A 115,343-nucleotide genomic window follows, 5' to 3' on the forward strand; every position below is an offset into this window, starting at 1 on the left:
AACCCAGTACTCCCCTAACACCCCTCCCCCCCCCCCCCCTCTCCGTTGGGGGGGGGGGCCCCCCCGGGGGGGCCCCCCCCCCCCCACGTCGGTGAGTGCGGGCCGGGACACCGTGGCGCCCGTGTGGGGGCCGCGGCCCGCACGTCGGTGAGTGCGGGCCGGGACGCCGTGGCGCCCGTGTGGGGGCTTGGTCCGTTCGCCGTTAGGTGCGGGCGCGGGTGGCGTTCAGGCGATGCGGCGGTTCTCCCGGACCAGGCCGCCCTCGCACCAGTCCCGGTAGACGAAGAGTTCCGGGCGGGCCAGCAGCGCCCGGCTGTTGTACGCCCAGCTGAGCATGAGGTCGTCGCCGTTGCGTTCGGCCTGCTCGACCAGCTTCCGGAAGCGCCGCCTCGGGTGGGCGCGGAAGTTCGTCCGGATGCCGTCGGCGGCGTAGATGTAGAGGCAGTGCAGCGCGAACCGGCGCGCCGGGCAGGCCGGGTCCATCGCCAGTTCGAAGAGCACCGCCACCAGCCGGTCGCCGGAGACCAACAGGTCCCAGTCCGGCGGCATCGAGGTCAGCGGTACGGAATCGGGCTGGTAGGCCCACGCCCGCAACTCGGCGGGGGTCGGGTCGACGGGGTTGGCGAAGCCGTGGAACGTCGACTCCTGCACGCTCACCGGCCAACCTTCCCTCTCGCCCGCGGTGGCGTCGGCCACCCACCGGCTCTGGCTGCTGGGGCGAAACGGTAACCCGGAGCGCTGATCGGCGGTAGGCCCGCTCGGAGCGATTCGGCATCCAACGGCCGAGGGCCGGGCCGACCGTACGGTCGATCCGGCCCTCGGAGAGGCGACGTCGGGTCAGTCCGGTACGGGGGCCGGCTGGGCCCGCTGGGCCGCGCCGCGCTTGCGCAGCCAGTGCTTGAACCACGCGAAGTCGGGCAGCCGGGCGAGCATCGGCCCGGTCACCACGGTGATCAGCACGTACGCCGTGGCGAGCGCCGCCAGTTCCGGCTCGACGCTGCCGGCTGCCACCGCGAGCCCGGCGATGACGATGGAGAACTCGCCTCGGGGCACGAGGGTCAGGCCGGCCCGCCATCGACCGGGCTCGGCGATGCCGACCCGACGGGCCGCCAGGTAGCCGGTGAGCGTCTTCGTTCCCATGGTGATGATGGCCAGCGCGAGCGCGGGCAGCAGCACCGGCGGGATGTCCCGGGGGTCGGTGACCAGGCCGAAGAAGACGAAGAAGACCGCCGCGAAGAGGTCCCGCAGTGGCGTGAGCAGCTCCGTGGCGTGGTGCGCCACCGGCCCGGAGAGCGCGATGCCGACCAGGAACGCGCCGACCGCCGCCGACACCTGGAGCTTCGCCGCGATACCGGCCACCAGCAGGGTCATCCCGAGTACGCCCAGCAGCAACGCCTCCGGGTCCTTCGCCGACATGGCCGTGGAGATCAGGTTGCCGTACCGGATGGCGACGACCAGCACCAGAACGACGGTGCCGACCGCGACGCCGAGCGCGATCCCGCCGCCGAGCAGGCCGGTGCCGGCGAGCACCGCCGTCACCAGCGGCAGGTAGAACGCCATGGCCAGGTCCTCGATCACCAGGACCGACAGGACCACCGGCGTCTCCCGGTTACCGAGACGACCGAGGTCGGCGAGCACCTTGGCGATCACGCCCGAGGAGGAGACCCAGGTGATGCCGGCCAGCACCAGGGCGGCGATCCAGTCCCAGCCGAGCAGCAGCGCGAACGCCGCCCCCGGCAGCGCGTTGAGCACCCCGTCGATCAGCCCGGCGGGGGCGGCGGCGCGCAGGTTTCCGACGAGCTCGTTGGCCGAGTACTCCAGGCCGAGCATCACCAGTAGCAGGATCACGCCGATCTCGGCGCCGATCCCGAAGAACTCCTCGCTGGCGGCGAGGGGGAGCAGGCCGCCGTGGCCGAAGGCGAGCCCGGCCAGCAGGTAGAGGGGGATGGGTGAGAGACCGATCCGGCGGCTCAGCCGGCCGAGGAGGCCGAGCAGGAACAGCAGCGCGCCGACTTCTATGAGCAGAGTTGTCGTCTCGTGCATCCGCGCCTCAGCCGTCCGGGTCGCTGTCGGCGAGGATGGCTGTCACTCCGTCGAGGCCCTTGCGGGTCCCGACGACGACCACCACGTCACCGGCGGCGAAGCGGAAGGAAGGGTCCGGCGAGGCGATCACCTCGCTGTGGCGCAGCACCGCGACGATCGACGCGCTCGTACGGGAACGTGCCTGCGTGTCGCCGAGCTTCCGGTTGACGTACTTCGACCCGGCCGGAATGGCGATCTGCTCGGTGAGCAGCCCGGCGGCCTGTTCGCGCAGCCCGGACAGCTGGCCGAGCATCAGGGACGCGCCCAGGATGTCGGCGAGCGCTTCCGCCTCGTCGTCGGTCAGCGGTATGTCGTGCTGACATGAGTCGGGATCGTCCGGGTCGTACAGGACGAGATCACGGCGGCCATTGCGGTGGGAGACGACGCCGAGGCGGCGGCCGGATTCCGTCAACAGATCGTGACGGATCCCGATGCCGGGCAGGGCGGTCTGTTCGACACGTACGCGCACGGCGGTCAGGCTACTCCCCGCAGGCACGCATGGAACCGGGCCAGGAGGGCGCTGTCCATCACGACCTGCCGGTGCTGCCCCACGCGAACACGCATCGTGCCCGGCCACTGTCTGGCCCGACCGGTCACGAGGATGCCGCCGGTGCCACGAAGGGGCACTGAAGATCGGTTGACGCTTCACCGGGCGCAGGGCTCCGCCCCGCCCGGGTCAACAACAACCGATCATTGGTACGCCGCACGCGGGCGACCGCGTCCGAATCGCGCGCCTGGGTGGGGCGGGTGGTGTGATCCGTCTCACGCCGTCAGGGTTGAGCGGAATAGGCTCAACTCTGGTTGTGTCCTTTCCAGTGGACACGCCGATCCCGGGGGAGCCCATGAACACGGAACGTCTCACCACCAAGAGCCGCGAGGCCATCACCGGTGCCGTCGCGCTGGCGAACCAGCGTGGACACGCCACCGTGGAGCCCTGGCACCTGCTGCTGTCACTGCTGGACACCGACGGCTCGACCGCCGCCGGCCTGCTCCGCGCCGTCGGGGCCGACCCCGCCGAGCTGCGCCGGGCCGCCCAGCGCTCGGTCGACGCCCTGCCCGCCGCGCGGGGTTCCAGCATCGCCGAGCCGACCCTGGCCCGGGAGTTCGTCAACGCCATCGGGGCTGCCGAGCAGATCGCCCGGCCGCTCGGCGACGAGTACACCTCCACCGAGCACCTGCTCACCGGCCTGGCCCGGGTGGGCGGCGCGGTGGCGAACGCGCTGAAGTCGGCCGGGGCCACCGAGGAGACACTCGTCGCCGCGTTCCCGTCGGTGCGTGGCGGCGACCGGCGGGTCACCAGCGCCGACCCCGAGCAGACCTACCAGGCCCTGGCCAAGTACGGCGTGGACCTGACCGCCAGCGCCCGGGACGGCAAGATCGATCCGGTGATCGGCCGGGACTCCGAGATCCGCCGGGTGATCCAGGTGCTCTCCCGACGCACCAAGAACAACCCGGTGCTCATCGGCGAGCCGGGCGTCGGCAAGACCGCCATCGTGGAGGGCCTGGCCCAGCGGATCGTCGCCGGCGACGTGCCCGAGTCGCTGCGGAACAAGAAGCTCGTCTCGCTCGACCTCGGCGCGATGGTCGCCGGAGCGTCGTACCGGGGCCAGTTCGAGGAGCGGCTGAAGTCGGTCCTGGAGGAGATCAAGAACTCCGACGGCCAGGTCATCACCTTCCTGGACGAGCTGCACACCGTCGTCGGCGCCGGCAAGGGTGAGGGCTCGATGGACGCCGGCAACATGCTCAAGCCGATGCTGGCCCGCGGTGAGCTGCGGATGGTCGGCGCGACCACGCTCGACGAGTACCGTGAACACATCGAGAAGGACCCCGCCCTGGAGCGTCGCTTCCAGCCGGTGCTGGTCGGCGAGCCGACCATCGAGGACACCATCGGCATCCTGCGCGGCCTCAAGGAGCGTTACGAGGTGCACCACGGCGTACGGATCACCGATGCCGCCCTGGTCGCCGCCGCGTCGCTGTCGGACCGCTACATCACCGACCGGTTCCTGCCGGACAAGGCGATCGACCTGGTCGACGAGTCCGCGTCCCGGCTCCGGATGGAGATCGACTCCCGGCCGGTGGAGGTGGACGAGATCGAGCGGGCGGTGCGCCGGCTGGAGATCGAGGAGATGGCGCTGGACAAGGAGCCGGACGCCGCCTCCGCCGAGCGGCTGGAGCGGCTGCGCAAGGAGTTGGCCGACAAGCGCGAGCAGCTCACCGTCCTGTCGGAGCGCTGGCAGCTGGAGAAGAGCCACATCACCAAGCTCTCCACCGCCAAGGAGGAGCTGGAGCGGCTGGGCGGCGAGGCCGAGCGGGCGGAGCGCGACGGCGAGCTGGAACGGGCCGCCGAGCTGCGTTACGGCCGGATCCCGGCCCTCAAGGCCGAGCTGACGCAGGCCGAGGAGGAGTTGGCCCGGCTACAGGCCGAGGGCGCGATGCTCAAGGAGGAGGTCGGCGCGGACGACATCGCCGCCGTGGTCGCCTCCTGGACCGGCATCCCCGCCGGCCGGCTGCTGGAGGGCGAGACCGCCAAGCTGCTGCGGATGGAGGATTCGCTCGGCGCCCGCGTGGTCGGTCAGGCCGAGGCGGTCGGCTCCGTCTCCGACGCGGTGCGCCGCGCCCGGGCCGGCATCGCCGACCCCGACCGCCCGACCGGCAGCTTCCTCTTCCTCGGTCCGACCGGTGTCGGCAAGACCGAGCTGGCCAAGGCGCTCGCCGAGTTCCTCTTCGACGACGAGCGGGCCATGGTCCGCATCGACATGAGCGAGTACGGCGAGAAGCACTCCGTCGCCCGCCTGGTCGGCGCCCCGCCCGGCTACGTCGGCTACGAGGAGGGCGGGCAGCTCACCGAGGCGGTGCGCCGCCGGCCGTACTCGGTGATCCTGCTGGACGAGGTCGAGAAGGCCCACCCGGACGTCTTCGACATCCTGCTCCAGGTGCTCGACGACGGCCGGCTCACCGACGGGCAGGGCCGTACGGTGGACTTCCGCAACGCCATCCTGATCCTCACCTCCAACCTCGGGTCGTCGGTGATCGGCGACCTGACGCTGGCCGAGGAGCAGCGCCGGGAGGGCGTCCTCGCGGTGGTCCGGTCGCACTTCAAGCCGGAGTTCCTCAACCGGCTCGACGACATCGTGGTCTTCGCCGCGCTGCGCGGTGACGACCTGCGCTCCATCGTCGACATCCAGCTCGACCGGCTGCGCCGTCGTCTCGCCGACCGCCGCCTGGCACTGGAGATCACCGACCCGGCCCGCACCTGGCTGGCCGAGCACGGCTACGACCCCATCTACGGCGCCCGCCCGCTACGCCGCCTCGTCCAGACAGCCATCGGCGACCAACTGGCGAAGGCCCTCCTCTCGGGCGAGATCCGGGACGGCGACACGGTCAAGGTCACCCTGGCGGACACAAAGGAAACCCTGTCGGTCACCACGGCCTGACCCCGCCTGACCCCGCCCGCCCCCCGCCCGCGTCGATCAAGAGGTTTGCGCTCCGACAGGACCATCCTGAGGACGCAAACCTCTTGATCGACAGGGCGGGCGGCGGGTTGCCGTTCGGGGCGTGGGCCGGCACGTGGCGTAACTGGTCTCTCACTCCCGGGCCGTGCAGTTTCCCCAGGTGCGCGGGGTTGTTACCGTCTCCGCCGACGTACCTGGGGAGGTGGTCGGCGTGAACGGATCCGTGGCGTACCTGCTGGCGGCGGTGGGCTGTCTCGTCGGGGTGGCCGGGGTGGTGGTCGCCGTGGTGGCCCTGCGCCGGGCGCAGTCCCGCCCGCAGCAACGGGCCAAGGGGCCGGGCGATCCGCTGCGGGACCGGGACGCGGACGCGCTGCGCGGTGACCCGCGCCGCCTGAAGCCCGGTGACATCGTCGAGATCCGGGGCGTGTCGTACGCGGTGCGCGGCTCGATCCGCCTGGTCGAGGGCGGCTGGAGCTGGGCCGAGCACCTGCTCGACGATTCCGCCGGTGTGCGCCGCTGGCTCTCCGTCGAGGAGGACCCGGAGCTGGAACTGGTGCTCTGGGGGGCCGAGCAGGGAGCCACCGTCACCCCCGGCGCCCCGACCATCGACTTCGCCGGCCGCCGCTACAACTGGAACGAGACCGGCCAGGCGCGCTACACCGCCGTCGGCAACACCGGCCTCGACCCGACCGGCACCATGCGGTACCACGACTACCGGGCGTCCGGCGGGGCCAAGCTCTCCTTCGAGGCGTACGGCGACGCGGGCTGGGAGGTCGCGCTCGGTGAGCTGCTGCACCGCGGCGAAGTGATGATCTACCCGCAGTCCGAGGTGGGCTGATGCTCGTCACCCTCGACGCCCCGTACGTCGACACCAGCGCCGCCGACCTCAGCCTGGCGCTCGACGACGTCGAACGACCCGCGCTGCACGTGCTCGACCTCGACCTGCCGGGCGGCGTCCGGCTGCGGCTGCGGCTGCTCGGCGCCTCGCACCAGGTGGTCGTGCGCGCGCCCGGCGTCGCGTTGACCGAGACGGTCGCCTGCCTGCCCGGCCGGCCGCCCGAGCTGCCCGGGACCGTGCTGGACGAGGCGAGCGGCTACCGCTTCACCGCGACCGTGCTGCGGCCCGCCGGCGCCGGGCTCAGCGAACAGGTCGCCGCCCTCCGCGCCGACCTGGCCGACGACCCGTACGCGCTGGTGGGCGTGTTCCCCGGCGACGCCGACGCGGTGACCGCGCTGGCGGTCCGCCCCGACCCGCCGGCCGGCGCCCTCGCCTGGCGTACCTGGCACGCGTATCCCCAGACCAACGAGCTGGTCCTGACCGAGACGGTGGTGGCACTGCGATGACGTACCGACGCTGGTTCGTGGTGGGGGCGGCGTTCGCCGTCATCGGCGCGCTGGTCGCCGCCTTCGCCGTCTTCTACGGCAACTTCTCCCCGCGCGGCTACGTGGAGGACAAGTACACCCGGGCGGCGAGTCGGGACATCGGCGGAGCCGCGGTCGCCTACACCTCGACCCGCCCACCGAGCCAGGTCGCCAAGGAGGTCACCGACGCGTGGCAGCCGGCCGACCAGTACGTCGACGGCAGCGGCGTCTACCTGCGCTACGACGACGACTCGGTGGTGATCCTGCCGATCGCCGCCGGCTCGGTGATCCTGCTGGAGCGGATGAGCTCCGCCTACCCCCGATACCACTCCACGGTCGGCTCCCACTGGGGCTGGGGCCGTGGCAGCACCGTCCGGGGCGGCGGCCCCGGTAGCGGCAAGTGACGTACCGATCCCCCTCACCCTGGAGCCTCCTGTGCAGACCCTCGTCACCGATCTGCTGGTCACCCTCGCCTACGGGGTGGTCGGCGTCCTGCTGATGGGCATCGGCTACGTCCTCGTGGACCTCGCCACCCCCGGCCGGCTCAACCAGCTGATCTGGACCGAGCGTAACCGCAACGCGGCGCTGCTGCTCGCGTCCAACCTGGCCGGCGTCGGCATCATCGTGGTCGCCGCGATCGCCGCCAGCGAGGACGACTTCGTGCTCGGCATCGTCGGCGCGTCCGCGTACGGGATCCTCGGCCTGGTGATCATGGCGGCGGCGTTCGTGCTGCTCGACGTGGCCACCCCGGGGAAGCTCGGTGAGCTCCTGGTCGACCCGGAGCCGCACCCGGCGGTGTGGGTCTCCGCGATCGTGCACCTCGCCACCGGTGCGATCATCGCCGCCGCCATCAGCTGATGACCACGGGGAAGAAGCCCGACGCCCCGGGGAAGCCCGGCGCGGCCGACCAGCGGAAGAGCATGGTGATCGTCGCCGTCGTCACGGTGGTGGTCGTCGCGTGCTGCGTCGGGGGCGCGCTGATCCGCGACGACGACGGCAGCACCACCGTGCCTCCGCCCACCAGCACCGAGCGGGCCGACACCGTGGCGATCCTCGCCCGGGCGGCCGAGAGCCAGGGCATCTGTTACGGCTGGCAGTTGGAGGACCGGTACGCCAAGGTCGTCAATGTCGGCTCCAACCTCGGCGACGGCGTTTCCGTCGAGGACAACCCGGCGTGCCCCCGCTGGGTGCGGGTCACCGGGGACGTCTACTACACCCCGCAGAGCAGCGAGTCCAACGACTCCGCCTACGTCAGCGTCGGCGGCTCGGACGACTTCACGCGGTCTGACCTGCGCGCCGTCGAGCGGGGCCTGGAGCGGTTCGGCCTGACCGAAGAGGTGTACCTCGACGATCCGGGCTGGGCGGTGACCCGGTCGGCCGTCAGCCTGCCGCTACTCGTCGCCGAGCGGGGTCTCGCCGAACCGGCGCCGGTGGCGACCGCCGCCCCGGCGGCCACGCCGGCCGCGCTGCCCGACGCCGGCAACGACCTTTGGCGGGACCGCTGGGGCTACCTCCTCGCCGTGGCCGGACTGCTGCTGGTCACCGGGCTGCTGGTCGCCGTCGGCATGTGGCAGCGTCGCCGTCAGCTCCGCCAGGAGGCCGAGCAGGAGGCGCAGGCTGCGGCCCGCCGCGGTCAGCACATCGCTCCCGGGCAGCGCACGCGGGAGTCCAGGCGTACACCGGAGAGACGGTGAGCGTCGACGCGCCGGCGCCCGCGCGGTGGCGGCTGTCCCGCGCGGCGGTGCTCGTCGCGGTCTTCGTCTGTGCCGCCTGCGGCCTGGTCTACGAGCTGGCCCTGGTCGCCCTCGGCAGCTACCTGATCGGGGACACGGTCGGGCAGACGTCGATCGTGCTCGGCGTGATGGTGTTCGCGATGGGCGTCGGCGCGCTCGCCGCCAAGCCGTTGCAGTCCCGGGCCGCCGCCGCCTTCGCCGCGATCGAGCTGGCCCTGGCCCTGCTCGGCGGCCTTTCCGTGCTCGGCCTCTACGCGGCCTTCGCATGGCTGGACCTGTACGGCCCGGCGCTGGTCGGCACCGCGTTCGTGCTGGGCCTGCTGATCGGCGCGGAGATTCCGCTGCTGATGGTGATGCTGCAACGCATCCGGGAGCAGGCCGCCGGCAGCGCGGTGGCGGACCTGTTCGCCGCCGACTACGTCGGTGCGCTGCTCGGCGGGCTGGCCTTCCCGTTCCTGCTGCTGCCGGTCTTCGGCCTGATGGAGGGGGCACTTGTGGTCGGGGCGGTGAACGCCGTCGCCGGGCTCGCGCTGGTCTGCACGGTCTTCCGGCGGGAGCTGAGCCGCCGGACGCGCGTCGCGCTCGGCGCCGGCACCGTCGTGGTCTTCCTCAGCCTCGGGTACGCGTGGGTGACCGCGCACGACTTCGAGCTGACCGCCCGCCAACAGCTCTACCGGGACCCGGTGGTGCACGCCGAGCGCAGCCGCTACCAGGAGATCGTGCTCACCCGCTCGGTGGCGGAGACCGGGCGTGCCGGCACCGACCTGCGGCTCTTCCTCAACGGCGACCTCCAGTTCAGTTCGGTCGACGAGTATCGCTACCACGAGGCGCTGGTGCACCCGGTGCTGAACGGCCCGCGCGGCGAGGTGCTGGTGCTCGGCGCCGGGGACGGCCTGGCCGTACGCGAGTTGCTGCGCTACCCGGACGTCCGGCGGATCACTGTGGTGGACCTGGACCCGGCGGTGGTGGCGCTGGCCCGCAGCGAGCCGCAGCTGCGCCGGCTCAACGGCGGCGCGCTCGACGATCCCCGGGTCCGGGTGGTGCACGCCGACGCGTTCTCCTGGCTGCGTACCGCCGCCGACCGGTTCGACGCGGTGGTGGCCGACCTGCCCGACCCGGACGAGACGGCCACCGCCAAGCTCTACACCGTCGAGTTCTACGCGCTGGTACGGGCGGTGCTCGCCGAGGGCGGCCGGCTGGTCGTGCAGTCGGGTTCGCCGTACTTCGCGCCCCGGTCGTACTGGTCGATCGACGCGTCGTTGCGGGAGGCGGGCTTCGCCACCACGCCGTACCACGTGGACGTGCCGTCCTTCGGTGACTGGGGCTTCCTGTTGGCGGCCCCCGGCCCGACCGCGCCCGCCCTGAACCTGCCGCCGGACGCGCCCGCGCTGCGCTTCCTCGACGCGGCGACACTCTCCGCCGCCGGGGCCTTCCCCGCCGACCGCCGCCGGGTGGACGTGCCGGCCTCCACTCTGCTGCAACCCCGGGTGCTGGAGTACGCGCGGGCGGAGTGGCGCGGCTACTGACCGCTCCGCCGTTCGGCGGCGGGTGGTGCCCGCCGGTCCCACGCGCACCCGGATGCTTACTTTCTGTGTCGTTCATGTCCTGATCTTGGGGTGTTTCAAGGTCATCTCTACACTGCTGGTGGTGCTCGGTCATCCAGACTGAGCTGCTGGAAGGGAGAACGATGAGGAACATCCTGCGCCGTCCGCGCGTTCGCAGCCTGATCACCGTCGGTGGGGTTGCCAGTGCCCTCGTGTTCGGCATGGCTGCGCCCGCCCAGGCGGACTACAGCAGCCCGCTCTACTCGACGCTGAAGAAGTGCAACGCGGCCCGCCCGTCGTACGTCTCGTCCTGGACGTCCCCGGGCCCGTGCTACCCGATGTACAACTGGGACGGCTCGAAGCGGATCGGCTACTCGTTCCTGGTGAAGACCCGGTACTGAGCTGTCGCCCGGCCTTCGGTGATCAGGACGCTGTGGACCCTTCCCGGCAGCTTTCAGGTCCATGGCGTCCTGATCACGCCCGTGCGGGGCGTGACGCTGGCGTACCGCTGTGGTCATGCCTGGCCAGCGCATCCGGTGTGATGGTGGTCGACGAGGACCATCGTCACACCGGCGTTGGCACCGGCGCCGGCGTTGACCCGGCAGGGCCTGGGCGGACCGGCTTCCGTCGGCGACCGGCCCCGCTCCCGCGCCGTCCCGGCGGGTCGGTGGCTGTCTGACGTGCCCGACTGGCCTGACCTGGTTACGGTGTGACCGCGATCTAGGGAAGGAGAATCATGGTCGATTCCCACAACACGCCGGCCCGCACCCGGCCGGGTGTGGTGACCATTTCCACGTATCTGCTGTGGCTGTTCGCGCTCACCCAGCTGATCGGCCTCATCATCACGCTCTCCACCGTCGGCACCATCTCGGAGGCGCTCGACGAGGCGTACCGGGGCACCGACGCCAACGGCGCGCAGAACCTCGCGGACATCACCACGATGATCACCATCGGTGGTGCAGTCTTCGTGTTCCTGCTCGCGGTCGTGCTGGCCGTTCTCGGGGTGTTCAACAACCGGGGCAGCAACGGGTCGCGGATCACCACCTGGGTGCTCGGCGGCATCATGGTCTGCTGCACGGGCGGCGGCCTGGCCAGCGGTCTCGGTGGCGGCATGGGCACCGGTCAGACGACGGGCGACGGACCGAGCCCGGAGGAGATCCAGCGCCGCCTCGACGAGGCGCTGCCCGGCTGGTTCAACGCGGTCACCACGCTGCTCGCCGTGATCGGCCTGCTCGCGCTGCTCGCCGCGCTGATCCTGCTGGCGCTGCCGAAGGCCAACGAGTTCTTCCGCAAGCCGAAGCAGGCGTGGGAGCCGCCGGTCCCGGGGGCGGCCTACCCGGGTCATCCGCAGGCGGCCGGCCAGCCCGGCTACCCGCCCACCCCCGGCTACCCGCCGACGCCGGGCTACCCGCAGGCGCCGGACCAGCCACAGGCGTCGGGTTACCCGCAGACCCCGGGTTACCCGCCGGCCCCCGGCCAGCCGCAGGCGCCGGGCCAGCCAGACCAGCCGGCACCGGGCGGCCAGCCGCCGTCCCCGCCGTACGGTGGGGAGCAGGGGCAGCCGGGATCGACTCCGGGTGGCGAGCAGCCCGGGTCGGACCGCCCCGGCCCGACCCCGCCGCCGGTGAGTTGACCGGTCGATAGCAGCGACGCCGACGGTCCCTCCGAGTAGGTTGCAACCCGACGCCTACCGGAGGGACTCGTCGTGTCGTACCCCGATCGGGCACCGGCCCGCCGCCCGGCCGTGGTCACGGCGGCAGTCGCGGTGCTGGCGCTGATGGCGGTCGCCGCCCTCGCGTACGCCCTCGCCGGTGCGGTGACGCGCGGCGGCACCGTGGACCGGTTCCGCGCCGCCTCGGCGGACACCTCGGCGCTCCCGGACCAGATCGACACGGTGGTCACCCTGCTGGGCGTGTCCACCGTGCTGACCACGGTGGTGAGCCTGCTCGCGGGCCTGCTCCTCGCCACCCTGGCCCTCGGCCTGCGGGCCGGCCGGGACGGCGCCCGCACCGCGACCTGGATCATCTCGGGGCTGGGGCTGATCGCCGGCTGCTGCGGGCTGACGCTGCTGGTCGGCCAGCGCACCCTCCCGCTGGGACCGGACGAGAACGACCGGGCGACGGCGGAACTCTTCAACCTCCTCGCCGACGCCTACCCCTCCTGGTGGATCCCGCTGGGCGTGGGGCTTTCCGTCGGGCAGGTGCTCGGTTACCTTGTGGTAGCCGTGCTGCTGGCCCTGCCGGCGGCGAGCGCCTGGTTCCGTCGGCGGCCCGTGTCGTCACCCGGCCAGCCCCCGCACCAGCCGCCCGCGCCCCCGTATCCGACGAGGTGAGGACCGCCCGTGACGCTCGACAGGCCGGACAGCGAGCGGCGGGCCCTGATCACCGGAGCGACCGCCGGCATCGGTGCGGCCTTCGCCCGTCGGCTGGCCGCCGACGGCTGGCACCTGGTGCTGGTGGCCCGGGACGCGACCCGCCTGACCGCAACGGCTGCCGAACTGACCGGGCAGCACGGGCGGGAGGTCGAGACGATCCCGGCCGACCTGTCCACCGACGACGGTTGCGCGACGGTGGAGCGCCGGCTGGCCGAGGGGCCGCCGATCGAGCTGTTGGTCAACAACGCCGGGATCAGCCTGAACACCCCGTTCCTGCGGTCGTCCGCAGAGGACGAGGCGCGGCTGCTGCGGCTCAACGTGCACGCCGTGATGCGGCTGACCCTCGCGGCCCTACGGCCGATGACCGAGCGACGCCATGGGGCAGTGATAAATGTCTCTTCGGTGGCGGGGTTCGGCGTGGTCATGCCGGGTTCGACCTACTCCGCCAGCAAGGCGTGGGTGACCAACTTCAGCGAGTCCGTCGGCCAGTCCGCCCGGCCCCTCGGCGTACGCGTGATGGCTCTCTGCCCTGGTTACACGCGTACGGAGTTCCACGACCGCGCCGGCATCAACATGTCCAAGACGCCGGAGTGGATGTGGCTGCGGGCCGACGACGTGGTCGCCGAAGCCCTGCGTGACCTGCGGAAAGGCAAGCTGGTCAGCGTTCCCGCGTGGAAGTACAAGCTCGCCGTCGCCGGCCTTCGGCACGCGCCCCGGCGGCTGCTGGAAGTGGTGTCCCGGGACACCCGGGGCCGCATCGGCCGCGACGACGGCTGACTGTCCGATCAGCGCGCCACTGCCCGTCGATCGCCCGTCCGGCCGCCTGAACGGTCGCTCAGCGTAGCCGGAAATCGCCAGTCGTCGGTCGTCCCCAGGGCTGATCAGGGTGGACCCGACACACGACTCCCAGACTTGCGCAGTACCCTCTATCGCCATGGGGGACCACGACGACCTGCGTAAATTCATCACTGACCTGGCGGTGGTCCACGGCCGGGTGGTGCTCTCCTCGGGCCGCGAGGCCGACTGGTACGTCGATCTACGTCGCGTCACGCTCCATCACCAGGCCGCTCCATTGGTGGGGCGGGTGATGCGTGACCTGACGGCGGACTGGGACTACGACGCGGTGGGCGGGCTGACCCTTGGCGCCGATCCGGTGGCGCTGTCGATGTTGCACGCCGCGTCCGGGGCCGGTCACCCGTTGGACGCGTTCGTGGTCCGTAAGGCGGGTAAGACGCACGGGCTCCAGCGTCGGATCGAAGGGCCGGACGTGGCCGGCCGGCGGGTCCTGGCGGTGGAGGACACCTCCACCACCGGGGGAAGTGTGTTGACGGCGGTCGAGGCCCTTCGCGAGGTGGGGGCCGAGATCGTAGGTGTGGCGGTTATTGTTGATCGAGGCGCCGGCGACGCGGTGCGAGCCGCCGGATTGCCGTATCGGGCGGCCTATACGTTGGCTGACCTCGGCCTTGTGGCGTAAAAGTCTGCCGATTCGGATCCGCCGATATGCAGGCGGATCGATGCTGCTGGTGGAAGGATGGAATACGTGGGAACTGCGTTGGCTGAAATGACTATGCCTCAGATCTCGCCGCTTGCCGGCGAGCCGATCGAACGTGCCGATGCCGAGCGTCTCGCGGGGGTCCTCAAGGCCCTCGCCGACCCCGCTCGACTGCGGCTGCTCAGCCTGATCCAGTCGGCGCCCGAGGGCGAGGCGTGCGTGTGCGACCTGACCGCGCCTCTCGGCCTCTCGCAGCCGACGGTCAGTCACCACCTGCGTATCCTCACCGAGGCCGGCTTGCTGGAGCGGGAGAAGCGCGGTGTCTGGGCCTACTACCGGCTGGTGCCGTCCGCGATCGCCACGATCGCCGATCTGCTGACCCCGCCGCGCAAGCGCGCCACCAAGAAGGCACGCTGACCTGTACCGATCGTCCGGTGCCATCCCCGACCAGGGACGGCGCCGGACGCCCGGTCGGTCAGTGCTTGCCGTAGTGCTCGCGGGTCTCCCGGATCGCCTCCTCGGCGGCGGCCCGCTCCTGCGGGGTGGTGCCCCGCCTGGCGGCCAGCCACGCCCGCAGCAACTCGACGGCGATCGGGATGACCGAGATCCCCACGATGGCGATCAGGATCATCTCGATGTTCGCCTTGACGAACGGGATCTGGCCGAGGAAGTAGCCGAGCACGGTCACGCCCGTGCCCCAGAGGATGCCGCCGATCACGTTGTAGATCACGAACGTGCGGTAGTTCATCCGGCTGACCCCGGCCACGATCGGCGTGAACGTCCGCACGATCGGCACGAAGCGCGCCAGCACGATCGAGCGCGCGCCGTACTTCTCGAAGAAGTCGTGCGCCTTGAGCACGTTCTCCTGCTTGAACAGCCTCGAGTTCGGCCGGCGGAACAGCGCCGGGCCGACCTTGCGGCCGAACGCGTACCCCACCTGGTCGCCGGCGATCGCCGCGATGGTGATGAGCAGGCAGACGAGCCACAGCGGGTAGGTGATGTACTTCCCGTCCGCGGTGAGCAGCCCCGCCGTGAACAGCAGCGAGTCGCCGGGCAGGAAGAACCCGATCAGCAGGCCGGACTCGGCGAAGACGATGACCAGGATGCCGATCAGCCCGAACGTCGAGATCAACACCTCTGGATCGAGCCAACTCGGCCCCAGGGCCAGGGTGGCGGTGGGCGTCGGCACGAGGCGACCTCCGATGTATGCCGGTCGGTGATGGAACGTCCGTAGTCTAGGTCGCTACCCGCCGTTGCGGTGCTCGACGTCACAGCGCGCGGAATCCCCGCCCCGCCGGGACGCGCCCGCCCTGCCGCGTGCCGCGATGCCGCTCCCGCGCGGAATGCGACTGCCCTCAGCGCGGCGCGACGACGAGTGTCTGCACCGCGCCGCCCACTGTGCCCTCGGCGTCGGCCAGCCGGCTCGTCGCGACGCCCGAACCGTGCGGCCCGATCGTGGTGGCCGAGTCGAGCAGGAGCCACTCGCCGCGCGGCGGCCGGTGCAGGGTGACCGACAGATCGACGTTCACGAACAGCCAACGGGACAGATCCAGCCGGGCGCTCACGCCGCTGCCCGAATCCGCCACGAGCAACGCCCGTTCCGCCGGGCGGACGGGCTCGCCGGGCAGTAGTGGGATCCGGGGCCGTACCCACACCCGGGCCGGACCCGGCTCGGCGAAGGCGCCGGAGACGAAACGCCACTGCATGGCTGCCAGGTAGCCGGCGGAGTGCGCGGCGGTCCAGTGCTCCGGTTCGGTGCCCGCGTCCGGCTCCGGGACCGCCGGCCCGTCGTCGGGCGTCGCGGGCGTCGGCTCGCCCGGAGCGAGGATGCGCCAGCCCCGGGCGTGCAGCACCTCCTGCCCGCCGGCCTCCCCGACCCCCTCCACCAGCGTGATCCGCCGACCGGCCCGGATCGTCCGCACCCGCACCGTCAGCTCCGCCACCGGCACCGGGCGCAGGATGTCCACCGACACGCGGGTGAGGAGCTGACCGTCGACGGGGTCGTGCCCGGCGAGCGCACGGGCGAGCAGAGCCGACGGCGGGCCGGCATGCTGGGCGGCCGGATCCCACGGGCCGGCGGTCGCCGGCGTGGCCACGAACCGGCCGTCGCCGGCCGACTCGTAGAACGCCTCGTACGTCATGGTCGGCGACCCTACCCGCGCCGCCCCCGATCGGCCGGGCCGCCGCTACAGCCGGGGGTCGACCGGCTCCGACTCGCAGGCCAGGATCGCGAAGACCAACTCGTGCCGGCGCCACAACGGAGCACCGGCGACCAGCGCGTCCAGCGCCGCCAGACCCAGCCCGTGCTCGCGCAGCGCCAGCCCCCGCTTGCGCCCCAGCGACCGGCGGCGCAGCGCGGCGAGCTGCTCCGGCTCGTCGTACCCAGGACCGTAGATGATCCGCAGGTACTCCCGGCCCCGGCACTTGATGCCCGGCTGGAGCAGCGAACCCCGCTCGCTGCGGGCCGCCGGCCCGGCGTACGGCTTCACCACCATGCCCTCGCCGCCGGCCGCTGTCAGCGCCAGCCACCAGTCCGTGGCCGCCGCCTCGGCGGCCCGGTCGGCCAGGTCGACGACCTGGCGACGGGTCGGCGTGAAGAACTCCGGATCGGCGGCGCAGAGCCGGTCGGTCAGCCCGAGATGCCAGCCGTGGTCCCGGTCGGCGTAGCTGGCCTTCGCGCCGGCCAGCACCGCGAACGGGGCCAGGGTCACCCCGCGCAGCCCGTCGGTCGGGCCCACGTACGCCCGGTAGGCCTCCGAGTAGGCCAGGATCTCGTCGCGGCGGCGGGCCATCCGGTCGCGCAGCCCGTCCACGGGCAGGCCCCGGCCGGCCGCAGCCTCCAGTGCGTCCAGCGCCGCAGGGAGGGCGGCCCGACCGGCTGCGCCGACCCCCGCGTACTGCTCGCGGATCAGGCCACCGGCTTTCGCCGACCAGGGCAGCAGCTCGCAGTCGAGCAGCAGCCAGTCGGTCCCCAGCTCGTCCCAGAGCCCCGCCCCGCCGACTGCCGCACGCACCCGGTCGAGCAGTTCCGTGTCGAGCGGCTCACCGAAGAACGGCCGGCCGGTGCGGGTGTGCACCACGCCCCCGCCCGGGCCGAAGGGCCCGCCGTCCGGCTCCCGGCAGACCAGCACCACCGCCCGCGAGCCCATGTGCTTCTCCTCGCAGACCACCCGGTCCACGCCCGCCGCGCGGTAGTCGGCGAAGGCCTGCGCCGGGTGCTCCAGGAAGTCACCGACGGTCGCCGTCGAGCAGGGCGCCATCGTCGGCGGGAGCCAGGCCAGCCAGCGCGGATCCACCGCGAACCGACTCGTCACCTCCAGCGCGGCGGCGGCGTTCTCCGCCGGCACGGTCAGCGACCCGTACGCGTGCTCGATGTGCCGCCGGCCGACCACGTCGGTCAGCTCCAGCACCTGGTCCGGGCGGGCCGGCGCGGCGGTCAGCGGGCGGGTCGGTGCGTACCACTCCCGCTCCGCCGGCACCGAGACCAGTTCCTTCTCCGGGTACCGCAGCGCGGTGAGCCGGCCACCGAAGACGCAACCGGTGTCGATGCAGATGGTGTGGTTCACCCACTCCGGTGTCGGGGTGGGCGTGTGCCCGTAGACCACCATCGCCGAGCCCCGGTATTCCCGCGCCCACGGGTAGCGAACCGGCATCCCGTACTCGTCGATCTCGCCGGTGGTCTCGCCGTACAACGCGAAGGCGCGCACCCGGCCCGACGTGCGGCCCTGGTATTCCTCCTTCAGCCCGGCGTGCGCGACCACCAGCCGGCCGCCGTCCAGGACGAAGTGGCTGACCAGGCCGTCGACGAAGGTCGCCACCTCGGCCACGAAGCTGTCCGGTTCCGCCGCCAGCTGCTCCATCGTCTCGGCCAGCCCGTAGGTGAGGCGCACGTTCTGGCCCCGCAGCCGGCGTAGCATCTTCTGCTCGTGGTTGCCGGGGACACAGATCGCGTGCCCGGCGGCGACCATGCCCATCACCAGGCGGAGCACGCCGGGGGAGTCCGGGCCGCGGTCCACCAGGTCACCGACGAAGACGGCGGTACGCCCCGACGGGTGCGTGGCGTCCACCGGCCGGCCCCGCTCGTCGCGGTACAGCTCCCAGCCGAGCCGGCTGAGCAGCGTCTCCAACTCGGCGCGGCAGCCGTGCACGTCGCCGACGATGTCGAACGGCCCGGTCAGCTCCCGCCGGTCGTTGAACAGCTTCTCGTAGCGGATCTCGGCGGCGTCGATCTCCTCGACGCCACGCAGCACGTGCACCTTCCGGAAGCCCTCCCGGGCCAGCTGCTTGTACGACCGACGCAGGTCACGCTGCATCCGGGCGAGCACCTGCCGGCCGAAGGTGCGGTCGGCGCGGCCCTCGGTGCGTTCCCAGGCCAGCGCCTCGGGCACGTCCAGCACGACGGCCACCGGCAGCACGTCGTGCTGGCGGGCCACCCGCACCAGGGCGGCGCGGGCGTGCGGCTGGAGGTTGGTCGCGTCGACCACCGTGAGCCGGCCCCGGCGCAGCCGCGTGGCGGCGACGTGGTGCAGCGACTCGAAGGCGTCGGCGGACGCGGACTGGTCGTTCTCGTCGTCGGCGACCATCGCCCGGAACACGTCCGAGGAGAGCACCTGGCTGGGCGCGAAGTGCCGGCGGGCGAAGGTGGACTTGCCGGAGCCGGAGACACCGACGAGTGCGACCAGGGCCAGCTCGGGGATGTCGAGGGTGGTCACGCGTTCTCCTTCCGGGTCAGTACGACGAGCTGGGTGGGGGTGCCGACCTCGGGATCGTCGTCGCCGACCCCGCTGGTTGCGGCGGTGTAGCCGTACGTGGCGGACACCCGGTCGACCCAGGCGGCGAACTCCGCGCGGGTCCACTCGAAGCGGTGGTCGGCGTGCCGGAACCGCCCGGCGGGCAGTCCCTCGTAGCGGACGTTGTACTCGACGTTCGGCGTGGTCACCACGACGGTGGCCGGCCGGGCGTGACCGAGCACGGCGTCCTCCAGCGCCGGCAGCCGGGGCGGGTCGACATGCTCGATCACCTCCATCAACACCGCCGCGTCGTATCCGCGCAGCCGGTCGTCCCGGTAGGTCAGTGCGGACTGCCAGAGGCGGATCCGGCCCCGCTGCCGCTCGGGCAGCCGGTCCAGCCGCAGCCGCCGGGCGGCCAGGTTCAGCGCGTGCGCGGAGACGTCGGTGCCGACGATCTCGGTGAACCGGCGGTCCCCGACCAGCGCGGCGAGCAGGGCGCCGCCGCCGCAGCCGAGATCCAGCACCCGGCCCGCGCCCGCTTCGGCGAGCGCGCCGAGTACCGCCTCGCGCCGCCGCGCGGCCAGCGACGCCCGGCGGGCCGCGACCTGCCCGCCGCCGACGCTCGCCTCGTCCCCGGTCGCCTCGTCCACCGCCGGCTCGTCGGTCGGCTGCCGCTCGGTGAGGCGGGCCAGGGCCAGCCCGGCCAGCGCCCGTCGGTGCGCCAGGTAGCGACGGGTGATCAGGTCGCGCTCCGGGTGGTCGGCCAGCCAGCCCTCGCCGGCCCGGAGCAGCTTGTCGACCTCGTCCGGGGCGACCCAGTAGTGCTTGGCGTCGTCCAGCACCGGCAGCAGGACGTAGAGGTGGTTGAGCGCGTCGGAGACCCGCAGCGTGCCGGTCAGCGTCAGGTCGACGTACCGGCTGTCGCCCCACTCCGGGTGCCGCTCGTCGAGCGGGATCGGGGTGGCGGTCACCGCCCAGCCGAGCGGGCCGAACAACCGGACCGCCACGTCCGCGCCGCCCCGGCAGCGCAGCACCGGCACCCGCACCTGAAGCGGGATCGGCGTACGGGCCAGCTTGGGACGCTCGCGGGACTCGCCGCGCAGGGCCGAGCGGTACACCCTGGACAGCGCCGAGGAGAGCAGGCTGGATGCCGCGTAGGGCCGGTCGTTGACGTACCGCCCGAGGGTGAAGCTGTCGGGGGTCGGGGCCTGCTGCCGGCCGCGTCCCCCGCCCCGCGCGCCGGCCAGCCGCAGCGGGTCGACGTCGAGCAGCAGGGCGGCGGTGCAGCGCTCCTCGCCGGCCTCGGGGTAGAACACGTGCGCGGTGCCGACCGGCACGTCGAAGGAGTGCGCGCGGTCGGGGTGCTTGACCAGCAGGTGCCCGAGGTCGGTCGCCGGCCGGTACGTGGTGGTCAGGGTGAGCAGCACGCGCCCATGGTTCCAGGGCGCTGGATCTTGCGTCGTCCCGTTTTCGTCGTGCTGGCGGTGGGCGTGTGCCGTCGGGTGCGTGCCCGGGTCACGCCGTCAGCGGTAGTCGTCCTCGTTGGGGGCGACCACCCGGGCCTGCTCCATCGCGTCCCAGTCGCCGACCTCCAGGCCACGGTGCGGCTCGGTGTCGGCCTCGCCGGGGTCGACCACGGCGGCCTGCTCGACCGCGTCGGCCGGCTCCGCCTCCATGTCGCGCTCCTCGGGGGCGAGGTGGTCGCTCGGAGCGAAGTCCTCTTCGGGCTGACCCATACCAGTCCCTCCCGGGATCTCGGCGGACAGTTCCCCACACACCGTACGGGGTGCGCCCGCCCGCCGCTCGGAACCGAGTCGACCGAATCGCCCCACCGGCCGCCACCCCCGGTGCCAGGATGGGGCAGTGGGCTTCCTGATCCGGTTGGCGATCACCGCCGTCGCGCTGTGGATCACCACGCTGATCGTGCCCGGGGTGGAGGTGAGCGGTCGGTCCGGCACCGACACCGCCCTCACACTCGTCGTCGTGGCGTTGATCTTCGGCGTGGTGAACGCGGTGCTCAAGCCGCTCATCAAGGTGTTCGGCTGCGTCTTCTACCTGCTCACCCTCGGCCTGTTCGCGCTGGTCGTCAACGCCCTGCTGTTCCTGCTGACCGACCGGATCGCCCGGGCGCTGGACCTGCCGTTCCACGTGGACGGCTTCTGGGCGGCGTTCTGGGGTGCCATCGTGATGGCCGTGGTCACCTGGCTGATCAGCGTCGTCGTGCCCGACAGGCGGGAGGGGCGGTGACCCGGTGGCCAGGGACCGGGCGCATACCGGGTCGGTTGTGCCGGCCTCGGTCTTCTACGGGATACTGCCGACGGTGGACAGCGCGGTCCGGCGCACCCAGGGACAACAGCGGCCGGTGACGGCCGACAGCGGTAAGTAAGGAGCGTTCGACATGCCCATCGCTTCCCCCGAGACCTACGCGGAGATGCTGGACCGTGCCAAGGCCGGTCAGTACGCGTACCCCGCCATCAACGTGACGTCCTCGCAGACCCTGAACGCGGCGCTGAAGGGCTTCGCCGACGCGGAGAGCGACGGCATCATCCAGGTCTCGACCGGTGGCGCGGAATACCTCTCCGGCCCCTCCGTGAAGGACATGGTCACCGGCGCGGTGGCGTTCGCCGCGTACGCCCACGAGGTGGCCAAGAAGTACCCGGTCAACATCGCCCTGCACACCGACCACTGCCCGCAGGAGAAGCTGGACAAGTTCGTCCGGCCCCTCATGCAGATCTCCAAGGAGCGGGTGGCCGCCGGCCAGGAGCCGCTGTTCCAGTCGCACATGTGGGACGGCTCGGCCGTGCCGGTGGCGGAGAACCTGGAGATCGCGGCCGAGCTGCTCGACCGGGCCGCCGAGGCCAAGATCGTCCTTGAGATCGAGGTCGGCGTGGTCGGCGGCGAGGAGGACGGCGTCGAGAACGCCATCAACGACAAGCTCTACACCACCGTCGAGGACGGCCTGGCCATGGTCGAGGCGCTCGGCCTGGGCGAGAAGGGCCGCTACATGGCGGCGCTGACCTTCGGCAACGTGCACGGCGTCTACAAGCCGGGCAACGTCAAGCTCCGCCCGGAGATCCTGAACCAGATCCAGGAGGCGGTCGGCGCCAAGTACGGCAAGGAGAAGCCGCTCAGCCTGGTCTTCCACGGCGGCTCCGGCTCGCTGCTGTCCGAGATCCGCGAGGCGCTCGACTACGGCGTGGTGAAGATGAACATCGACACCGACACCCAGTACACCTTCACCCGGCCGGTCGCGGACCACATGTTCCGCAACTACGACGGCGTGCTCAAGGTCGACGGCGAGGTCGGCAACAAGAAGCTGTACGACCCGCGGGTCTGGGGCAAGGCCGCCGAGGCCAGCATGGCCGTCCGCGTCGCCGAGGCCTGCGAGCACCTGCGCTCGACCGGCACCACGCTGGCGAAGTGACACGCTGACGCGTACCGCCGACGGCCGGCTCCCCACCCGGGGCCGGCCGTCGGCGTCTCCCGGTCAGGGCGTCGCGGTGAGCACCCGGACGGCCTCGTGGACGTCGTCGGTGAGGTGCACGGTGCCGGACAGGTCGCCGAACGGCGAAGCCCTCAGCAGCGGTCGCAGCAGCGACTCCACCGGCAGCTCCTCGGTCCAGTACGCGCGGTCCAGGAAGACGTACGCGCCGCTGGCGCCGTCGGTGCCGTAGTAGGTCTTGGTGGCGGCCTGGAACACCTCCTGCACCGTGCCCGCCCGGCCGGGGGCGAAGACGATCCCGCCCCGCGCCAGCCGCAGGATGGTGTCCTCGCGGATGGCGTTGGAGAAGTACTTGGCGATCCGGCCGGCGAACAGGTTCGCCGGCTCGTGCCCGTACAGCCAGGTCGGAATGGCCAGCCCGCCGGCGCGCGCCCAGTCCACGTCGCCGCCCGCCAGCGCCACCGAGTCGGCGCGGGACACGCTGCCGGGGTCGGTGGCCCGGGGCCGGGGCAACGCCATCGGCCGGCCGTAGAGCTCCCGGACCCGTAGCGCCGCCGCCGTGTAGCGGTCGTGGTCGGTGAAGTCCGGTGCCGCGGCGAGCAGGTCGATTGCGGCGTCCAGGTCCTCGGCCGGCCGCAACGCGAGGTGGGCACCGAGGTTGGCGGCCTCCATCACCCCCGGGCCGCCGCCCGTCACCACCAGCCGGTCGGCGCGGGCCAGCTCCCAGCCCAGCACCGCCGCCGTCCGGTACGGCGCGCTGCCGCGCGGCACCGCGTGCCCACCCATGATGCCGACCACCGACTGCGGCCCGTGGGCGGCCAGCCAGGCGCGGGTGGCGTCCGCCAGCGCGTTGTCCACGCCGTGGTCGTGCAGCCGTTGGCCGAGTGCCTCCCGGACGTCCGGCAGCGCACCGCCGTGCGCCCGGAAGTGCTCGTAGACCCGGGTGTCGTACATCCCGGCGAACCCGCCCTCGGCGAAGCCGGCGGCCAACTCCTCCGGGGTGTAGAGGTGCGACGGCTGGGTCGGGTAGGGCAGCCCGGAGAACGGCGGCACCACGTTGGCGCCGCGCCGGACCAGGTCGGCGCCGACGTCGCGGGAGGCGAAGCGACACCCCACGAAGAGGGTGCCGGTCACCTCGACGGCGGTGAGGTCGGGGACGGGGTCGAGGTCGAGCCGCAGCCCCTGCACGGTCAGCCCGACCAGGCTGCCGTTGCTCAGCCGCCGGTCGAACTCGGCGCGGGTCTCGATCTCGTCGGTGCAGGTGTGCGGCTCGATGACGTCCGCGGGAGGTGGGGTCGGCACCCTGGCCATCCTGCCCCGCCGGGTCAACCGGCCAAACCCGCCTGAACCGACAGGAGCCCGGCGGTCGTGGCCACCGGGCTCCTGCGATACCGGGTCCTGGGGAGGCTCCGGACCAATAGTTGTAGTCGAAAGTATCGGCCGGGGGCATGGGCCGCAGGCGTGACCAACTCCTCAGCCGTTCAGCCAGTCAGCTCGCCCAACCCCCTCGCGCCCGCTGGTGCGAAGCGGGTTGAATGGGGCGATGCAGAACCTGTTGCCGGAACCACCGGCCACCCTTCTCCCCGCGCACGACGAGGCCGACACCGCCCGGGCCGCCGCCGAGCGGGCCGGCAGCGACGAGGCGTACGCCGAGGTGGCGGCACGCTTCCCGACCTACAGTGCCGGCTGGGGCGCACTGGCCGCGCGGGCGCTCGCCGCAGGCCAGGTCATTCCTGCGTACGCCTACGCGCGCACCGGCTACCACCGGGGCCTGGACCAGTTGCGCCGCAGCGGCTGGAAGGGGTTCGGTCCGGTGCCGTGGTCGCACGAGCCGAACCAGGGCTTCCTGCGCTGCCTCTACGTGCTGTCCCGGGCCGCCGACGAGATCGGCGAGGCGGACGAGGCGGCCCGCTGCGCCCAGTTCCTCCGCGACTGCGACCCGGCCGCAGCCGACGCGCTGGCGAGTAACTGACGTCCGAGCCGACGGCCTGCCCGGCACAGTCCCGGCCGGCCGTCGGCTCGTTCTGGCCCTCGTGGGGCGCCGACGCCCTACAACCCCTCCGCGACGGCGGCAGCGATCTTCAGCCAGGCGTCCCGGGTGGCCGCGGAGAGCGCCCCGTACCGGATCGGCTCCCCGGTGTCGATGAGGCGCTCGTACGGCGCGAGCAGCACCGCCCGGGTGCGGGCCGCGAAGTGCTCCTGGATCGCCGGCAGGTCGATCTCCTTGCGCGACGGAGGCATGGAGACCACGGTCACCGCCTGTCGGACCAACCGTTGCCGGCCGCTCTGCTCCAGGTGGTCCAGCATCCGGGCGGCCGTCTCCGCCGAGTCGTTCCGGGCCGACATGGTGACCAGCAGCTGGTCCGTGGCGTCCATCGCGGCCTGCCAGTTCTGGGCCCGGACGTTGTTGCCCGTGTCCACGAAGATCAGCTTGTAGAACCGGCTGACCACCTCGCGGATCTCGGCGAACGCGGCGGCGGTGAGCATCTCGCCGCCGGTGGCCGACTCGTCCGAGGCGAGGACGTCGAACATCCCCTCGCCCTGCGAGCGGACGTACTGCGACAGGTCGCCCACCCGCCCGTGCGCGCCCTGGAACTGGCCCAGGTCACGCAGCATGTCCCGCACCGTACGGGAGTGGAAGTCCTGCTGGGCGCGCATCCCGAGGGTGCCCTGGGTCTCGTTGTTGTCCCAGGCCAGCACGTAGCCGCCGCGCTTCTGGCCGAACGTCATCGCCAGCAGCAGGATGGCCACCGTCTTGCCGGCGCCCCCCTTCGGGTTCACCACGGTCACCTGGCGCAGCCCGCCGAAGTTGCGGCGCACCGTGTCGATGTCCCGCCGCAACTCCTGCTCGTGCCGCCCCGGCGGCAGCCGCAGCCCGATCCGGTTGGCCACCGCCCGTACGCCCATCGCCGCCACCGGGTCCGCGGGACGGACCTGCCGGCGGCGGGCGAAGTCCTCGGCCGTCGGCGGGGCGGTCGGCTCCGGGCGCCAGTTCGCGTCGGGCTGCGCCGGGGGCACCGCGGTGACCCCCTCCGCCGGCTGGTACGCCTGCTGCGGAGCCGGGGCGGGGGCTCCCGGGGCGGCCTGCTGCCAGGGCGGCGGATACCAGCCGGGCGGGTACGGGCCGGGCGGAGCACCCTGCTGCGGCGGATACGGGCCGGCCTGCCGTGGCGGGTAGGGCCCGGGCGGAGCGCCCTGCTGCGGTGGATATGGCCCGGCCTGCTGCTGTGGTGGGTAGGGGCCCGTCGGGTCGGCCTGCTGTGGTGCCGTCGGGTCGGCCCCGGGACTGTGCTGCGGTGCCGCAGGGTCGGCTCCTAGGCCGTGCTGTGGCGCCGCAGGGCCGGCTCCGAGGTCCGTGGCGGGCCCGACCGGTGCGTCGTGTCCGGTTGGGTCATGCGGGAACGGGCCTGGAGACGCACTCTGCGGCGGAGCCTGCTGGGCCGGGTCCTGCTGGGGCGGGCTCTGCTCTGCCGGGTCACGCTGGGGCGGGATCTGGTGGGCCGGGTCCCGTTGAACGGGGTGCTGGAGGGACTGTCGGGGTGCGGTGCCCTGGGGCGTCGACGCCGGACCAGCGCCGGCCCTCGGTCCCGGCCCGGGCTCGACGGCCGCCGTGGCTGGTCGCTGCGGCGGCTGCGCCCACGGCGACTCCGCCGGCACCCGCCCCCCGCTGCCCGTCCCGGTCGTGCCCGTCGTCGGCCCGTTGGTCGCGTTCCCACCCGCCGTCGACCCGCCGGCTTCGTTCCCGCCCGTCGTCGACACGGTCCCGCCCGCCGCAGGGCCGCTGGCCTCGAGACCGCCCGCCACCGGGCCGGCGGTCTCGCTATCGCCCGTCGTCAGGTCGGCGTTCTCGTTCCTGCCCGTCGTCGGGCCGCTGGTCTCGTTCCTGACCGTCGTCGGGTCGGCGTTCGCGGTCCCGCCTGTTGTCGGGCTGTCGGCCGTCGGGACTTCGGCGGTCGGGTGGGTGCTGCCGGTCCCGGTTGACTCAGCGGGGGCGGACGTGGTGTCAGGGAGCGACGGTCGGCCACCAGGGACGGCACCGGCCACGGCGGCCGGCGGGGGACCGTCCTGCCGCCCGGCGAACCCCCTGTCCGGCTGGCCCGGCCCCTCGGCGGCCCGGACAGGGATCGGGGAGTGCGGAGACACGATCGGGACGGGGGCTGCCGGATGGTCGAGGCTGAACGGCATGTCGAGGTCGACCCGGGCGGGGCCGGTCTGCGGAGACCGGAAGGCGGGTACGCCTCCTCCGGCGGACTCCGGCGGACTTCCGTCCATCCCGGCCGTGGCGCAGTCGCCGGCCGGCCCGGGTGCGGCGGGGCCTGCCCCAGAGCCCGGCGGTGCGGTCGATGCGGCCTGGGCGGCGGTTGCCGGCGGTGCCCAGGCCGAGGCGTCCGGCCCCCATCCGGAGGTTGCTGCCGGCGGTGGCGACCAGTCGGCACCCGTGCCCTGCGACGCGGTCGTTCCCGCACCAGGGACCCCGGCGACCGGGACCACGCCGGGAATCGAGACCACGCCGGGAGCCTCGCCGGTAGCCGGGGCCTCCCCGGCAGTCGGGGCCTCCCCGGCAGTGGGGACCCTGTCAGGAGTCGGGGCCTCGCCGGGGGCCGGTATCCCATCGGTCAGGGAGGGATGATCGGCCGGCGAGGGTGGGCGACCCGGCCGGCTCTGGGGCGGGACGGGGGACGAGGGCGAGGCGGCCGACGCCCAGGGCGACGCGTGGGCGCTGTCGATCTGCTCCGGCGGCCAGAGTGGTTCGATGTCCCGCTCCGGCATCGGCTGCTGACCAGGCACGTGGACCCGGTCGACATTCTCGTCCACCACGGTTCCTCCCCATTCCTCCTGCCGAGGATAGGCCCAGTGGCCCCGCCCGGCCGGCCGTCGCGGGCCGGCCGCGTCGGTCGCGACGGGAACGCCGAGGTCAGCTCGCCCAGACCGCCCAGGCACCCGGTTCGGTCCACCAGGACCGCTTCCGGCCCAGTTCGCCCTCGGCTCCGTCGTCGAGGAACGGGATCTTCCCCTCCCGGGGCAGGACGGACACGGCCCGCCCGCGGGCGCGTCGTACCTCCAGCCGTACCCGCTTCCTGCCCAACGCCGAGCGGGTCACCACGGGAACGGCCACCGCCACCTCGACCAGGCCGTCCGTCGGGTCGGGGCCGCCGAGCAGGGCCACGTCGTCGAGCCGGGCGTACCCACCGGCGTTGCCGATCGCGCAGGCCATCAGCGGGTCGTCGCCGTTCGAGAGCACGGCGTCGTCCACCTCCACCCGGCCACGCCAGTGCAGCGGCCGGCCGCTGTCGTCGGCGGCACCGACGAGCACGCCGTCCAGGGTCACCGAGCCGCCGTCGTTGCGCAGCAGGTCGAACCGGCGGGGCGTGCCGTCCAGCACCGCCGTGGCCACCGCCGCCGGGTCGCGGGGCAGTCCGAGCTGCGCCACCAGGTCACGATGCGTCGTGCTCCGCGCCGGATCGAGCGGGAGTACGCCGATCGGCGGCAGGTCCGGCACCGTCCGGTTGCCGGGCAGGTCGTCGGGGCGGCGGCTGGGCGGTGGGGCGTACCGCCGGACGAGCCGGCGCACGACGGCGCGCAACTGGGCGTCACTGGCCGAGGCGACCACGAGTCGGACCTTGGAGTCCGGGTCGGGCCAGGTGAGGCCGTCCGGGCGGGCCGGGCCGTCGAACCGGGCCAGCACCTCGTCGATCTCGGCGTCCGAGCGGGCGGTGACCGTCTCCACCCGGGCCCCCCGGGCGGTGAGCGCGTCCGCGCAGGCCAGCACCGGCACCCTCGGGGTGTCGCAGCGCTCCCCGGCCTTCCCGCCGTCCCGGTCGCCGGCCGCGCAGGCATCGGCCGCGTCGCCCGCCATCGCCCCGGCGTCGTTCCCGTGCGGCGTCGCGCTTGCGTCGCCCGCCGTCGCGCCGGTGTCGTTCCCGTGCGGCGTCGCGCTTGCGGTGTTCCCGTGCGCGGTCGCGGCGTCGTCATCCCCGTTCGGCGTCGCCCCGCCGCAGCAGGCGCCGCCGCTGCCGCAGGCCCCGCCGGGAGCGTCGCGTTCCGAGCCGAGGGTGAGCAGCACCACGTCGTACACGGAAAGGGCCTCCTGCCTCCCGACGCGACCCCTGCCGGCCGCGCCGCCACTACTTGTTAGCCTGACACCCCGGGCTCGCTGACCGGTCGCCACCTGGCACCCGAGCCTTCTGGAGGCGAGAAGATGCCAGCGATCGTGCTCCTCGGCGCCCAATGGGGCGACGAGGGCAAGGGCAAGGTTACCGACCTGCTGGGTGAGCGGGTCGACTACGTCGTGCGCTACTCGGGCGGCAACAACGCCGGCCACACGGTGATCACGCCGGACGGCCAGAAGTACGCGCTGCACCTGATGCCGTCGGGTGCGCTCTCACCGAGCGCGATGATCGTCATCGGCAACGGTGTGGTGGTCGACCCGAAGGTGCTGCTGGCCGAGATCGACGGGCTGGCCGAGCGGGGGGTCGACGTCAGCCGGCTGCGGATCTCCGGCGACGCGCACCTGATCATGCCGCACCACCGGGCCCTGGACCTGGTCGTCGAGCGGTACCTCGGCAGCTCCCGGATCGGCACCACCGGCCGGGGCATCGGCCCGGCGTACGGCGACAAGGTCGCCCGGATGGGCATCCGGTTGCAGGACCTGCTCGACCCGGGCATCCTGCGCAAGAAGCTGGAACTGGCGCTGCGCGAGAAGAACCAGCTCCTGTTCAAGGTCTACAACCGCAAGGCGATCGACGTCGACGCGACGATCGAGGAATACCTCGCCTATGCGGAGCGGCTCAAGCCGTACATCGCCGAGACCCGGGTGATGCTCTGGGACGCGCTGGACCGCGGCGAGACGGTCCTGCTGGAGGGCGCCCAGGCCACCATGCTCGACATGGACCACGGCACGTACCCCTTCGTGACCTCGTCGAACCCGACGGCCGGCGGGGCCTGCGTGGGCGCCGGCATCCCGCCGACGGCGATCAACAAGGTGATCGCGGTCAGCAAGGCGTACACGACGCGGGTCGGCTCCGGGCCGTTCCCGACGGAGCTCTTCGACGACAACGGGCAGCACCTGCGCAAGATCGGCCACGAGTACGGCACCACCACCGGCCGGGAGCGCCGCTGCGGCTGGTTCGACGCCGTCGTCGCCCGGTACGCCTGCCGCCTCAACGGGGTCACGGACCTGGTGGTCACCAAGCTGGACGTGCTCACCGGCCTGGCGAAGGTGCCGATCTGCGTCGGGTACGAGATCAACGGCGAGCGCTTCGACGACATGCCGATGACCCAGACCGACTTCCACCATGCGACTCCGATCTACGAGGAGCTCGACGGCTGGTGGGAGGACATCACCAAGGCGCGCACCGAGGACGATCTCCCGGAGAACGCGAGACGCTACATCGCCCGCATCGAGGAACTCTGCGGCACCCGGGTCAGCGTCGTAGGCGTGGGCCCGGGCCGCGAGGAAAACGTGGTCCGCCACCCCCTCCTCCCATAACCCCCACCCCGCTCCCACCCCACCCCCTCCGGGGACCTGCGCGTTGATCATGAGGTTGGCGGCGAAGTCGATCGCTGTCCGTGCCGCTAGCCTCATGATCGACTCGGTTTGGACAGCCGGTTGGGGAAGGCGGGTGGAGGTTTTCCACAGGGCAGGGATGGTTTTCCACAGGGGGAGCCGGGGGTGGGTGGACTGGGCCATGGTGGTCAGCCATGGATCGGGCGAGGGAGTTGCGGCGGATTGCCGGCGGGCAGGACGGGTTGGTCACCCGGGCCCAGGCCGTGGGTGTCGGGTTCGGTCGACACGAGATCGACAACCTAGTTGCATTCGGCCGTTGGCGCCGCGCCGCACGGGCCGTCTATCTCGTGGACGGCGAAGCGACCGAGGGGCCATCCCGGCGGCATCTGATACGCGCGGCCCTGCTGTCGCTGGGACCCCGGGCGCACGCGGTGCACGCAACGGCTGCCGAGCTTCACGGCATCGCCGGTCTCCCGCCCAGCGACGAGATTCACGTGGCGCTGCCCGGCACCTCCGCGAGGCTGGCGCGGGTTCGGGAACCCGGTCTCGTGGTCCATCAGATCGAGCACCCGGCGGCTTCGGTCGTCCACGTCGGCGGTATGGCCGTCACGAGCCCGCTCTGCACCGTGAGTGAGGTGATCCGTCGCGTCGGCCGGTACCCGGCGGTCTCGGTGCTGGACTCGGCGCTGAACCGTCGCCTGATTGCCGAGGCTGACCTGCTCTCCATTCCGCGACTGGTCAGAGGTCGGCGGGGAGCCGTGGCCGCGCGCGGTCACCTGGCAGAGGCGGACGGCCGGGCGCAGTCGCCGCTGGAGACCCGCACCCGGCTCCGTTGCGTCGACGGGAAGGTGCCGCCGGACGTCCTCCAGATCGCGGTGCGGGACGACGATGGCCATCTGCTCGGCATTGGTGATCTCGGTTGGCGAGGCCCGAAGGTGATCGCCGAGGCTGACGGCCGAGGACCCCACGACACCCCCATGGCCGCCTTCGCCGACCGACGCAGACAGAACCGCCTGGTCAACGCGGGCTGGACCGTCCTCCGCTTCACCTGGGCCGACACCCTCCATCCCGACTACATCCCCTGGACCGTCCGCGAAGCCCTCGCCGCAGCCCGACGCCGTCGATCATGAGGTTGCCGGCGAAGTTGATCGCTGCCGGTGCCGCCAACCTCATGATCAACGGGGTGGAGAGTGGGGGTCAGTAGGATGCGGGGGTGCGGGTTCTTCTTCTTGGTGGTGGGGGGCGGGAGCATGCGCTCGCGCTGGGCCTCGCCGGTGATCCGTCCGTCGAGCAGCTGATTGCGGCGCCGGGGAATCCCGGCATCGCTTCGCTTGCCTCGGTGCGGGGGGTGGATCCTTGCGATCCGGCGGCCGTCGCCGCGTTGGCGGTGGAGACCGGGGTCGACCTGGTGGTGATCGGGCCGGAGGCGCCGCTGGTGGCCGGGGTCGCCGACGCCGTACGCGCCAAGGGCATCCCCGTCTTCGGGCCGTCCGGGGAGGCGGCCCGGCTGGAGGGCTCGAAGGCGTTCGCCAAGGACGTGATGACCGCCGCCGGCGTGCCGACCGCCCGCGCGCACACCTGCACGGACGCGGAGAGCACGGCGCGGGCGCTGGACGAGTTCGGCGCGCCGTACGTGGTGAAGAACGACGGGCTCGCCGCAGGCAAGGGTGTCGTGGTGACCGACGACCGCGCCGCCGCGCTCCGGCATGCCGAGGAGTGCGGTCGGGTAGTGGTCGAGGAGTACCTCGCCGGCCCGGAGGTCTCCCTCTTCGTGGTCACCGACGGCGAGGCGGCGGTGCCGCTGCTGCCGGCGCAGGACTTCAAGCGGGTCGGCGACGGCGACACCGGCCCGAACACCGGCGGCATGGGGGCGTACGCGCCGCTGCCGTGGGCGCCGGCCGGCCTGGTCGACGAGGTGATGCGCGACGTCGTCCACCCGACCCTGGCGGAGATGGCCCGGCGGGGCACCCCGTTCGCGGGCCTGCTCTACGTCGGGCTGGCGATCACCGCCGACGGCCCCCGGGTGATCGAGTTCAACGCCCGCTTCGGTGACCCGGAGACGCAGGTGGTGCTCGCGTTGCTGGAGACCCCGCTCGCCGGGCTGCTGCACGCCGCCGCGACCGGCACGCTGGCCGGGCACCCGCCGCTGCGCTGGCGCGAGGGCGCCGCCGTCACGGTCGTGGTCGCCTCCGAGGGTTACCCGGCCGCCCCGCGCACCGGCGACGTGATCGTCGGGGCGGAGGGGCCGGGGATCATCCACTCCGGCACCCGCCGGGACGCCGACGGGGCGCTGCTCTCCGCCGGTGGCCGGGTGCTCTGCGCCACCGCCACCGGTGCTGACCTGCCCGCCGCCCGCGACGCCGCGTACGCGCTGGTGGCCGGCGTGGAGCTGGCCGGCTCGCAGCACCGCACCGACATCGCCTCCGCCGCCGTCGAGGGTCGGATCAGCATTCCGGGCTGACCGGGCAACCTCCCCCCGCCCCGCCTCCGTTTGAGCGGTGAGGCGAGGAGGTGGCGGGATTGCCTGCCGACATCGAGGGCTACCGCGAGTACGTCGGGGCACGGCTGGAGCCGCTGCGCCGCACGGCGTACCTGCTCTGCGGTGACTGGCACACGGCCGACGACCTGGTGTCGACGGCGCTGGTCAAGCTGCTGCGGCACTGGCGACGGGTGTCCAGGATGGACAGCCCCGACGCGTACGTCCGGCGTACCCTGCTGCGGGTCTGGCTGGACGAGCGGCGCCGGCCGTGGCGGCGCGAGGCCTCCTGGGCGGAGGTCCCCGATGCCGCCGTCCGATCCGCCAGCGACGGTGCCGCGGACCGGCTGACTCTTCTCGCCCTGCTCGCCGAGCTGCCGCCGCGCCGCCGCGCGGTCCTGGTGCTGCGCTACTTCTGCGACCTGTCCGTGCAGGAGACCGCCCGGGAACTCGGCTGCACCACCGGCACTGTCAAGAATCGTTAGAAGCTAGGGTCGATGTTGCCGACATGGACGTCGATCTAGGGGGACGGTTCTGATGGTACGGCGGAAGGCCCGGTCGGGGAATCGGGGCCGGTTCGACAGCAAGGACGCGTTGTTGGCCGGTGGCGTAGAGGTGCGGGCGTTGCGGTATCAGCGCGCGAGTCAGGACAAGAAGGAGCAGGGCAAGAGTGTCCACGACCAGGGCGTACTCAACCTGGCGGAGATCACGAAGCGGTCCTGGACGGACGCGGGGTCGTTCACGGACAACCATCGCTCGGCCAGTCGCCGCGCCACGAAGGAGCGCGAGCAGTTCGAGTTGCTGATCGAGCAGATCCGCGCGGGCAAGGGCGACGTGCTGGTGGTCTGGGAGATCTCCCGCAAGGAACGTGACCTTGCGGTGTTCGTGAAGATCCGGGACATGTGCCACGAGGTCGGTCTGTACTTCTGGCTGGTCGGCGGAGTGCTGTATGACCTGCGGGACAAGAACGACCGGATGATGCTCGGTTTCCAGGCGGTGCAGGCCGAGTGGATGGCCGACTCGATCCGCGACAACGTGCTGCGCGGCATCGTCGGCGCTGCCGAAGCGGGCCGCCCGCACGGAAAGGTCACCTACGGGTACCGGCGGATCTACGACCAGCGGACCCGTGCCCTGCTCCGTCAGGAGCCGGACACCGAAATCCGCACGGCCGTGGCGGCCGACGGATCGGTGACGCAGTACTCGCGGGCGCAGCTGGTGCGGGACAACTTCCGCAAGATCTCCGAAGGCACGCCGCTAACCGCTATCGAGGCCGAACTTAACCGGCTCGGCATCCCCGCCTCCGAGGGCGGACTCTGGCGGCGCGGCATCCTGCGCAAGCAGGTCATGAACCCGGCCTACATCGGCAAGCGGGTGCTCCGAGGCGAGATTGTCGGCGACGGCATCTGGCCCGCCCTCGTCGACGAGGAGACGTACTGGTCGGTGGTACGGATGCTGGGCGACCCGTCGCGCACGACGACCCGGCCCGCCCGTGCGGTGCATCTGCTGTCGTACCTGGTGCGCTGCGGCGTGTGTGACGGGCCGTTGTCATCGCAGAAGGTGAACCGGCACGGCTGGACGGGGCAGGTGTATTCCTGCCTGCACAAGCGGTGCGCCGCGGTAAAGGCCGAGTTCCTCGACGAGTACGTGCAGCGCACGGTGGTGGCGTGGCTGTCTCGCCCCGACGTGTACGACATCCTCACCGCCGCCAGCGCCAGCGACGAGGAGGTCGCGCACGCCCGCGCAGAGGCGCAACGACTGCGGGGCGAGTTGGAGGACTGGCGCAAGCTCGGCGAGGAGGGCGAGGTCACCGCGATCGCTTACGCCCGCGCCGAGAGGGGGCTTCTCGCGCAGATCGCCGAGCACGAGCAACGCGCCGCCGACGCCGGGATCCCCGCCGTACTCCGCGGGCGCATCGGGGACCAGGCCGTGGCGGCGTGGCAGGACCTCGGCGACGACATCCCGGTCAAGCGAGAGATCATCCGCCTCGTCGCGGACATCAAGCTCCTGCGGGCCGGGTTCAAGGGCGAACGGCGGTCGTTCGGCCGCCACCGCCTCGACTGGAGGTGGAAGTTCGGCCCACAAGACCAGCAGGCAGCCTGCGCCCGCTAACGGCAGCCGAGGCACAGCCCCGAAACGACTTGACCTTCACCCAGAGGTGAGCGTCGATCGTGTCCGCCGCCCCGCCCACCACTGCGCGGGGCGGCGTGACCCGTCGACGGAAGGTGTCTCGCCGTGCCCCGCGAACGACTCGCCGCCCCGCCCGAGGACGTGAGGGACCCACTGCTGTGGCGGCTCGCCCTTGGCGTCGTCGCCTCGCATCAGCCTGACGAGGGTGGCAACTGCCGTAACCTACAGTGCGCTGGCCAGCGGGGCATCTGCTCCGCCGCTCGCACCGCCCGCCTCGCCATGGGCGTCGCCCGCACCCGTCGATCGCCCGCCGTCACGCATGAGCCGGAACGAGCCCACGGGCTGCGTCGTCGCCCGGGTGCCGTTTCACGGCTGGTTCGCTACCTCGCCTGTCCAGCGCGTGGCTGCTCCGAGGTCGAGTCCACCCTTTAGCCGAGTTCTCGCCCCGCCAGCTGCCTGAGCCCTCTGCGAGACCGTCGAGCTCCGCTCCGTGCATGACCGGGCGTTGTGCGCCGTAGCGACCCGACCTGTCGGCGTACGCGCCAACGTCCACAGCCGGGTACGGCCGCCGAAGCCACCCGGGTGGCTGAACGCCTGCAGGTTCCCTTTTGGGTGATCATCATGCCCGACCCACTACACCTTATGCCCGTTTACGCAGAGATTGCATTGGTTTATGGTCGCGGTCTCGACTCCTGTCCCAAAAGTTGTCGCACCCAGCAACTACGCTCAATCGCGCTAACGAGAGAGCGTCGGCGATGGACTGGCTGGACCTCAACGGAGGACGGGGCGTTCCACAGGTGGCGTCATTATTCAGATGCGCGGAGATGTAGATGATAGATAGCTCCACCCGTTCGAAAGACCCGTCAGCAATCCAGCCGTCGGCGCCTTGTGCCGCGTTGCCCGGGTGCTTCGGTGACTCCTGCCCATTTACAACCTGGAGGTTCCCGATCACGTCGAGCGTGTCCACGCCCCAGTTCTCAGCCTGGGCTACCGCCTAATTCACCCGGAGTAGATTTTGAGACACACGGACTACTTCAAAAACTTTCTTGACAAAACCGTCAACCTGTCCAAGTTCAAGCTTGAGTTGCTGACCGAGCGGGTAGACAGCATCTACGGCGTCCTAAAGGACGACGAGGATCTCGGTCCGCTGCTCAAGAAGAAGATCCCGCAGGGCTCTTGGCCTCAGAGGACCATCATTAACCCGCAGAACGGCAAGCCGTTCGACGCTGACTTTATGGTGCAGATGGTCGAGGACCCCGACTGGGCCGACGACCTGAAGAAGTACGGCGATGCGATCTACAAGGTGATTCACAACATGTCGCCCTACAAGGACATGCCGCATGGCCGGAAGTGCCGGTGCGTCTACGTCACGTACGCGAACAACGCGATGCACGTCGACATCGTTCCGTTCGTGGTCCGCGCTGACGGGACTCAGTGGATCATTAACCGAGACGCCAACATGTGGGAGCGCACCGATACCGACGGTTTCACTAGCTGGATGAAGGAGAAGGACGCGATCGCGGGAAGCCATCTTCGTGAGGTCATCCGCATCATGAAGTTTTTGCGCGATCATAAGAACTCGTTCACTGGAACAAAGTCGATCCTGCTCACGACAGTGCTGGGTATGCAGGTCGAAGCCTGGCGCAAAGTCCTGGAACCCGGGTATTACGCGGACCTACCGACCGCGCTGCTGCACATCGTCTCCGACCTCGACAAGTGGCTTCAGGCTAACCCGACCAAGACAGTGATCATGGACCCGTCCGGTTCGGGCACCTCGTTCGACCACCGGTGGTCGCAGGAGACCTACGCGTATTTCCGGGACCGCATCCACACTCACGCCGCCGAGATCAAGGCCGCCTACGATGAGACCGACTTCGACGAGAGCGTGAAGAAGTGGCAGAGCTTGTTCGGTGACGGCTTCACGGCCCCGAGTTCCTCTACGTCGAGCGGGAAGTACAGCACCGTAGGAACGGGTGCTGGCACGGCCGGCGCCGCAACCGTCAACCTCTCCGGAAGAGCGGGGTGAGTAAGCGGAGCCTCAGCGACTGGCAACGCCAGGTACTGGCCGAGCTAGATGCCATCGCGGAAGCGTTCCCGGGAGAAGTCGAAGTGATGGGACGCCATCGCATCGACCAATCCGGGGCGATACGGTTACGCCTGCGGCTTCGGACCGCCGACCCTCCTCGCGTTGCTCGCGGCATGCCGTTGGGCGAGCATGAGGAGTTCATCGTCACCGTCGGCGCCTCCAGTCTGACACCGCCACGTGTAGAGGTCGATCACCTTCGGTTTCTTCATCATGCGCACGTACTCCAGGGACATCGCCTGTGCCTCTACCTCGACCCGTCGAGGGAGTGGGACCCGATCAACGGCTTTGGCGGTTTCCTCGACCGCCTTGTTGACTGGCTCGCCGACGCGGCGGGCGATCGTTTCGACGCCCAAACCGCGCTGTACCACGCCGTCGGCGGCGTGCTTCACGCCGCCGACGGCGCTCCCACCGTCGTCGTACGAGACACGATTCCAACCGGCAAGCGCGCGCACCACGCATGGCTGGTGGCTCGGGCGCCACACCGATTCGACCTGCACCTCAACCGTCCCGCAGAGCCCGACCAAGGCGACCACATCCCCGTAGTCATACTCGACGCCGATCTTCCCTTCGGCGCAGGAATTGATCTCGGCGCGCTTCTGCAGACGGTCGACGACCCCTACCATGGCCGTCCTGCCCCCGACGAGGCGTTCCTGAAGCCGCGCAGCACCTCCCGCACTTCAGCGACGATGTTGACCGTGCTCGGGGCAAGCGCCATCCGAAAGGCCACCGGCACACCGCAACGAATACTCATCGCTGTCCCTCACCCGACTGGTGGCCCTCCGCACCTGCTCGCCGCAAGCATCCCGGGCATCGGAGCCGATCACATCCGAACACTCGTCAAGGCGGGCAGGAAGAAGAGTTCCATGATCGACATCGATCCGGCGAAGATTTATCAGGCGACGCCGCTGGAGTGGTTGCCGGTCTCTGATGAGCGTAAGGAGGTCACGACGCGTCGCGACTCGGCGCGGCCCGTCGCCGCTTACGCGGGTAGGACAGCCCACGTCTGGGGCTGCGGTGGCCTCGGCTCATGGATCGCAGAGTATCTCGTCCGCGCTGGAGCAAAGAAGGTCATCTTGTGCGACCCGGGCACCATCTCAGGGGGCCTCTTAGTCCGACAGAACTTCGTGGAGGCCGATGTCGGCAACACGAAGGTCGAAGCGCTCGCTCAGCGTCTACGCGCCATCAGTGACACGGTCGAGGTAGTTGCGACACGGGCCCTGGTCCCCGGCGAAGAGGATCTCGCCGAGGCTGACCTGATCATCGATGCCACCGTCAACATTGCGATCAGCCGACTTCTCGACAGTTTCGCTGCTGCTTCTGACCAGCGCCCGGTGATGGCCCAGGTCGCTGTCGATGCCCGGACAGGCACGCTAGGCATCATGACTGTTTCGATGCCGCCACTGAGGGCTGGCCCACTGACCATCGACCGGAAAGCTGGAGCGCAAATCCTCCAGGATGGAGCGCACGAGGCATTCCATTGCCTGTGGAAGACTTCGGCATCTGGCGACGAGATCATCCCAACGCGAGGCTGCTCGACACCTACGTTCCACGGGTCTGCCGCCGACCTGGCCGGGGTGGCCGGGAGTCTGACCAGCATTCTCGGCGCTCATCTGAACGCCGGAACGTCCGTCTCCGGCACGCACCTGATCTCGCTCCCGCACGGCGAAGCCGGGCCATTGCGCGCCTTCGTGCCGGCCCAGGCGCCAGCCCTCGGAAGGCCGCCGGCCGATGACGCTGATTGAGGGCCCACCGGTCCTCCTATCACCCGTTGATCACGAGCACACCTTCATACGAATCGCGGCCGCGTTCATAGACTGTCACTGGCGGGTGGGCGTCCCGCATGACCGCGCGGCCGGCCTCAATGGCAACCGAGACCGGCGCCGACGCGACGAGGTGCCACCGCCGTGCGGCCGGGTACAGCGACTCGGCAGTGGCGAGAGTTGCTCGCCACTGCTCAGCGAAGTTGGCCAGCGATTGCTCGTGCGAAATCAATGTAGGGTCCGGAGCGATGTCGACCGGTCGGATCTCAACACGCGGCGCTCCTGCGATCCTGTCAGGCAAAAACGCCAGATTCACATCACTCGTGATCGCACACACGAGAACGACGTCCTCGACATCGCCCTGCGAGTTAGTAGCACACACCTCAAACTCCACCGGCTCACCCTGGTTTGTCCAAGACCAACCGACGAACTGATCTCGGTGCTTCTGGAAGATCCGGGTCGGCGTCTTGTCGTCCAGTTGCCAACCGAGGTAGACAAGCAGCGGGATCGGCGCGATCGCAAAGACAGAAATGTGCTCGACATCGCCGCTGTTGACCGCTTGGCGCACGAGATTCAACGTATCGTCGACAGTCTGCTGGCCCGCATCCCAGAATCCGCGGCCTCCCGCCGCACCGTGGATGCGGCACGTGAAGTCGCCGCTACGTTGAGTCTCAACAAGCCCGAGATAATTGATCGCCAAGAGCGTCTCCGCGACCTCACGCTGGGAAGCGAGGGCGAGCGAGCCTCGGATTTGACTGCCGACGCGGAGCGCTGCGGTCCGGGTTAACCCGCCGTTCGCGGTGACCATCTCAATGCGCCGTTCAAACGACTCCTTGATCTCGCGAAGTTTGCCGGGAGGAAAGAAGCCGATGTGTTCGGGATGATCGATGACCTTGTGACAGTCGTGGCACAGGAGGAGTAGATTCTCCTCGGACTCGGTATCCACGACTCCGTCGTCATCCTTGCGGCGTGGCGAGCCAGAGCCTTCGGTCGCACCGATGTTGTGCGCGAGTTCGGCAAGAAGGACCGAGTGAAAGTACGTTCTGGAGTCACCGAGGAGACGCCGGTTGCAGATCGTGCACCGACCTGCCGTACGTGCCCACAGGGCATTGCGGACGGTGTCCCTGATGGCGCCGCGCTTGATGGTCGTGTCGCGCCGATCGGCAGTAGTCACGGTGAGCCTTGCTGTAGTCGACGAGGGTGGTGTCCTAGCGTGGTCTCGATTGAGGCTCGCGCCTACACCTGTGAGACGGCGGGTGCACGAGTCTCCGACTCAACCCCTTCCGCTCACTGAGATGCATGTCCCGCGATGTGACCAGTCCTGAAAGTTTATTCAGCGGTGAGTGGGCGGACCCGAAGGGACTGCGAGCGACCTGAACGGACTGGATAGCACTCCCCCGGACTGGAGTCAAGATCTGGTGGCCTTTCCGCCCGGAATTGGGGGTTGACTCGACGGGTGTTTCCGGGGCGTACTGGTTGTACGTCCCGGATCGCCAGCTGGCGCGGTCGGCCACAGAAGGAGGCGGGCGGGCACTCCCAAAGCTGGAGTGCCTGCTGTTGTTCGTGCCGGCGATGCCCGGGGGCGTGGAGAGACGGGAGGCCCCACATGAAGGATCGTCTGTCGGCGAGTTGAGCCGCCGCACCACCCTGGCGTCGTCTGGCGCTGTCCGTGGTGGTCCTGACCCTTGTGGCTCGGCTTGGCCGCCCGCCCCTATGTCCGCCTGTTGACCGCAACCTGCTGTGCGGGTTGTGGCGACGCCTGCCGTCCTGGTGCCTGCCCCTGCGCGGGGTTCGGCGTGTTCGTTGACTCGACCATAGTGACTTTCATCGACCCCTGCACGCGCAAGGGGGTCCGCCCGGCCGGGCGTCACCCGGCAGGGTCGCGCCTGCCCGGGAGCCTGTACCGGGCAGGCGCGACCTGGGACGGAGCCCTCCGTACTTCGAACCCTACGGCCCACGCTTGGAGCAAAAGAGATGACTTCACTCAACATCGTCCCAGAGAAGCTGGAAGTGGCCGTCGCACCTGCGTGCCGGGCCCGCTCTCTCACCATGACCAGGCCAGAGGATTCGGGTGGACCTGTTGTCGACGGGTGGTGGGCCGTTGGCGATACCTGAGCAGCGATCACCGGTCTTGCCCGAGCAGGTGGGGTCAGGCCGGGAGCGGCTGGAGAACCGGATCCAGGTGCTGATCATGTTGTTGATCGGTGGCGCGGCCGGCGCGGCGTCGTTCCGTCACGTGCATGACGTCGCGGCGGCACATGGCCAGCCGGGTTGGCTGGCCTGGGCCGACGCGGTCGTCCTGGAACTGACCTCCATCGCCGCCGGCCTGGAGTTGCGCCGCAACCGGCGGCGGGGCAAGAGCGTCGCCTTCCCCGCGGCCGTGCTGACGGTGGCCGTGTGCCTGTCCCTGGCCGCTCAAGTGGTGGAGGCGGAGGCGTCGGTGATCGGGTGGGCCGCCGCCGCGCTGCCGGCGCTCGGCTTCCTGACGATGGTGAAGATCGCCCTCGGCCGCGCCGACTCCGCACCACCCGACCGCCCCGCCCGGCCCACGCGGACCGAGCCAGAACCACCGTCGATCGATAAGGCTGTAGTCCCGGACTCCCGCGCGCCGGGTCCCGGACCGCCGATGCCGGCCCCCGAGGAGACGGCCGCGGTCCGGGACTCCACCACCACGGTCCCCGCCACCGCGGACCAGGACCTGGCGGTCCGGGACCGGCGGACCGGCGACGTGCCGGGCGGGGACGTCAGCCCGGAGATCATGGCGTTGGTCCCGGCCGCCCAGACCGCCGCCCGCACCCTCGCAGCCGAGGGGACACCGCTGTCCCGCAAGGCCCTCGCCCGACTGCTACGCGCGGACGGGCACCAGTTGTCCAACGCCACCGCCTCGGCGCTTGTGCGCGTCCTCCGCGCCGAGGCCACCCCGCCCGCACCGGATCTGTCACCGCGGTAGGCCGCGTGACAGAACCACAATCGGCGACTTCTGCCAGAACGAGCCGCCGCCCTCAGAACCGCGCGCGTCTGTCAGGAAGCCCGTGAGCTGTCCGAACCTGACCGGACCTGTCACCGCGCTCCCGCCCATGCAGTGGCCGGCTGCGCATCCCAGGCCTATCCGCACCCTGAACAAGGAGCAACAACGATGATGTCCCCGCACAGCGACCACCACGAGCGCCGCTACCGGCGCGACTCACACAGCCTCTCAAGGCACCGTCACCGCAGATCCGGTGTGTTCGGCCGTGTCGGTGTCCACGTCGATCTCCGTTCTACCGTCCGTCTTGATCCTGACCCCCGAAATGACCCCCCGATCCCGCTCACAGCCCAGGTCAGGGCCGCTGCCGCCGGCTCGATACCGCTCCAGACAGACCCTCCAGTCTCGGGTCTCCCCCCAGGGGCTGCCCGTGGGTAAACACCTACCGACCGCGGATCCCCTGCTGCGCCTGCAGGCCAGCATCACCGCCCGCGACGACCGGCTCCTCGACTGGCTCTACGACCACGCCGTGCTCACCACCGACCAGATCGCCGCCGCCCTGTTCCCCTCCCTGGACTTCACCCAACGCCGCCTACGCCGCCTCACCGCCCTGCGAGCGGTGGACCGATTCCGGCCCAACAAGGCCGACGGCGGCTCCTACCCCTACCACTACGTCCTGGACCAACTCGGCTACGACCACGTCCACGCCCAACGCGGACTCCCACGAGGCCGCCGGGACCAGGCCCGCCGCCGCAAACACTCCCTGACCAACCGACCGGACCTGCCGCACCTGCTCGGCGGCAACCAGGTCTTCATCGACCTCGCGGCCCACGCCCGCACCCACCCCGAAGGCGACCTGGTCCGCTGGCAGCCCGCGTCGGCCTACCACGAACCCGGCACCCTGTACCGCAAAGGCGCGGACCCGCACATCATCATCGCCGGAGCGACCGGCTTCCCCCGCCCGGACGGCGCCGGGGTGTGGACCGAGCGCGGACGGTCTGTGCCGTTCTTCCTCGAGTACGACACCGGAGGCGAACACCTCCAGGTCCTCATCGACAAGGTCATCAAGTATGAGCGGCTGTACACGATGAGCACCTGGGCATGGCCGGTGCTGTTCCATCTTCCGTCCGCCCGCCGCGAGGCGAACCTGCACCACCGCCTCGCCGGTACCGGCCTGGAGACGGTCATCGCCACCACCACCGCCGAACTACGTACCGCACTCGCTGCCAGCCCTGCCCACCAGGTCTGGCAACTGCCCGGCCGCGCGGGCCGGCACCGCCTCATCGACCTCCCCTACACCGACACCCACCACGACGAGGATTACCCCAGCCACGACCAGCCCGCCCCGGACGAGCGGGCGCCTGATGAGGTCAGGCGGGACACGCGGCGCGTACGGCGGCCTTGAACGCCCCACACACCGCCGGACTACCCGCACCCGCCAACCCGCCGGGGCGGTAGCCATTGTTCGCGTGCGGGCGCGCACCGAGGGCGACAAGAGCGGACCGCCCGGGCCGGACGCAAGCCGTCAGATTTTGTCAGCAGCGCAGTTCGGCGACAGACCCGCGCCCGTCCGAGTACTCACACCGACGGCACACCGCTGTGAGTCGCTGTGAGTGGCACACCCCTTCACTTCCGCCGCCACCGGAGGTACCGTCCGCGACCCTCCACTGCGCTGCCCGCCGCACCCGAAGTCGCCCGACTGGCGACCGCGTCGACCCGCCGCCCGACTCCGGCCGGCGGAATTCGGCGATCGGTCTTGAGAACTGCCTGCCAACCGAGAGAGGAGATGCCCATGGCCCTACACCTCACCCCCACGCCACGAGCCGTCCTGGGAGGGACATGGCCACACGCCGTGACCAGCAATCACGCGCGAACACACCACACCCGTCGCTGCCGACCGCGCCCACGCGGACAACCGGCGGCGAGGCCCCGACCGCACACCCCGAGGGGGCGGATGCTCCGCTCCTGCCGGGGACGCTGTCGATGGCCCGTTACCTGACCGACCCCGCCACCGAGACCGAGATTCAAGCCTTGGCCGCTGAAGCCGGCCTCCCGACCGTTGACCAAGCCGCCACCCTCGCCCGCCTGCTCCGCCTACACCAACCCGCACCTCCACGCGCCGCGTGACCTGCGCCCGCTCCGCCTCGGGGCGGGCGCAACCTTCTCCACCCGAATGCCCGCCGAGTGAGCAGCTATCGCAGGCGGCGACCCCTGCTGCCCGCGAGGAGGTGCGGAGCGAGGAAGCATGGGCTTGACGATCACCACCACGGGGTGACATGGCGGACGTAGAGCAAGATTCAGGAACCGAGTTCTACCGTGGCGTACGGTTCCCACACGTACATGCCCTCGTCCCGGTTGAGGACGATGAGCTGGCACGAGGTGATCAGCGCGTCGGCGCTGATCTTCGGGGCGGAGGAGAGTGCCTCGATGAGCGGCGCTGCAGGACCGTCGGTGTTGGTGTAGGCCAGGCTGAGGTGAGGGTTGTAGGGCTCGGCGGCCTCGGGTACGCGGTCCTGGCCCCAGACGTCGGCGATGGCGGCACGGATGGCGGCGCGTAGTTGCCGCACGGGCTCGATCGGGTCGACAGCGATCTGGATGGACTCGGGATCAACATGGGGGGTGCCGATGGTGAGCTTGAAGGGTGACAAGCGCGAGCACCGGTCACTGGCGGCGGCCACGATGGCGTCGACGTCGTCGTCGGCGACCTCTTGCACGAAGCCGATGCCCTGCATGGTGAGGTGAAGCCATCGGTTCGGAATGACGTCGAGGCTGGGCTGCGAAGACAGTAGGGCCCGGTACTGGTCAGCGAGCTTCTCGACCTCGGGTTGCCCGTCGAAGGTGATGTGCCAGGTATAGAAGCGGGAGCCGATGCCCCAACCCGGTCGCCAGTACCAGTGGTTACGGATATCGGTGGCGTGCGGGACTGCCATGGGTTCTCCAGGTTCAGGGAAGTTGCCGGGCGGCGCCGGTGGCGCAGAACTCGGTGATTGCTGCTTGGACACTGCGGGCCTCGATGCTCGTGCGCAGCGACGGGTTGCCGGCGATGTTGCGCCCGACGCCGCGCAGGCGGTGCACCAGCGGGTCGAGCCGCTGTTCAGGTGGCAGAGCGAGCACCGGCGACAGGACCGAGACCGCGCCGTCGAGGCTGCCGGCTTTGAGATGTGCCGCGGCGGCCCAGATGCGGATCTGGGCGAGCGTGCCGTAGGCAACCGACGGGTCCGCGGCGGCTTCCGTCAGGGCGTGCTCGGCATGCTCGATGGCGTTGGCGGCCTCGCCAATGCGGAGCAGTACTGATCCAGCGTAGTTGTGTTGGCGCACCGTGCCGCAGGCGAGAAGGCCACCCACCGGGTCGCGGCTGGCATGTTGGCGGGCCTCTTCGGCGCGTTGCAGTGCTGCCCGTGCCGGCTCGACAGCACCGATCTCCGCCCACGCGTCCGCTTCCTGGCACGCCAGCATGACCGCCGCGCTGCCCTCGGCGGCATGACCGTAGCCGCGCACGGCGGCGTTGGCCGCGTCTTCGAACCGCCGCTCCCACAGGTGGGTCTTGCTGATCGTGGAGAGGACCCAGGCGCGGAGGGTGTTGTCGCCGACGGTCTCGGCGCACATCCAGGCCGTGCGTGCCTGGGACTCGGCTGCGGCCGGGTGTCCGAGATCGCCCGCCATCCAGGCGAGCAGTGTGCAGAGGTAGCCCGCCCAGGTGTAGAGCTCCCGAGACTGATCAGGGTTCTGACGCCCGCTCTGCAGAAGGCGGAATACGCGGTCGGCCAGGAGCCCGGCCCGCGCGTAGACGACGACGGGCGGCTCGGTGAGGTAGTCGACGGCGATCCTGCGGGTGGAGGCAGCGACATCGTCGAGGGTGAAAGGCCCGACGTTGGAGGCTTGCGCCCATGTGCCGAAGCTCGCCGTGCGTTCTGCCACCGCTATCACCAGTTCCGTCTCGTCCTGCAGAGCGCCGAGGTCCCACCGCAGAGGCTCAGTCATCGCGCCAGGCGGTGCTAAGGATGCGACCGATGGTGCAGGCACCGGGGCGGCGCTCCTGCCGCTCAACGCCGCTCGGTCTGCTTCCGGCATAGCGGTCAGGTCGTCGAGATCGACCAGACTGCTCGGTTCGGTGCCGAAGACCTGCGCCAGTGCGTTCAAGGCGGCCAAGGTGGGCCGACGACCGCCGAAGGGCCACCGCTCGTAGTCGCTGATCCGCGCCCCGGTGAACGTCGCCGAACCGTTTCCCTTGGCGTTCAACCTCTCGGCTACCGCGTCCTGGGTCCAACCATGGGCCTGGCGGAAAGCATCCCGGGGTCGTAGCCCGAAGCGGCGCTGCAGCTCGGCGGCGATGGCGGTGGGTGTCGCTCCGAAACCCGCCAGGGTCTGGCGTACGTGATCGCGCTGCGCCTTGGTGCCCGTCGTCCTCGCCATCACGGTCACCTCCTACCTGCGGCCTCCTGTCGCACGGTATCGCCCCTCTCATCGGAATCGGTACGGGGCGCGGCGAGGCCAGCGGCCGCAGGGTGGGTAGCTCGCCGCTAATTGATCAAAGTATCTGCAGGTCGTGGGCGTGCGCGGGTGGGGAAAAATCTCACCACCGCCGGGGATCCACTCACGTGGATGCGCTTGGCAAGCTTGCTGAGCCGAATCACCGTCGGTCCGGATGTAGCCACCATCAGTGACGAGTGGAGTGGCTGCCACAGCAACGTCAACCGCGAATGCCCGTCGCCGTCGGGTCGTTGACGACCACCCGGCAGGCGTTTCTCCGCGCTCTGCTCGCGCTTCTCATCCTCGTGAGGATTACCGATGACAACCTCGAACGACCTAGCCCGCTACGGCTATCGGCAGGAACTCAGCCGCCAGCTGCGGTTTCGGGACCTGTTGGCGTACGGCTTGGTGTACATGGTGCCGATCGCGCCGATGGCGATCTTCGGCAGCGTGTATGCGGGCTCTGGCGGCATGGTGGCCCTCGCCTACGTCATCGGTGTGGTGGCGCTGGTGTTCACCGCGTTCTCGTACGCGCAGATGGTGAAGGCCTTCCCGATGTCAGGCAGCGTCTACAACTACGCCGGTCGGGGCATCAGCCCGCCGGTCGGGTTCCTCGCCGGCTGGGTGATCCTCCTCGACTACGTGCTCGTTCCCGGCCTGCTGTACCTGGTGGCGTCCGTGGCGATGCACGCCACGGTGCCGACGGTGCCGGTGTGGCTGTGGCTGCTCGGGTTCGTCGCGGTCAACACCGTCGTCAACTCGGTCGGCATCCGCATGACGGCGGTGGTCACCCGGGTGATGCTCGTCGGTGAGCTGATCGTCCTGGCGTTGTTCCTGGTCGTCGCCGGTTGGGCCCTCGCGACGGGTAGGGGCCGGTTCAGCTGGGACGCGTTCTACAACGCCGACACCTTCACCTGGTCCCTCGTGGCGGGGGCGGTGTCAATCGCGGTGCTGTCGTTCCTGGGCTTCGACGGCATCTCCATGTTGGCGGAGGAGACCCGTGACGGCGCCCGGCAGATCGGCCGGGCGATGGCGACCGTGCTCGTCCTGGCGGGGGTGCTGTTCATCGCGCAGACGTGGCTGGCGGCGATGCTCGTGCCCAACCCCGGCGGGCTGCTGGCCGAGGGCGACGTGAACGGCACCGCCTTCTACGACGCCGCCGCGGTGGCCGGCGGAAGCTGGCTGGCGACGGTGTGCGCGGTGGCGACCGCGATCGCTTGGGGTTTGCCGAACTCGATGGTCGCGCAGGTCGCCACGTCCCGGCTGCTGTACGCGATGGCCCGTGATCGGCAGCTCCCCGCCTTCCTGGCCAAGGTGTCGGTGCGCCGCAGCGTGCCGATCAACGCGACCCTGCTCACCGGCGTCGTGTCCCTCGCCTTGGGCTTGTACATGGCGACGCGGGCGGATGGCATCACGCTGTTGTCGTCGCTGATCAACTTCGGGGCGATGGTGGCGTTCCTGGTCCTGCACGTCTCCGTGGTCGTGCACCACCTGATCCGCCGTCGCAGCGAAAACTGGTTCGCGCACCTGCTCATGCCCGGAATCGGGTTCGTGATCCTCGCCTACGTGGTGGTGAACGCCAACATCGCCGCCCAGCGCCTCGGCCTGGCCTGGCTAGGCCTCGGCGTGGTCGTCCTGGCCAGCTTGTACCTGACCGGCCGCCGGCCGGTGCTGTCCGGCCTAGCCCCCACCCAGGCCACCGGGCGTGACATGGAGCGGGTGTGATCTCGATGAGCCACTTCACCTACCGGCCCGCCCGTGATGAGTTGGCCTACACCTTCGGCGGCCGTCTCCCGGTGGCCCACGTCCGCTCCGGCGATGTCTTCACCGTGCACACGCAGGACTGCTTCGGCGGCCTCGTACGCGGCCCTGCGGACCTGCCATCGCAGGTCTGCCAGATGCCGTACCTGAACCCGGTGTCGGGACCGTTCTTCGTCGAGGACGCCGAGCCCGGCGACACCCTCGCCGTGCACCTCGTCTCGATCGAACCCGCCCGGGACTGGGGAGTGTCGGCTACCTTCCCGTACTTCGGGGCACTCACATCGACCTCGCACACGGCCACCCTGCAGCCGCCGCTGGAGGAGCGGGTGTGGGTGTACGACATCGACCGGCACGCGGGCATCGTCCGCTACCGGGCCACCGCCAGCGAGCACACCGTCGAGCTGCCGCTGGATCCGATGATCGGCACCATCGGCGTCGCCCCAGGTGGCATGGAGTCCCGGTCCACGATCGTCCCGGACTACTACGGCGGGAACCTCGACACCCCGGAACTGCGCGCCGGGACCACCCTGTATCTCGGGGTTAACGTGCACGGGGCGATGTTCGCCCTCGGCGACGGTCACGCCCGCCAGGGACACGGTGAAGCCTGCGGCGTCGGCGTGGAGATCGCCACCGTCACCACCCTCGCCGTCGAGGTCGTCAAGGGCGCCGCCACCGCCTGGCCGCGCCTGGAAACTGACACGACCATCATGTCGGTCGGCTGCGCCCGCCCCCTGGAGGACGCCTACCGCATGGCCCACCAGGACCTCACCGCCTGGACCGTCGACTTGTGCGGCCTGCAGACCCTGGACGCTTATCAGCTCATCTCGCAGGCCGGGCGGGCACCCATCGGCAACGTCTGCGACCCCAACTACACCGTCCTGGCGGCCGTCGACAAAGCCCTGCTCCCGGAGCCGCAGGCTGCCTACCGCGACGCGCACGTCCGGCTGCGGGACATTGCCGCAGTTCAGGAATAGGGGCATCTGATGACCGCGTCGATACCCCAGCTGTCGCTGCGCGACGAACTGTTCTTGCTCGGGCACCACGACGACACCGGCCAGCCGCACGCGCACCGCCAAGCCTTGGCCCTCGGCATGGCCGGCGGAGTGCTGATCGACCTGTTTCTCGCCGGGCGGATCACGCTCAACTCATACGGCGACCATCCGGCCGCGGACCGGTGGCTACGCCTGAACTCCGACCAGGCAGTTGGTGACCTGATCGCCGACACCGCCCTCGCCGCGATCCACCACTCCCGGACCACCCCGACCGTGAAGGCGTTCCTGCGCAGCTTCTCCGACGACCTGTACGAACGCACCCGCGCCGGACTCGTCGCCGCCGGCATCCTGCGCCACACCGCCCGCCGCCGCCTCGGCGGCCTGATCCGCGCCGACGCCTACCTCGCCACCGACACCAAGTGGGCCGTCGTCGCCCGGGCCCGGCTGCGCTACCTCGCCGCCGGCCGTGAACAACCGGACAACCACACCGCCGCGCTCGCCGGACTCGTCGCCGTCCTCGGCCTCGCCGACCACCTCTACCTCGACGACGACATCGCCCCCCTCACCGCCCACCTGAAGACCATCGCCGCCCAACACCACCGCCCCATCCGGGAGATCACCGCCGCCGTCGACGCCGCGATCGGTGACCTCGCCACCGCCACCTACCGATAGACCGCCGAGAGGGACGACAACGCCGTGGACTCAAGCGTTCGTATCCGCGCCGCCCGCTGGACAGACAGACAGGCCGTCGCCGCGTTGATCGCCGACGCCCTGCACCCCAGCCCGCTCGGTGCCTGGCTGGTACCGGACGCGGCGCAGCGCCGCCAGGTGATGACCGACGTCGTCGCGGTGTGGGTGGAGCACGCGATGTTCTTCGGCGACGTGCACCTCACCGAAGACCTCACCGCCGCCATCGTCGGCTTTCACCGCTACCGACCGATCCCGCCACCAGCCAACTACCCGACCCGCCTCGTGGAGGCCGCGGGAGCACACGCTGAGCGCTTCACCGCCCTTGAGGGCCTGATCGCACAGCAGCAGCCCACCGAACCGCACTACCACCTGGCGCTCCTCGCCGTATCCCCAACTCGGCAGAAGGCCGGCTGCGGCAGCGCCCTGCTCAGCCATCACCGCGCCCGCCTCGACCGCATCGACCTGCCCTCCTGGACCACCGTTCTCGCAGAACCGGAGGACCTGCTCGTCCGCTATGGGTACACGCTCCGCCCGCCCCTCACCCTGCCGAACGGGCCGAGCCTGCGCCCTATGCGCCGCAACCCCCACCACGCCAGCAGAGCCATGCCGATCAATCCCATGCGCCCGGTCGGTGACCGCTGGCAAGACCAGCACGCCTACCCGTCCACCCCATAGGACTGATCATGGCCTTCGCTCGCAGATACCCAACCGACCTCGTGGACGCTGTCGTTCAGCGCGTCGCTGACGCCCGCACCGTCAAGGCATACGGCGCCGTCACCAGCGTCGCCCGCCAGTTGGACCTCGATCCCCGCACTGTGCAGAAATGGGTCACCAAGGTCACCGCTCCGCAGGCGCAGCGGGCGGACCAAGGGGCGGACGGAACCCGACCGGGGTATCTAGCCCCTGGGCTGCTGTACTGCAAGTTCTGCCACCAACCAGTGGCTCTGGCTGAGACGGCCGCCGCGGCACCGGCGTACCTCTGCGGAAACGACTGCTGGCCCAGGCCACTCGACGCCGTCGTCATCGCCGATCATGTCGGTCGAGCGATTCTGCGACACGCGCCACGGATCATCGCTTCCCCCGCAGGGACACCAGCGCGCCCACACCTGGCCGCCATGCACGCTCACCGCGTCCTGACCTGCGTCACCGTCGGCGCCGCCGCTCACGATATGACTCTGACCTGGCGCGCGGTACCCGTGGCCGGTCCAGACCGATGGGAGACCGAGCGCGCGAAGCGTGTCGCCGCCGCCCGTGACCTCGCCGTCAGCGATCCCCTTCGCGCCCGGCAACTCCTGCACGGCAGCCTCACCGGCATCGACCCCGCGACCGCCCCACCCCATCCGGTGCATGCCGAAGCCGGCACCCTTCTGGCCGCACTGCACCTGCGGCTCGGTGAGCTCGATGCCGCCATCCGCTGGGCCGGGTACGGCCACCACAGCGCCGACCACCTCTACGGCCCCACGCACCGGCGCAGCCTGCACGCCCTGCACCTGTTCGCCGCCGCTCACCGCAGCGCCGGTCACCATCAACGCGCATACCACCTCTATCGGCAGCTCGGCGAGCACGCCGCGAGCAGCGACGGCCCACGCGGCCACCGCACCCTCGCCGTTCACGCCACAACAGCCCTCGTCCTGCACGACCTCGGCCACTGCCAAGCCGCCCAGGACCTCCTCGCCGACACCATCGCCACGCAGCGCCGTGAGCACCCCGGAAACTCCACCACCGCCCGCATGACCCATCACCTCGCCCGCATTCGACAGGACTGCGCCACCAAGGGTCACCACCACGAGGACGGTCAGCGGTGAGCCCCCTCGCCACTGCCCGCACCCTCACAACGCCAGCCCTGCCGTCGCCACCGACTGCTCAGTGCCGGGAAGGAACCCCGACACCGTGATAGCCACCCCGACTGCCCTCGCCCGCCGCTTGGCCGTCAGCCTGCTCGGCAGCGTTCTCCTCAGCGGCTGCCACGCCACCACCCCAGCCCACCAGAACCCCGCGTCGACGCCGCCCGCAATAGCCGACAGCCGGACTGTCGCCACGCAGCCGGCCGCTACCGGACCGGGTCTCACGCCGTCACAACGGCTGACCGCCCTCGCCAACACCGTCACCGCCACGCCCGGCGACACCACCACCGCTCTGCCTTACACCTACCTGCACACCCAGTCCTGGACCCGCGCCACCAATGCCACCACCCGCACCGACCTGCGCCAATGGCGCCGCGATATCGACGGCTCGGGCCAGGAGGCAATCCGGCGCCTCCCCGACCTGCCGGGACTGAACCACCAACCCGAGCGCCACGAGCCGGCCCTGTTCACGCAGACGCCTGAGACAACGACCGAGCACCTGTCAGGCGGCCTGCATCCGTACCTGCCCGAGCCGCTGCCCAGTGATGCGCCCACCCTCGCCGCCATGCTCGCCCCCAGGGAACTGGCCAACGAACCCGCCTACCCGCGGCTACTCGCCAACGGCGTCGTCGCACTCGCGACCACCCAATACCTCAACCAAGCCCAACGGGCCACAAGCCTGCGCGTTCTCGCGGCCATCCCCGGCATCACCTACCGCGGACAGAGCGCCGACATCGTCGGCCGCACCGGCCTGACCTTCACCATCACCGCCGACGGATCCACCTCTGAGCTGCTGGTCAACCCGCACAGTGGCGAGATCCTTGCCGCGCACGAGCGGCTGAGCGGGCGCCGGCCGGGCCTGTTCTCCGCTGTCCTCATCCTCGAACGCGGCCACACCACCGCCGCCGGCACCACCCTCCGGCCCTGACAGGCCGAGCACCGGCCGCCGCCCTACCTAGGATCAAGGAGGCTCACCCATGCCCCTCCGTTCCGTCGGTCACCCACCACTCGCCCCCGACCCGCAGCGTTGTCCACCGCTGCCCAGCTCAGACCTGATCACCAGTACGTTCGGCGGCCGTCCGCGGGTTCTGCCAGAGGTTTGGGCGGTGCCCCTCCACGCGGCCTCCCGGCTCGCCTCGCACCACGGCGAACAATGGGCGGCGGAGACAATCTCCCGCGACCCGGCCGCTGACGACCACGTGGTGGCTGCTGCCAAGAGATCGATCGATCGTCTCAACGCCACGCGCGTCGCACTCATCGGGGAGATCGACTCCTGGGTTGAGCATGTGATCCGGCCTCCGGGCGGTGCACCGTTGCACACCGAGACGATCGGCTCCGTGATCGACCGCCTGGCCATCGCGTGGGTTCGGTGGAGGCGATTCTCAAAGACCGCCCAGTTGGACCCGAGCGACGTCGATCCTTCGCTGGCGCTCCAGCAGTACACCGAACTCACCGAAGCCTTCGACACCCTTGTGCTCGACATTCATGAAGGTCGCCGCCGCATTCCTCACTGGCGCACGCTCAAGAGCTACCGGGAGCCGCGATGAGGATCGCCGTCACCCTCAACGGCGCCGACAACGTCGGCAAGACCACGAACGCCCGCTGGCTGGCGTCGGCGATGCCGGACATCGCGTTCACCGGGACAGTCGATCGGTGGGACCGGCGATGGGCTGAGGTGTCGCGAGGAGACTTCAGTCAGTGGTGGTTCGTCGACAGCACCACCGATGAACACATCGACCTCGTTTTCAGCTCCCACGCCGCGCGGTGTGCCGCTGGCGGCTCCTTGGCGTTGGAGGACCGCGGTTGGCCGATGCTTGTGGCGACCTGCGCGGCGACAGCGGCGGTCAAGGACGGCATCTCCACCGCCGAGGCGCTCGCGCAGGTCGAGGCCAAAGCACGTCGCTATGCCCCCGCGCCGCGCCGTGAGCTGCACCTGCTGCTGCGCCACAGCGACCAGCCGGCGGCCGAGGCGCACCACGCCGTGGCGCGTGAGCCCGTGCCGACCACCGAGCGCTACGCCGAGTACCAGCGGCGACTGGCCGAGGCGATCGATCTCCAAGTCGGCAGCGGGGAGTACCACGCCATCGTGGTGCGCGGGCACCGCCCACTCCTTGATGTGCAGCGCGAAATCCGCCAGGTCCTGACGCAACTCGACGTGCCCGTCGTTCCGCTGCCACCAGACCGGATCAAGCACCTATGGGTGCTCGCTGGTATGTCCGAGAGCGGCAAGAGCACGGTCGGTGAGTTGCTCCGCACGGAGCACACAGCCACCCGGCTGAAGATCGGCTACCTCATGCAGCTTGCCGCCGATCGGCTCGTTGCGGCCGATCCGTATCGCGAATGGGACGAGCTGACCCAGGCGCAGATGCTCACTGAAGAGATCCTTCGGTTCGCCGCGCTGAACCCGGGCTCGCACCGGATCAGCCTGGAGAGCGCGCACCGCTTCGACGCCACAGCACATCTTCGCAGGATCTGGGGCGAGCGCTGCGAGATTGTGTTCCTCCGCCTCCCGGACAGGCTTCGCGCGCAGCGCGCCACCGAGGCCATGGAATCGCTCTCCGCCCGCGACGCGATCAAGCGAAGCCGGGGCGGAGACCGCATCGCGTCGATCGCCGACACGGTCATCGACAACGGCCACAGCCTGGCCGCGCTGAAGAGGGCGGTCACGGAAGTTGTTCACCGCAGGTCCGGGGCCAGGGTTCCACCGCATGCGGGCACGGCCATCCCCGAGGCACTGCAACCGGTACTCGCGGACTGCGTCGCCAGGCTGACCGATTCTGAGACCGCGCTCGTCGCCGCCACGGGGAGCCTCGCCCATCAGAGTTGGCAACCGGGATGGAGCGACCTCGACCTCCTTGTCGTACGCGACACGCTGCCGCTGCACTGGCTCCAGACCAGGCGCATCCCGCAGAGCGGACCGGCGGGGGAGAAGATCGCACTGTCGTCGTTCACCACCCGGGAGATGCTCGCCGGGTTGGTCCCGCCCCGAGTACTGCACGCGGTGCGGCAGATAACCCGCGATGGCTGCGGCCTGCTCTACCACCGAAGCGACCTCGTACTCAACGCCTTCGACGCACCAGCCGACGACCGCGCCTCACGCAGCGAACTGCCGCTCGTGGCGATGGTGTTGCGGCGACTCGCCGCGAACCCCGAACCCGATGTTCGCGCTGTCTACAAGCACGTCGTCCTGATGATGAAGATCATCTTGCGTGCCGACGGGGTGGACCTCGATGCCAGCGAGGAGGTCCGCCTCACCTTCACCACCAGCCATCCGGACGCCGAAGTCGACCTTCCAAAGGTGGCCGAGGTCAGCGGCGACCGGTGGCGAAAGGACAAAGCTCTATCTCACCGGGTCTGCGGCGTCGCCGCCAAGATCCTCGCCTACTACGACGCGCTCGGCTGCACGGTCGCCTTTGACATCCCCAAGACGGAAGGATCAGATCTTCGATGACCACTGCCTTTGATGAGGTTCTGCACGCCGATCGAGTGACCCGGCTCGGGGTGGGAGACACCACTCGTCCGATCCGCGTCGTCCACGGCCTTGATGGCATCCGCACCGATGTGGCCGCAGAACAGGTCCTGGCGACGGGCCGCAGCTTGTGGAAGCGATGGTCCGAGCACCCGGCGTACCGGCCGCACGATCTTCTCCTGGGCCTGGACGCCGGCGGCATCGTGCCGACGATCGCGGTGGCCTGGGCCAGCGGTAGCCAGTATCGGCTCGCCTGGAAAGTCAACCTCGACCTACCCGGAAAGCTCGTGTTCCACGAGCCGCATGCCCGGCGTCTTGAGGTCTTCGCCTACGGCGACTTCGAAGGATTGCGCGTCCTCATCGTGGACGACGAGATCACCACCGGGCTCACTCTGGCCAATCTCGTCAAGGCGCTTCGCGCGGCCGGCGCCGACATCACCGGTGCGCTCTGCCTCGTCGAAGACACCGCTGGCGAGGGCCGACAGCTACTCGAGTGCAATGAGGTCCCGCTGTGCGTACTGACAACGCTGTGACCCTCGTCGAGGAACCGGTGTGCCACCGCGGCGGACGGTACGTCGTCCGACGTGAACGGGCGCCGCTCGGCCGGCTCCTGCCGTATCGCCGGGCCAACGGAGAGACCCCACCCCGGCGGGCACGCCTCGACGCGGTTCGTGAGACCGGGTGGCGCGTCGACTTCGGCTCTCGCGGACTCGGCGACCTGCTGCTCGGCCTCGCCATGGCACAGGCACTTCACGACGCCACACACGATCAGTTCGCAACGCTGGAGTACGCCGGCAGCCGGGCGGACCTGATCGCCCGCTGCACCCTTCCAGTCACGGTCACGGCCGGCGACGGGCACCAACTGGGCACGCTCGGCAGCGAAGACGCCTTGGAATTCGACGCGGTACCGGAATCGCCTCCAACGCTGCTCGACCTCATCGACGCCGACATTGTCGAGGTCCATGCGGCCCTGCCGATGCGCTACTACCTCGACGTCGAGCAAGCCCTCGGCGTCAGGCTCCCCGCATCTGATGACCCGTCCCCCAGGTTCCGGTCGTCGGTCGCAGCGCCGAAGCCACTCCACGTGGTCTTCGTGGCCACGACGAGTCGCCCCGACCGCAAGGACTACGGCATCGACAACTTCGGCGTCCTCGTCGAACACCTGTCGGCCCGCCACTCAGGTGCCTGGCGCTTCAGCCTGGTGACACCACCGGGCCACCAGCCTCCGGCATCCGTGGGGTCGATTGAGGTACTTCACGGACCAACGGCGGTCGAGTGCATTGACCTGTTCGCCGCCGCCGAGCTGGTGATCGGCAACGACACCGGCCTGACCCATCTCGCTGCGCTCACCATCCGAGGGGACGGCACGCAGCCGCATGTGGTCGGTCTCTACGGACGGCACGGCTACGCCAAGTGGATTACCGGATCAGCAGGTCACCACGCGGTGGCCACCCCGTTTTCGCACCTGATGTCGGTCGCCGACGCGTGTCCCGTGCGGGACCGCTACGACGACACTCTCTGGTCCACCGCGAGCGACCTTCGCGCCATCCCCGCCAAGGTCATAGCCGACTTCGCGGGGCAGTGCGCGGGCTGGTGGACTCGATGATCCGCGTCGGCCGCTACCGCCGCTTCACCATGAACCGCACCTTCCACCTCGACATCGGCGTACACCGCCTCTTCGCCAAGGTGAATCCGAACCCCGTGGAGGCTGCGGCCGAAGTCGCCGGGTACCACCGAATCCGCTACCGCTACCGGCTACCAAGGCTGCATTCCCAGCACCGCGTCGGGCACTGGACCCTCACCCTCTACGACCGCCACCGACCCGATCTTCCGGACACCGGCCTGCTCCTCGACGCTCTCACGTCCACCGGCCCCGGCAGCGCGGCCAACCTCGACCGCGGGCTCGACGCGATCCTCCGGCACTACCGCCGAACCATCGACGCGACCATCTGCCAAGTCCCCGCCTCACGCGCCAACAGCAAGCTCTACCGCGACCGGGCCCAGCCTGGCGGCAGGCTGGACCACTACTACGGCCACAACCCGATCGTGCTCAAACTTACCGACGCCGACGGTCTCCGGCCCTCTGAGCTGCGGGAGACCACCCTCATGGTCAACGGACAGCCCCGACGGCTCGACCTTCCTGCCCTCCTCGGCGAGCTACGCGACGCCTTCCAACCAGACGAGCAGGTCTGGGCCGCGATGACCCAGGGCGACCCCACCGACTTCAACATCGGCCTCGACGCCGACAACCAGCCCGTCTGGTTCGACTACGACACCGCAGGCCTCAACGCCCTCCCCGGCGAGCTCGCCTGCTTCCTCTGGTACCAGAGACTGCACGGCGCCTGGCTCGTCCCTCACTACAACACCGACGCCTACGCCGACCACAGGAAGGCACTCGCCGAAGCTGTCGAACCCACCGTACGGCTCAGAAGACTTTCCCGCCGAGCCGTCGGCATCGACTACCAGCACCAGCCATCGCCGGCCCGGCAGCAAGCCATCACCCGATACCTCACGACGCTCGCCCGGCCGCTCGCACTCTCCGCCGCCACGGATCTACTCACCTGGATACGCCCGTACCTCGCCATGCGGATCCTCGCGGTATACCCACTACAGCTCCTGGAACCCCGCGACGCCGCTCTGTCGCTGGGCCTACTCGCCGACCTCTACGCACCCGACGCCGACCTGGAGCAGATCCTCGGACTCACCACTCAGACGCCAGCGGAGCCGCCCTTATGAGCCGCCCCATCGCCGTCATCACCGGAGCAGGCACCGGCATCGGAGCGGCCATCGCCGCCCGGCTGTGCGCCGACTTTGACCTCGTCCTGGCCCACCGACACGACGACACCAACCTCGACGCGGTCGTCGAGGCCGCCCGCCGCGACGGCGCACAGACCCACACCGTCACCGGCGACCTGACCGCCGCTGACACCCAGACCGCACTCCGCGCCACCATCGAGCAACACGCCACCCAACTCGCCGTCCTGATCAGCAACGCCGGCGCGTACCCCCGCATCCCGTGGAGCCAGACGGACCTCAACGTCCTTCGCGGCCAGCTCGAACTCAACCTCGTCACGCACGCCGCAGTCATCCGCGCCGCCACACCAGCCTTCATCAGCAACAACTACGGCCGCCTCGTCGCTGTCTCCTCAGTCATGACCCAGCTCGGACGCGTCGACCTCGCCGGCTACATCGCCGCGAAAAGCGGCCTGGAGGGACTCGTCCGCGCGCTCGCCCGCGAACTCGGCCCCCACAACATCACCGTCAACACCGTGCGGCCCGGCTCGATCGAGGTCCCCGCAGAGCACAGCGTCGTACCCGACCACGACGCTATGGTCCGACGCCAGCTCGACCGACAGTGCATCAAACGACGGGGTCAACCCGCAGACGTCGCCGCCACTATCGCCTTCCTGGCCTCCCCAGAAGCGGGATTCGTCACCGGCCAAGCGATCAACGTCGACGGCGGCTGGCACCTGTCATGACCACCCTCTGGATCCGCCACGGAACCAGCCTCGACGGAATCACCCGCCCCCACGCCCATGCCCGCCCCGAGACGCCTCTCACCGCGCGCGGCGCGGCACAGATCGCCGCCACCGCCCACGCACTTCGTGACCGCGGTGTCCGGCCTGCAATCGTGTTGACCAGCCCGCATCCGCGCGCCGCCACAAGCGCGGAGATCCTGGCGGCGCTGCTGTGCGTGCCGCTCGCCGTTCCCAACCCGCTGTACGCCGAGTGGCGCGCCCCCGATTGCGTCATCGGCAAAGGACCTGAGGACTACCCGTCTGAGTACCAGACCTGGCGCACGGACCGACTCCGCGACCCGGACTCGGCGCTGGCCGGGGGCGAAAGCCTCACAGCGCTTTACGAACGGGCGACGGCCGCCGCGACGGTCCTCGGACACGCGGGTGAAGCAGACTCAGCATTGATCGTCTCGCACCGAATGCTGATCGGCGCGGTCGCAGCGATCACCGCCGGAGCGAGCCGCCCCCAGGACGTCTTCCAAGCCGCGCGCCGCTTCACGCTCGCACCGGCAGGGATCTGGCCCGCCTTAGCTGAACTCCGATAGCAAGGCATCGGCGTTCGCGAGGATGAACTCCTTCAGGGCGTCAGGCTTCAGGTCCACCTCATGAAGGCGGTCGACGGCCACCCGGTCAAGGTCATAGCCACCACGGCCCGGATCAGTGAACTCCGCACCCGTACGGGCGCTCTCGTCTACCCGGGCGAGCCGGCAGGAGACGAAGTGTTGCACGGACACTCCCTCGCCCGACGGCGAGCTGAACAAGAACACCTGGCTAAACTGCTCTGCCTCCGCGCCCAACTCCTCCCGCAGCTCACGGCGCAGGGCTGCATCGAGGGATGCGTCCGTCGGTTCAAGGCCGCCACCGGGCGCAGTCCAGTAAGGGGCTTGGCCAGGCTTCGTTCTCTTGATCAACACGAGCTGACCGCGTTCGTCCCACAGGATCGCCCGTACCGACCGACGTACGACCTCACGCACGTAGACCTCCATCGACATCACGCCTGGCACAGGCAGTAGAAGTTACACCCCGGTTGCCCTACTACCCTCGAGCGTGGGGTATGGCGGCTGGGCCTGCTGCTTTAGCCTGCTGATCTATCGAGCCGCACCGCCAGCGTCGCCTGAGACGAGCTCGGAGGAGTGGACCACCGGGTCCAGGACGGGGTCGGTGGTTGCCGTGGTGGGATCAGGCGCCGGAGGGCGGGTGGTAGTCGGCACCGGAGCCGGGGTAGTGGGCACCGGCGGCGAGGGCGTGTTGGACGGCGTCGCCGTGTTACAGAGCGGGGGCTCGTTAACCAGCCGGACGTAGCCGTGAACCTCTGAAGCCGCGCGCGACCGCCTACGCTCGCGCGCTGCACACCGGCTGCCCGGATTCAGCCACGGCTGCTCCGCCAAGGTCGCTGTTGCCTTGCCGGGCGCGCTTCTGCTGTCGTGCTCGCGGTCGGTGATGCCGCTTATGATTTCGTGTTCGCTGTTCGAAGGGTGGAGGCACAGCACGTGGTGTCGGTTCCGTGGGAGAAGCTGTCCGAGCCGCAGTACGCCGACCTCGTGTCGCGACTACTGGTCCGGCTACATCCCCGTGCCGAGGTGATCGACGGCTCGGGCGGAGACGGCGGACGCGACGTCCAGGTACGGCACGCGGGACGGCTGAGCATCTACGAGCTGAAGAGCTTCACCGGACGGCTCGGCAGCCGCTCACCGAACCGCCGCAGCCAGGTCGAGAAGTCGTTGGCGCGGGCGGCGACGCTGAACCCGCGCGCCTGGTACCTCGTGGTGCCCATCAACCACAATCCGGCCGAGCTGCAGTGGTTCGCGGAACTCAAGAAGACGTACCGCTTCATCCGCCAGTGGCACGGACGCTCGTGGCTCAACACGCAGCTTGCCGCCCATCCTGACCTCGTCCGTGCAGTGCTCAGGGACGTCGACGGTGAGCTGCTTGAGGCGATTCGAGAGCACAGGGCTGAACGCGACATGCTCGCCGGCGGCGTCCCTGATCTTGTGGCCAGGGTCGAGGCGCTCGGGCGTCGCGCCGAGGAGATCTCTGCCGACTACCAGGTCCAGGCGATTCCCGCCGATGGGTGGACCGAGGTGACGATCTCGGCAAGGCCCGGCGCACAGGCGCCGCCCATCACGGTCAGGGGCGAGTTCAATTTCCCCGCCACACCCGAGGGCGAGCAGACGCGCCAGCAGGTGGACGAGGCGTTGGCATACGGCGGCGATCTGGACCTCTCCGGGCAATTCGTGGGGCCGCTGACGGTCAACGCGCCGGCTGAGCTAGGAATCTCGGGGATCCGACAGGTCACTCGGCTGTTCATGACGGCCGTGCCTGAACGCCTCACGCCGCCGCTGCTGGCGACGCTGACCGTGCTGAGCCCAGCCGGGATGCCTCAGCAGGGCCTCGAGATCGTCTTCACTCAGCGGCTGCACGGACAGCGTGGGTTCACCTTGCGGGGATCCGACGCCCTGAACGTCCTCACCGTGCAGCTGCGCGTCGACGAGCTGCGGCGCACCGGCACCGTTACCGTGTCGGTGGCGCAGGCGCCGCTGTCGACACCGTCGGCTGCACTGCCCCTGCTGCGACTGCTAGCCGCCTTCGTCCCACCCAACCTCATCCGACTTCACGTGAACGGTGACAGCACTACTCTCGCCGAAACCCCCATCGACGAGCCGTTGAGCGACGCCGCGCCGCAGCAGGTGGTGCAACTGGTAGAGCAGCTGGCCACGATCCAGGAACACACCCGCTGCGTCTTCGCGGTGCCGTCGACCGTCACCGCTGAAGACGCCGCCGTGATCCGTCGCGCCGCACGCCTGATCGCCGGGGAGCAGGTGCCGATCGCAGACCGCAAAGCAAGCTTCACCTTCCAGCCCCACGACCCGACCCGCCTCACGCAGCAGTTCACCGGCGAGTTCCGGCTTATGCACGTCCTGCCCCGCACGATGATCCGCATCGCCGGACGGGAACTCGACCTCGGGCCCAGCATCACCTACATCCCGCGCTGTCACCTCGCGCAGGGCGTCGAGCTAGCTCAGCCCCGTGCCGACGGTGGTGTCACCGTGACGGTGGAGCTCCCGACCGGTGAGTCCGTCTACCGCTACCTGGGCAGCCACCCAGTACTGAAGACTGAACAGAACGGCTCCGCCAAAGACGCTCGCGGACGGGTACTCATCGCCTCCATCGACGCCCTTGCCTCCGAACATCCCACGAGCGGCCGGTGAGCAGCAGTAGAGGGCGCGGGCACCTACCACCGGCCGAGCGCCCAGGGCTAGTACCACCGGCCGGCAAGGCAGCCGCGACGATGACTCCAGCATCCGCGACGGTGCCGCTTGCTGTCGTGCGCCGTTTCTTCGCACCTAGCGGCGCAACGAGGACACGGGGTCCCTACTGCTGGTTTCGCCCCATCGGCTCAGCTAAGCCCCTCCACGTCGGCGATGATGTCATCGAGCGCAGTCAGCGCTCGTCGTTGCTCTTCGCGGATCTCCGTCAAGAGGTGCCCCAGAAGCCGCTCCAGATCAAGATCCCTCTCCAGCTCGAACCCTAATGGTGCCGGCATGTACTCCTGAAGGATCTCGCCGCCCTGATCCGTGACCGTAATTCCCGGGCGCGAGGCAACCGTGATAGTGGACCGTGGCAGCGATACCTCGAAGACCTCACGGTCCACGAGGGCCCGAACCAGCGCATTGGAATGCGCGCGGTCCTTCCAGTTTAAGCGGCCCGCACGCGTCTGCCGCGCCAGTGCCGCGACTAACGCCTTCAGCCGCTCGATGGCTTCCGCGCTCGGCGCCGACATCTACTTCACCCTTCCCGTTCGGTAGCTCTCCCTCGACGCGAGGCTTGTCAGCTCATCCGTCACCCGTCCAGCGATGAGCAGGAGATCGCCAACAGCAGTCGGTATCTCGGTGCAATCGGGTCTAATCACCTCACTGCGCGCCTTCACCGCAAGGCTCATGGACTCCTGGATCAGGCTCAGCAGCGCCGGGGTGGAAAGCTCAGCGGCCTCGAGCAGCCCACGGACGTGACTGGCTTTGGTCCGCCAGTCCGCGCAGCCCGCTCGGGCAAGCTCGGCGGAGTTCTGCGCGATGGCGTCGGTCAGAGCAAGCTCCACGTCTTGAAAGCCCGGAATCGCCGCGAGCAAGGCACTGCGACCGATCGCAGTTTCGGTGTGCGAAGCAGCATCTCGAGCGGCCTCGGCAGCGGTGCGGGCGTTCCTGGCCTGCCTACTCGCCTCCCTGGCTTGCCACCACGCCATACCAAGCCCGATCGTACCGAACAGGAAGCCAGGAACCGCCAGCGCATCAGCGACATGCCCCGCCTGCTCCCAGGTGATGCCCAACGACCCTCCCTGAACTTGCGGCCCGATGAACATCGCCTTCTCCGGTTGGACAACCGGGTCGGTGCCGGGCAATACTTTCACCTAGTTAAGAGATGTTCCTTAGGCACGGATGTTTATTTCAAAGCTGCGGACATAGTCGGCGTACAGCCGTGTCGTCTTCAGCGCAGGGTCCAGCTTGGCGATGATCTGCTGATACTCCACGAGCGAGTCGGTAACGATGAACGCGTGTACCAGGTCGTCGCGCAGCGCTGCGGCGGCGACAAATGGTCCCCAGGCGTTGGTGTCGAAGAGCACGCCGTAGACCGCCGCCGGCGGCATGGCCCAGCCCTCGTCGGGGATGCGGTCGATGCGCTCGCCGGTGGCGCCTGCGCGTAGCCACAGCAGCGGAGCGATTGCCTCGAACCGGCGCCCGAGCGTGACGAGCGCGGGGTCTTCGTAGGTCAGGGTGAAGAACTCGGCGTTCTCCTCGAACCCGTCGGCCATCGGGAACTCATCGATGAAACGGTAGTCTCCCTTGACCGGCTCGCCGGTCGACGTAGTGCCGGTGATCGCGGCGTGGATGCGCGGCTTAGTGATGTAGTCGCAGATGCCGAGTGCTTCCCAGGCTTCGTCACCGGGCTTCAGTCCTTGCGCCAGCAGGGCTGCTCGCTCGGCGGCGCCAACTTCATTATTGGTCACGCAGATGCTGCGCCGCTTCCCGCCGTCCTGGCGGTTGAGGCGCATGACTGCGTGGGCGGTGGTACCTGAGCCAGCGAAAAAGTCGAGGATCAATGCGTCGGTCTTTTTGATGACGAAAAAGCGTAGTGCGTCCTCGACGGCGTACAACGCCTTGGCGAAGGGGAACGTGCGGTCGGGCAAGAACCGCGCGAGTAACCGACTCCCGCTGTTACCTGCGTCATGGCTGGTTAGCCGCCAGATGTCGTTCGGGACGTAGCGGGCTCGGTACCCGGAGCCGTCGGTGATGACGGACCCATCGGCACGGTGACCGGTGACGGGGAAGAGTCCGTCATCGACCTTCTTACGTTCTCCTTGCTTGAGGTAGCTCAGGGAGGTGGCGGCGTCCTTCCAGGTCCCGATACGCGCGTAGCCCAGGGCGATGAGCTCGCGCAACGCTTCGGCTGAGATCTGCCAGCGGCCTTCTCTCCCGTCCTGCCTGATGGGCCAGACGGCCGCGCAGCCCGGGGGCGCAGCGACGTTGCGCCAGCCTTCGCCGTAGAAGGGCTGGCCTACCGAGTCGAATACCGGCCCGTCGGCCGTGTTGCGGATGAAGACTGGATAGAACAGGTTCGGGTGCGTGGTGCGGAAGGGCTGTGTGCCGGAACGGATGAGGCGGTTCCAGTAGAGGTCTTGCTTGTTGACTGTCTTGACTGGGTTCCACTCCTCGTCTAGGGGCAGGGCGGCGGGGTGAGAGGCGCCGACCTGCACGAAGAAGAGGTACTCGGCGGACCTTGCGAAGGTGCCTGTCCGGGTGGAGCCGCCAGCGTTGATGGACGACGTGACCATCGTGATGCGGGCGTTCGCGAACACCTGCTCGAGCAGGAGACCGAGGCGCAGGTACTCCTTCTCGTCGATGGTGACGATCAGGACGGAATCCTTCGGGTTCAGCAGCCGCTTCGCCAGGATGAGGCGGCGTTCGATGAAGCTGAGCCACTTGGAATGGCGGTAGGGGTCGGCGTCGTCGACGTAGTCGTTGTTGTACTTCCAGTCACGGGCGCCGGTGTTGTAGGGGGGGTCGATGTAGATGGCGTCGACCTGGCCCTCGTATGCGAATAGGAGCGCCTCGAGTGCGTGGTAGTTCTCGGAGTTGATGACAGTGTGAAAGGGCTTGCCGCCGTCATCGCCGCCGGCTCCGCCGCCACGCACGACGCGCCCCGTGGATACCAGGCCGGGATATATCGGATCGCCGAACTCGCGAGCGGTCACAAGCTGCGCGGTCGGCACCTCCCGGCACTCGCCATTCTTATCTCGCAGCTGCGCGGACTTTGCCCCCGCCTTGGTGACCGTCCAAACCCCGGAACCGTCCAGCTCTGTGGGATCCTCCGAACCGTCCCCGAGGAGGATTTGAACCTTCTCGCCTTCCCGAATCGTGAACCCCGGCAGGACGACCGACTCGGGCAGATGGCGGTCGAACACCAGACCGAGGCGTCGGCTCTTGGTGACCTTCTCGTACTCGGCGCGCAGCGCGACGCGCAGTTGGGGATCCTTGATCGAGTTGATGAGGTTGTCGATGTGAGCCACGAACTTAGTACCTCGTCCCATGGGAGCGAAAGAGCTCCCGCGAGTCGGCGCCGTCGAAGCCCTTGATCGCTGCCCGAATCTCGGGATCCTTGTGGTTGAGCATGAGGTAGCCATCGTCGACCATGGCGATTGACTGGATTCGGTGATACGCGTCGGCGTGCTTGGCGGCGTACGTGGCCAATCCCTTGAGCTTGTCGACGGCGTCGGCCAGGTGGGTGCCGTGGGGGTCGACGATCGATGCGACGAGCCGTCCGGTGACTCGGTCGACGAAGATGAAGTCCGGTGCAAGGCCTTTGATTCCGAATGAGGTTGTGTACGGAATCTGCAGGGAGTGCCGCCCGGTTGAGGGATTCCGGTACCAGGCCACCGCGCCCGCCTCGAGCTCGGTGCGCAGCACGTGCTCCTCCCAACTCTTCAGCTCGGCGTGGTACAGCCCGTTGGCGTCAGAGAGGATGTGCCGCTCCCACGCGGCTCCCGCCGCGCTTTCGGTCTTGTTGCTCGGTAGGGTAATGGTGGTCAGCAGTGGGCGGTCCGACTCTCGCTTGATCCTGTCGAACCGTTCCTGCTCGGGCGCGGGTAGGCGGGTGATTGCCGCACCGTAGTCCTTGAACCACTGCTCTACGAGGTGGGACGCGCGGCTCCGCAGCGCCTCAGGCAGCGATGGCTCAGCGGCAATGGCGATGGTCGTTAGCTGCGCCTTGCGCACCTGGTCGTCGCGCTCTGCCAGCCGCTTCACGTATGCGTTCGCCAGCCCTTGAGGCAGTAGCGCTTCGGCGCGCTTCATGAGGATTTGCACGCCGCGCGCATCGAGCGTCAGCTCCGAGGTGGTGTCTGTGCTCATGGAAGCCGGGTCTGCGAAGCCTACGGTCCGCTCAAACAGGCGGGTCACGCTCGCGAGTTGGACACGCTCCTCCAGCTCGCCTGACTCTTCTAGAACGGCGTGGTGCTCGTCGATTACTGACAGCAACGCGGTTCGCGCCTTGAGTGGCGCCTTCGCGTCGATGCGGAAGCCGTCGTGTTCGCCGGCCAGCAGGATCGCCATCTGCGTCAGCCGGTCCACTGGCGAACGCAGCGTGCGTCGGGGAATGGTGTACGACGGGAGAGAGCTGACCACGTCGAACGCCGATGTCGCTGCGGCGGCGGACAGGTCGTGCACGGGTTCGGGGTCGGCGAACAGGCCGCCTGCGACCGCCACGTCCTCGCTAGACTCCGCCGTCGATCTGGAGCGTGGCGCGTGAGCCACCCTGGCCTTGGTTATCTCGTCAACTTCCTGCAGCCTGAGCCAGTCGGCGGGCGGCTCGTCCTCTGCTGGTGCCCGTGCCGGGGTCGCGTCGGGCGGGAGGGCTGTCGGCGCGGGCGGGGGCGCGAGCGTGGGGTTCCGGGTGAGTTCCACCGCGTCGACGATGACGGCGGAGCCTGCTGCGAGTGCCTCGTCGCCCCCAACCTTGAACCGCTCGGCGATTTCCTCCACGGCAGCGTGATCGAACTTGGGCAAGATGCAGTGGACCGCGTTAAGGTCCTGGTCGGTGTCGATCCGCCGGGCGAGCGGGGTACGGACCATCCGGCCCATAACCTGGGTGATTAGGTCTAGGTCGCGCGCGACCCGGAAGGACAACAAGACCTCGGCGCGCGGGCAATCCCATCCGGTGGTGATGGCGGTCTTGCACAGCACCACTCGGACATCGCTTCGGTCCTGGATGTCCTCGGGTGGGCACCAGGGCACCTTAATGCCACCGGCATCGACGGGCGCGTGATCGGCGAACGTGTGGACGACAGCGTCGGCGGTGATGTCGGGCCACTCCTCCAGAACCGTGCCGATCAGAGCGCCCAGCTCGGTCTGCGTCGGCTTGTCCGCCACCTGAATCACAAGTGCGGGGCGAACCGGCGGCTCGCCGGTGGAGGCGGTGTACGCGGCCCACTTGCCGTCGTAAAGCCGCACCCGCTGAACCGCGAACCTCACCAAGGCCGACTCTGCGGCGTCAATGCCCTGGGTATGCCCCAGTACGATCTGCTCCTTCAGCAGCCCTGAAGCGCGCACGTCCTCAATCCGTACGGTGTGCTGCTTGGTCGTGCGCCCCATCTCGGCCATCGCGCTAAGAAACCGTCGCGGAGTCGCCGAGACGCCCCACACCACTGGGGCCGCCGGCCGCTCAGTCCTTCCGCCTCCGATGATCTGACTCACGATCGTCTCGCGGGTTCGACCGAAGCTCGCGGCCGCCGTTGTGCCGCGGTGCGCCTCATCGATTACGACGACGAACCCGTGTGGTCGCTGAGTGATCGTGTTGGCGATCGTGTCCCAAAGCGAGTAAGCGCGCCCGTCGCCGCGAGACCGGGAGAGGGTTGCATTCGCGCTAAGTTTCTGGATGTTGAGGAAGTAGACCTTGCCAGGCGTAAAGAACTCCTCATCGAAGTCGTTCTCGATGATCGTCAGCTGGCTGAGCTGCAGGTCGGAGGAGGAATCGAGCATCTTCTGCAGCGTCTGCCGGTTCAGCGATGGGTCATCCGTGACCCACAGGAACGTCGCATCCTCAACTGCCGACATCGCCCCGTCCCCGGCCAGGGCCGACTCGATGACGCCCGTGGCGATAACCGTCTTGCCCGCCCCAGTCGGGGCGGCGAGCACGACCGCGGCGCGCTCATCTGGATCCTCGTCGTAGTCTCGCGTTGCCCGCACGAGGTGCTTGGAGATCGCCGAGACCGCAGCTTCTTGATAGTCGAACAGCTCGTACTTCACACCAGCTCCTCACCGACCGCCGCTGGGGAGCCTATCTGCGTAGGGCCGCGGCCCACGAGGGGGGTAGACGGCAAGCAGGCCGTCCTGTCAACGACAAACACAAGCGGCCGGTGCCTGACATCGACATCGAGCGCCGAGGTCGAGGCGAGGCTCACGGGCGTCGAGATCAGTACACCTGGGGCCGCGGTGGCCGCCGGTACCGGACCGGCGCGCGCCACTCCCAATGCCCGGAAGCTCGCTCGTCGCCGTCAACCTGCGGCCGGTCGCACGGGCATCGCCACGCATCCACGCCGTCAATCTCGGCCGCCGGCGGCCAGAATCGGAAGAGCACGTACTCCGCGACGGGCTCTGGGCGGTCCGGCGGCCACCATTGCCGAACTCTTGACGGAGCTTGCCCAACTGAGTAATGGCCGGTTCGAGTCGAGTACTCTGCAGCACGAGTCGTCGCCCCGGCCGAGGTGGTCCGCGAACTGGTCCAAGTCGTCCTCGAACGGGTCCGCGTAGACGTCCAGCACCACTCGCCGCAGGTCGAGCCGACGAGCAACGCGAAGTATGTGGCTTGTTGCGCTGCTTGACTAGACGCAGATGGCAGCGGTCACTGCGCCTTGGCGCCGTTGGGCGTCGGGCGGTATGTGGTCGACAACAGGTCGGGCACGTCGGCCAAGACGTCGTTCAGCAGCCTGATGACCTCGTCAGCCTCGTGCGCCTCGAGGGGCTGCCCGACCCGTCCGCTACGTCGGAGTATCTCGTCCAGGCGGGTAGCAAGATGGTCGATGTTCGCCTTCTCTTCGGCGGTGACGTACTGTCCGATGACGCTGGCCAGATGCTCGTCGGTCAGATGGGCTGCGGCATGCGCCAGAGGGCTGCGGCGCAGCCGGTCTAGCACCGCGATCCAACGTTCGGTCAGTTGGTCGGTCCGCTGGGCTCGTCGCAGGAGTAACTCGTGCTCGCCTTCCTCCTGGATCCGCTGGAGGTGGATCGCTCGGAGTTGTTCGCGTACCTCCGGGTCGAGACGGATCCTGACCTCGGGCCGGCAGCGTAGTACGACCCCCCGTCTTTCATAAGTGCGGTAGCTTCGCGAGAGTTCCCGGTTGAGGCGGTACTCGAGTTCGCCGGCCTGTTGCGGGTAAAAATGTCGTGCCAGCTCAGCACACTGTCTCTCAACATCTCTCCGTGCTAGGTCGGAGAACTGCAACGACCAGGCACCTAGCAGTTCCTCGCTCAGCTTCTCCGCGTGCCAGGTCAGCAGCACCTGGATCTCGAACGTGAAGACGAACCCGCGTGCCGGAACGATAATGGGCTGGGACAGCCGACGGCGTTGGCTGACGCTCTCCGGGGCGGATTGCCGGATCGGCGGTGGCGGACCGGCAAGAAGGCGGCGTGCAGCGAGCCACAGTCGCCTCAGCCATGATTTCAGCCCCCGCCACCAACGGGCGAGGTAAGTCGTGGAAGCAATAGCGTTGGGGGAGGTCATGGCACTCTCACTCCTAAGCTCAAGCAGCCGAAGCAGAGGGGGATGGGGCACCGGCTCGTGATAGCCAGTAGGTGAACCTTGGCCGCACGCTCCGGTCGAGGACAAGCTTCCGGAGCAGGGCGCGGAAGGCCTCGGCGGTCGGTGGGTACGCCCGGAAGGATCGCAGCCAGTGACCCAGTTGGCGCCAACCGTTCTCCGCAAGGTCGGGGTCCAAGAGGACTAAGCGCCAGAGCGCCGCCATATCTTCCAAGGCTTGGGGCGATGCGCCAGCTAGCGTGAGCAACGGAAACTGACCGGGAAAGGGAAGTTCCGACGTTGTTAACCGACTGAACGCACGACCGGCCGCGACCTCGAGGACGGAATCCCCACTCAGCGCCCATCTTTTGAGTAGCACCAAGATTGGAGCTCGGCCGAGATCCACGGCCAGTCGAGTGACCGACCCCGCGACCTCGTGGCCGAGATATCCGTGGGCGTTTCGGGCAACGTGGGTTAGGTCGTGCAGTAATCGGTTGTGATTCGAGGTCGGGAAGCCCATGGACCAAGCCTTGGCGGCTGTGTCGCGTTCAAATGCGGCGTCAGACCGGGCGAGTGAAGAAATCTCGCCGCTCACACGGCTGCTGATCCGGTGGATCGCTGATCTGTCGGGAGTCCCTGAGTTGACAAGGTTTGCCACGGCCACCAGTGCCGCCGCAGCGGCTCGGCGAAGGGCCGGCTTCCGGTCCTTCGCCCAGTTGCCGATCACACTCTTATAGACTTGATCGAAGTCGTGACAGGCGAATCCGGCAGCGGCGACCGCCGCGCAGTGCTTAAAGTCCTCAGCGGGATGAGTGGCCAGCGCGTCTAACCAACCGATGAGCGCTGCCCGGCTGTTGTCAAATTCGTTCCAGGCAACGTCCAGAAGTGCCCGAACCATATCTGGCTCGACCTGCGCCATCCGGGTCGCCACGTCAGGTCGGAGCCGATCTGCTACCTCCTCCTCGCCGTCCCAGTCGCCTGCAAGATCGTCACCGAGTAGTCCGGGGAGGCTGTGGACCAGCGCGGGCCGGCCGATGGCGGGATGGGCGAAGAGCCCATCGAGCTTCTCTAGCAAGAGCCCGGCCGCATCCGTCACGTGGGCGATCGGATGGCCGGAAAATACTGCATAGGTGACCCGTAGGGATCTGCGGTGCTGAAGTTGACGGTGTTGATAGTCGCTGTCGACGGTAGGCATCTCCAAAATGGCGCGTGCACGAACACGTCGCCGCACTTCTCCGGACGGAAGCAGTGCGGCCAGTTCTTCATGGCTTTGCGGCAGTCTGGTCGCGAGTATTTCCGCCTGCTGCGCGCATTCTCGAGGTCGAGCCAACAGCGTCACACTGCGTCGGAGGAGATCGTTTTTCAAGAGCTTCCGAGCGTAGCGGACCCCGCAGCGCCCGTCGCAGTACTCATCGCCATCAACACAGCGGCCATGGAGGTTATAGACGAGGTGACGACGGAAAACAGACATCGGATCAAAACTGCACTTCTGAAACACCTCCGCGTGATGAAGCACGCCGTCTGGCACGTCTAGATCGCGGACCAACACCGCAGTCGCTTCGTGCTGCTCGAAGGTTCGCTCCAACGCCCGGAGTAGTCCAGCAGTGGCGTTAGCGCCGAGTCGGATGATGTAGCCATGCCCTTTCTGCAGCAGATCTGGGTGATCTCGGACTTGCAGAGGATCGCTGGACTCGGGAAGCATGATCTCCCGAACATTTTCCTGGCCGTGGCGAGCGGCTAGTGCAGCGCAGGCAGTCGTCGAGCGCCCGGTGCCAACCGGACCTGCGAGACCCGCTACCGGGCTTCGACCCAAGCGTTGTGTTAGATCATCGAAACATGCAGGCTTGACTAACGTGGCCACCTTGAGCTTGATTCGGCGAACGGGATCGGCACTCAGCCGAGCTCGATCGTCCTGGCCGATGTTGATGATGCTGCCGATGATCCGCGCATAGTCGCCATAGACCGCCGGTCCTTCGTTTCGGACGTCGTCGAACCGGAAGCGGTTGCCCTGCCCTGGCATCCATGCTCTGAGCGTCGGATTGGACTGCCCGAAGTCGGCAGAGTCGCCAGACTCGTTTCTCCCCGCTGGATCGTCCGGCTGGTCCTCTGCATCTTCGTCCTCCTCACGGGCCTTCGTATCTTGCAGATCGACGCCCGCTTCGCCTCGGCCATGCTCGGGTTCCCCTGCTGTCGGCGACTGCTTCGAATCGTCCACCTCCGGCTCAGACCCGGGCGTTACGGCGCCAAGCCCAGGATTGGCTGGTGGTGGCTCATCAGCGGAGGGACCGTGGGGAGTCACCGTTCTCTCTCCTCGTCCTCGCGCCACACCGCGTGTGAGCCGTAGGCGCGGCCGTGGTCGCCGTACACGGTAGGCCCGTTGTTCGTGACGGTGCCGAAGTTGAACCTGCTACCGCCGGAGGGACCTGCTGTCGGCCGCCTTGTCTTTCCACCACGACGGCGAGGGTCGCCCGGACCATCAGAGCCGAGCACGGAGGGACTGCAGTTGACATTCTCGTCTGGCACAAACACCCACGCCTGGTCCACGAAGGACTTCACTTCAACACGCACCCGACGAAAGCGGTCTGGCCGGATACCGCTGTAGGACTGGCAAACGACGTCGCGATGGATGGTGGCTGACACGATTAGCGCTACTGCGGCGTTGGGGAACGAGGCCAATGCCTCTCGCACCGGGTCGGCGTTGACCAGCCGAGCGGCCGTAACGACCGCCGTGCCGGCGAAGCCGTTCTCCGCCGGTACTACCAGCCCCTGATGCAAGGCGACGCGCATCCGGATGCGAGCCTGATCCGCGGCGTGCCGATTGTGGTCGCGCAGAACCCGGTCCATGGCTGGCACGAGTTCGGCAACGATCCTCGGCTCCGAGGTCCCAGGCGGGAAGATCGCAAACTCGCCGTCCCCGCTCGCCTGGATCGTCCAGCCGCTGCGGTCCAGACCGCAAAGATCTGCAGCGTCTCGCATGATTTTTTGGAAGTTGCTCTGGGCATGGAACTGTCCCATGTCGTCGTTCCTGCTGTAGCTCTCCATGTCCACGAACATGATCAGCCGCCGATCCGACTGTACTGCCGGTGCCATCTCGCCCTCCTCGTGCCCCGCCTTGCCTGCGAGACATGTCACTTATAGCGACGCACGACCTTGGGAATGCCATCGAAGTACGGGTTTCGGGAATGAGGTTGCCGTCGTCTTTGCGTCAAGCCGTACTTTGAAGGGGCGGGGCGGAGGCGCTGTGGCTTGACTGATGCCATGAACATCCCTCAGCCCTCGGTGTCATCCGGTACTGCCGACGTGGAACGAGCGTTGGCCACGGCTCGCATGCATCAAGACTCGATCCAGCACGCCGACGCCAAGATCGCGAAGCTCGTTGGTATGTACGGAGCGCTCGCAAGCCTCATCGTCAGTAGTCTGCCCACGCAATCCGAACTGGCAGGCACGCCAGGTCTAGGCTTGGCCCTTGGCCTAACCTGCGTCGTGTTCATCTGGTCGCTGGTCGCCGGTGCCCGACAGCTGGCACTCGGCTTCCGCCCAGTGGTGACCGGACCTGAAGGACCGAACCGTTTCGGCTTCCCCGCCCCTCAATCGTTACCCATCGCGCTGGTCGCTGGCCAGGAGAGCAACGAGGCATGGCAGCTCGTGATGCTGCTAGGGCAGATCGCGTACGGCAAGCATCGTCGGGTGCGGTCGGCGCTTCCGTGGACCTTCGTTGCAGTCGCCTCGGCAACATCGTGGTTGGTCCTTACTTCCTTCCTGTGACTGGTACGCCGCTGCTCGGAAGTCTTCTGCCGGCCGACCGCATCGATCAGAATGGTTGCTGTGCCGATGCAACCGCAACCAGGCCAAGCATCGCCACGTCCGACGGCGAACGGGGTGCTGACATGCGACACCACCAGGACCGACCACAAGACTTGTCGTCGTGGCCCCCGGGGTCCCTGCTCAGCTGCCTAGCCCCGCCGGTCCGCACCGCGCTCCTCGCCATCGGTACCGCCGTCAGGGTGGAGCCGGGAGACCGCATCCTTCGCGAAGGCGACGAGGGTAGCCATATGGTGTTGCTCTGCCATGCCTTGGCGAAAGTAACCGTCAACATGGCAGATGGGCGTCAAGCCCTTCTAGCAATCAGGGTTTCGGGCGACGTCGTTGGTGAGATCTCGGCGCTAGGTGGCACGCCGCGCACCGCCACGGTCACCAGCTGCGGCGACGGGGTGGTCAACGTTATTCACCGGCGGGATTGGCATCCCTTCTTGCAGGATCACCCTGAGGCGGCGCTTGCGCTAGCGGGCACCACGGCTGAACGTTTCCGCTGGGCGAACCAGCGAAGGGTCGACTTCGCCTCCTACCCGGCGAAGGTCCGATTGGCCAGGGTCTTGGCAGAACTATCGGCTGCACACGGAGAGTCAGTGCCGGCCGGCAGAACTCTTGGCGTAACGCTGACCCAAACGGAGTTGGCAACGTTGAGTGGCGCAGCGGAGCCGACGGTGGAGAAGGCGCTCCGCGAGCTTAGGCAGGCCGGGGTTCTTGAGACGGGATACCGCCAGATCACCATCCGTGATCTGGCAGCTCTGCGGCAGGTCGGGCGTATGCCGAACGTGCGACAAGGGTGGACCAAAGTCAGCTGAAGCGTGGAAGTCCAACCTGCCCGGATTTCGGAACGCCCGAGCGGATACCCAGGTGCCCCTGTTGAGACGGATTAGTTATGGCTTCTTTCGGCACTTGACTACCGTCAAGAGCCAGTCGGCGCGCGCGATCGAGGCGTTGCGGGGCCGCCTCGTCGACGTGCCGGCCCGAGCCGAGGAGGCACGCACCGATGGATGACCTGACCCAGCAGTTGCGTACGGCGGTGGCGTCCTCGCCGCCGACCCGGATCGACGTGGACCGGCTGATCGCCGACGACCGGCAGCGCCGCCGGCGGGCCCGGGTCCTGGCCGGCACCGGTGTCGCCGCGGCGGTCGCCGCAGCCGTGGTGACACCGGTGCTGCTCGCCGGCCCGGGCGCCGATCCCGCCGGGTTGACCCTGCCACCGGCCGCTGCGGGCTCGTCGTCCGCCGACACCTCACTCTGTCCGGTTGCGAAGCCGCAACCCAGTGGCCCGCCGGCGCCCCAGCAGTCGTACGACACGGTGCGCGACCGGCCGACCGAGCGCCCCGACGCCGGCGTGGCCCGGCTGACCCTCGTGCTGCGTCCGGCGCTGGCGGCGGTCGTGCCGGCGGGGCTGACGGTCGGCGGCACGATCCCTGGCTGCGATCTGGTCCAGTTCACCTACGAGAAGAGCCACTGGTACTACTACGCCCACGCCCGGCTGCTCCGCGACGGAGAGGCCGACAACGTGACGGTGCGGCTCGTTCCGACGAGCACCGACGAGCCCGAGGGGTGCGACGCCGCTCCCGCCCCCGGTGCCTGCACGAGCAGCCGACTCCCGGACGGTGGCACCGTCGCCACCGGCACGGCCACCCCGGGCGACGAAGGCTTCGAACAGCGCTGGGCAAAGGTGCGACGGGCCGACGGTACGACCGTGACGGTGACGACGGACAACCACATCACGGGCGGGGAGACCGGCGAGACGCCGACGGTCCGGTTCGGTCCGCCGCCGGTGCTCACCGTGGCGCAGTTGACGGCCATCGCCACCACCCCCGGGCTGACGCTCTATCCCTGACCGGTGGCGACCCGGTGGCGACCACGGTGCGTCGGGGGCCTCCACTGCTCGCCGGGCCCGACGGGCTCCGCCACCTGGCCAGACACGCTGCCGGGAGGGGCGTGCTTCTGCACCTGGCCCGACGGGCCGCCGGCTGGGCCGGGCGCCTCCACCAGGCCCGACGTGTCGCCGGGCGGGGCGGGTGGATGGCGGGGCGGCTCGTCCAGCGCCCGCAGCGCCGGCAGCGGCGCGGCGGTCAGCGCCGCCACCAGCAGCGCCCCGGCCAGCACGAGGAAGGCGGTACGCAGCCCGAGCCACTCCACCAGCGGCCCGGCGAGCAGATAGCCCGCCGGGCCGGCGGCGTACGCGAACGAGGTCATCACCCCGACCACGCGCCCGCGCAGCCGTTCCGGGGTGCGGGTCTGCATGGCGTAGTTGGACAGCGGATTGACCGGCCCGTACGCCAGCCCGATCGCGACGGCGAAGCCGATCATGGCCGGGAACGGCGGCAGGGTGGCCAGCCCGACGAGCGCCACCCCGATGACGACGAGGGCGACCACCATCAGGGTGCGGCGACGGATCAGCCGGCCCGCCGCGCCGGAGGCGAGCGCCCCGACGACTCCTCCGGCGCTCATCGCCATCAGGATCGCGCCGAGCCGGGCCGGTTCTCCCTGGCCGACGAACCACGCCGGCAGGAGCACGCCCTCGACCGGCAGGTAGAGCGCGGCCAGCACCATCGTGAGCAGTGCGATGGTCCGCAACAGCCGGTCCCGCCAGACGAACCGCAGCCCTTCGGCGGTGCCGCGCCACAGCCCGGCCGGGGGGCGTTCGGGGCGGCCGGCCCCGGGCAGCCGGACGGCGGCGATCATCGCGACGGCCAGCGCGAATCCGGCGGCGGTGACCCAGAGCGTCGAGCCGGGGCCGATCGTGGCGATGAGCACGCCGCCGACGCCGGGCCCGATCAGGAAGGCGAGCCCCCAGACCGCCTCGTGGACCCCGTTGGCCCGTTCGATCCGCCAGCCGGCGGCCTGCGCGGCGGCGGGCACCAGCGTCTCCCGGGCGGTCAGCCCGGCCGGGTCGAACACCGCGCCGAGCACGGCCAGCGCCACGATCCAGCCGAGGTTCAGCCCGAGCAGGGCGTCGACCACCGGGATCGCGGCGACCGAGAGGGCGGAGAGCGCGTCGGAGACCAGCGCCGTACGTCGCCGGCCGAGCAGGTCCACGACGGTGCCGGAGACGAGGCCGGACAGCAGCAGCGGCAGCGCGGCGGCTGCCGCGACGACACCGGCAGCGGTGGCGCTGCCGGTGCGTTCCAGCACCAGCCAGGGCAGGGCCACGTTGGCGACCCCGTTGCCGGTGTTGGAGAGCAGGGTCGCCGCCTCGACCAGCAGCAGCGGCCCCGTCCGTGGTCCTGGCCGGCGGTGACGGGCACGGCGGAGGGATCCGGAGCCGATCATCGTGCCGCAAGCCTAGGGGCGGCGGGGCATCCGGACAGTAACCGCGGAGGAACCGGTGCGGCCGGCAGTGGACGGGGCCGGGGGCAGCCGCGCGGTGACGGCCGGCGAACGGTCAGCCGTGGTAGCGGGCGGCCACGCGTGGGTTGCCGGCGGTCGGGTCAGCGGATCTGGACGCCGGAGATGGCCCGGGAGATGACCAGCCGCTGGATCTCCGAGGTGCCCTCGAAGATGGTGTAGATCTTGGCGTCCCGGTACCAGCGTTCGACCGGGTGGTCGCGCAGGAAACCGGCCCCACCGAGCAGCTGCACGGCCTTGTCGGTGACGGAGACGGCCACCTCGCCGGCCTTCAGCTTGGACATCGAGCCCTCGCCGGCGGTGAAGGGCCGGTTGTTGCGGCCCATCCAGGAGGCCCGCCAGACCAGCAGCCGGGCGGCGTCGATCTCCATCCTCATGTCGGCCAGCGCGAACGCGACGGCCTGGTTCTCGATGATCGGGCGGCCGAACTGGACCCGCTCCTTCGCGTAGTCCAGGGCGTACTCGTAGGCGGCGCGGGCCACGCCCAGCGCCTGCGCGCCGACCGTGGGCCGGGAGAGTTCGAAGGTGCGCATCGCGGCCTGGCCCGAGGCGCGCCTGCCGGATCGGGCCCGGTCGAGCCGTTCGAGCAGGGCGTCCCGGCCGCCGAGCAGGCAGCGCCCCGGGACGCGTACGTCGTCGAGGAAGACGTCGGCGGTGTGCGACGCGCGCAGGCCCAGCTTGCGCAGCTTGCGGGTCGCGTGCAGGCCGGCGGTGCCCGGCGGTACGACGAACGCCGCCTGCCCACGGGAGCCGAGCGACGGGTCGACCGAGGCGGTGACCACGTGCACCCCGGCGATCCCGCCGTTGGTGGCGTACGCCTTCTGCCCGCTCAGCACCCACTCGTCGGTCGCCTCGTCGTAGACCGCGCGGGTGCGCATGGCGCCGACGTCGGAGCCGGCCTCGGGCTCGGTGGTGCAGAACGCGGCGACGGCCGGTTCGTCGACGGTGCCGAAGCACTGCGGCACCCATTCGACCATCTGGTCGGGCGTGCCGGCGCCGTAGATGGCGGCCACCGCGAGGGAGGTGCCGAAGATGCCCAGCCCGATGCCGGCGTCACCCCAGAAGAGTTCCTCGCTGGCGATGGGAAGGGAGAGGCCGGTGGGGTCGGCCCAGCAGGTGGCGAGGAACTCGAAGCCGTACAGGCCGACCTTCGCCGCCTCCTGGATGATCGGCCAGGGAGTCTCCTCGCGGGCGTCCCACTCGGCCGCGGCCGGGCGCACGACGTCGGCGGCGAAGCCGTGCACCCAGTCGCGCAGATCCCGCTGTTCCTCGTTCAGGTCGAGCGAGAACTCGGCCACGTCAGGCCTTGGGGATGTCGAACAGGTTGGCGATGTTGGCGGCCAGGCCCAGGTCGCCCTTGGCCTTGAGCTTGCCGGTCATGAACATCATGACGGGGTTCGCGCCACCGGAGATGATCTTCAGGAACTCGACCGGGCCCATGGTGAGGCTGAGCTTCGGGTCGTGCTGCGGGGTCTCGTTGACGGTGCACGTGCCGTCGGCGATGACCACCTCGTAGGTGTCGGTGCCACCGTCGGGGCGGCCGGTGATGCCCCAGTGGATGATCGCACTGGTCGAGCCGGCCCGGTCGGCGCGGAAGAGCTGCGGCATCCGGTTGAAGACCTCGTCGAGGACCTTGCCGCGCAGGTCGCCGGACATCACCTCGGCGATCTTGTCGTCCGGGGTGGACTTGACCAGCTGGGCGAACTCCTTGGGGCCGACGTTCGCGAAGTTGGCCGGGTCGAAGTCAGTCATGGGGCTGCACCTTCCGGGAATTGGCTACTCGTGCGTAACCTTACGGGCGAGTAGGTATGCTCGCAAGGTGTCCACCCCGCCCACCTTCAAGCGCCTCCCCCGCGCCGTACGCGAGCAGCAGATGCTCGACGCGGCCGTGAAAGTGTTCTCTCGCAGGGGATTCCACGCGGCCAGCATGGACGAGATCGCCGAGGACGCCGGCATCTCCAAGCCCATGGTCTACGCGTACCTCGGCACGAAGGAAGAACTCTTCGTCGCCTGCCTGCACCGGGAGGGCACCCGGATGACGCAGGCCATCGCCGGGGCGGCGGCCCCCGACCTGCCGGCCGACGAGCGGCTCTGGCGCGGGCTGCGCGCCTTCTTCGGGTTCGTCGGGGCGCACCGCGACGGCTGGGCGGTGCTCTACCGGCAGGCCCGGGGCGAGCAGCCCTTCGCCGGCGAGCTGGCCGGCATGCGTGCCCGGCTGGTCGAGGTGGTCGCCGGGATGCTCGACCACGCGCTGCGCGCCGAGGGGCGCGAGGTGGGCGAGACCGATCTGGAGGTCGTCGCGTACGCCCTGGTGGGCGCGACCGAGTCGCTGGCCGACTGGCTCGCCGACCACCCGGAGGCCGACCCGGAGAAGACCGCCACCCGGATGATGAACGTGGCCTGGATGGGCGCCGGCCAACTCATCCACGGCGTCACCTGGCAACCCCGGGTGGGCCCCTCCTGACCGGCCGACGCCGGCCCCTTTCGCCCGTCAGCCCGAGCACCTGCTGATCGGCCGCCGGCCGGCCCCTGACCGTCGACGGGGCGACGGCAGAGCGGGCTTCCATGGGGGAACGCGGATGGCGTGGGTGGTCCCGGGTGCCGCTGGCGCTCGGTGTCGGTGGGGTGCGCGAGGATGCGCGGGTGCTCGATGGTCTCGACAAGCTTGATGGTCTCGACGAGGTGCACTGGCGGCGGCTCGGCCACGCCTACGGGCCGGCCGACGACGTGCCCGGGCAGCTCCGCGCCCTGCGCTCGCCCGACCCGCAGGCCCGGCAGGGCGCCCTCGGCGAGCTGTACGCCAACATTTTCCACCAGGGCAGCCGCTTCGAGGCGACCGCCCACGCGGTGCCGTTCCTGCTCGGCCTGCTCGCCGACCCGGCCACGCCGGACCGCGAGTCGCTGCTCTCCCTGCTGACCGCGCTCGCGGTCGGCTACGACGAGACCTGGCTGCCCGACGGCTTTCCGGCGGCCGAGTTTCGCCAGGTGGCCGACGGTGGGCGGGAGTTGCTCGCCGCCAAGCCGCCCCCGTCGAACGACGACGAGGAAGAAGACGACGACGAAGAAGACGACGAGGAGGAGTACGACGAGTACGCGTACATCGAGTCGCTGAGCGCGGAGGACCAGCGGCGGTTCTGGGCGCACATCGAGCTGGCCGCGTACGACGCGGTGCGGGCCGGGGTGCCCCTGTTCCGTGCCCTGCTCACCGACGCCGACCCGGGGCTGCGCGTCGGAGCCGCGTACGCCCTCGGCTGGTTTCCGGAGGACGCGGCCGGCAGCCTGCCGGCGCTGCTCGCGGTGGCGGACGGCGCGGCGGAGGCCCGCGTGGTCGGCACCGCGCTGGCGGCGGCCGGGCTGCTCGGCGGCGCACCCGACGCCAGGCTGCTCACCGACCCGCGCCCGGTGGTCCGCTGGGCCGCTGCTGTCGGGCGGGCCCGGGTGCTCGGCGCGGCGGCCGACGAGGCGACCGTCGACGTACTGCTGGCCTGGACGGCCGCGGCGCCCGACGGGCCGCAACGTCCGCCGCACGACGGGATCGAGGTGCCGTTCCACGGCGGCGACCTGCACGGGTACGCGGGGCTGGCACTGCGGCAGCTCGGCCCCTTGCACGCCGACCGGGCATTCGACGCGCTGCTCGACCGGCTGCCCACGGTCACCGGCACGGAGGCGTTGCCGGTGGCGGCCGAGGCGCTGCGCCTCGCGTTCCCGGACGGCCGGCTGCCCGAGGGCACGCCCTACGACGCGCTCGCCCCGCGACAGCGGCGGCTCGCCGAGGTGCTGGCCCGCTCGCCGCAGACCTGGCTGCTCGACGGCCGGACGTTCGGCAACTTCACGATGCTCGTCGGCGAGTACGGGCTACCCCGCACCCGGGAAGCGCTGCTGACCTACCTCCCCACCGACCCGCCCCCACCCCCCTCGTGAACGCGGGCTGAACCCCACCCACCCCCGCGATCTTGCACTTCCTGCCCCGACATACCGGACATCAAGGGCAACCATGGGGCCGAAACTGCAAGATCGCCGGGGGCGGGGCGAGGCGAGGCGGGGCGGGGCGGGGAGGGCGGGGAGGGGCGGGGAGGGCGGGGTGGGCGGGGTGGGGTGGTTAGGGGTGGGGGGTGGTGTGGGTGCGGTGGCGTAGCCAGCGGAGGGACTCCAGGAGCAGCGTGATCGCTATCGAGAGGCCGATTCCGGCGAGGATGCCCTTGATCGGGTCGCGTTCGAAGGCCAGCCCGCCGAAGTACCCGAGCAGAGCGCAGTAGAGCGCCCAGCTCACCGCCGCGACCGCGTCGAAGAGCAGGAACGACCGGAGCGGGTAGCGGACCGCGCCCATGGTGAGGGTGACCGCCGTCCGGCCGCCGGGGACGTACCGGGCGGTGGTGAGGATCAGCCCGCCACGTCGGTGCACCGCCCGACGGGCCCACTCGGAACCGGCCCGTCGCCGGCTGTCCTCGGGGAACCGGGCGAGCCGGTTCGCGCCGCCGCCGCGCCCGATGGCGTACGAGATGTGGTCGCCGACGCAGGCGCCCAGCGCGGCGGTGACGATCACCGCCGCCAGGTTGGGGTTGCCACTGGTGGAGAGCACGGCGGCGGTGATTACGGCTGCCTCGCCGGGCACCGCCGGGAAGAACGCGTCGACCGCCGTGAGACCGAAGATCAGCAGGTACACCCAAGGTGAGGTGACCAGATCTCGGAGCAGGTCGAGCGCGGACTCCATGCCTCCCATGCTCGCCGCCCACACCAGCCCCGGCACCCGACAACCCGGATCCCCACCCCTCCCGCCCGCCCCACCCTCCCCCGCCGATCTTGCACTTTGCGCCCCGGCGAATCTCACAAAAGCCGCAAGTCGAGGACAGAAAGTGCAAGATCGACGTGGGAAGGCGGCGAGGGGGGCGAGGGGAGGGAGGAGGGCGCGAGGGAGGGGCGGGCGGGGGTCAGGGGGAGGGGAGGAGGAGGGGGCCTCGGGGAGTCTTGTCGGTGGAGGTGGGGCCGTGTGAGGTGAGCACTACCGGAGTGGCCAGTTCCGCGTGGACCGCCTCCGGCCAGTCGACGGGCGGGGACTCGTCGTAGAGCGGGCGGGAGCGCAGCAGGCGGGCGGTGAGCGCGGCCTGCCGGTCCAGGTCCCCGGGCGGGCCCGGGGTCAGCCGGTCGGTGGTGTCGTAGCGGCGGCAGATCCGCAGGCCGGGGCCGGCGAGGTCGAGGTGGGTCAGCGCCAGGCCGTCGACTCCGCCGGCGGCGGCGAGCGCGTACCGGTGGGCGACCGCGTCGAAGTGGCCGAACCGGAACCGGCCCTGCCACGGGTTCGTCGAGTTGTGCGGGTCGGCCAGCGGAAGGGTCGGGTCCTCGGTCACCAGCGGGCCGGGCCCGTGCCGGGTGGTGACCACCCGGAGCACCCCGATCCGGGTCGCGCCGCCGGGCAGGCCCGCCTCGGCGAGCAGGCTCTCGGCGTTGGCGAACGTGGTGGTGCTCCACGTGGTGTACGGGTGGAAGCCGTGCCATTCGTCGAGCAGTACCCCCTGCGCGCCCTCGAAGACGCAGGTCCCGGCGCGCAGCGCCCCGGCCAGCCAGCTCCGGTCGACGATCGCGACCCGCCCGGCGAACGCGGTGAACGCGGGCAGGCAGTCCTCGACGGGCGGCGCGTCCAGCGGGCCGAGTTCGGCGGTCAGCCGGTCCCGCAGGGCGGCCAGCCGGCGACGCAGCAGCGCCGGGGTGCGGCAGTCGGCGACCCGGGGCGACTCGTCTGGGTGGGCGAGGCCGTACGCGACGGTCTCGCCCACCCCGAGCCCGCAGGAGCCGTGCCGGTCGGCTCCCCGGGCGATCTCCCGGGCCCGGTTGGCGGCCCGGTGGTACGGGGTGGCGAGCAGCGCCTCCCCGTCGACGGTCAACCGGTCGAGCGCGTCGGGCACCCCGACGGAGGCGAGGTGGTCGGCCTCGGCGGCCAGCGCCAGCGGGTCCACCACCACGTGCCGCGACAGGTGCGTACGGACACCGGGGTGGAACGTGCCGGCGCCGAACTGCGCGAACGTGTGGTGCCGCCCGTCGGGCAGTACGACGTTGTGCGCCGCCTGTGCGCCCCCGTTGAAGCGGATCACCGTGTGCACGGGGCGGGTGGCGCAGAGCCAGTCCACCACTGTGCCCTTGCCGGCGTCGCCGTAGCCCAGGTCGACCACCGCAACGTGCCTCACAGCCGGGTCACCTCGTCGTGGCCGAGGCCGACCATCGTCAGGTGCCTCACAGCCGGGTCACCTCACCGCCGGTGTCGCGGAAGGCCGGCAGCGTCGACACCTCGGCACGCCGCCCCCGACCGAGGCGGGCCAGCGCCTTCGACACGGTGCCGGTGGCGCCCGAGCCGGCGCGGTCCAGGTCGCGCAGTCCCTCGTCCAGGTCGATGGCCTGCTCGCCGAGGCCGATGGTGAGGGCGATGGTCTCGCAGACCGCGTCGAGGTCGTCGAGCACGACGACGTTCTGCCCGAGCAGGTCCCGCCAGAAGTCGAGCACCTTCGTGTTGCCGGCGTAGTGGCTGCCGGCGGGGAGCAGGTAGTAGGTGTCCCAGCGGCGGGTCACCTCGTCGACGATCTGCCGCAGCGGCACGTCCTCGCGCAGGTCGTCGCCGATCAGGCCGGCCACCTCCCGGGCCTTCACCTGCGGGTACGCCAGTTCGTCGCCGATGATGAACAGGTAGCCGCGCCGGCCGCGCTTCTCCCAGCAGTCGGTGACGGTGTGCCGGGCCATGAAGTACATGGCCAGCTCGTACGACTCGGTCATCTGCCCGCCGCCGCCGCCCTCCAGCACGATCCGGCCGAGGTCGTCGTCCATGCGGTTGTCCGACTCGAACTGGCCGACCTGCAACGGCACCCGGTCGCAGGTGGCGTCGCCGATCGCGCCGAACATGATCTGCGGGTCGCGGGCGTAGCCCTGCCGTTGCAGCAGCCCGAGCAGTTGCGGCAGCTTGGCCTGGAGGGTACGCGGCACGCTGCGCATCGAGCCGGTGACGTCGAACAGCACCGCGATGGCTGTCGACTGCGGGTGCTCGTCGGAGTCGCGACTCTCGCGCGTCGCGTCGCGGGGGTCGAGGGCGGGGTGCACGGTCCGTGCCCCGCTGTCGCTGTACGAGAACGCGCTCTTGCCGGTGCTCCGGCGGTAGCGGTCGGCGGCGTCGTACACGTCGGTGGACCAGATTCCACTGCCCATGACAGCTCCTTAGGGGGTGAGGGTGAAGGGTCGGAAGGTGCGCGGCCCGTAGAGCCGTTCCAGCACCTGGTCCAGTTCGCGGAGCAGGCGCCAGGCGTCGTCGGGTCGCTTCTGGAGGGACCGCTGCCGGCAGCCGTGGGCGAAGTCGAGCAGTTCGCGTGGCGCGTGGCGGCCCATCAGCCAGGTCATGCAGCGGCTGGCCATCGCGATGTCGGTGCCCGGCCCGCAGGGCTGCTTCTTGAGGACCTCGTCCGGATACCAGTCCTCGTGGCCGGGCACGAGCGCCGGGACGGTGCCGCCACCGGTCACGGAGAAGCACCAGTCGACCAGCACCACGCCGTGCCCGTCCGGATCGATCAGCACATGCGGCGGCAGGACCGCGCCGTGCACCACGCCCGCCCGGTGGGCGAGGCCGAGTGCCACCAGCAGCCGCCGCCACATCCAGGCCACGTCGCGGGCGTCCAGCCCGTCGGGGTACGCGCGCCGGACCTCGCCGAGGTCGTGCAGGCCGGGCGCGGTGGCGAGCACGTTGATCCGCCGTTCGGCGCCGGTCGCGGCGTCCCGGTGCCGGAGCTCCTCGACGAGCCGGGGCACGTACGGCAGGTATCTCGGGTCGCCGCGCTCGGCGATGGTGCGCAGGGCGTGCGCCTCGCGGGCCATCAGGTCGTTGTCGGCGGGGCGCCGGGTCAGCTTGAGCAGCCGGTCGTCGCCGACGTCGTACAGGTCGGCCAGGTCACCGGAGTGCGTCGGCCGTCCGAGGCGGTAGTCGCCGAGGACAGTGACCTGCCGGGCCCGCCACCGGGTGGTGACCTGGACGAACGCGTCGGTGGCCTCGGCGCGTACCGCCGGGTCGGCCGGCAGGCGGTCGGGGTGCAGGGCCGCGACCAGCTCGCGGTAGCGCCGGGCCGGCCGGTCCGTGCCGAACAGGTCGTCGTCGGTGCGGGCCGCCGCGACCAGGCGGACGGCCTCCGCGGTCCTCACGGTGTCGGCTCCTCCCGGGCGGGGCGCAGCAGCGCCGGGTGCAGCAGCCGGGCGTCGCCGGCCCGGTAGAGCCGGGCGCGGGGGCCGCCCCGGGTGCCACCGCGCTCGGTGCTGGCACCCGTGCTCTCCACGAAGCCCGGCACGGAGATCACCTTGCGGTGGAAGTTGCCGGCGTGCAGCGGCTGGCCCCAGACCGTCTCGTAGACGGCGCGAAGCTCGCTGATCGTGAACTCGGGGGCGAGGAAGCGCGTGGCGAGCGGGGTGTATTCCAGCTTGGACCGGGCCCGCTCCAGCGCGTCGTCGATGATCCGGCCGTGGTCGAAGGCGAGCTGCCGGTTGGCCAGCGCGGTCACCGGCAGCCAGATCGCCTCGTCGGCGTCGGTGCCGGCGGCCGGGTCCGGCAGGTCGGGGGCGAACGCGAGGTGGGCAATGGAGACGACGCGCATCCGCGGGTCGCGGCCGGGGGTGCCGTAGCTGGCCAACTGCTCCAGGTGTACGCGGCGCAGCCGCTCGCCGCCGAGCCCGGTCTCCTCGGCCAGCTCCCGTCGGGCACCGGCGGTCAGGTCCTCGTCGGGGCGGACGAAGCCGCCGGGCAGCGCCCAGTGCCCCTCGAAGGGCGGCTGGCCCCGCCGGATCAGCAGCAGGTGCAGTACGCCGCCCCGGATGGTCAGCCCCACCACGTCGACGGTCACGGCGACCGCCGGGTAGGCCCGGGGGTCGTACGCGGCCAGGAAGTCCTGCTCGTCAGTCATGTCTCTCTCATTCTGAGAACATCTCGTTCTGAGAAGAACTTAGCGCACGGATGCGCCGCTGCCAAGCCCGGAACGCGGGTTCGGCAGCGGCGCCTCAGCGCACGGAACCCGCCAGGTGCGGTCGGCCGCGCAGGTCGTGCAGGGCGAAACCGCCGGCCGGCAGGAGGCTGAAGCTCACCGTGCTCGGCAGCGGCACCGGCAGCTTGAACGCCACCTCGACGGTGTAGGCGTCCGGCAGCCGGTTCTCCAGTGCGGCCAGGCAGCGGGCCTTGCTCCACATGCCGTGCGCGATCGGCCGGCGGAAGCCGAACAGCCGGGCCCCGAGGCGGGAGGTGTGGATCGGGTTGTGGTCCCCGGAGACCCGCGCGTAGTCCGTACCGACCCGCGGTTCGACCCGCCAGCGGGCCGGACCGGTCGGTGCCGGAGACCACTCGCCCCGGTCGCGCCGACCGCCGCCGCCCCGCTCGCCCTCCCTGCCGAGGTACGTCGAGACGCCGCGCCAGACCTCCTCCCCGCCGACCTGGCCGACCAGCACCACGTCGACCTGCCGCCCCCGGTCGTGCGGGCGCAGGTTCTCCGCGTACGTCGTGAAGTCGAGGGTCTCGTCGGCGGTGATCGGGCGGTGCACGGTGATCCGGTTGCCGACGTGCACCACGCCGGTCAGCGGGATGGGAAACTCCGGGACGGTCATCAGCCGCAGGGTCAGTGGGAAGCCCATGACGTGCGGAAACGTGGCGGGCAGCCGGTCGGTGAGCCGAAAGCCGCAGACCCGGTCGTAGTCGGCCAGGTGCGTCCGGTCGACGGCGATCCCGCCGACGGCCAGCTCGACGGCCGGGACGCCCGCCGCCTGCCGCCCACCGCCGACGCCGGGCAGCGCACCGAGCAGCGCCCGCCGGTAGAGCGCCCCGGCCGCCGGCATCCGGGGCAGCTCGACGCGCTGTCGGCTTCCCGCCCCGGCGTGCCCGCGCAGGTCGTGCGTCGCCTCGTCCGTCGGTGGGTGCCCGGAGTTGTCGTGCGTCGCCATCACGCCCCCAGCAGGCTCTGGCCGCAGACCCGGACGACGTTGCCGCTGACCGCGCCGGAGGCCGGCCACGCCAGCCAGCCGATGGTCTCGGCGACGTCCACCGGCAGCCCGCCCTGGGACATGCTGTTCATCCGCCGGCCCGCCTCCCGGATCACCAGCGGGATGCGCGCCGTCAGCCGGGTCTCGATGAACCCGGGCGCCACGGCGTTGACGCTGATCTGCCGCCCGCGCAGCGCCGGGGCGAGCGACTCGACCAGCCCGACCACGCCCGCCTTGCTGGTGGCGTAGTTGGTCTGACCCCGGTTGCCCGCGATGCCGGCGATCGACGAGACCGAGACGATCCGGCCGCCGGCCGGGATCAGCGCCCGCTCCAGCAGCACGTCGTTGATCCGCTCCTGGCTGGAGAGGTTGACGTCGATGACCGAGTCCCACCGGTCGGCGTCCATCCGCCCGAGGGTCCTGTCGCGGGTGATGCCGGCGTTGTGCACGACCACGTCGACCCGCCCGTGCCGGCCGGCCAAGTGCTCGGCGAGCCGGGCGGGGGCGTCGGCGGCGGTCAGGTCCAGCTGGACGGCCGTACCGCCGATCTCGTTGGCGACCGTGGCCAGTTCGTCCCCGGCCGCCGGGACGTCCAGCGCGACGACCTTGGCGCCGTCGCGGGCCAGCACCCGGGCCAGCGCCGCGCCGATGCCCCGGGCCGCCCCGGTGACCAGGACGACCTGACCGTCCAGCGGGCGGTCCCAGTCGGCCGGCGGCCCGGCCGTGCCGGCGCCGACCCGGACCACCTGCCCCGAGACGTACGCGGACCGGCCCGAGAGCAGGAACCGGAGGGTCGCCTCCAGGCTGGTCCAGGTGCCGTCGTCGGGGCCCTTCGTGACGTGGACGAGCTGGGCGGTGACGCCCCGGCCGAACTCCTTGCCGATGCTGCGGGTCAGCCCCTCCAGGGCCCGCTGGGCGGTCGCCTCCCGGGGGGAGCCGCACTCCTCGGGCGGGGTGCCGAGCACGACGACCCGGCCACTGGGCAGCACCGACCGGGCGTGCGGGTGGAAGAAGTCGTACAGCTGACGCAGGTCGGTGGAGTCGGTGATGCCGGTGGCGTCGAAGACCAGGGCGGCGTACCGCTGCCCGTCGCCGGTGGCGTCGGGATCGCGCAGCTCGACCCCGGCGGCGGTCAGGACCTTGCCGACCGGCTCCGCGAGCCGGCCGCCGGTGGCGGCGCCGAGCAGGACGGGGCCGGGGACCAGGGGGTCGCCAGGGGTGTGCCGGCGCAGTCGCGGCGGGTCGGGCAGCCCGAGGCGCTTGACCAGCGTGCGGCCGGCCCCCGATCGGACGAAGCTCGCGTACCTGTCGGTCATAGGCGTAGCCTACTGGCGAGTAGGTTCAGGGCAAGTCTTTCGAGGAGGCGGGATCGTGCAGAGCATCCGGCGGGTCGCGGTCATCGGCGGTAACCGCATCCCCTTCGCGCGGTCCAACTCGCGGTACGCGAGCGCGTCCAACTCCGACATGCTGGGCGCGGCGCTGGACGGGCTCGTCGCCCGGTTCGGCCTGGCCGGCCAGCGGGTCGGCGAGGTGGTGGCCGGCGCGGTGCTCAAGCACGCGAAGGACTTCAACCTGACCCGTGAGGTGGTGCTCGGCTCGAAGCTCAACCCGCACACCCCGGCGTACGACATCCAGCAAGCCTGCGGCACCGGGCTGGAGGCGGCCATCCTGGTCGCCAACAAGATCGCCCTCGGGCAGATCGACGTCGGCATCGCCGGCGGCGTGGACACCACCTCCGACGCGCCGCTGGCGGTCAACGAGGAGATGCGGCGCACGCTGCTCAAGCTGAACAGTGCCCGCACCCTCGGCGAGCGGCTGCGGATCGCCGCGAAGCTGCGCCCCACCCAGCCGTTCCGGCCGGAGATCCCGCGCAACGCGGAGCCGCGTACCGGGCTGTCGATGGGGGAGCACGCCGCCCGCACCGCGCTGCGCTGGCAGGTCGACCGGCAGGCCCAGGACGAGTTGGCGCTGCGCTCGCACCAGCGCCTCGCCGCCGCGTACGACCGGGGATTCTTCGACGACCTGCTGACGCCGTACCTCGGCCTGACCCGGGACCAGAACCTGCGCCCCGACAGCAGCCTGGAGAAGCTCGGCTCGCTGAAGCCGGTCTTCGGCGCGAAGGGGCCCGACGCCGAGGCGGCGACCATGACCGCCGGCAACTCGTCGCCGCTGACCGACGGAGCCTCGACGGTGCTGCTGGCCAGCGAGGAGTGGGCCCGTGAGCACAACCTGCCCGTGCTGGCCTGGTTCTCCTGGTCGGAGACCGCCGCCGTCGACTTCGTGCACGGCGACGAGGGGCTGCTGATGGCCCCCACGTACGCGGTGCCCCGGATGCTGGCCAGGGCCGGGCTGACCCTCCAGGACTTCGACTTCTACGAGATCCACGAGGCGTTCGCCTCGCAGGTGCTGGCCACCCTGGCGGCCTGGGAGTCTCCCGAGTTCTGCAAGGACCGGCTCGGGCTGGACGCCCCGCTCGGCACGATCGACCGGGAGAAGTTGAACGTCAACGGCTCGTCGCTGGCAGCCGGGCACCCGTTCGCGGCCACCGGTGGCCGGATCGTGGCGACCCTGGCGAAGCTGCTCGCCGAGAAGGGCGGCGGCCGGGGGCTGATCTCGATCTGCGCGGCCGGTGGGCAGGGCGTCACGGCCATCCTGGAGCGCTGACCCGCTCAGACGCGTCGGCGCCCGGCACGGGAACCCGTGCCGGGCGCCGACGCTTGGTGGGTCAGCGGAGGACGAACCGCTCGCCGAAGCTGATCGTGGCGCGGTTCGCGGTCAGTGGCGACGACCCCGTGCCCGCGCTGACGTAACGGTTGTTGACCGCTGCCTTCAGGCTGACCGTTCCGTCCGCGTTGCGGACCAGCGTGAACGTCCCCCATGGGCTGACCGCACCGCTGGCGTTGACCAGCGGCAGCGCCCCGGCGTTCGGCGCGAAGACGAAGCGGTTGTTGGCCTGTGCGAACAGGGCGACCTTGCCACTGCCGAGATCGACGATGTCGAACCGCTGGTTCCTGCCGAGGAGGTGGGTGCTGGCGACCAGTGGCTTCGCCGCGGCGGTGTCGGCGGTCACGAGCTGCTTGACGATCGCGGGCCGCAGGGACCGGTTGGCGTCGGCGAGGTTCACCCGGTGGAACCTCTCCGCCAGGGTGACCGAATAGGTGCTGGTGCGCAACACGCCACCGGAGCCGTACGCGCTGACGTACCGGTCGTTGGACGCCTTGAGGCTGAAGCTGCCGTCCTCGTAGCGGGTCATGGTGAACGTCTCGTTCGGGCCCACGGAGAAACTACGCGCGGAGACGACGTCGACCGCCGTGAGGTCGGGGCTGACGTAGGCGCCGGTGTGGTGGGAGAGCAGCGCCACCTGATTGGTGCCGACGTTCACCAGGTCGAACGCGTCGGCCGCCGTCAGGGTCGTGCGGTCGGCGGCCAGGGTGGGGCTCTGTGGCGACGCCTTGCCGACACCGACGTAGCGGTGGTGGGCCGGGGACAGGAGACCGATCGTGCCGGCACGCGGCAGGAAACTCACGCTGTACGCCCTGGCCCCCGTCATGGTGTCCTCAAGGGTGGCGGTGACGACGGCCCGGAACGTCCCGTGCCGGCCGTACCGGTGCCTGGCCACCGGACCGGCCTGGGTCACGACAGTCCCGTCACCGAAGTCGAACCGGTAGGACGTGACGGGCGTGAAGCCCGCCCTGGTGGTCGAGGCGTCGGCGGTGACCCATCCGGTGCCGGGCTCCTGAGTGAAGGTGGCCAGCACGACCGGGGCGGCGAGCGACTCCCGTGGGCCGCGGTCGGCCCAGGGGACCGGCCCGGCTCCCGTGTTCGCCCTCGACGGGTCGTCCCCGCGGCCTCGTCCGTCCCTGTCCTTCGCCGGAAAGCCGGGAGCGGCCGAGTTGGCCGAGTCGACCCGGCTCCACTCGTTGGCGTCGCGGATGTCGTGGGCGGCCTGCCCCGAGGCGGCTCGGAAGTCCGCCAGGGTCATGGGCTGGTCCCAGGCGTATCCGAGCGACTGGCCCGTGTTGTTGTAGTCGACGACGGTCTTCCCGCGCGACTCGCCGTACACCCCGATCTCTACGCCGTCGGTCGGGGCCGATTCGCAGAGACTCGTGTTCTTCGAGCCGCCGTTGTTGATGACCACGTTGTTCTGGACGGAGACGCGGTCGGACGCGCCGTCGACCCGGACACCGTTGCGGCAGCGATCCCGCAGGTTGTTGTTGCTGAGGGCGGTGTCGGTCGCGCCCCGGATCTGGACGCCGTCACCGTAGCCGCCGTAGACCTGGCTGTTGGCGATCACGGTGTCGGTCGCACCCGGCCGGACAGCGATGGCCGCCCCGCGGAAGCCGGTCACCGTACTGGCGAGGATCCGGGTGTCGGCGGCCGCGACGTCGATTCCCACGCCCTCCCCTGCCTCGGCGTTGGCGTTGCTGAAACTGGCCGAGGTGATGGTCGCGCCGCTGCTCGCCGCGTCCAGGAAGAGGCCGGTGGCGAGTCGCGGGCCGCTGCCGCTGACATTCCGCACGGTCGACCCGGTCACTCCGGCCAGCCGGAAGGCGGGCTGGGTCGATGCCCCCGTGGCACTGACGCCCACATCGTCGAGGACAACGCCGCTGGCGTCGTGGATGTCGACGGCTGGCGCCTCCAGCGCGCTGGAGATGCGGAAACCGCGGATGGTGACGTGGTGCTGGTGGTGTGCGACGAAGCCTGCGGTCGGCCCGCTGAGTACGACCGGACCGCCGGTGGCGGACCGGCCCGCAAGGATGGTGATCGGCTCTTGCACCGTGCCGGAGGCGGCGACGGTGACCCGTTCCGGGTACGGCCCGCCGTCGACCCTCACGGTCTGGCCGGCGCCGACCTTGGCGACGGCCGCTCCGATGGTGCAGAAGGGCTGATCGATGGTGCCGTCGCCGGTGTCGGCGCAGTTTTCGGGGATGAGGTTGTTGACGTGGATGGTGGTGGTCTCGGCGTGGGCGGGGGTCGCGGACGTCAGCAGTGTGCCGCCGATCATCGCGACCGCCGCGAGCCCGGCAAGGCGGGATCTGCGCATGCGGTGTCTCTCACGAAGAAAGGGAGACGGCCGGTACCGGCCGGAGAACTCAGATCATGACGCATCCGCCGTCTCTTGGCAGTCCCGCGGGGACGCGTCGCAGCACCGGCGGCAACTCCGCCGATCGGGCAACCTTTCTCGACGGTGCCTCCGTCCCCTGGGCATGAGTTCGACGAGAGGTTCCACGGCGTGAGGCCGGCCGACGAGGATGAGTACCGGCAGTTCGTGACCGTACGGTTGGAGCCGCTGCGCCGGATGGCGTACCTGCTCTGCCGGGACTGGCACACCGCCGACGACCTGGTCTCCATCACGATCGGGAAGCTGTACCGGCACTGGCGGCGGGTCCGGGCGGCGGAGAACGTGGACGCGTACGTGCGGGGGATCCTGACCAACGTGTGGCTGGACGAGCGGCGTCGGCCGTGGCGGCGCGAGAAGGTCACCGACGACCTGCCCGAACGGGTGGACCTCAATTTCCCCGACCCCTCGATGCTCGACCGGGCGGTGCTGCTGGAGTTGCTCGGGCAACTTCCCGCGCGTCGCCGGGCGGTCATCGTGCTCCGTTTCTACTGCGACCTGTCGGTGGAGGAGACCGCCCAGGTCCTCGGCACCACCACCGGCACGGTCAAGAGCCAGACAGCCCGGGGCCTCGAAGCCCTCCGTCTGCTGCTGGCCCGGCCGACGACCACGGGTGGTGACCTGTCATGACGTACCGGGAGATTTTCGACGAGGCGATCGGCGACGCACCGGTGTCGACGGTGGACGTGGACCGGGTGATCAGCCGGCAGCGGAAGGCCGGGCGGCTGCGGGCCTGGGGTGCCTCCGGAGTGGGCGCGGCAGCCGTGCTGGCGGTCACTCTCACGATGACCCTGCTGCCCGAACCGACCCCCTCGAACATCGTGCCGGCGGTATCACCAGCGGTGGTACCGACGATCACCACCACGGCCGGCACCCCGGAGGACGCGAAACGTCTGGAGGACGCCCTCGTAGCCGCCCTCGTCCGCGAGGTGCCCAACCTCACCTGGCCGGAGTCCGCCTCCCCGAACATCCCGAAGCTGGAGGAGGGGGCCAGTCCGCAGACCACGCTGGAGAACTACTCGATGTGGGCGACCGTCGGCGTCGGCGGTTCGACCGCCAAGACGAGCATGGTGGTCTGGCGGATCGGCGAGGAGATCTTCGCCCGGGGCCGTTGCGAGGACAAGCGGCCCTCGGATCTGCTGCACTATGCGTGCGCGGAGTCCACCGGCCCGGACGGCGCGCAGGTCAGGACCATCGAACGGACCTTCATCGACGCCAAGGCGAAGGACCGGAAGGGGGAGCACCAACTGAACATCGAGCTGCTCCGGCGGAACGGCACCCTGGTCACCATGCGGGTGTACAACGAACCGGGGCAGGGCGAACTGCCACTGACCGCCGAGCAGATGACCGCCGTGGCGTCCGACCCTGCCGTGGCTCTCGGCCCCCTGCCCCCCGGCGCGACGGTGCGACCGCCGCTGGAGCGGAGGCCAGACGAGTCGAGCGCCCCGGGCGTCCAGAAGCAGATCGACAAGGCGGTCTTCGCCGCCCTGCGAGCCCAGGCCCCCGGCGTCAAGGCGGGCGGCGCCGAAGCCGCCCTGGAGGATGCGTGGACGGGCTCCGGCGGCGACAACAGCATCGACGAGTACTGGGGCCAGGCATTTGTCGCGGTCAACGGGCGCAGCGGGCTCTTCTCGGTGCAGATCTGGCGAAAGGACTCCGGCCTCGGCGGTGACCTGACCTGCGGCCCACCGTCCAAGACGTACAGCTGCACGACCGGCGAGGGGCCGAACGGCGAACGGTGGCGGATCACCACCAACAGGACCGGCGGTAGCGAGCGGAACGTGCAGGTGCGGCGGAAGGACGGCTCCGCGGTCTGGGTGTCCCACAGCTCCGGTTCCGAGGACGCGTTCGCGCTGACCGCCGAGCAGCAGAAGGCCATCGCACTCGATCCGGCCGTGGCCCTCCCCGGGAAGTAGTCTGGCTGGTCGACGCGGTCGTGGACGGCCCCCGGGTCGTCCACCACCCGCGCGAGCAGCGGGCCGTCGCGTTCGATCCAGCGGTTGCCCTGGCTGCCCGGTAGGACGTCAGCGGGAGGTCGCCGGTGGGTGGTGTGCGTGCCACCGGCCGGCGACCTTCCGGCTGTCGCCGCTGGTGAGCGGCCGGACGTCCTCGTCGGGGCCGCGTCCGTGGCATGAAAGACTGAGGTACGTGACGATCCCGAACGTGCTCGCCAACCGGTACGCCTCACCCGAGCTGGTCGCCCTCTGGTCACCGGAGGAGAAGATCCGGATGGAGCGGCGGCTCTGGCTCGCCGTGCTCCGGGCCCAGCGCGACCTCGGCATCCCCGTGCCCGACGGTGTGGTCGAGGCGTACGAGCGGGTGCTCGACCAGGTCGACCTGGCCTCGATCGCCGAGCGGGAGCGGGTCACTCGGCACGACGTGAAGGCCCGGATCGAGGAGTTCAGCGCGCTCGCCGGGCACGAGCACGTGCACAAGGGGATGACCTCCCGGGACCTCACCGAGAACGTCGAGCAGCTCCAGGTGCGCCGCTCGCTGGAGCTGGTCCGCGACCGGGTGGTCGCCACGCTGGCCCGGCTCGCCCGGCTCGCCGTCGAGCACTCCGACCTGGTCATGACCGGCCGCTCGCACAACGTCGCGGCGCAGGCCACCACGCTGGGCAAGCGCTTCGCGTCGGCCGCGGAGGAACTGCTCATCGCGTACGAGCGGCTGGACGACCTGATCAACTGGTACCCGCTGCGCGGCATCAAGGGGCCGGTGGGCACCGCCGCCGACCAGCTCGACCTCTTCGACGGCGACGCCGACCGGGTGGCGGAGCTGGAGCGCCGGGTGGCCGGGCACCTCGGCTTCTCCCGGGTGCTCGACAGCGTCGGTCAGGTCTACCCGCGCTCGATCGACCTGGCGGTGCTCTCGACCCTGGCTCAGGTCGCCGCCGCGCCGTCGTCGTTGGCGACCACGATCCGGCTGATGGTCGGCCAGGAGTTGGCGACCGAGGGCTTCAAGCCGGGGCAGGTGGGTTCCAGCGCGATGCCGCACAAGATGAACACCCGCTCCAGCGAGCGGGTCAACGGCTTCGCGGTGATCATCCGGGGTTACCTGTCGATGGTGGGCGAGCTGGCCGGCGACCAGTGGAACGAGGGGGACGTCTCCTGCTCGGTGGTCCGCCGGGTCGCCCTGCCGGACGCGTTCTTCGCCGCCGACGGGCTGTTCCAGACGTTCCTCACCGTGCTGGACGAGTTCGGTGCGTACCCGGCGGTGATCAATCGCGAGCTGGAGCGCTTCCTGCCGTTCCTGGCCACCACGAAGATCCTGGTGGCGGCGGTCCGGCGCGGCGTCGGCCGCGAGGTCGCCCATGAGGTGATCAAGGAGCACGCGGTCGCGGTGGCCCTGGCGATGCGCGAGAAGGGCGCTCCCGAGAACGACCTCTTCGACCGCCTCGCGGCGGACGGCCGCCTGGGCCTGACCCGCGGCGAGATCGATGCCCTCGTCGCCGACCGCACCGCCTTCGTCGGCGCCGCCCCCGCCCAGATCGAGGCCGTCGCCCGCCGCGTGACCGCCGTGGTGACCGCCCACCCCCAGGCCGCCACCTACACCCCACCCCCCATCCTCTGAACCCACCCCACCCACCCCCCACCCCCAGGGTTGATCATGAGGTTGGCGGCGAAGTCGATCTCAGGATCCACGGCCAACCTCATGATCACCCGGGCTGGGGGGTGGGAGTGGGGTGGGGTGGGTGGGTGGGTGGTCAGGTGTCGCGGGTGGGGGTTTCGGCTGCCGTGCGGAGGTTGGGGGCGCTCGCCGGTTCGGCGATGCCGCCCGGGGACTCGGCGAAGGCGGGATCGTGTGCGGTGTCCGCGGCGACCATCGGCTGGTCGGGCGGCATGACGTCCGGCATCTTGGCGACCGCGATCACTGCCGTGCCGTACGCGCAGATCTCCATCCACATCTCGCCGCAGTCGCGGCTGTCGAAGCGCATCCCCACCACGGCGTTCGCGCCGAGGCGGCGGGCCTCCTCGCCGAGCCGGGCCACCGAGTCCGTACGCCACCTGGTGAGGTTGTCGGGCGCCATCGGGTCGTACGCGCCCCCGCGCAGGTTCTTGACCCCCTCGCGGTACGGGTTCCGCGTCCTGGCCATCGACGACACCACTTCGCCGAGGATCTGGCGGATCTCGTACCCGGGTAGTTGCTCCGTCGTCACGACCAGCACGTTTCCGATGCTGTCAGGGTGGGCCCGCGCCAGATCGCGAGCCTTGTTCACCTGATCGGATGCTGCAAAACGACGCGGCGCGGACGGCCGGCACGTCGCCGACCATCCGCGCCTGCCGTGGCGCTAACCGTCAGACACCGGCCGTCTGGGTGATCCAGGCCCGGTTGTACGCGACGCTGCCGTAGTTCTGGATGCTCTGGCCGTCGGCGGTGGAGGCGACGCCGACCTGCGCGCCGTTGTAGAACTGCGGGCCGCCCGAGTCGCCCCGCCAGGCGTTGCCGTTGATCCGGGTGCTCCGGATGGCCTGCCCGCCGTACGCGTCGGTGGCGCTGTTGCTGGTGACCCGGACCGACGCGGTCTTGAGCTGGGTGGAGGCCGAGCAGCCGCTGTAGCAGGTCATGCCCCAGCCGTAGATCGAGTTGGTGGAGTTGATCGGCGGGTTGCTGTTGGCCAGCGTGACGTACGAGGTGCTGACGGAGCTGGACAGCCGCATCAGCGCCAGGTCGTACCGGCTGTAGGTGGCGCTGACGGTGCGGGTCTGGCCGCCGGAGGTGCGGTTGACGCTGCCGACCCGGACGGACATCGTGCCGCTGACGCAGTGCCGGGCGGTGAGCACCCACTGCGGCGCGATGATGGTGCCGGAGCAGGTGAACGAGCCGTTGCTGAGCACGGCGGCGGCCCACGGGGCTGACGAGACGGTGCCGCCGCCGATGATGGGCTGCGGGCCGGCGGGGGCGGCGAGGGCGCCGGAGCTGGCGCCGAGCAGGCCGGCCGCTGCGGTGGCCAGCACCGCGACCATGGATCGGATGCGCATGGGGGCTCCTTCGGGGACGGGGCCCGGGTTCACCGGGTCGAGCTGTCGGCCGGCGGGCGGGGTGGTCCGGCAGCCGAGGACGTCCGATCGACGTACGACGATGTACGGTAGAGCCGCTGAGATGTCGTTCACAAGAGCTTCATCGAAAGTGATGGATCAGAAGGTATGGCGGACCCGGCGGGCGGGCTGCGCCGCGGTCCGACGGAGCGGGGCGAAACGGGCCGGTCGGCAACGGAAACGCATCGGGATCGCAACGAACCCGCATCGGTCCCCGGTCCCCCGCGTCGGAATGCCGATCATCGCCTGAACTGCGTCCGGCCGGTGCGTCCGAGGCGGTATCTGCCAGGTAGGCTGGCTGCGCTCGCCCGTTGTGGGTCGGCACCCAACTGCGTACACAGTCAGGAGTGCCCAGTGCCTCGCGTCGTCGTCGACGTCATGCTCAAGCCCGAGATCCTCGATCCCCAGGGCCAGGCCGTCGCAAACGCGCTGCCCCGGCTCGGCGTCAGCGACGTCGCCTCGGTTCGGATCGGCAGGCGGATCGAGATCGAATTCACCGGTGAACCGGACCTGGACCGGGCCCGCGAGATCGCCGACAAGTTGCTCGCCAACCCGGTCATCGAGGACTTCACGGTCCGCATGGCCGAGGCCGACGAGACCGCGGACGCCCGCTCGTGACCGCCCGGGTCGGTGTGGTCACCTTCCCCGGCTCGCTGGACGACGGGGACGCGGCCCGGGCCGTCCGGATCGCGGGCGCCGAACCGGTCCGCCTGTGGCACGGTGACCCGCACCTGCACGGGGTGGACGCCGTCGTCCTGCCCGGCGGCTTCTCCTACGGCGACTACCTGCGCTGCGGCGCCATCGCCCGGTTCGCCCCGGTGATGGAGACGATCGTGGACGCGGCCCGGGGCGGCCTGCCCGTGCTCGGCATCTGCAACGGCTTCCAGATCCTCTGCGAGGCCCACCTGCTGCCCGGCGCGCTCACCCGCAACCAGCACCTGCACTTCCGCAACCGTGACCAGATCCTGCGCATCGAGTCGGTCGGCACCGCCTGGACCAACGCGTTCCAGCCCGGCCAGGAGGTGCTGATCCCGGTCAAGAACGGTGAGGGCTGCTACGTCGCCGACACCGCGACGCTGGACCAGCTCGAAGCCGAGGGCCGGGTGGTCGCCCGCTACGTCGGTGGCAACCCCAACGGATCGCAGCGCGACATCGCCGCGATCACGAACCCCGCCGGCAACGTGGTCGGCATCATGCCGCATCCCGAGCACGCGGTGGAGGCGCTCACGGGCCCCTCCCTGGACGGTCTCGGCTTCTTCACCTCGGTGCTCAAGCACCTGGTGGGGGCGCCGGCGTGACCGTGCGCGGCATCATCGGTCGGCTCACCCGCCCGTCGGGCGGACGCGAGCGCAGCGAGGAGAGGTCATGACCAGCCATCCGGACGAGGTACGGGAGAACCCGGAGGCCTTCCCGGCCGCCCCGGCGCAGCCGGTGGAGCCGCGTCCGGCCGCCGCCGCGCCGCCGGCCGGGCGTCCCGGCCCGGCGACCGCAGACTGGGCCGACAGCCTGGACACCGTGCCGCGCGCCGAGGGCACCCCCGGTGAGCTCCAGCCGTACGCCGAGCTCGGGCTCCGCGACGACGAGTACGAGCGGATCCGGCAGATCCTCGACCGGCGGCCCACCCAGGCCGAGCTGGCGATGTACTCGATCATGTGGAGCGAGCACTGCTCCTACAAGTCGAGCAAGGTGCACCTGCGTCAGTTCGGCGAGAAGGCCCCGCCGAGCGACCGGCTGCTCGCCGGCATCGGTGAGAACGCCGGCGTGGTGCAGGTCTCCGACGAGCTGGCGGTGACCTTCAAGGTCGAGTCGCACAACCACCCGAGCTTCGTCGAGCCCTACCAGGGTGCGGCCACCGGCGTCGGCGGCATCGTCCGGGACATCCTCGCCATGGGCGCCCGCCCGGTCGCGGTGATGGACCCGCTGCGCTTCGGCGCCGCCGACCACCCCGACACCGCCCGGGTGCTGCCCGGCGTCGTCGCCGGCGTGGGTGGCTACGGCAACTGCCTGGGCCTGCCGAACATCGGTGGCGAGGTCGTCTTCGACCCGTGCTACCAGGGCAACCCGCTGGTCAACGCGCTCTGCCTCGGCGTGCTGCCGGTCGACCGGTTGCAGAACAAGGCCGCCGCCGGCCCCGGCAACGTCGTCGTGCTGATGGGCGCCAAGACCGGCCGGGACGGCATCGGCGGCGTGTCGGTGCTGGCCAGCGCCACCTTCGACGAGGGCAGCGAGCAGCGCCGCCCGTCGGTGCAGGTCGGCGACCCGTTCATGGAGAAGCTGCTCATCGAGGCCTGCCTGGAGCTCTACGACGCCCAGCTGGTCGTCGGCATCCAGGACCTCGGCGGCGCCGGCCTGACCTGCGCCCTGACCGAGACCGCCGCGGCGGCCGGCACCGGCATGCGCGTCCTGCTGGAGCGGGTGCCGCTGCGCGAGCCCTCGATGGAGCCGCACGAGATCCTGGCCAGCGAGTCCCAGGAGCGGATGCTGCTGGTCGTCGAGCCGGAGAAGCTCGACAGGGTGCTCAAGACCGCCGAGAAGTGGGGCGTCTGGGCGACCGCGATCGGCGAGGTCACCCCGCCGACGCCGGATGGGCAGCCTGGCCGGCTGCTGATCACCTGGCGCGACCAGTTGGTGGTGGACGTACCGCCGGGTTCGCTGGTGGACGACGGTCCCGTCTACGCCCGCCCGATGCGCGAGCCGGCCGACCTGATCCTGCTTCAGGCCGACCGCGCGGAGACGCTGCCCCGGCCGGCCGACCCGGAGGCGCTGCGCGAGACCGTGCTGCGCATGATCGCGTCGCCCAACCTGGCCGACAAGGCCTGGGTCACCGAGCAGTACGACCGGTACGTGCTGGGCAACACGGTGCTCGCCCAGCCGGAGGATTCCGGCGTGATCCGGATCGACGAGCGGACCGGGCTCGGCGTGGCGCTGTCGGTGGACGGCAACGGCCGGTACGCGCGGCTCGACCCCTACCACGGCACGAAGCTCGCCCTGGCTGAGTCGTACCGGAACGTCGCCGTCACCGGCGCGAAGCCGATCGCCGTCACCAACTGCCTCAACTTCGGCTCGCCGGAGGACCCGGGCGTGATGTGGCAGTTCGCCGAGGCCGTCCGCGGCCTGGCCGACGGCTGCGCCGAACTGGGCATCCCGGTCACCGGTGGCAACGTCAGCTTCTACAACCAGACCGGCGCGGCGCCGATTCACCCGACCCCGGTGGTCGGTGTGCTCGGTGTGCTCGACGACGTGGCAGACCGGGTGCCGATGGGCTTCGCCTCCCGGCCGGGCGGCGAGCACGACCAGATCTTCCTGCTCGGCGAGACGCACGTGGAGCTCTCCGGCTCGGAGTGGGCCTGGGTCACCCACGAGCACCTCGGCGGCGTACCCCCGCAGGTCGACCTCGGCCGCGAGCGGCTGCTGGCCGACCTGATGGCGGAGGCCGCGCGGGTCGGGCACCTCAGCTCCGCGCACGACCTCTCCGACGGCGGCCTCGCGCAGAGCCTGGTGGAGTCCTGCCTGCGGCGCGGCGTCGGTGCCCGGGTCGCGGTGCCGGAGCGCTTCGACGGCGGCTCGATGCCGTTCGTCTACCTGTTCAGCGAGTCCGCCGGGCGGGTCCTGGTCTCGGTGACGCGCGGCCACGAGAAGGCGTTCACCGCCCTGTGCGCCGAGCGCGGGGTGCCGTTCGAGCTGATCGGCGTCACCGACCCGACCGGCGGTGCGCTTGAGGTGCACGGCCAGTTCCGGATCGGCCTGGACGAGCTGCGTGCCGCGCACGGCGAGACGCTGCCGCGCCTCTTCGGGGGCGCGGGGGTCGTCGAGGTGCCCGCGCCGGCCGCCGGGGTGGCGGGTGCGGTCGAGGCCGTGCCGCTGCCCGTCGCCGAGCCGGCCGAGGTGGCGCCGGTGGATCCGGCGGCCGTAGCGGCCGAGCCGATCGCGTCGGCCGCGCCGGTCCCGCCGACCGGTGCCGTCGAGCCGGTGGCCCCGGCCGAGACCGTCGCACCCGGCCCGGAGCAGCCGGCGGCCGAAGCCGCCGACGGGCCGGCCGGGACCGGCGAGGCGTCGGCTCCCGAGTCCGGCGACACCGAGTCCGGTCAGCGCTGAGGCGTTGGCCACGGCCGTTCACGCCCAACCCGGTTCCGGCGCCCGGTTCGACTGGGGGCTGACGGGGGCGGCGGAGCTCGGCCGGGTCTGTGCGGTGCTGGTGGTGGTGGACGTGCTGTCGTTCACCACCGCCGTGGACGTCGCGGTCGGGCGTGGCATGCGGGTGCACCCGTTCCCGTGGGGCGAGCAGGCGGCCGACTACGCGCGGCGGGTCGGCGCGGTCGCCGCGGTGGGCCGCCGGCAGACGACCCCGGATCATCCGTGGTCACTCTCGCCGGCGGCGTTGACCACCGCGCCGGTCGTCGCCGATCTCGTGCTGCCGTCGCCGAACGGGTCGGCGATCAGCGCGGCGGCCAGCGCCACCGGGCTGCCGGTGGTGGCGGCCTGCCTGCGCAACGCGCGCGCCGTCGGCCGTTGGCTGACCCATCAGGGGTACGGCTCGACGGACGCGCCGATCGGCGTCATCGCCTCGGGCGAGCGCTGGCCGGACGGCTCCCTTCGCCCCTCCGTCGAGGATCAGCTCGGGGCGGCCAGCGTGCTGGACGCCCTGTCGGGCGTTCCCGGTGCTCTCTCCGTGGAGGCGGCCGTGACGCTCGCCGCGCTCGCCAGCACTCCTGACGTGCCCGCCGCCGTACGCGGCAGCGTGTCCGGCCGCGAGCTCGTCGAGGGCGGTTTCGCCGAGGACGTGGAGGTCGCCGCCCGGGTCGGCGTCTCGGACGTGGTCCCGGTGCTGCGTCAGGGCGTCTTCTCCGCCGCCTGACGGTTCCCGCCGCCCCGCCCTCAGCAGCGAGGGCCGCCCGGAGTTCCCGGACGACCCTCGCCGTGTTGCTGTCGTCGGAGTATGCCCCGAGCGGTCAGTCGTCCAGCCAGTCCAGCCGGCGACCGCCCCGGTCCTGCTGCTGCGGCGGGCCGTCCGGCCGACCGCGACCGGCCTGCGGCTCGTCGTAGCCGCCCTGCTGGCCGTAACCGCCCTGGCCGTAACCGCCACGGTCGTCGTAACCACCACGGTTGTCGTAGCCGCCGCGCTGCTGCGGAGGCTCCTGGCCGTAGCCGCCCTGACCGTAGCCACCCTGGTTGTCGTACGAGGTGGGCTGGTCGTAGCCGCCACCCTGACCGTAGCCGCCGCGGGGCGCGGGCTCCTGACCGTAGCCACCCCGCTGGTCGTAGCCCTGCTGGTCGTAGCCGCCGGTCGGCTCGCCACCCCGGCCGTACGCCCCGGTCTCGGACTGGCCGTAGCCCTGACCCTGCTCCGGCTGGTAGACACCGGTCGCGTACGGGTCGGCCGGGGCCGGGTACTGGGTGGCGTCGCCGGTGTAGCGGCCCGTCGGCTCGTCGTAGCGCTCGCCGTGGCCCCGCCCGCCGCCCGCCGGCGGGTAGCCGGCGGCACCTGCCGGAGCGCCGTAGTCGTTGCTGCCGTAGCCGCCACCCGAGGCAGGGGCGTTGCCGTAGCCGCCGCTGCCGTAGCCGCCGCCCGAGGCGGGCGCGTTGCCGTAGCCACCGCTGCCGTAGCCGCCACCGGAGGCCGGCGCGTTGCCGTAGCCGGCACCGCCGTAGCCACCCGCGCCGGCCGGCTCGTCGCCGTAGCCGCTGCCGCCCCAGTCCTGCTGGTTGCCCGCCGCGCCGTAGGGCTGCGGGGGAGCGCCGTACGGGTCCGGCGGCACGTCGTCGACCACGGGGCGCTGCATCATCGTCGGGGCGTCGCTGAGCGCGGCGCCGCCCACCATCGTCGGATCCGGTGCGGCACCGACGCGGTTGACCACCCGGGTCTGGTCGTCCGCACCCCGGAACGCCCCGCGCGCCGCCGGAACCGCGCCGGCCCCCGCCGGGGCGTCGTCGTCGGCCTCGTCACCGTTGTCCTTACGCCGCATCCAGAGCAGCACGATGGTGCCGACACCAGCGGCGACCAGCAGGCCGCCGAGCAGGATGAACAGCCAGTTCCCCATGCCGTCGGAGCTCTCGTTGCCGGCGTTGGCCGCGGCACCCGGGGTCGCGTCGCCGGTCGCCTCGGGAGTCTCGTCGACGGGCTCGTCGGTGGGAAGGGGCTCCTCGCTGGCCGAGGGGGTCGCGCTCGGGGTCGTCTCGACCTTGATCGCCAGGGTGATGCGCTGGCCGGTGATGCTCTGCCCGGCGGACGCGTCGAAACTCTTGGTGGCGTACACCGTACCGACGCTGGCACCGATGAGGAGCTGGCCGGGCGCGATCGGCCTCTCACTGCTGCCGCTGAAGCGGAAGTTGCCGTTGTCGTCGCTGACCGTGTCGATCTTCTTGCCGGCGCCGTCCTGGAGCATGACCACGGCGTTCGGCACGGCCTTGCCGTTGGCCTGGGCGACCACCTTGCCGGACACCGACTTGACGGTCTGAGTCTGCTGCTCCTGCGCGCCACGCACAGTGATGTCTCGGTCAGCACTGCCCGACTCGCCCTGGAGGCTCGCGGTGATCTGGACCTTTCCGGACTTCGTGTCACCGGCTGCGACGTTTCCGGCCACCAGCGTGACGGTGTAGGTCTTCGAATCCCCACGACCGATTTCGTCGGTGAAGTCGCATCGACCGTCACAGGTGAGCTCACCGAAGGACGCGCCGACCTTGACGTTGACGGAGTCCGAGTTGTCCGGGGGCAGCTTGATGTTGTTGTTCGTGATTCGGAACGACAACGTGGCCCGCTGGCCGGGGGTCAAGGTGCCCGACGACAGGCCCGTGATCTGTACTCCGGGGTCGGCGGCCAGGGCTGGTGTGGCGGGGGCTGCGAGCAGGGCGCCGACAACCAGCGCCACGACCACACCCGCCCGCTGCTTCCAGGCACGTCGGTGTGTTGACACGTCCACCGCCTTCCGGACTGACTTCCCTCGGCGGCGGGGCGCCGGGCCGGGGATCATCACGGTACGAATACGCCGTCGGCAACTATGCCTTGTCTGACCGGATCCGCGCGACCCAGGGCCAGCGTCAGTCGAGGTGTGCTCGGGCCGTATCGTCCCGTCGTGTCCTCTCCGCACATTAAGTCCGCCGCGGTCGCGGCGGCGTTGTCGGCGCTCGACGAGGGGCGTACGCCCGACCGCCCGGTTCTTCGGGAGGCGGTCCGTGCCCTCCTGACCGTCCTCGCGGAGCGCGCCCCCGGCCGATCGGTGGAGGTGCGTGTCCCACCTTACGGTGCAGTTCAGTGCATTCCCGGTCCCCGACACACCCGTGGCACCCCCGCAAACGTCGTCGAGATGGAGCCCGGGACCTGGCTGGCGGTGGCCACCGGGCGGCTCGACTGGGGCGAAGCGATCACCCAGGGTCGCGTTCGGGTGAGCGGAATCCGGGCGGATCTCTCCGCGTACCTGCCGCTCTAGCTGCGGCGATGCGTATCGAGCGGTGACGGAAGGGAGCCGGATCGTGACTTTCTGTGTCGACACTGATTCGCGTACACTGTCAGGCGACGACAGTGGTCCCGGCCGAGGAGTGCGGATCCGCCCCCCGCGTGATTCCGCAAGGCCGGTCCAGACCAGCATGAGGGAGCGCAGGTGCCCCGAGGCGACGGCCGGCTGAGCCACGACCTTGATCCCCAACGACCAGGCCCGCAGGACGCGTGTGGCGTCTTCGGCGTCTGGGCGCCCGGGGAGGAGGTCGCCAACCTGACCTACTTCGGGCTGTACGCCCTGCAACACCGTGGTCAGGAGGCCGCGGGCATCGCGGTCAGCGACGGCTCGGGCGTGGTGGTCTACAAGGATCTCGGCCTGGTCGCCCAGGTCTTCGACGAGCCGACCCTGGCCAGCCTGCGCGGGCACGTGGCGATCGGGCACGCCCGCTACTCCACCACCGGCGGCTCGACCTGGGAGAACGCCCAGCCGACCATCCGGTCCACCACGTCCGGCACGACCATCGCGCTGGCCCACAACGGCAACCTGGTCAACACCGCCGAGCTCCAGCGCGAGGTCGCCGAACGCGGCCTGGTCGCCGACGGCTCGACCAACGACACCTCCCTGGTGACGATGCTGCTGGCCAGCCGCCCGGACCTGTCGGTCGAGGCGGCGGCGCTGGAGGTGCTGCCGCAGCTGCGTGGCGCGTTCAGCTTCGTGTTCATGGACGAGTCGACCCTCTACGCGGCCCGCGACCCGCACGGCGTACGACCGCTGGTGCTGGGCCGGCTGGAGCGCGGCTGGGTGGTGGCCAGCGAGACCGCCGCGCTGGACATCGTCGGCGCGAGCGTGGTCCGCGAGGTCGAGCCCGGCGAGCTGATCGCGATCGACGAGGACGGCCTGCGCTCCAGCAGGTTCGCCGCCCCGGAGCCCAAGGGCTGCCTCTTCGAGTACGTCTACATCGCCCGCCCGGACGCCACCATCGCCGGCCGCAACGTGCACTCCGCCCGGGTGCAGATCGGCCGGCAACTGGCCAAGGAGCACCCGGTCGAGGCCGACCTGGTCATCCCGGTGCCGGAGTCCGGCACCCCGGCCGCGATCGGCTACGCCGAGGAGTCGGGCATCACCTACGGCGCCGGCCTGATGAAGAACCCGTACGTCGGGCGCACCTTCATCCAGCCGTCGCAGACGCTGCGCCAGCTCGGCATCCGGCTCAAGCTCAACCCGCTGCGGGAGAACGTCCGGGGCAAGCGGCTGGTCGTGGTCGACGACTCGATCGTGCGCGGCAACACCCAGCGGGCGATCGTGCGGATGCTGCGCGAGGCCGGCGCGCTGGAGGTGCACGTACGCATCTCCTCGCCGCCGGTCAACTGGCCGTGCTTCTACGGCATCGACTTCGCCACCCGTGCCGAGTTGCTGGCCAACGGGCTGGACAACGACGGCATCCGGCGCTCCATCGGGGCGGACACGCTCGGCTACGTGTCGCTCTCGGGTCTGATCGCCGCCACCGAGCAGCCGAAGACCCGGCTGTGCCGCGCGTGCTTCGACGGGGAGTACCCGATCGAACTGCCCGCCGGCAACCTGATCGGCAAGCACGTGCTCGAAGGGGTGGGCCGGCGGGTCGTCGCGGAGGCGCCCGACACCCCGGAGCAGAACACCGCCTCGCTCGTCGCCACTCCGGGCGGCGTGACCACACACCGCCCGTAGCACCACCCGGCGCGGGCCCGGTCGACGGCCGGGGCGGCGCCAGAAACAAAGGGGAGAACCGTGACGCACGTGTCCGAGCGCAGCGGCGCAGGAAGCAGCCCGACCGGCGCCGGTGGAGACCGCCAGCCCTGGACGGCCGGCACCGGCCGCCAGGGGCGCAAACGCTCGGTCTCGTACGCGGACGCCGGGGTCTCGATCGAGGCGGGCGACCGCGCGGTCGAGCTGCTGAAGTCGAAGGTGAAGCAGACCCGGCGCCCGGAGGTCATGGGTGACCTGGGCGGCTTCGCCGGCCTGTTCCGGCTGGACACGAAGAAGTACAAGAACCCGATCCTGGCCTCGTCCACGGACGGTGTGGGCACCAAGCTGGTGATCGCGCAGCAGATGGACATCCACGACACGGTCGGCATCGACCTGGTCGCGATGGTCGTCGACGACCTGGTGGCCTGTGGCGCCGAGCCGCTCTTCCTGCTCGACTACATCGCCACCGGCGAGGTCGTGCCGGACAAGGTCGCCGAGATCGGCGCCGGCATCGCCGACGGCTGCCGGTACGCGGGCTGCGCCCTGCTGGGCGGCGAGACGGCCGAGCACCCGGGTGTGCTCCGCCCGGACGAGTACGACATCTCCGCCACCGGCGTCGGCGTGGTGGAGGAGAGCGACATCCTCAACCCGGAGCGGGTCGAGGTGGGCGACGTGGTCATCGCGATGCGCTCCTCCGGCCTGCACTCCAACGGCTACTCCCTCGTGCGGCACGTGCTGCTGGGCGCCGGCCGGATGCGGCTCGACGTGGTGATCGACGACTTCGGCCGGCAGCGCACCCTCGGCGAGGAGCTGCTCACCCCGACGAAGATCTACGCGCAGGACTGCCTCAAGCTGATCGCCGAGGCCGAGGTGCGCTCCATCGCCCACGTCACCGGCGGCGGCATCCCGGGCAACCTGGTCCGGGTGCTCCCCGAGCACGTCGACGCGGTGGTCAACCGGTCCACCTGGAAGCCGCAGCCGATCTTCGACCTGATCCAGACCAAGGGACGGATCGAGGACCCGGAGATGGAGGCGACCTTCAACATGGGTGTCGGCATGTTCGCGATCGTCTCCGCCGAGGACGCGGACCGCGCGCTGGCCACCCTGACGGGCCGGGGCGTCGACGCGTGGCAGGCCGGCGAGATCATCGAGGGCTCCGGCAACGTGCAGATGATCGGCCAGCACACCCGGGGCTGATCACACTCCTGGTGATCGTACGGGCACCTGATCAGGGCTTCACCCGAGTGGCCGTCGCCGCCTAGCCTGAAGGGCCACCCTCAAAGCTGTCGGGGCCGCCCGCCCGGTTTCCCCGACAGCCCTTCAGGCGCTGAGGAGGGCAATGGCTGCTCGGGGACAGTCGTTCAGCGGGATGCGCGGCCTGGCCGCCGTCCCCTCGTACGTGGTCATGCAGCCCACCACCCTGTGCAACCTGGACTGCGCCTACTGCTACCTGCCGTTCCGGGCGGCCGATCGGCGGATGCCGGTGCCGGTGGCCGAGGCGGTGGCCGTGTCGGTCAACCCGTGGGCAGAGGCGGGGCGGTTCTCGGTGGTGTGGCACGGCGGTGAGCCGCTGGCCGCTGGCCGGGAGCATCTGGCCGCGCTGATCGCGCCCTTCGGGCCCGAGGTCGAGCACCACGTGCAGACCAACGCCACGCTGATCGACGACGCCTGGTGCGCGTTCTTCGTCGAGCACGGGGTGCGGGTGAGCGTGAGCGTGGACGGCCCCCGGGACCGCAACGGCGACCGGGTCACCCGGGCCGGCGGGCCCGCGTACGACCGGATCCTGCGCGGGGTGTCGGCGCTGCGCCGGCACGGTCTGCCGTTCTCGGCGCTGGCGGTGGTGGGTCGGCCCGAGCCGGGACTGGCCACCGAGCTGTACGACTACTTCCTCGGCCTGGGCTGTGACGTGCTCGGCATCAACATCGAGGAGACCGAGGGGGTCAACCTCCGCGACAACTCCCACGACGCCCGGCTGGTGACCGCCTTCTGGGCGGAGCTGGTGGCGGCCTGGCGTCGGGAGCCCCGGATCCACCTGCGCGAGGTCGAGTGGTCGCTGCGGTACGCCGCGGCGGTGCTGGACGGCAGCGCCGACGATCTGCTGCCCCGGCGGTTGGACCCGATCCCGACCGTCGGCCACGATGGCTCGGTGACCGTGCTCTCGCCCGAGCTGGCCGGTTTCACCGATGTCCGGTACGGCGACTTCAGCAGCGGCAACGTGCTGACCACCCCGCTGGCCGAGATCCTCGCCGACGCGGACCGGACGCCCTGGGTCGGTGAGTTCCTCGCCGGCGTCGAGGCGTGCCGTTCGTCCTGCCCCTACTTCGGGTTCTGCGGCGGCGGCCACGCGGCCAACCGCTACTTCGAGCTGGGGCGTTTCGACGGTACGCAGACCGCGCACTGCCGCAACAGCAAGATCCACTTACTGGAGGGAGTGTTGGAGCATGCCCGAGACAATCAGTCACCGGCAGCCTGACCGGAGGGCGGACGCCCCGGACGAGGTCGTCGACCGGGTGCGGGAAGCCGCGCCGGGACTCACCGCGCTCCTCCACGAGGCCGAGGCCGCGCGGCGACTGCGGGCCGAGGTGGCGGGCGGCGACGGCGCGAGCGCCGTCTGCGCCTGGAACCACTTCGAGAACATCCCGACGTTCTACAACTGGAACAACCGTCCCCGCTGAGACAGACCGTGATCAGGGACCTGCCGATCGGCCGGAGGGTTCTCCGGACGGGGCAGGCCCCTGATCGTCGGGCTTGGCGCTGCTTCGATGGGCACATGCGTGAGCACGCGGGCGATCACCGCGTGCTCAGCTTGCTACCGGAGGTCAGCGGGGCGGACGTACCCAGGGATCCGGGTCTTCGTCCGCGTGATCCTCATCATCGTCGTCGACATACTCTTTGTAGTCGTCGTCGAAGTTGTGCTCAGACTTACCAGCACCCGCCAGTTCGCGCTGCAAGGCGGTGAGGTCGGTGTTCGGGGAGTGGTACTTCAACTCCCGGGCCACCTTCGTCTGCTTGGCCTTAGCACGGCCGCGCCCCATGGCTCGACCCCCTCGCACAGAATGCGGGGCAGCCCGAAGGCGGGCCCCGATGACGTCAGGCATCTCTCGTAGCTCTTACGGTACATGGGGATGCCATCGTTCGGCACCTCGGGTTACCGTCGACCGGCACCGCGCGTCGCGGTCATCCAGCCGTCACCGATTGTACCCGGTAAGGAGCGACGTCGGGAGCGCCCGTGACACCGGGCAGAGCGCCACGAAATCAGCTTAATGGGACGCGGGGCTCGGCGGGGCCGGGGGCGGAACGACCGCTCCGCCCCCGGGGCCCTCAGCGCAGGTGGATCGTGCGCAGCCGGCCGACGTCGGCCATCCGCCGTTCCGCCAGCCGGTCCGCCGCCACCGCCGGCGGCACACCCTCGGCGTCCGCCAGGCGGAGGATCTCCCTGGTGGTGTCGTAGATCCGGGTCGCACGCAGCTTGGCCCGCTCGAAGTTGAAGCCCTCGATCTCGTCCGCCACCTGGATCACGCCGCCGGCGTTCACCACGTAGTCCGGCGCGTAGAGGACGCCACGGTCGGCGAGGAGCTTCTCGATGCCGGAGTGGGCGAGCTGGTTGTTGGCCGCGCCGGTGACCACCTTGGCGCGCAGCACCGGCACCGTGTCGTCGTTGAGCGCGCCGCCCAGCGCGCACGGGGCGTACACGTCGATGTCGGCGGCGACCAGCGCGGCGGCGTCGTCGACCAGCGCGACCTGCGGGTGGGTGGCGCGCACCCACTCCAGGGCCTTCGGGTTGACGTCGGTCGCCACCACCTCGGCGCCGTCGTCGATCAGGTGGCCGACGAGGTACTTGCCGACCTTGCCCAGGCCGGCCACGCCGACCCGCCGGCCGGCCAGGGTCGGGGTGCCCCAGACGTGCTCGACCGTCGCCCGCATGCCCTGGAACACGCCCCAGGCGGTGAGGATCGAGGAATCGCCGGCACCGCCGTGCTCGACGCTGCGGCCGGTGACGTACGAGGTCTCGCGGGCGATCAGGTCCATGTCGGCGACGTAGGTGCCGACGTCACAGGCGGTGTAGTAGCGCCCGGCGAGGGACTCCACGAAGCGGCCGTACGCGCGCAGCAGCGCCTCGCTCTTGATCCGCTCGGGGTCACCCCAGATGACGGCCTTGCCGCCGCCCAGGTCCAGCCCGGCCAGGGCGTTCTTGTATGCCATGCCCCGGGAGAGGTCGAGCACGTCGGCGAGGGCGTCGGACTCGCTGGCGTACGGGTAGAACCGGGTCCCACCGAGCGCGGGGCCGAGCGCGGTGGAGTAGATGCCGATGATCGCCTTCAGGCCGGTCTGCTTGTCCTGGCAGAACACGACCTGTTCGTGCCCGCTGGACCCCGGGTCGTCGTTGCTGGCGAATACGCCCATGGCTCGCTCCTGGTGTGGGGTGCGCCCTTGTGGGACGCGGACCTGTGAACGCCGGCGGGATGCTGCCGGTGCCGCTGAGCCTAGTATCGGCCGACGTCGCGCCGCCGCCCACGGCGCGCGTGATCGCGCCGCCGCCGACGGTCGAGTTCCAATTCGTGGGAGGATCGCGCCGTGCCGTCGCTCTTCGCTTCATACCTGCGCGTGTACGAGCCGCTGACCGCCTTCGACCGGGATCGCCAGTCGTACTGGCGGCGCTACGTCGAGCAGGGGCGGGCGGTGGCACCGGTGGAGGGGCCGGGCCGGCAACGGACGTCGGTGCTGGAGGCGCTCGGCGCCGGCTGGACCAGGCTGCCCGACCTGCCGGACGAGGCGTACGTCCTGGAGACCGACGAGAGTCTGCTGGTCTGCCCGTGGAACCTGCGCATCCGGGTGGCCGAGGCGGCGTTGAGCGCGCGCGACGGGGTGCCGCCGGTGCTGGCCGACGCCTTCGTCCCGCCGGTGCTGGCCGGCCAGGCGAAGGCCGCGGTGGAGGACTGGCGCAGCGGGGCGCGGGTGCTGGAACACGGCGTGCCGCGGGTGCACGAGCAGACCGCCACGTGGGGCGTGCCGCTGCGCTGGTTCGTGCTCTTCGAGCTCGAGGAGCGGCACCACGTGACCCGCCCGGAGCGGCGGGCGCTGCGCTACCGGACGGAGATCTCCAAGGCGCGGCGTCGGTCGTCGCGGGCCCTGTCGGTGCTGCGCAAGTCGATCGGCGACGCGCCGATCACGGAGGCGGTCGAGGAGGCCGCCCGCTGGCTGGAGGAGTTCCACCCCCGCTCGATGGTGGAACTGGACTACGGCGGCCTGGTCGAGCTGCTGTCGGACGAGACGCTGGCCGCCGACGACTCGCCCGAGCTGGTGGCGAAAGGACTCGCCGGTCTCTCCCAGGGCGAGGCCGAGGAGGCCTCGGCGGCGTACGACAGGCTGGTTGCGCGCTGGCGCGCGGTGCAGTTGCTGGAACGGTGCAATTAACGCGAAATCGCCCAGGAATCGCCCCCAAGTCGAGGCGCCTTCGTAGTTGACGCATCACGAACCGTGATCATGAGTCCGAATAAGGTACTTTCTGCCGTGTAAAAGACGCATAAATCGGGCATGGTTCATCCGTCCGTCTAGGGACGTTCGGCCGTTCGGCCCATGTCGGACATCGGGGACTAGCCGGACCATGGGAGACGCGTCGGCCGGCGGGACCCCGGCTGATGTCTATACATGTGGAGGAGTGACCGATGGCATCGCGAACGCACGAACCAGAGCCGCTGCTCACACCGGCCGAGGTGGCGTCGATGTTCCGTGTCGACCCGAAGACGGTGACCCGGTGGGCGAAAGCGGGCAAGCTCAGCGCCATCCGCACGTTGGGTGGCCACCGTCGATACCGGGAGTCGGAGGTCAGGGCACTGTTGCAGGGGCAGATCCCTCAGCAGCGTCAGGGGGACTGACCGAGAGTCGAACAGACGTGAACGAAGGGCGGCGGACCTGGTCCGCCGCCCTTCGTCATGCCTGGACCCGGCCGCGTACGGACGGTGGGCGCGGATCAGGCGCCGGTCGGTGACTGGTCCGTGAGGGCGACCCGGATGCCGACCGTGCCGCCCTCGCCACGACGCAGCCGGCTGCCGAGCAGGCTGAGCCGCCCGATCAGCCGGTACTTCCGCTTGATCAGGTCGCGCACCCGCCGCGTGCCGGCCGGGTCGCAGAGGGTTGCGTGGGCGGCGACCGCCTCGCCGTGCGGCCGGCCACGGACGTCGCACGGGGCCACCGTGACGTCGCCGCTGCGCCGGATCCGCTTCACCTTGCCGGCGTCCGCCGCCGACCACACCGCCAGCGCGTCGCCGTCACGCACCGCCCAGACCGGGGTCGGCACCGCCCGACCGTCCTTTCGGAAGGTCGTGAGCAGGATGTACTTCTCCGCGCCGAGGCGATCCAGGGTGGTCACTCCGCCAGGATACGGCCGGCGCGGCTGACTGACCGGCCGGATAGCGTGAAGCCCGTGACGGCGGAGCCACAGATCGGTGACGTGTTCGGGGAGATGCTGCGCGACGCGTACGCCGTGGCCACCGGGATCGGCCCCCGGCCGCTGGCCGGCGGGCGGCTGCCGCGACCGGTCATCGAGATCATCGAGCGGGACGACGGGCTCATCAACGGCGCACCCGCCGCGCACTACCTGGACGGGCCGGCGGACTGGCAGCCGTACGACCACCGGGCCGTGGACCAGGTCCGGGGCGTGACCCTGGACCTGGGGGTGGGGGCCGGCCGGATCGCGCTGCTGCTCCAGGAACGGGGCGTGCCCGTCACCGGGCTGGACACCTCGGCCGGGGCGCTGGCGGTCTGCCGCCACCGGGGCGTACGCGAGCTGGTGCACGGCACGGCCGCCGCGCACGTCGCGGACGGCCGCCGGTACGACACCATCCTGCTGCTCGGCAACAACGTCGGCCTGCTGGAGGGGCGGGAGGGGGCACCGGCCCTGCTGGCCGCGCTCGCCGCGCTGGCCCGGCCGGGGGCCCAGATCATCGCCCAGGGCACCGACCCGTACGGCACCCGGGACCCGGTGCAGACGGGCTACCACGAGCGCAACCGGCGCCGGGGCCGGTTCGGTGGGCAACTCCGGCTCCGGCTGCGCTACCGGGAGCTGGGCACCGAGTGGTTCGACTACCTGGTCTGCTCCCCCGACGAGCTGGCCGAACTGGTCCGGGGCAGCGGCTGGCGAATCACCGACGTGGACGATCGGGACGCACCGTACTATCTGGCCACCCTGCGTCTCGCCGGCTGACGGCCGGGGCGGCCGGACGGCGGAGCCGCGCACGGGAACGCCGGGTTCCCGCCGGAAGCGGGAACCCGGCGGGGGTCTCAGACCTGGACGGTCGGGGGCAGCTGCTCGGGCGGCAGGCCGCCGTCGCCGTCGACCACCTCGTCCGGGGTGCCGTCCTCGTCGAGGTCGACCATCGTGATGTCCACCTTGCCGTCGTGGTCGGTGTCGAACTGGAACAGGTCGGGCTTGCCGTCCCCGTCGGTGTCGGCCACCCAGACGTCGGTGCGGCCGTCGTTGTTGGTGTCGGCGCGCAGCAGGTCGACCCGCTCGTCCCCGCGGGTCTCCACGGTCTCCGCCGCGTCCGCGGTGTGCACGGTCTCCGGTGCCTGGCTCATCTGCCGTCCTTCCCTCGGTTGAGGGCCGTGGTACCCGATCCGCCGCGCCCCCACGCATGCCGGGGAGATCGCCGCTGCATAGGGTCGGCCCATGAGCGAGTGGAGCGGGTGGCGGAGCGCGGGTCAACCCCGGGCCGCCACCGGAGACAGGGAGGCGTCATGAGCGACCGCTTTGTCGTCGTCGGGGCCGGCACGATGGGGCTCGGCATCGCGTACGTGGCGGCCGGGGCCGGGCACGCCGTCGAACTGGTCGAAGTGGACCGGGCCAGGGGCGCGGCGGCCGTCGAGCGGCTCGGGGAGCTGTGGGACCGGGCGGTGGCCCGCGGCAAGCTGAGCGCCGACCGGGCCGCGACGAACCGGGAGCGGGTGACGTTGCGGGCGGGGCTCGCCGAGGTCGCCGAGGAGCCGGCCGTGGTGGTGGAGGCCGTACCGGAGCGGCCGGAGCTGAAGCGGGCGGTGCTGCGCGACGCCGAGGCGCTGCGGCCGGCGCTGCTGGGCAGCAACACCTCCAGCATCCCGATCGCCGCGCTGGCCGAGGGGCTGGCACGGCCGGAGCGCTTCCTCGGGCTGCACTTCTTCAACCCGGTCTGGGCGATGGCCCTGCTGGAGGTGGTGGTCGGCCCGGCCACCGCGGCGGAGACCACCGCCGAGGCGGTCGCGCTCGCCGGCCGGCTGGGCAAGGACCCCGTCGTCGTACGCGACATGCCGGGCTTCGCCACCTCCCGGCTCGGGGTCACCCTCGGGCTGGAGGCGATCCGGATGGTCGCGGACGGGGTGGCCAGCCCCGCCGACATCGACAAGGCGATGGTGCTCGGCTACCGGCACCCGGTCGGCCCGCTGGAACTGACCGACCTGGTCGGGCTGGACGTGCGGCTGGACATCGCGCGCACCCTCCAGGCCGCGTACGGGGACAGGTTCGCGCCGCCGCCCCTGCTGGAGGAGATGGTGGCCGCCGGCCGCCTGGGCAAGAAGTCCGGCCAGGGCTTCTACCGCTGGGAAGGCGGGACCCGCCAGTGAGTGGGCTGCGGATCGAGGAACACCCGGACCGGCTGGTGGTCACCCTCGACCGGCCGGAGAAGCGCAACGCCATCGACGCCGACCTGATCGCCGAGCTGCACCAGGTATGTGCGGACCTGGAGGCGCGACCCCGCCTGCTGCTGCTCACCGGCGGCGCAGAGGGGATCTTCGCCGGTGGGGCGGACATCGGACAGCTGCGCGAGCGGGGTCGGCTGGACGCCCTCGCGGCGATCAACTCGGCGGCCTTCGCCCGGATCCGGGCACTGCCGATGCCGACCGTGGCGGCGGTGGACGGGCCCGCGCTGGGCGGGGGCGCCGAGCTGGCGTACGCCTGCGATCTGCGGGTCTGCACGGCGCGGGCGGTCTTCGGTCAGCCGGAGGTCCGGTTGGGGATCCTGGCCGGGGCGGGCGCGACCCACCGGCTGCCGGCGCTGGTCGGGGAGGCCCGGGCCAAGGAGCTGCTGTTCACCGGCCGCCGGGTGGAGGCCGAGGAGGCGCTGCGGATCGGCCTGGTCAACCGGGTGGTGGCCGAGCCCGCCGAGCTGCTGCCCACCGCACACGGGCTGCTCGACGAGATGGCGAAGGCGTCCGCGCTGGCGCTGCGGCTGACCAAGCTGGCGGTCGACGCGCCGGCCGCCGCCCACCCGCACCTCGACCTGGTCAGCCAGGCGGTGCTCTTCGAGGACGAGGAGAAACACCGGCGGATGACGGAGTTCCTGGAGCGGCGACGCCCTCGCTGATCCGTATACGACGACGGCCGCACCGGTGACCGGTGCGGCCGTCCGTGTCCGACGGGTGGCGGCTCAGTGCCGGATCTGCACTCCGGCGTCCGCGAGGGCCCGGATCACCTGCGCGGACTCCGCGAAGCCGATGATCAGCACGGCCTCCGCGCCGAAGTCCTTGATCTCCTTGGCGCCGGCGCTGAAGTCCACCGGGGGCGCCTTGGCGTCGGCCGGCGGGTCGTAGGTCAGCAGCTTCAGCCGGTCGCCGCTGACGCCGGCCCGTTCCAGCTCGGCCCGGACGGTGCCCTGAAGTCCTGTGCCGTAGGAGTCGTTGCGGGCCACGATGGCGATCTTCTGCGGCCCGTCGCGGAGGATCACGTCGGCCAGCGCCCGGCCCTGGAGGCTGTCCGGCGGGGCGGTGCGGAAGTAGAAGCCGTTGTCGTCCAGCTCGGTCAGGCTGGCGTCGGTGTTCGACGGGGAGAACAACACCTTCCCGGCCTTCACCACGTCGGGCAGGACCTCGCGGGAGATGCCGGAGGCGCCGGCGCCGATGATGACGTGGACGTTCCGCGCGACGTGCCTGGCCACGGTGGCCTTGGCGACCGCCGGGTTCGTGCCGTCGTCCCCGTCGATCCAGAGCACCGGCTCGCCGAGCACCCCGCCGGCCGCGTTGATCTCTTTGATCGCCAGGGCGGCGCCGGCGGCCATCGGCGGGTAGGCGAGGGACAGGTCACCGGTCTGCGGCAGCAGGCCGCCGATGACCAGCGGGGATCCGTCACTGCGGTCGGTGCGGCCACCCCGCTGCTTCTTTCCCTTCGGCGGGGCCTTGGTGCTCGCGGCCGACTCGTCGCCGGCTCCGACGAACTCCGTCTTGCCGTCGTTGAGCTGCTGCCCGTCGAAGTGC

At 70.6% G+C, this 115,343-nt stretch carries 101 protein-coding genes and 2 pseudogenes (1 of these 103 running past the window's edge); 62 read left to right on the plus strand and 41 right to left on the minus strand.

All coding sequences use genetic code 11. The annotated features are described in order from the left end of the window. Positions 1–225: 225 nt before the first annotated feature. From AB0D32_RS05365 to AB0D32_RS05375, 3 genes are all read right to left on the minus strand, one after another. Positions 226–657, minus strand: coding sequence for a hypothetical protein (locus AB0D32_RS05365; RefSeq protein ID WP_357085185.1), 432 nt, complete (start codon positions 655–657; stop codon positions 226–228). Between the two features lie 180 nt (positions 658–837). After that, the gene (locus AB0D32_RS05370) at positions 838–2,043 is read right to left on the minus strand and encodes a cation:proton antiporter (RefSeq protein ID WP_357085187.1); all 1,206 of its coding nucleotides are present in this window, start codon (positions 2,041–2,043) and stop codon (positions 838–840) included. 7 nt (positions 2,044–2,050) lie between these two features. Continuing rightward, entirely contained in the window at positions 2,051–2,551 is a 501-nt protein-coding gene (locus AB0D32_RS05375; RefSeq protein ID WP_357085189.1) for a TrkA C-terminal domain-containing protein, read from the minus strand. Between the two features lie 373 nt (positions 2,552–2,924). Between AB0D32_RS05375 and clpB the strand changes: the two genes are divergently transcribed. From clpB to AB0D32_RS05440, 13 genes are all read left to right on the plus strand, one after another. Beyond that, positions 2,925–5,516 (plus strand): ATP-dependent chaperone ClpB, encoded by a 2,592-nt coding sequence (gene clpB, locus AB0D32_RS05380; RefSeq protein ID WP_357085191.1) that lies wholly within the window; start codon positions 2,925–2,927, stop codon positions 5,514–5,516. Positions 5,517–5,745: 229 nt separating this feature from the next. Beyond that, positions 5,746–6,372 carry a DUF4178 domain-containing protein gene (locus tag AB0D32_RS05385; RefSeq protein WP_357085193.1) on the plus strand — a complete coding sequence of 209 codons (627 nt, stop codon included), beginning with the start codon at positions 5,746–5,748 and terminating at the stop codon, positions 6,370–6,372. Next, a complete protein-coding gene (locus AB0D32_RS05390) occupies positions 6,372–6,878 on the plus strand; it encodes a DUF2617 family protein (RefSeq protein ID WP_357085195.1) in 507 nt (168 codons plus the stop codon). The genes AB0D32_RS05385 and AB0D32_RS05390 overlap by 1 nt, the downstream gene beginning before the upstream one ends. Continuing rightward, positions 6,875–7,300 carry a DUF4247 domain-containing protein gene (locus tag AB0D32_RS05395; RefSeq protein WP_357085197.1) on the plus strand — a complete coding sequence of 142 codons (426 nt, stop codon included), beginning with the start codon at positions 6,875–6,877 and terminating at the stop codon, positions 7,298–7,300. Before AB0D32_RS05390 ends, AB0D32_RS05395 begins: the two co-directional genes overlap by 4 nt. Positions 7,301–7,331: 31 nt before the next feature. Further along, complete coding sequence (locus AB0D32_RS05400) at positions 7,332–7,754, plus strand: DUF350 domain-containing protein (RefSeq protein ID WP_091624918.1); 423 nt, start codon at positions 7,332–7,334, stop codon at positions 7,752–7,754. Between the two features lie 62 nt (positions 7,755–7,816). Next, on the plus strand, positions 7,817–8,590 hold the full coding sequence (locus AB0D32_RS05405; protein ID WP_357085677.1) for a hypothetical protein: 774 nt from the start codon (positions 7,817–7,819) through the stop codon (positions 8,588–8,590). Then, positions 8,587–10,155 carry a polyamine aminopropyltransferase gene (locus AB0D32_RS05410; RefSeq protein WP_357085200.1) on the plus strand — a complete coding sequence of 523 codons (1,569 nt, stop codon included), beginning with the start codon at positions 8,587–8,589 and terminating at the stop codon, positions 10,153–10,155. The genes AB0D32_RS05405 and AB0D32_RS05410 overlap by 4 nt, the downstream gene beginning before the upstream one ends. A gap of 161 nt (positions 10,156–10,316) precedes the next feature. Next, positions 10,317–10,574 (plus strand): hypothetical protein, encoded by a 258-nt coding sequence (locus AB0D32_RS05415; protein ID WP_357085202.1) that lies wholly within the window; start codon positions 10,317–10,319, stop codon positions 10,572–10,574. A gap of 335 nt (positions 10,575–10,909) precedes the next feature. Next, on the plus strand, positions 10,910–11,806 hold the full coding sequence (locus AB0D32_RS05420; protein WP_357085204.1) for a hypothetical protein: 897 nt from the start codon (positions 10,910–10,912) through the stop codon (positions 11,804–11,806). A 72-nt stretch (positions 11,807–11,878) separates the two neighbouring features. Further along, the gene (locus tag AB0D32_RS05425; protein WP_357085206.1) at positions 11,879–12,505 is read left to right on the plus strand and encodes a hypothetical protein; all 627 of its coding nucleotides are present in this window, start codon (positions 11,879–11,881) and stop codon (positions 12,503–12,505) included. A gap of 9 nt (positions 12,506–12,514) precedes the next feature. Beyond that, on the plus strand, positions 12,515–13,324 hold the full coding sequence (locus AB0D32_RS05430) for an SDR family oxidoreductase (RefSeq protein ID WP_357085208.1): 810 nt from the start codon (positions 12,515–12,517) through the stop codon (positions 13,322–13,324). A gap of 157 nt (positions 13,325–13,481) precedes the next feature. Continuing rightward, positions 13,482–14,021, plus strand: a complete 540-nt coding sequence (locus tag AB0D32_RS05435; RefSeq protein WP_357085210.1) for an orotate phosphoribosyltransferase — start codon at positions 13,482–13,484, stop codon at positions 14,019–14,021. 57 nt (positions 14,022–14,078) lie between these two features. Then, entirely contained in the window at positions 14,079–14,456 is a 378-nt protein-coding gene (locus AB0D32_RS05440; protein ID WP_007454255.1) for a metalloregulator ArsR/SmtB family transcription factor, read from the plus strand. Between the two features lie 58 nt (positions 14,457–14,514). On the opposite strand, the gene AB0D32_RS05445 is transcribed toward AB0D32_RS05440, so the two are convergent. The 5 genes from AB0D32_RS05445 to AB0D32_RS05465 form a co-directional block, all read right to left on the minus strand. Further along, a complete protein-coding gene (locus tag AB0D32_RS05445) occupies positions 14,515–15,228 on the minus strand; it encodes a VTT domain-containing protein (protein WP_357085212.1) in 714 nt (237 codons plus the stop codon). 166 nt (positions 15,229–15,394) lie between these two features. Next, positions 15,395–16,180 (minus strand): thioesterase family protein, encoded by a 786-nt coding sequence (locus tag AB0D32_RS05450; protein ID WP_357085214.1) that lies wholly within the window; start codon positions 16,178–16,180, stop codon positions 15,395–15,397. A 45-nt stretch (positions 16,181–16,225) separates the two neighbouring features. Further along, positions 16,226–18,751, minus strand: coding sequence for a polynucleotide kinase-phosphatase (locus AB0D32_RS05455; RefSeq protein ID WP_357085216.1), 2,526 nt, complete (start codon positions 18,749–18,751; stop codon positions 16,226–16,228). Next, positions 18,748–20,196, minus strand: coding sequence for a 3' terminal RNA ribose 2'-O-methyltransferase Hen1 (locus AB0D32_RS05460; protein WP_357085218.1), 1,449 nt, complete (start codon positions 20,194–20,196; stop codon positions 18,748–18,750). Before AB0D32_RS05460 ends, AB0D32_RS05455 begins: the two co-directional genes overlap by 4 nt. 96 nt (positions 20,197–20,292) lie before the next feature. Then, positions 20,293–20,505 (minus strand): hypothetical protein, encoded by a 213-nt coding sequence (locus AB0D32_RS05465; protein ID WP_357085220.1) that lies wholly within the window; start codon positions 20,503–20,505, stop codon positions 20,293–20,295. Positions 20,506–20,632: 127 nt separating this feature from the next. On the opposite strand from AB0D32_RS05465, the gene AB0D32_RS05470 reads away from it, so the two are divergent. Together AB0D32_RS05470 and fbaA are read left to right on the plus strand one after the other, a co-directional pair. Continuing rightward, positions 20,633–21,016, plus strand: coding sequence for a phage holin family protein (locus AB0D32_RS05470; protein ID WP_357085222.1), 384 nt, complete (start codon positions 20,633–20,635; stop codon positions 21,014–21,016). 151 nt (positions 21,017–21,167) lie between these two features. Then, a complete protein-coding gene (fbaA, locus tag AB0D32_RS05475) occupies positions 21,168–22,193 on the plus strand; it encodes a class II fructose-bisphosphate aldolase (RefSeq protein ID WP_357085224.1) in 1,026 nt (341 codons plus the stop codon). A 63-nt stretch (positions 22,194–22,256) separates the two neighbouring features. Here the strand turns inward: fbaA and AB0D32_RS05480 are convergent, their stop codons facing one another. Further along, positions 22,257–23,522, minus strand: coding sequence for a hypothetical protein (locus AB0D32_RS05480; protein ID WP_357085226.1), 1,266 nt, complete (start codon positions 23,520–23,522; stop codon positions 22,257–22,259). 232 nt (positions 23,523–23,754) lie between these two features. Here AB0D32_RS05480 and AB0D32_RS05485 point away from each other — a divergent pair, with 232 nt between their 5' ends. Continuing rightward, positions 23,755–24,183: a DUF3151 domain-containing protein gene (locus AB0D32_RS05485; protein WP_357085228.1), complete on the plus strand. Its 429-nt coding sequence runs from the start codon at positions 23,755–23,757 to the stop codon at positions 24,181–24,183. A gap of 77 nt (positions 24,184–24,260) precedes the next feature. Here AB0D32_RS05485 and AB0D32_RS05490 read toward each other — a convergent pair whose 3' ends face one another. Next, positions 24,261–26,048: a chromosome partitioning protein gene (locus AB0D32_RS05490; protein ID WP_357085679.1), complete on the minus strand. Its 1,788-nt coding sequence runs from the start codon at positions 26,046–26,048 to the stop codon at positions 24,261–24,263. Between the two features lie 1,078 nt (positions 26,049–27,126). Further along, a pseudogene (locus AB0D32_RS05495) lies at positions 27,127–28,008 on the minus strand (hypothetical protein); the annotation flags it as partial. Between the two features lie 402 nt (positions 28,009–28,410). Here AB0D32_RS05495 and AB0D32_RS05500 point away from each other — a divergent pair. The 7 genes from AB0D32_RS05500 (at position 28,411) to AB0D32_RS05530 (ending at position 38,149) form a co-directional block, all read left to right on the plus strand. Then, positions 28,411–29,700, plus strand: coding sequence for an adenylosuccinate synthase (locus tag AB0D32_RS05500; RefSeq protein ID WP_357085230.1), 1,290 nt, complete (start codon positions 28,411–28,413; stop codon positions 29,698–29,700). 281 nt (positions 29,701–29,981) lie between these two features. Beyond that, the gene (locus AB0D32_RS05505) at positions 29,982–30,848 is read left to right on the plus strand and encodes a hypothetical protein (protein WP_357085232.1); all 867 of its coding nucleotides are present in this window, start codon (positions 29,982–29,984) and stop codon (positions 30,846–30,848) included. 83 nt (positions 30,849–30,931) lie between these two features. Next, a complete protein-coding gene (gene purD / locus AB0D32_RS05510; protein WP_357085234.1) occupies positions 30,932–32,179 on the plus strand; it encodes a phosphoribosylamine--glycine ligase in 1,248 nt (415 codons plus the stop codon). Positions 32,180–32,238: 59 nt separating this feature from the next. Continuing rightward, on the plus strand, positions 32,239–32,679 hold the full coding sequence (locus AB0D32_RS05515) for a SigE family RNA polymerase sigma factor (RefSeq protein ID WP_357085236.1): 441 nt from the start codon (positions 32,239–32,241) through the stop codon (positions 32,677–32,679). Positions 32,680–32,731: 52 nt separating this feature from the next. After that, positions 32,732–34,303: a recombinase family protein gene (locus AB0D32_RS05520; protein ID WP_357085238.1), complete on the plus strand. Its 1,572-nt coding sequence runs from the start codon at positions 32,732–32,734 to the stop codon at positions 34,301–34,303. A gap of 1,033 nt (positions 34,304–35,336) precedes the next feature. Continuing rightward, positions 35,337–36,347, plus strand: coding sequence for a cyclic GMP-AMP synthase DncV-like nucleotidyltransferase (locus AB0D32_RS05525; protein WP_357085240.1), 1,011 nt, complete (start codon positions 35,337–35,339; stop codon positions 36,345–36,347). Beyond that, positions 36,344–38,149 (plus strand): ThiF family adenylyltransferase, encoded by a 1,806-nt coding sequence (locus AB0D32_RS05530; protein ID WP_357085242.1) that lies wholly within the window; start codon positions 36,344–36,346, stop codon positions 38,147–38,149. Before AB0D32_RS05525 ends, AB0D32_RS05530 begins: the two co-directional genes overlap by 4 nt. 19 nt (positions 38,150–38,168) lie before the next feature. On the opposite strand, the gene AB0D32_RS05535 is transcribed toward AB0D32_RS05530, so the two are convergent. Further along, complete coding sequence (locus AB0D32_RS05535) at positions 38,169–39,341, minus strand: SAVED domain-containing protein (protein WP_357085244.1); 1,173 nt, start codon at positions 39,339–39,341, stop codon at positions 38,169–38,171. Between the two features lie 897 nt (positions 39,342–40,238). Between AB0D32_RS05535 and AB0D32_RS05540 the strand changes: the two genes are divergently transcribed. Further along, the gene (locus AB0D32_RS05540; protein ID WP_357085246.1) at positions 40,239–41,117 is read left to right on the plus strand and encodes a DUF2637 domain-containing protein; all 879 of its coding nucleotides are present in this window, start codon (positions 40,239–40,241) and stop codon (positions 41,115–41,117) included. A 445-nt stretch (positions 41,118–41,562) separates the two neighbouring features. Continuing rightward, positions 41,563–42,537 carry a replication-relaxation family protein gene (locus AB0D32_RS05545; RefSeq protein ID WP_357085248.1) on the plus strand — a complete coding sequence of 325 codons (975 nt, stop codon included), beginning with the start codon at positions 41,563–41,565 and terminating at the stop codon, positions 42,535–42,537. Between the two features lie 892 nt (positions 42,538–43,429). On the opposite strand, the gene AB0D32_RS05550 is transcribed toward AB0D32_RS05545, so the two are convergent. Beyond that, complete coding sequence (locus tag AB0D32_RS05550; RefSeq protein WP_357085250.1) at positions 43,430–44,062, minus strand: 2'-5' RNA ligase family protein; 633 nt, start codon at positions 44,060–44,062, stop codon at positions 43,430–43,432. Positions 44,063–44,075: 13 nt separating this feature from the next. Next, positions 44,076–45,545 (minus strand): helix-turn-helix transcriptional regulator, encoded by a 1,470-nt coding sequence (locus AB0D32_RS05555; RefSeq protein ID WP_357085252.1) that lies wholly within the window; start codon positions 45,543–45,545, stop codon positions 44,076–44,078. A 375-nt stretch (positions 45,546–45,920) separates the two neighbouring features. Here AB0D32_RS05555 and AB0D32_RS05560 point away from each other — a divergent pair, with 375 nt between their 5' ends. The 13 genes from AB0D32_RS05560 (at position 45,921) to AB0D32_RS05620 (ending at position 58,421) form a co-directional block, all read left to right on the plus strand. Continuing rightward, a complete protein-coding gene (locus tag AB0D32_RS05560; RefSeq protein WP_357085254.1) occupies positions 45,921–47,327 on the plus strand; it encodes an APC family permease in 1,407 nt (468 codons plus the stop codon). Continuing rightward, positions 47,324–48,337, plus strand: coding sequence for an acetamidase/formamidase family protein (locus AB0D32_RS05565; protein ID WP_357085256.1), 1,014 nt, complete (start codon positions 47,324–47,326; stop codon positions 48,335–48,337). Before AB0D32_RS05560 ends, AB0D32_RS05565 begins: the two co-directional genes overlap by 4 nt. A 9-nt stretch (positions 48,338–48,346) precedes the next feature. Next, positions 48,347–49,027, plus strand: coding sequence for a GPP34 family phosphoprotein (locus AB0D32_RS05570; RefSeq protein ID WP_357085259.1), 681 nt, complete (start codon positions 48,347–48,349; stop codon positions 49,025–49,027). 24 nt (positions 49,028–49,051) lie between these two features. Further along, complete coding sequence (locus AB0D32_RS05575) at positions 49,052–49,720, plus strand: N-acetyltransferase (RefSeq protein ID WP_357085261.1); 669 nt, start codon at positions 49,052–49,054, stop codon at positions 49,718–49,720. A 521-nt stretch (positions 49,721–50,241) separates the two neighbouring features. Next, positions 50,242–50,850: a hypothetical protein gene (locus AB0D32_RS05580; protein ID WP_357085263.1), complete on the plus strand. Its 609-nt coding sequence runs from the start codon at positions 50,242–50,244 to the stop codon at positions 50,848–50,850. Between the two features lie 85 nt (positions 50,851–50,935). Then, a complete protein-coding gene (locus tag AB0D32_RS05585) occupies positions 50,936–51,817 on the plus strand; it encodes a hypothetical protein (RefSeq protein ID WP_357085265.1) in 882 nt (293 codons plus the stop codon). Between the two features lie 178 nt (positions 51,818–51,995). Further along, positions 51,996–52,436 carry a DUF4254 domain-containing protein gene (locus AB0D32_RS05590; protein WP_357085268.1) on the plus strand — a complete coding sequence of 147 codons (441 nt, stop codon included), beginning with the start codon at positions 51,996–51,998 and terminating at the stop codon, positions 52,434–52,436. Then, on the plus strand, positions 52,433–54,340 hold the full coding sequence (locus AB0D32_RS05595; protein WP_357085270.1) for a hypothetical protein: 1,908 nt from the start codon (positions 52,433–52,435) through the stop codon (positions 54,338–54,340). The genes AB0D32_RS05590 and AB0D32_RS05595 overlap by 4 nt, the downstream gene beginning before the upstream one ends. Further along, positions 54,337–54,891 (plus strand): phosphoribosyltransferase, encoded by a 555-nt coding sequence (locus tag AB0D32_RS05600; RefSeq protein ID WP_357085272.1) that lies wholly within the window; start codon positions 54,337–54,339, stop codon positions 54,889–54,891. The genes AB0D32_RS05595 and AB0D32_RS05600 overlap by 4 nt, the downstream gene beginning before the upstream one ends. Beyond that, positions 54,888–55,964 (plus strand): glycosyltransferase family 9 protein, encoded by a 1,077-nt coding sequence (locus tag AB0D32_RS05605; protein WP_357085274.1) that lies wholly within the window; start codon positions 54,888–54,890, stop codon positions 55,962–55,964. The genes AB0D32_RS05600 and AB0D32_RS05605 overlap by 4 nt, the downstream gene beginning before the upstream one ends. Beyond that, the gene (locus AB0D32_RS05610; RefSeq protein ID WP_357085276.1) at positions 55,961–57,094 is read left to right on the plus strand and encodes a hypothetical protein; all 1,134 of its coding nucleotides are present in this window, start codon (positions 55,961–55,963) and stop codon (positions 57,092–57,094) included. Before AB0D32_RS05605 ends, AB0D32_RS05610 begins: the two co-directional genes overlap by 4 nt. After that, the gene (locus AB0D32_RS05615) at positions 57,091–57,837 is read left to right on the plus strand and encodes an SDR family oxidoreductase (protein ID WP_357085278.1); all 747 of its coding nucleotides are present in this window, start codon (positions 57,091–57,093) and stop codon (positions 57,835–57,837) included. Before AB0D32_RS05610 ends, AB0D32_RS05615 begins: the two co-directional genes overlap by 4 nt. Beyond that, positions 57,834–58,421, plus strand: a complete 588-nt coding sequence (locus AB0D32_RS05620; RefSeq protein ID WP_357085280.1) for a histidine phosphatase family protein — start codon at positions 57,834–57,836, stop codon at positions 58,419–58,421. The genes AB0D32_RS05615 and AB0D32_RS05620 overlap by 4 nt, the downstream gene beginning before the upstream one ends. On the opposite strand, the gene AB0D32_RS05625 is transcribed toward AB0D32_RS05620, so the two are convergent. Next, positions 58,404–58,850 (minus strand): NUDIX domain-containing protein, encoded by a 447-nt coding sequence (locus tag AB0D32_RS05625; protein WP_357085681.1) that lies wholly within the window; start codon positions 58,848–58,850, stop codon positions 58,404–58,406. The genes AB0D32_RS05620 and AB0D32_RS05625 overlap by 18 nt on opposite strands. Positions 58,851–59,300: 450 nt before the next feature. Between AB0D32_RS05625 and AB0D32_RS05630 the strand changes: the two genes are divergently transcribed. Then, entirely contained in the window at positions 59,301–61,085 is a 1,785-nt protein-coding gene (locus AB0D32_RS05630) for a hypothetical protein (RefSeq protein ID WP_357085282.1), read from the plus strand. Between the two features lie 188 nt (positions 61,086–61,273). Here the strand turns inward: AB0D32_RS05630 and AB0D32_RS05635 are convergent, their stop codons facing one another. From AB0D32_RS05635 to AB0D32_RS05665, 7 genes are all read right to left on the minus strand, one after another. After that, positions 61,274–61,657, minus strand: coding sequence for a hypothetical protein (locus AB0D32_RS05635; protein ID WP_357085284.1), 384 nt, complete (start codon positions 61,655–61,657; stop codon positions 61,274–61,276). After that, positions 61,658–62,272, minus strand: coding sequence for a hypothetical protein (locus AB0D32_RS05640; protein WP_357085286.1), 615 nt, complete (start codon positions 62,270–62,272; stop codon positions 61,658–61,660). It abuts the gene before it with no gap. A 27-nt stretch (positions 62,273–62,299) separates the two neighbouring features. Beyond that, positions 62,300–64,438, minus strand: coding sequence for a DNA methyltransferase (locus AB0D32_RS05645; protein ID WP_357085288.1), 2,139 nt, complete (start codon positions 64,436–64,438; stop codon positions 62,300–62,302). A 4-nt stretch (positions 64,439–64,442) separates the two neighbouring features. Next, positions 64,443–67,172 carry a DEAD/DEAH box helicase family protein gene (locus AB0D32_RS05650; RefSeq protein ID WP_357085290.1) on the minus strand — a complete coding sequence of 910 codons (2,730 nt, stop codon included), beginning with the start codon at positions 67,170–67,172 and terminating at the stop codon, positions 64,443–64,445. Between the two features lie 595 nt (positions 67,173–67,767). Next, positions 67,768–68,646, minus strand: coding sequence for a hypothetical protein (locus tag AB0D32_RS05655; protein WP_357085293.1), 879 nt, complete (start codon positions 68,644–68,646; stop codon positions 67,768–67,770). A 19-nt stretch (positions 68,647–68,665) separates the two neighbouring features. Beyond that, positions 68,666–70,876: a hypothetical protein gene (locus AB0D32_RS05660; RefSeq protein ID WP_357085295.1), complete on the minus strand. Its 2,211-nt coding sequence runs from the start codon at positions 70,874–70,876 to the stop codon at positions 68,666–68,668. An 80-nt stretch (positions 70,877–70,956) separates the two neighbouring features. Next, positions 70,957–71,751, minus strand: a complete 795-nt coding sequence (locus AB0D32_RS05665) for a hypothetical protein (RefSeq protein WP_357085297.1) — start codon at positions 71,749–71,751, stop codon at positions 70,957–70,959. A 168-nt stretch (positions 71,752–71,919) separates the two neighbouring features. On the opposite strand from AB0D32_RS05665, the gene AB0D32_RS05670 reads away from it, so the two are divergent. The 3 genes from AB0D32_RS05670 (at position 71,920) to AB0D32_RS05680 (ending at position 74,320) form a co-directional block, all read left to right on the plus strand. After that, positions 71,920–72,426: a hypothetical protein gene (locus tag AB0D32_RS05670; protein ID WP_357085299.1), complete on the plus strand. Its 507-nt coding sequence runs from the start codon at positions 71,920–71,922 to the stop codon at positions 72,424–72,426. Positions 72,427–72,665: 239 nt separating this feature from the next. Continuing rightward, the gene (locus tag AB0D32_RS05675) at positions 72,666–73,286 is read left to right on the plus strand and encodes a Crp/Fnr family transcriptional regulator (protein ID WP_278125475.1); all 621 of its coding nucleotides are present in this window, start codon (positions 72,666–72,668) and stop codon (positions 73,284–73,286) included. Positions 73,287–73,474: 188 nt separating this feature from the next. Next, the gene (locus tag AB0D32_RS05680; protein ID WP_357085302.1) at positions 73,475–74,320 is read left to right on the plus strand and encodes a hypothetical protein; all 846 of its coding nucleotides are present in this window, start codon (positions 73,475–73,477) and stop codon (positions 74,318–74,320) included. A gap of 155 nt (positions 74,321–74,475) precedes the next feature. Here the strand turns inward: AB0D32_RS05680 and AB0D32_RS05685 are convergent. From AB0D32_RS05685 to AB0D32_RS05695, 3 genes and pseudogenes are all read right to left on the minus strand, one after another. Next, a pseudogene (locus AB0D32_RS05685) lies at positions 74,476–75,756 on the minus strand (MFS transporter); the annotation flags it as partial. Positions 75,757–75,914: 158 nt separating this feature from the next. Continuing rightward, complete coding sequence (locus AB0D32_RS05690; RefSeq protein WP_357085304.1) at positions 75,915–77,129, minus strand: acyl-CoA dehydrogenase family protein; 1,215 nt, start codon at positions 77,127–77,129, stop codon at positions 75,915–75,917. A 1-nt stretch (position 77,130) separates the two neighbouring features. After that, a complete protein-coding gene (locus tag AB0D32_RS05695) occupies positions 77,131–77,583 on the minus strand; it encodes an SCP2 sterol-binding domain-containing protein (RefSeq protein ID WP_357085306.1) in 453 nt (150 codons plus the stop codon). Positions 77,584–77,650: 67 nt separating this feature from the next. Between AB0D32_RS05695 and AB0D32_RS05700 the strand changes: the two genes are divergently transcribed. Continuing rightward, positions 77,651–78,295, plus strand: a complete 645-nt coding sequence (locus tag AB0D32_RS05700) for a TetR/AcrR family transcriptional regulator (RefSeq protein ID WP_357085308.1) — start codon at positions 77,651–77,653, stop codon at positions 78,293–78,295. Positions 78,296–78,474: 179 nt separating this feature from the next. Continuing rightward, a complete protein-coding gene (locus AB0D32_RS05705; protein ID WP_357085311.1) occupies positions 78,475–79,752 on the plus strand; it encodes a hypothetical protein in 1,278 nt (425 codons plus the stop codon). 178 nt (positions 79,753–79,930) lie between these two features. Here AB0D32_RS05705 and AB0D32_RS05710 read toward each other — a convergent pair whose 3' ends face one another. From AB0D32_RS05710 to AB0D32_RS05740, 7 genes are all read right to left on the minus strand, one after another. After that, entirely contained in the window at positions 79,931–80,542 is a 612-nt protein-coding gene (locus tag AB0D32_RS05710) for a DedA family protein (protein ID WP_357085313.1), read from the minus strand. 217 nt (positions 80,543–80,759) lie between these two features. Further along, positions 80,760–82,010: an adenylosuccinate synthetase gene (locus AB0D32_RS05715; RefSeq protein ID WP_357085315.1), complete on the minus strand. Its 1,251-nt coding sequence runs from the start codon at positions 82,008–82,010 to the stop codon at positions 80,760–80,762. Between the two features lie 46 nt (positions 82,011–82,056). Then, entirely contained in the window at positions 82,057–83,016 is a 960-nt protein-coding gene (locus AB0D32_RS05720) for a hypothetical protein (protein ID WP_357085317.1), read from the minus strand. A gap of 9 nt (positions 83,017–83,025) precedes the next feature. Then, positions 83,026–83,997 carry a serine/threonine protein kinase gene (locus AB0D32_RS05725; RefSeq protein WP_357085319.1) on the minus strand — a complete coding sequence of 324 codons (972 nt, stop codon included), beginning with the start codon at positions 83,995–83,997 and terminating at the stop codon, positions 83,026–83,028. Next, positions 83,994–84,749 (minus strand): NUDIX domain-containing protein, encoded by a 756-nt coding sequence (locus AB0D32_RS05730; protein ID WP_357085321.1) that lies wholly within the window; start codon positions 84,747–84,749, stop codon positions 83,994–83,996. The genes AB0D32_RS05725 and AB0D32_RS05730 overlap by 4 nt, the downstream gene beginning before the upstream one ends. Before the next feature lie 94 nt (positions 84,750–84,843). After that, positions 84,844–85,773: a MaoC/PaaZ C-terminal domain-containing protein gene (locus AB0D32_RS05735; RefSeq protein ID WP_357085323.1), complete on the minus strand. Its 930-nt coding sequence runs from the start codon at positions 85,771–85,773 to the stop codon at positions 84,844–84,846. Further along, positions 85,773–87,128, minus strand: a complete 1,356-nt coding sequence (locus AB0D32_RS05740; protein ID WP_357085325.1) for a 3-oxoacyl-ACP reductase — start codon at positions 87,126–87,128, stop codon at positions 85,773–85,775. The genes AB0D32_RS05735 and AB0D32_RS05740 overlap by 1 nt, the downstream gene beginning before the upstream one ends. 55 nt (positions 87,129–87,183) lie before the next feature. Here AB0D32_RS05740 and AB0D32_RS05745 point away from each other — a divergent pair, with 55 nt between their 5' ends. After that, positions 87,184–88,476, plus strand: coding sequence for an acetyl-CoA C-acetyltransferase (locus AB0D32_RS05745; RefSeq protein ID WP_357085327.1), 1,293 nt, complete (start codon positions 87,184–87,186; stop codon positions 88,474–88,476). Between the two features lie 61 nt (positions 88,477–88,537). Here the strand turns inward: AB0D32_RS05745 and AB0D32_RS05750 are convergent, their stop codons facing one another. Continuing rightward, complete coding sequence (locus tag AB0D32_RS05750) at positions 88,538–90,856, minus strand: right-handed parallel beta-helix repeat-containing protein (RefSeq protein WP_357085329.1); 2,319 nt, start codon at positions 90,854–90,856, stop codon at positions 88,538–88,540. 189 nt (positions 90,857–91,045) lie between these two features. Here AB0D32_RS05750 and AB0D32_RS05755 point away from each other — a divergent pair, with 189 nt between their 5' ends. The 3 genes from AB0D32_RS05755 (at position 91,046) to purB (ending at position 94,501) form a co-directional block, all read left to right on the plus strand. Beyond that, positions 91,046–91,561, plus strand: a complete 516-nt coding sequence (locus tag AB0D32_RS05755) for a SigE family RNA polymerase sigma factor (protein ID WP_357085331.1) — start codon at positions 91,046–91,048, stop codon at positions 91,559–91,561. Continuing rightward, positions 91,558–92,847 (plus strand): hypothetical protein, encoded by a 1,290-nt coding sequence (locus tag AB0D32_RS05760; protein ID WP_357085333.1) that lies wholly within the window; start codon positions 91,558–91,560, stop codon positions 92,845–92,847. Before AB0D32_RS05755 ends, AB0D32_RS05760 begins: the two co-directional genes overlap by 4 nt. 232 nt (positions 92,848–93,079) lie before the next feature. After that, complete coding sequence (gene purB, locus AB0D32_RS05765) at positions 93,080–94,501, plus strand: adenylosuccinate lyase (RefSeq protein WP_357085335.1); 1,422 nt, start codon at positions 93,080–93,082, stop codon at positions 94,499–94,501. A gap of 133 nt (positions 94,502–94,634) precedes the next feature. On the opposite strand, the gene AB0D32_RS05770 is transcribed toward purB, so the two are convergent. Both AB0D32_RS05770 and AB0D32_RS05775 read right to left on the minus strand, forming a co-directional pair. Beyond that, positions 94,635–95,096 carry a YbjQ family protein gene (locus AB0D32_RS05770; protein WP_357085337.1) on the minus strand — a complete coding sequence of 154 codons (462 nt, stop codon included), beginning with the start codon at positions 95,094–95,096 and terminating at the stop codon, positions 94,635–94,637. Between the two features lie 130 nt (positions 95,097–95,226). Next, entirely contained in the window at positions 95,227–95,910 is a 684-nt protein-coding gene (locus AB0D32_RS05775) for a trypsin-like serine protease (RefSeq protein ID WP_357085339.1), read from the minus strand. Positions 95,911–96,321: 411 nt separating this feature from the next. Here AB0D32_RS05775 and purS point away from each other — a divergent pair, with 411 nt between their 5' ends. The 4 genes from purS to AB0D32_RS05795 all read left to right on the plus strand — a co-directional run bounded on the left by purS (position 96,322) and on the right by AB0D32_RS05795 (position 100,822). Further along, the gene (gene purS, locus AB0D32_RS05780) at positions 96,322–96,585 is read left to right on the plus strand and encodes a phosphoribosylformylglycinamidine synthase subunit PurS (RefSeq protein WP_357085341.1); all 264 of its coding nucleotides are present in this window, start codon (positions 96,322–96,324) and stop codon (positions 96,583–96,585) included. Further along, the gene (gene purQ, locus AB0D32_RS05785; protein WP_357085344.1) at positions 96,582–97,265 is read left to right on the plus strand and encodes a phosphoribosylformylglycinamidine synthase subunit PurQ; all 684 of its coding nucleotides are present in this window, start codon (positions 96,582–96,584) and stop codon (positions 97,263–97,265) included. Before purS ends, purQ begins: the two co-directional genes overlap by 4 nt. Positions 97,266–97,332: 67 nt before the next feature. Next, positions 97,333–100,062 (plus strand): phosphoribosylformylglycinamidine synthase subunit PurL, encoded by a 2,730-nt coding sequence (gene purL / locus AB0D32_RS05790; RefSeq protein ID WP_357085346.1) that lies wholly within the window; start codon positions 97,333–97,335, stop codon positions 100,060–100,062. A gap of 4 nt (positions 100,063–100,066) precedes the next feature. Next, a complete protein-coding gene (locus AB0D32_RS05795) occupies positions 100,067–100,822 on the plus strand; it encodes a 2-phosphosulfolactate phosphatase (RefSeq protein WP_357085348.1) in 756 nt (251 codons plus the stop codon). Between the two features lie 94 nt (positions 100,823–100,916). Here AB0D32_RS05795 and AB0D32_RS05800 read toward each other — a convergent pair whose 3' ends face one another. Further along, positions 100,917–102,935 carry a hypothetical protein gene (locus AB0D32_RS05800; protein ID WP_357085351.1) on the minus strand — a complete coding sequence of 673 codons (2,019 nt, stop codon included), beginning with the start codon at positions 102,933–102,935 and terminating at the stop codon, positions 100,917–100,919. 102 nt (positions 102,936–103,037) lie between these two features. On the opposite strand from AB0D32_RS05800, the gene AB0D32_RS05805 reads away from it, so the two are divergent. From AB0D32_RS05805 to amcA, 5 genes are all read left to right on the plus strand, one after another. Further along, complete coding sequence (locus tag AB0D32_RS05805) at positions 103,038–103,391, plus strand: sterol carrier family protein (RefSeq protein WP_357085353.1); 354 nt, start codon at positions 103,038–103,040, stop codon at positions 103,389–103,391. Positions 103,392–103,562: 171 nt separating this feature from the next. Next, the gene (purF, locus tag AB0D32_RS05810; protein WP_357085355.1) at positions 103,563–105,104 is read left to right on the plus strand and encodes an amidophosphoribosyltransferase; all 1,542 of its coding nucleotides are present in this window, start codon (positions 103,563–103,565) and stop codon (positions 105,102–105,104) included. 60 nt (positions 105,105–105,164) lie between these two features. After that, positions 105,165–106,319 carry a phosphoribosylformylglycinamidine cyclo-ligase gene (gene purM / locus AB0D32_RS05815; RefSeq protein ID WP_357085357.1) on the plus strand — a complete coding sequence of 385 codons (1,155 nt, stop codon included), beginning with the start codon at positions 105,165–105,167 and terminating at the stop codon, positions 106,317–106,319. Between the two features lie 172 nt (positions 106,320–106,491). After that, positions 106,492–107,595, plus strand: coding sequence for a cyclophane-forming radical SAM peptide maturase AmcB (amcB, locus tag AB0D32_RS05820; RefSeq protein WP_357085683.1), 1,104 nt, complete (start codon positions 106,492–106,494; stop codon positions 107,593–107,595). Next, complete coding sequence (amcA, locus tag AB0D32_RS05825; RefSeq protein ID WP_357085359.1) at positions 107,564–107,797, plus strand: multiple cyclophane-containing RiPP AmcA; 234 nt, start codon at positions 107,564–107,566, stop codon at positions 107,795–107,797. The genes amcB and amcA overlap by 32 nt, the downstream gene beginning before the upstream one ends. 144 nt (positions 107,798–107,941) lie before the next feature. Here amcA and AB0D32_RS05830 read toward each other — a convergent pair whose 3' ends face one another. Continuing rightward, entirely contained in the window at positions 107,942–108,157 is a 216-nt protein-coding gene (locus tag AB0D32_RS05830; protein ID WP_089002617.1) for a DUF3073 domain-containing protein, read from the minus strand. A 286-nt stretch (positions 108,158–108,443) separates the two neighbouring features. After that, positions 108,444–109,526: a Glu/Leu/Phe/Val dehydrogenase dimerization domain-containing protein gene (locus AB0D32_RS05835; protein ID WP_357085362.1), complete on the minus strand. Its 1,083-nt coding sequence runs from the start codon at positions 109,524–109,526 to the stop codon at positions 108,444–108,446. A 171-nt stretch (positions 109,527–109,697) separates the two neighbouring features. On the opposite strand from AB0D32_RS05835, the gene AB0D32_RS05840 reads away from it, so the two are divergent. Both AB0D32_RS05840 and AB0D32_RS05845 read left to right on the plus strand, forming a co-directional pair. Continuing rightward, positions 109,698–110,537, plus strand: coding sequence for a hypothetical protein (locus AB0D32_RS05840; protein ID WP_357085364.1), 840 nt, complete (start codon positions 109,698–109,700; stop codon positions 110,535–110,537). A gap of 251 nt (positions 110,538–110,788) precedes the next feature. After that, positions 110,789–110,998 (plus strand): BldC family transcriptional regulator, encoded by a 210-nt coding sequence (locus tag AB0D32_RS05845; protein WP_007073996.1) that lies wholly within the window; start codon positions 110,789–110,791, stop codon positions 110,996–110,998. A gap of 95 nt (positions 110,999–111,093) precedes the next feature. On the opposite strand, the gene AB0D32_RS05850 is transcribed toward AB0D32_RS05845, so the two are convergent. Further along, positions 111,094–111,492, minus strand: a complete 399-nt coding sequence (locus AB0D32_RS05850) for a PPOX class F420-dependent oxidoreductase (protein WP_357085366.1) — start codon at positions 111,490–111,492, stop codon at positions 111,094–111,096. A gap of 54 nt (positions 111,493–111,546) precedes the next feature. Here AB0D32_RS05850 and AB0D32_RS05855 point away from each other — a divergent pair, with 54 nt between their 5' ends. Then, positions 111,547–112,326, plus strand: coding sequence for a class I SAM-dependent methyltransferase (locus AB0D32_RS05855; RefSeq protein ID WP_357085368.1), 780 nt, complete (start codon positions 111,547–111,549; stop codon positions 112,324–112,326). Between the two features lie 77 nt (positions 112,327–112,403). Here the strand turns inward: AB0D32_RS05855 and AB0D32_RS05860 are convergent, their stop codons facing one another. Next, positions 112,404–112,700, minus strand: coding sequence for a hypothetical protein (locus tag AB0D32_RS05860; protein WP_357085370.1), 297 nt, complete (start codon positions 112,698–112,700; stop codon positions 112,404–112,406). Between the two features lie 159 nt (positions 112,701–112,859). Here AB0D32_RS05860 and AB0D32_RS05865 point away from each other — a divergent pair, with 159 nt between their 5' ends. Both AB0D32_RS05865 and AB0D32_RS05870 read left to right on the plus strand, forming a co-directional pair. Then, positions 112,860–113,717, plus strand: coding sequence for a 3-hydroxyacyl-CoA dehydrogenase family protein (locus tag AB0D32_RS05865; protein ID WP_357085372.1), 858 nt, complete (start codon positions 112,860–112,862; stop codon positions 113,715–113,717). Next, on the plus strand, positions 113,714–114,457 hold the full coding sequence (locus AB0D32_RS05870) for an enoyl-CoA hydratase/isomerase family protein (RefSeq protein ID WP_357085374.1): 744 nt from the start codon (positions 113,714–113,716) through the stop codon (positions 114,455–114,457). Before AB0D32_RS05865 ends, AB0D32_RS05870 begins: the two co-directional genes overlap by 4 nt. A gap of 63 nt (positions 114,458–114,520) precedes the next feature. Here AB0D32_RS05870 and AB0D32_RS05875 read toward each other — a convergent pair whose 3' ends face one another. Continuing rightward, positions 114,521–115,343 carry the 3' portion of an ABC transporter substrate-binding protein gene (locus tag AB0D32_RS05875; RefSeq protein ID WP_357085376.1) on the minus strand. It continues 527 nt past the right edge of the window, so the window shows 823 of its 1,350 coding nt (coding positions 528–1,350); the start codon falls outside the window, past its right edge; it ends in the stop codon at positions 114,521–114,523.

The organism is Micromonospora sp. NPDC048170 (genome assembly GCF_040652795.1).
In the GTDB taxonomy this organism is placed as follows: domain Bacteria; phylum Actinomycetota; class Actinomycetes; order Mycobacteriales; family Micromonosporaceae; genus Micromonospora.

Coding starts and splice junctions, on each gene's coding strand:
- AB0D32_RS05370 (WP_357085187.1), bottom strand. CDS start 2,043: ATGCACGAGACGACAACTCTGCTCATAGAAGTCGGCGCGCTGCTGTTC.
- clpB (WP_357085191.1), top strand. CDS start 2,925: ATGAACACGGAACGTCTCACCACCAAGAGCCGCGAGGCCATCACCGGT.
- AB0D32_RS05390 (WP_357085195.1), top strand. CDS start 6,372: ATGCTCGTCACCCTCGACGCCCCGTACGTCGACACCAGCGCCGCCGAC.
- AB0D32_RS05395 (WP_357085197.1), top strand. CDS start 6,875: ATGACGTACCGACGCTGGTTCGTGGTGGGGGCGGCGTTCGCCGTCATC.
- AB0D32_RS05405 (WP_357085677.1), top strand. CDS start 7,817: ATGGTGATCGTCGCCGTCGTCACGGTGGTGGTCGTCGCGTGCTGCGTC.
- AB0D32_RS05415 (WP_357085202.1), top strand. CDS start 10,317: ATGAGGAACATCCTGCGCCGTCCGCGCGTTCGCAGCCTGATCACCGTC.
- AB0D32_RS05420 (WP_357085204.1), top strand. CDS start 10,910: ATGGTCGATTCCCACAACACGCCGGCCCGCACCCGGCCGGGTGTGGTG.
- AB0D32_RS05435 (WP_357085210.1), top strand. CDS start 13,482: ATGGGGGACCACGACGACCTGCGTAAATTCATCACTGACCTGGCGGTG.
- AB0D32_RS05440 (WP_007454255.1), top strand. CDS start 14,079: ATGGAATACGTGGGAACTGCGTTGGCTGAAATGACTATGCCTCAGATC.
- AB0D32_RS05450 (WP_357085214.1), bottom strand. CDS start 16,180: ATGACGTACGAGGCGTTCTACGAGTCGGCCGGCGACGGCCGGTTCGTG.
- AB0D32_RS05465 (WP_357085220.1), bottom strand. CDS start 20,505: ATGGGTCAGCCCGAAGAGGACTTCGCTCCGAGCGACCACCTCGCCCCC.
- fbaA (WP_357085224.1), top strand. CDS start 21,168: ATGCCCATCGCTTCCCCCGAGACCTACGCGGAGATGCTGGACCGTGCC.
- AB0D32_RS05480 (WP_357085226.1), bottom strand. CDS start 23,522: ATGGCCAGGGTGCCGACCCCACCTCCCGCGGACGTCATCGAGCCGCAC.
- AB0D32_RS05485 (WP_357085228.1), top strand. CDS start 23,755: ATGCAGAACCTGTTGCCGGAACCACCGGCCACCCTTCTCCCCGCGCAC.
- AB0D32_RS05500 (WP_357085230.1), top strand. CDS start 28,411: ATGCCAGCGATCGTGCTCCTCGGCGCCCAATGGGGCGACGAGGGCAAG.
- AB0D32_RS05520 (WP_357085238.1), top strand. CDS start 32,732: ATGGTACGGCGGAAGGCCCGGTCGGGGAATCGGGGCCGGTTCGACAGC.
- AB0D32_RS05550 (WP_357085250.1), bottom strand. CDS start 44,062: ATGGCAGTCCCGCACGCCACCGATATCCGTAACCACTGGTACTGGCGA.
- AB0D32_RS05555 (WP_357085252.1), bottom strand. CDS start 45,545: ATGGCGAGGACGACGGGCACCAAGGCGCAGCGCGATCACGTACGCCAG.
- AB0D32_RS05560 (WP_357085254.1), top strand. CDS start 45,921: ATGACAACCTCGAACGACCTAGCCCGCTACGGCTATCGGCAGGAACTC.
- AB0D32_RS05570 (WP_357085259.1), top strand. CDS start 48,347: ATGACCGCGTCGATACCCCAGCTGTCGCTGCGCGACGAACTGTTCTTG.
- AB0D32_RS05595 (WP_357085270.1), top strand. CDS start 52,433: ATGAGGATCGCCGTCACCCTCAACGGCGCCGACAACGTCGGCAAGACC.
- AB0D32_RS05600 (WP_357085272.1), top strand. CDS start 54,337: ATGACCACTGCCTTTGATGAGGTTCTGCACGCCGATCGAGTGACCCGG.
- AB0D32_RS05610 (WP_357085276.1), top strand. CDS start 55,961: ATGATCCGCGTCGGCCGCTACCGCCGCTTCACCATGAACCGCACCTTC.
- AB0D32_RS05615 (WP_357085278.1), top strand. CDS start 57,091: ATGAGCCGCCCCATCGCCGTCATCACCGGAGCAGGCACCGGCATCGGA.
- AB0D32_RS05620 (WP_357085280.1), top strand. CDS start 57,834: ATGACCACCCTCTGGATCCGCCACGGAACCAGCCTCGACGGAATCACC.
- AB0D32_RS05635 (WP_357085284.1), bottom strand. CDS start 61,657: ATGTCGGCGCCGAGCGCGGAAGCCATCGAGCGGCTGAAGGCGTTAGTC.
- AB0D32_RS05655 (WP_357085293.1), bottom strand. CDS start 68,646: ATGACCTCCCCCAACGCTATTGCTTCCACGACTTACCTCGCCCGTTGG.
- AB0D32_RS05665 (WP_357085297.1), bottom strand. CDS start 71,751: ATGGCACCGGCAGTACAGTCGGATCGGCGGCTGATCATGTTCGTGGAC.
- AB0D32_RS05670 (WP_357085299.1), top strand. CDS start 71,920: ATGAACATCCCTCAGCCCTCGGTGTCATCCGGTACTGCCGACGTGGAA.
- AB0D32_RS05680 (WP_357085302.1), top strand. CDS start 73,475: ATGGATGACCTGACCCAGCAGTTGCGTACGGCGGTGGCGTCCTCGCCG.
- AB0D32_RS05695 (WP_357085306.1), bottom strand. CDS start 77,583: ATGACTGACTTCGACCCGGCCAACTTCGCGAACGTCGGCCCCAAGGAG.
- AB0D32_RS05710 (WP_357085313.1), bottom strand. CDS start 80,542: ATGGAGTCCGCGCTCGACCTGCTCCGAGATCTGGTCACCTCACCTTGG.
- AB0D32_RS05720 (WP_357085317.1), bottom strand. CDS start 83,016: ATGGGCAGTGGAATCTGGTCCACCGACGTGTACGACGCCGCCGACCGC.
- AB0D32_RS05730 (WP_357085321.1), bottom strand. CDS start 84,749: ATGACTGACGAGCAGGACTTCCTGGCCGCGTACGACCCCCGGGCCTAC.
- AB0D32_RS05735 (WP_357085323.1), bottom strand. CDS start 85,773: ATGGCGACGCACGACAACTCCGGGCACCCACCGACGGACGAGGCGACG.
- AB0D32_RS05740 (WP_357085325.1), bottom strand. CDS start 87,128: ATGACCGACAGGTACGCGAGCTTCGTCCGATCGGGGGCCGGCCGCACG.
- AB0D32_RS05750 (WP_357085329.1), bottom strand. CDS start 90,856: ATGCGCAGATCCCGCCTTGCCGGGCTCGCGGCGGTCGCGATGATCGGC.
- AB0D32_RS05760 (WP_357085333.1), top strand. CDS start 91,558: ATGACGTACCGGGAGATTTTCGACGAGGCGATCGGCGACGCACCGGTG.
- AB0D32_RS05775 (WP_357085339.1), bottom strand. CDS start 95,910: ATGCGCATCCGATCCATGGTCGCGGTGCTGGCCACCGCAGCGGCCGGC.
- purL (WP_357085346.1), top strand. CDS start 97,333: ATGACCAGCCATCCGGACGAGGTACGGGAGAACCCGGAGGCCTTCCCG.
- AB0D32_RS05800 (WP_357085351.1), bottom strand. CDS start 102,935: ATGATCCCCGGCCCGGCGCCCCGCCGCCGAGGGAAGTCAGTCCGGAAG.
- amcB (WP_357085683.1), top strand. CDS start 106,492: ATGCGCGGCCTGGCCGCCGTCCCCTCGTACGTGGTCATGCAGCCCACC.
- amcA (WP_357085359.1), top strand. CDS start 107,564: ATGCCCGAGACAATCAGTCACCGGCAGCCTGACCGGAGGGCGGACGCC.
- AB0D32_RS05830 (WP_089002617.1), bottom strand. CDS start 108,157: ATGGGGCGCGGCCGTGCTAAGGCCAAGCAGACGAAGGTGGCCCGGGAG.
- AB0D32_RS05835 (WP_357085362.1), bottom strand. CDS start 109,526: ATGGGCGTATTCGCCAGCAACGACGACCCGGGGTCCAGCGGGCACGAA.
- AB0D32_RS05845 (WP_007073996.1), top strand. CDS start 110,789: ATGGCATCGCGAACGCACGAACCAGAGCCGCTGCTCACACCGGCCGAG.
- AB0D32_RS05860 (WP_357085370.1), bottom strand. CDS start 112,700: ATGAGCCAGGCACCGGAGACCGTGCACACCGCGGACGCGGCGGAGACC.
- AB0D32_RS05865 (WP_357085372.1), top strand. CDS start 112,860: ATGAGCGACCGCTTTGTCGTCGTCGGGGCCGGCACGATGGGGCTCGGC.